Origin of the sequence: Paenibacillus pabuli NBRC 13638 (assembly GCF_001514495.1) — a bacterium.
Classification (GTDB): Bacteria; Bacillota; Bacilli; order Paenibacillales; family Paenibacillaceae; genus Paenibacillus; species Paenibacillus pabuli.
The window spans coordinates 57,672-173,014 of record NZ_BCNM01000012.1 but is presented as its reverse complement, the minus strand read 5'-3'; the positions used below and the strand labels follow the sequence as shown (position 1 = coordinate 173,014).

The 115,343-nt window shown below is 47.2% G+C and carries 105 protein-coding genes (2 of these 105 cut by a window edge); 20 read left to right on the top strand and 85 right to left on the bottom strand.

The annotated features are described in order from the left end of the window. The 8 genes from PPA03S_RS17585 to PPA03S_RS17555 form a co-directional block, all read right to left on the bottom strand. Nucleotides 1-853, bottom strand: the 5' portion of a protein-coding gene (locus tag PPA03S_RS17585) for a rhamnogalacturonan acetylesterase (protein WP_082704199.1). The gene continues 320 nt to the left of window position 1, outside the view; the window shows 853 of its 1,173 coding nt (coding positions 1-853); the start codon lies at nucleotides 851-853; the stop codon falls past the left edge of the window. A gap of 64 nt (nucleotides 854-917) precedes the next feature. After that, nucleotides 918-1,937: a dienelactone hydrolase family protein gene (locus tag PPA03S_RS17580; protein ID WP_062324634.1), complete on the bottom strand. Its 1,020-nt coding sequence runs from the start codon at nucleotides 1,935-1,937 to the stop codon at nucleotides 918-920. A 163-nt stretch (nucleotides 1,938-2,100) separates the two neighbouring features. Continuing rightward, complete coding sequence (locus PPA03S_RS17575) at nucleotides 2,101-2,400, bottom strand: ATP-binding cassette domain-containing protein (RefSeq protein ID WP_062324632.1); 300 nt, start codon at nucleotides 2,398-2,400, stop codon at nucleotides 2,101-2,103. Nucleotides 2,401-2,726: 326 nt separating this feature from the next. Then, nucleotides 2,727-2,951 carry an ABC transporter transmembrane domain-containing protein gene (locus PPA03S_RS34395; protein WP_326100335.1) on the bottom strand — a complete coding sequence of 75 codons (225 nt, stop codon included), beginning with the start codon at nucleotides 2,949-2,951 and terminating at the stop codon, nucleotides 2,727-2,729. Nucleotides 2,952-3,263: 312 nt separating this feature from the next. After that, nucleotides 3,264-5,405, bottom strand: coding sequence for an MMPL family transporter (locus PPA03S_RS17570; protein ID WP_062324630.1), 2,142 nt, complete (start codon nucleotides 5,403-5,405; stop codon nucleotides 3,264-3,266). Between the two features lie 31 nt (nucleotides 5,406-5,436). After that, nucleotides 5,437-6,597: a type III polyketide synthase gene (locus tag PPA03S_RS17565; RefSeq protein ID WP_411835380.1), complete on the bottom strand. Its 1,161-nt coding sequence runs from the start codon at nucleotides 6,595-6,597 to the stop codon at nucleotides 5,437-5,439. Nucleotides 6,598-6,808: 211 nt separating this feature from the next. Next, nucleotides 6,809-7,429 (bottom strand): flavin reductase family protein, encoded by a 621-nt coding sequence (locus PPA03S_RS17560; RefSeq protein WP_062324629.1) that lies wholly within the window; start codon nucleotides 7,427-7,429, stop codon nucleotides 6,809-6,811. A gap of 171 nt (nucleotides 7,430-7,600) precedes the next feature. Continuing rightward, complete coding sequence (locus PPA03S_RS17555) at nucleotides 7,601-8,596, bottom strand: ABC transporter substrate-binding protein (RefSeq protein ID WP_245683650.1); 996 nt, start codon at nucleotides 8,594-8,596, stop codon at nucleotides 7,601-7,603. 268 nt (nucleotides 8,597-8,864) lie between these two features. On the opposite strand from PPA03S_RS17555, the gene PPA03S_RS17550 reads away from it, so the two are divergent. Beyond that, nucleotides 8,865-9,458, top strand: a complete 594-nt coding sequence (locus tag PPA03S_RS17550) for a hypothetical protein (protein WP_062324627.1) — start codon at nucleotides 8,865-8,867, stop codon at nucleotides 9,456-9,458. A 71-nt stretch (nucleotides 9,459-9,529) separates the two neighbouring features. Here the strand turns inward: PPA03S_RS17550 and PPA03S_RS17545 are convergent, their stop codons facing one another. Both PPA03S_RS17545 and PPA03S_RS17540 read right to left on the bottom strand, forming a co-directional pair. Then, entirely contained in the window at nucleotides 9,530-10,756 is a 1,227-nt protein-coding gene (locus PPA03S_RS17545) for a multidrug effflux MFS transporter (RefSeq protein WP_062324625.1), read from the bottom strand. 6 nt (nucleotides 10,757-10,762) lie between these two features. Continuing rightward, nucleotides 10,763-11,509 carry a GTP pyrophosphokinase gene (locus tag PPA03S_RS17540; protein ID WP_062324724.1) on the bottom strand — a complete coding sequence of 249 codons (747 nt, stop codon included), beginning with the start codon at nucleotides 11,507-11,509 and terminating at the stop codon, nucleotides 10,763-10,765. A gap of 369 nt (nucleotides 11,510-11,878) precedes the next feature. On the opposite strand from PPA03S_RS17540, the gene PPA03S_RS17535 reads away from it, so the two are divergent. Together PPA03S_RS17535 and PPA03S_RS17530 are read left to right on the top strand one after the other, a co-directional pair. Then, the gene (locus PPA03S_RS17535; RefSeq protein WP_245683649.1) at nucleotides 11,879-12,622 is read left to right on the top strand and encodes an alpha/beta hydrolase family protein; all 744 of its coding nucleotides are present in this window, start codon (nucleotides 11,879-11,881) and stop codon (nucleotides 12,620-12,622) included. A gap of 133 nt (nucleotides 12,623-12,755) precedes the next feature. Then, entirely contained in the window at nucleotides 12,756-13,484 is a 729-nt protein-coding gene (locus PPA03S_RS17530; protein ID WP_062324621.1) for a YoaK family protein, read from the top strand. A gap of 21 nt (nucleotides 13,485-13,505) precedes the next feature. Here PPA03S_RS17530 and PPA03S_RS17525 read toward each other — a convergent pair whose 3' ends face one another. After that, complete coding sequence (locus PPA03S_RS17525; protein ID WP_062324619.1) at nucleotides 13,506-14,402, bottom strand: LysR family transcriptional regulator; 897 nt, start codon at nucleotides 14,400-14,402, stop codon at nucleotides 13,506-13,508. Nucleotides 14,403-14,537: 135 nt separating this feature from the next. Between PPA03S_RS17525 and PPA03S_RS17520 the strand changes: the two genes are divergently transcribed. After that, nucleotides 14,538-15,245 carry an O-methyltransferase gene (locus tag PPA03S_RS17520; protein WP_062324617.1) on the top strand — a complete coding sequence of 236 codons (708 nt, stop codon included), beginning with the start codon at nucleotides 14,538-14,540 and terminating at the stop codon, nucleotides 15,243-15,245. A 77-nt stretch (nucleotides 15,246-15,322) separates the two neighbouring features. Further along, nucleotides 15,323-16,660 (top strand): MFS transporter, encoded by a 1,338-nt coding sequence (locus PPA03S_RS17515; RefSeq protein ID WP_062324615.1) that lies wholly within the window; start codon nucleotides 15,323-15,325, stop codon nucleotides 16,658-16,660. A gap of 160 nt (nucleotides 16,661-16,820) precedes the next feature. Here the strand turns inward: PPA03S_RS17515 and PPA03S_RS17510 are convergent, their stop codons facing one another. The 14 genes from PPA03S_RS17510 to PPA03S_RS17445 form a co-directional block, all read right to left on the bottom strand. Beyond that, on the bottom strand, nucleotides 16,821-17,027 hold the full coding sequence (locus PPA03S_RS17510; RefSeq protein WP_062324612.1) for a hypothetical protein: 207 nt from the start codon (nucleotides 17,025-17,027) through the stop codon (nucleotides 16,821-16,823). Nucleotides 17,028-17,102: 75 nt separating this feature from the next. After that, on the bottom strand, nucleotides 17,103-17,366 hold the full coding sequence (locus PPA03S_RS17505; RefSeq protein WP_062324611.1) for a YkgJ family cysteine cluster protein: 264 nt from the start codon (nucleotides 17,364-17,366) through the stop codon (nucleotides 17,103-17,105). Nucleotides 17,367-17,396: 30 nt separating this feature from the next. After that, nucleotides 17,397-18,251, bottom strand: a complete 855-nt coding sequence (locus tag PPA03S_RS17500) for a hypothetical protein (protein WP_062324609.1) — start codon at nucleotides 18,249-18,251, stop codon at nucleotides 17,397-17,399. Between the two features lie 274 nt (nucleotides 18,252-18,525). Next, nucleotides 18,526-20,544: a PTS system trehalose-specific EIIBC component gene (gene treP, locus PPA03S_RS17495; RefSeq protein ID WP_062324607.1), complete on the bottom strand. Its 2,019-nt coding sequence runs from the start codon at nucleotides 20,542-20,544 to the stop codon at nucleotides 18,526-18,528. A 29-nt stretch (nucleotides 20,545-20,573) separates the two neighbouring features. After that, nucleotides 20,574-22,295 (bottom strand): alpha,alpha-phosphotrehalase, encoded by a 1,722-nt coding sequence (gene treC / locus PPA03S_RS17490; RefSeq protein WP_062324605.1) that lies wholly within the window; start codon nucleotides 22,293-22,295, stop codon nucleotides 20,574-20,576. Between the two features lie 462 nt (nucleotides 22,296-22,757). Further along, a complete protein-coding gene (locus PPA03S_RS17485) occupies nucleotides 22,758-23,450 on the bottom strand; it encodes a metal-dependent hydrolase (protein WP_062324604.1) in 693 nt (230 codons plus the stop codon). A gap of 85 nt (nucleotides 23,451-23,535) precedes the next feature. Then, nucleotides 23,536-25,248 carry a glycoside hydrolase family 13 protein gene (locus tag PPA03S_RS17480; protein ID WP_411835377.1) on the bottom strand — a complete coding sequence of 571 codons (1,713 nt, stop codon included), beginning with the start codon at nucleotides 25,246-25,248 and terminating at the stop codon, nucleotides 23,536-23,538. Nucleotides 25,249-25,355: 107 nt separating this feature from the next. Continuing rightward, nucleotides 25,356-25,820, bottom strand: a complete 465-nt coding sequence (locus tag PPA03S_RS17475) for a VanZ family protein (protein WP_062324602.1) — start codon at nucleotides 25,818-25,820, stop codon at nucleotides 25,356-25,358. Between the two features lie 274 nt (nucleotides 25,821-26,094). Continuing rightward, a complete protein-coding gene (locus PPA03S_RS17470) occupies nucleotides 26,095-28,527 on the bottom strand; it encodes a glycogen/starch/alpha-glucan phosphorylase (RefSeq protein ID WP_062324600.1) in 2,433 nt (810 codons plus the stop codon). 363 nt (nucleotides 28,528-28,890) lie between these two features. Next, entirely contained in the window at nucleotides 28,891-29,994 is a 1,104-nt protein-coding gene (glgD, locus tag PPA03S_RS17465) for a glucose-1-phosphate adenylyltransferase subunit GlgD (RefSeq protein ID WP_062324598.1), read from the bottom strand. 27 nt (nucleotides 29,995-30,021) lie between these two features. After that, nucleotides 30,022-31,191, bottom strand: a complete 1,170-nt coding sequence (locus PPA03S_RS17460; protein ID WP_062324596.1) for a glucose-1-phosphate adenylyltransferase — start codon at nucleotides 31,189-31,191, stop codon at nucleotides 30,022-30,024. Nucleotides 31,192-31,684: 493 nt separating this feature from the next. Next, entirely contained in the window at nucleotides 31,685-32,836 is a 1,152-nt protein-coding gene (locus PPA03S_RS17455) for an iron-containing alcohol dehydrogenase (RefSeq protein WP_062324594.1), read from the bottom strand. 448 nt (nucleotides 32,837-33,284) lie between these two features. Next, complete coding sequence (locus PPA03S_RS17450) at nucleotides 33,285-34,169, bottom strand: GNAT family N-acetyltransferase (protein ID WP_062324592.1); 885 nt, start codon at nucleotides 34,167-34,169, stop codon at nucleotides 33,285-33,287. A gap of 132 nt (nucleotides 34,170-34,301) precedes the next feature. Then, entirely contained in the window at nucleotides 34,302-35,996 is a 1,695-nt protein-coding gene (locus tag PPA03S_RS17445) for a M3 family oligoendopeptidase (protein WP_062324590.1), read from the bottom strand. An 886-nt stretch (nucleotides 35,997-36,882) separates the two neighbouring features. Between PPA03S_RS17445 and PPA03S_RS17440 the strand changes: the two genes are divergently transcribed. Continuing rightward, nucleotides 36,883-37,512: a hypothetical protein gene (locus tag PPA03S_RS17440; protein WP_062324588.1), complete on the top strand. Its 630-nt coding sequence runs from the start codon at nucleotides 36,883-36,885 to the stop codon at nucleotides 37,510-37,512. A 142-nt stretch (nucleotides 37,513-37,654) separates the two neighbouring features. Continuing rightward, nucleotides 37,655-37,867, top strand: a complete 213-nt coding sequence (locus PPA03S_RS17435; protein WP_062324587.1) for a cation:proton antiporter regulatory subunit — start codon at nucleotides 37,655-37,657, stop codon at nucleotides 37,865-37,867. A 99-nt stretch (nucleotides 37,868-37,966) separates the two neighbouring features. Here PPA03S_RS17435 and PPA03S_RS17430 read toward each other — a convergent pair whose 3' ends face one another. Beyond that, the gene (locus PPA03S_RS17430) at nucleotides 37,967-40,714 is read right to left on the bottom strand and encodes a PAS domain-containing hybrid sensor histidine kinase/response regulator (RefSeq protein WP_062324584.1); all 2,748 of its coding nucleotides are present in this window, start codon (nucleotides 40,712-40,714) and stop codon (nucleotides 37,967-37,969) included. Nucleotides 40,715-40,999: 285 nt separating this feature from the next. Between PPA03S_RS17430 and tgl the strand changes: the two genes are divergently transcribed. Beyond that, a complete protein-coding gene (gene tgl / locus PPA03S_RS17425) occupies nucleotides 41,000-41,827 on the top strand; it encodes a spore coat transglutaminase TGL (protein ID WP_082704197.1) in 828 nt (275 codons plus the stop codon). 123 nt (nucleotides 41,828-41,950) lie between these two features. On the opposite strand, the gene infC is transcribed toward tgl, so the two are convergent. The 6 genes from infC to PPA03S_RS17395 all read right to left on the bottom strand — a co-directional run bounded on the left by infC (nucleotide 41,951) and on the right by PPA03S_RS17395 (nucleotide 50,222). Further along, the gene (infC, locus tag PPA03S_RS17420; protein WP_062324582.1) at nucleotides 41,951-42,442 is read right to left on the bottom strand and encodes a translation initiation factor IF-3; all 492 of its coding nucleotides are present in this window, start codon (nucleotides 42,440-42,442) and stop codon (nucleotides 41,951-41,953) included. Between the two features lie 123 nt (nucleotides 42,443-42,565). Further along, a complete protein-coding gene (locus tag PPA03S_RS17415) occupies nucleotides 42,566-43,498 on the bottom strand; it encodes a manganese-dependent inorganic pyrophosphatase (protein WP_062324580.1) in 933 nt (310 codons plus the stop codon). Nucleotides 43,499-43,880: 382 nt separating this feature from the next. Beyond that, a complete protein-coding gene (locus PPA03S_RS17410) occupies nucleotides 43,881-44,612 on the bottom strand; it encodes a metallophosphoesterase family protein (protein WP_369691088.1) in 732 nt (243 codons plus the stop codon). Between the two features lie 112 nt (nucleotides 44,613-44,724). Continuing rightward, nucleotides 44,725-45,732 (bottom strand): LLM class flavin-dependent oxidoreductase, encoded by a 1,008-nt coding sequence (locus PPA03S_RS17405; RefSeq protein WP_062324576.1) that lies wholly within the window; start codon nucleotides 45,730-45,732, stop codon nucleotides 44,725-44,727. Nucleotides 45,733-45,915: 183 nt separating this feature from the next. Further along, nucleotides 45,916-47,853: an LTA synthase family protein gene (locus tag PPA03S_RS17400; RefSeq protein WP_062324574.1), complete on the bottom strand. Its 1,938-nt coding sequence runs from the start codon at nucleotides 47,851-47,853 to the stop codon at nucleotides 45,916-45,918. Between the two features lie 104 nt (nucleotides 47,854-47,957). Then, nucleotides 47,958-50,222, bottom strand: coding sequence for a putative PEP-binding protein (locus PPA03S_RS17395; RefSeq protein WP_062324572.1), 2,265 nt, complete (start codon nucleotides 50,220-50,222; stop codon nucleotides 47,958-47,960). A 216-nt stretch (nucleotides 50,223-50,438) separates the two neighbouring features. Between PPA03S_RS17395 and PPA03S_RS17390 the strand changes: the two genes are divergently transcribed. Beyond that, nucleotides 50,439-50,816, top strand: coding sequence for a VOC family protein (locus PPA03S_RS17390; RefSeq protein WP_062324570.1), 378 nt, complete (start codon nucleotides 50,439-50,441; stop codon nucleotides 50,814-50,816). 313 nt (nucleotides 50,817-51,129) lie between these two features. Then, nucleotides 51,130-51,561, top strand: coding sequence for a hypothetical protein (locus PPA03S_RS17385; protein WP_062324568.1), 432 nt, complete (start codon nucleotides 51,130-51,132; stop codon nucleotides 51,559-51,561). A 180-nt stretch (nucleotides 51,562-51,741) separates the two neighbouring features. Here PPA03S_RS17385 and PPA03S_RS17380 read toward each other — a convergent pair whose 3' ends face one another. The 12 genes from PPA03S_RS17380 to PPA03S_RS17325 form a co-directional block, all read right to left on the bottom strand. Continuing rightward, nucleotides 51,742-53,214 carry an AraC family transcriptional regulator gene (locus PPA03S_RS17380; RefSeq protein ID WP_245683648.1) on the bottom strand — a complete coding sequence of 491 codons (1,473 nt, stop codon included), beginning with the start codon at nucleotides 53,212-53,214 and terminating at the stop codon, nucleotides 51,742-51,744. Between the two features lie 283 nt (nucleotides 53,215-53,497). Beyond that, nucleotides 53,498-54,502: an ABC transporter substrate-binding protein gene (locus PPA03S_RS17375; RefSeq protein ID WP_062324567.1), complete on the bottom strand. Its 1,005-nt coding sequence runs from the start codon at nucleotides 54,500-54,502 to the stop codon at nucleotides 53,498-53,500. 196 nt (nucleotides 54,503-54,698) lie between these two features. Then, nucleotides 54,699-55,073 carry an immunity protein PIM1 family protein gene (locus tag PPA03S_RS17370; RefSeq protein ID WP_062324565.1) on the bottom strand — a complete coding sequence of 125 codons (375 nt, stop codon included), beginning with the start codon at nucleotides 55,071-55,073 and terminating at the stop codon, nucleotides 54,699-54,701. Beyond that, the gene (locus PPA03S_RS17365; protein ID WP_062324564.1) at nucleotides 55,066-55,758 is read right to left on the bottom strand and encodes a 3'-5' exonuclease; all 693 of its coding nucleotides are present in this window, start codon (nucleotides 55,756-55,758) and stop codon (nucleotides 55,066-55,068) included. The genes PPA03S_RS17370 and PPA03S_RS17365 overlap by 8 nt, the downstream gene beginning before the upstream one ends. A gap of 21 nt (nucleotides 55,759-55,779) precedes the next feature. Beyond that, the gene (locus tag PPA03S_RS17360) at nucleotides 55,780-56,730 is read right to left on the bottom strand and encodes a class I SAM-dependent methyltransferase (protein ID WP_062324562.1); all 951 of its coding nucleotides are present in this window, start codon (nucleotides 56,728-56,730) and stop codon (nucleotides 55,780-55,782) included. 40 nt (nucleotides 56,731-56,770) lie between these two features. Then, nucleotides 56,771-57,358, bottom strand: coding sequence for a histidine phosphatase family protein (locus tag PPA03S_RS17355; RefSeq protein ID WP_062324560.1), 588 nt, complete (start codon nucleotides 57,356-57,358; stop codon nucleotides 56,771-56,773). Beyond that, entirely contained in the window at nucleotides 57,355-59,670 is a 2,316-nt protein-coding gene (locus tag PPA03S_RS17350) for a class I SAM-dependent methyltransferase (protein ID WP_062324558.1), read from the bottom strand. The genes PPA03S_RS17355 and PPA03S_RS17350 overlap by 4 nt, the downstream gene beginning before the upstream one ends. A 48-nt stretch (nucleotides 59,671-59,718) precedes the next feature. Further along, on the bottom strand, nucleotides 59,719-60,528 hold the full coding sequence (locus PPA03S_RS17345; protein WP_062324556.1) for a phosphotransferase family protein: 810 nt from the start codon (nucleotides 60,526-60,528) through the stop codon (nucleotides 59,719-59,721). A gap of 127 nt (nucleotides 60,529-60,655) precedes the next feature. Next, nucleotides 60,656-60,997 (bottom strand): helix-turn-helix domain-containing protein, encoded by a 342-nt coding sequence (locus PPA03S_RS17340; protein WP_062324555.1) that lies wholly within the window; start codon nucleotides 60,995-60,997, stop codon nucleotides 60,656-60,658. 49 nt (nucleotides 60,998-61,046) lie between these two features. Then, entirely contained in the window at nucleotides 61,047-61,643 is a 597-nt protein-coding gene (locus tag PPA03S_RS17335) for an iron chelate uptake ABC transporter family permease subunit (protein WP_062324553.1), read from the bottom strand. A gap of 268 nt (nucleotides 61,644-61,911) precedes the next feature. After that, complete coding sequence (locus PPA03S_RS17330; RefSeq protein WP_062324552.1) at nucleotides 61,912-62,502, bottom strand: GNAT family N-acetyltransferase; 591 nt, start codon at nucleotides 62,500-62,502, stop codon at nucleotides 61,912-61,914. Nucleotides 62,503-62,507: 5 nt separating this feature from the next. Then, nucleotides 62,508-62,954, bottom strand: a complete 447-nt coding sequence (locus PPA03S_RS17325) for a RidA family protein (RefSeq protein WP_062324551.1) — start codon at nucleotides 62,952-62,954, stop codon at nucleotides 62,508-62,510. A gap of 337 nt (nucleotides 62,955-63,291) precedes the next feature. Here PPA03S_RS17325 and PPA03S_RS17320 point away from each other — a divergent pair, with 337 nt between their 5' ends. Continuing rightward, entirely contained in the window at nucleotides 63,292-63,729 is a 438-nt protein-coding gene (locus tag PPA03S_RS17320) for a hypothetical protein (protein WP_157284218.1), read from the top strand. Between the two features lie 64 nt (nucleotides 63,730-63,793). Here PPA03S_RS17320 and PPA03S_RS17315 read toward each other — a convergent pair whose 3' ends face one another. Then, complete coding sequence (locus PPA03S_RS17315) at nucleotides 63,794-64,678, bottom strand: AraC family transcriptional regulator (RefSeq protein WP_062324549.1); 885 nt, start codon at nucleotides 64,676-64,678, stop codon at nucleotides 63,794-63,796. A 124-nt stretch (nucleotides 64,679-64,802) separates the two neighbouring features. Between PPA03S_RS17315 and PPA03S_RS17310 the strand changes: the two genes are divergently transcribed. Further along, complete coding sequence (locus PPA03S_RS17310) at nucleotides 64,803-66,092, top strand: Gfo/Idh/MocA family oxidoreductase (RefSeq protein ID WP_062324548.1); 1,290 nt, start codon at nucleotides 64,803-64,805, stop codon at nucleotides 66,090-66,092. Nucleotides 66,093-66,259: 167 nt separating this feature from the next. Further along, nucleotides 66,260-67,906 carry an MGH1-like glycoside hydrolase domain-containing protein gene (locus tag PPA03S_RS17305; protein ID WP_062324547.1) on the top strand — a complete coding sequence of 549 codons (1,647 nt, stop codon included), beginning with the start codon at nucleotides 66,260-66,262 and terminating at the stop codon, nucleotides 67,904-67,906. Between the two features lie 203 nt (nucleotides 67,907-68,109). Here the strand turns inward: PPA03S_RS17305 and PPA03S_RS17300 are convergent, their stop codons facing one another. Further along, complete coding sequence (locus PPA03S_RS17300) at nucleotides 68,110-68,454, bottom strand: hypothetical protein (RefSeq protein ID WP_062324546.1); 345 nt, start codon at nucleotides 68,452-68,454, stop codon at nucleotides 68,110-68,112. A gap of 125 nt (nucleotides 68,455-68,579) precedes the next feature. Here PPA03S_RS17300 and PPA03S_RS17295 point away from each other — a divergent pair, with 125 nt between their 5' ends. Further along, nucleotides 68,580-68,978 (top strand): hypothetical protein, encoded by a 399-nt coding sequence (locus tag PPA03S_RS17295; RefSeq protein ID WP_062324545.1) that lies wholly within the window; start codon nucleotides 68,580-68,582, stop codon nucleotides 68,976-68,978. 182 nt (nucleotides 68,979-69,160) lie between these two features. Here PPA03S_RS17295 and PPA03S_RS17290 read toward each other — a convergent pair whose 3' ends face one another. The 13 genes from PPA03S_RS17290 to PPA03S_RS17230 all read right to left on the bottom strand — a co-directional run bounded on the left by PPA03S_RS17290 (nucleotide 69,161) and on the right by PPA03S_RS17230 (nucleotide 85,078). After that, nucleotides 69,161-72,334: a bifunctional cytochrome P450/NADPH--P450 reductase gene (locus tag PPA03S_RS17290; protein WP_062324544.1), complete on the bottom strand. Its 3,174-nt coding sequence runs from the start codon at nucleotides 72,332-72,334 to the stop codon at nucleotides 69,161-69,163. Between the two features lie 306 nt (nucleotides 72,335-72,640). Beyond that, the gene (locus PPA03S_RS17285; RefSeq protein WP_062324543.1) at nucleotides 72,641-73,195 is read right to left on the bottom strand and encodes a glutathione peroxidase; all 555 of its coding nucleotides are present in this window, start codon (nucleotides 73,193-73,195) and stop codon (nucleotides 72,641-72,643) included. Nucleotides 73,196-73,433: 238 nt separating this feature from the next. Then, nucleotides 73,434-74,159 (bottom strand): LutC/YkgG family protein, encoded by a 726-nt coding sequence (locus PPA03S_RS17280; protein ID WP_062324542.1) that lies wholly within the window; start codon nucleotides 74,157-74,159, stop codon nucleotides 73,434-73,436. Further along, nucleotides 74,149-75,663 carry a LutB/LldF family L-lactate oxidation iron-sulfur protein gene (locus PPA03S_RS17275; protein ID WP_062324541.1) on the bottom strand — a complete coding sequence of 505 codons (1,515 nt, stop codon included), beginning with the start codon at nucleotides 75,661-75,663 and terminating at the stop codon, nucleotides 74,149-74,151. The genes PPA03S_RS17280 and PPA03S_RS17275 overlap by 11 nt, the downstream gene beginning before the upstream one ends. Then, a complete protein-coding gene (locus PPA03S_RS17270; protein ID WP_062324540.1) occupies nucleotides 75,660-76,388 on the bottom strand; it encodes a (Fe-S)-binding protein in 729 nt (242 codons plus the stop codon). Before PPA03S_RS17270 ends, PPA03S_RS17275 begins: the two co-directional genes overlap by 4 nt. A gap of 68 nt (nucleotides 76,389-76,456) precedes the next feature. Next, nucleotides 76,457-77,218, bottom strand: a complete 762-nt coding sequence (locus PPA03S_RS17265) for a DeoR/GlpR family DNA-binding transcription regulator (RefSeq protein ID WP_062324539.1) — start codon at nucleotides 77,216-77,218, stop codon at nucleotides 76,457-76,459. A gap of 1 nt (nucleotide 77,219) precedes the next feature. After that, on the bottom strand, nucleotides 77,220-78,713 hold the full coding sequence (locus PPA03S_RS17260) for a rhamnulokinase (RefSeq protein WP_062324538.1): 1,494 nt from the start codon (nucleotides 78,711-78,713) through the stop codon (nucleotides 77,220-77,222). Nucleotides 78,714-78,953: 240 nt separating this feature from the next. Further along, nucleotides 78,954-79,469 carry a DUF2500 domain-containing protein gene (locus PPA03S_RS17255; protein ID WP_245683647.1) on the bottom strand — a complete coding sequence of 172 codons (516 nt, stop codon included), beginning with the start codon at nucleotides 79,467-79,469 and terminating at the stop codon, nucleotides 78,954-78,956. A gap of 106 nt (nucleotides 79,470-79,575) precedes the next feature. Further along, nucleotides 79,576-81,378, bottom strand: coding sequence for an oligoendopeptidase F (gene pepF / locus PPA03S_RS17250; protein WP_062324537.1), 1,803 nt, complete (start codon nucleotides 81,376-81,378; stop codon nucleotides 79,576-79,578). Between the two features lie 426 nt (nucleotides 81,379-81,804). After that, nucleotides 81,805-82,170: a winged helix-turn-helix transcriptional regulator gene (locus tag PPA03S_RS17245; RefSeq protein WP_062324536.1), complete on the bottom strand. Its 366-nt coding sequence runs from the start codon at nucleotides 82,168-82,170 to the stop codon at nucleotides 81,805-81,807. Nucleotides 82,171-82,359: 189 nt separating this feature from the next. After that, nucleotides 82,360-82,923: a 6-phospho-3-hexuloisomerase gene (gene hxlB, locus PPA03S_RS17240; RefSeq protein WP_062324535.1), complete on the bottom strand. Its 564-nt coding sequence runs from the start codon at nucleotides 82,921-82,923 to the stop codon at nucleotides 82,360-82,362. A 5-nt stretch (nucleotides 82,924-82,928) separates the two neighbouring features. Next, on the bottom strand, nucleotides 82,929-83,561 hold the full coding sequence (hxlA, locus tag PPA03S_RS17235) for a 3-hexulose-6-phosphate synthase (protein ID WP_062324534.1): 633 nt from the start codon (nucleotides 83,559-83,561) through the stop codon (nucleotides 82,929-82,931). Nucleotides 83,562-83,995: 434 nt separating this feature from the next. Further along, nucleotides 83,996-85,078, bottom strand: a complete 1,083-nt coding sequence (locus PPA03S_RS17230; RefSeq protein WP_062324533.1) for a lactonase family protein — start codon at nucleotides 85,076-85,078, stop codon at nucleotides 83,996-83,998. A 215-nt stretch (nucleotides 85,079-85,293) separates the two neighbouring features. Here PPA03S_RS17230 and PPA03S_RS17225 point away from each other — a divergent pair, with 215 nt between their 5' ends. Beyond that, the gene (locus tag PPA03S_RS17225; RefSeq protein WP_062324532.1) at nucleotides 85,294-86,223 is read left to right on the top strand and encodes an AEC family transporter; all 930 of its coding nucleotides are present in this window, start codon (nucleotides 85,294-85,296) and stop codon (nucleotides 86,221-86,223) included. Here the strand turns inward: PPA03S_RS17225 and PPA03S_RS17220 are convergent. The 5 genes from PPA03S_RS17220 to PPA03S_RS17200 all read right to left on the bottom strand — a co-directional run bounded on the left by PPA03S_RS17220 (nucleotide 86,201) and on the right by PPA03S_RS17200 (nucleotide 90,259). Continuing rightward, complete coding sequence (locus tag PPA03S_RS17220) at nucleotides 86,201-86,791, bottom strand: DUF2062 domain-containing protein (RefSeq protein ID WP_062324531.1); 591 nt, start codon at nucleotides 86,789-86,791, stop codon at nucleotides 86,201-86,203. The genes PPA03S_RS17225 and PPA03S_RS17220 overlap by 23 nt on opposite strands. Nucleotides 86,792-86,849: 58 nt before the next feature. Next, nucleotides 86,850-87,308, bottom strand: coding sequence for an OsmC family protein (locus tag PPA03S_RS17215; RefSeq protein ID WP_062324530.1), 459 nt, complete (start codon nucleotides 87,306-87,308; stop codon nucleotides 86,850-86,852). Nucleotides 87,309-87,327: 19 nt separating this feature from the next. After that, nucleotides 87,328-88,095: a DeoR/GlpR family DNA-binding transcription regulator gene (locus PPA03S_RS33710; RefSeq protein ID WP_062324529.1), complete on the bottom strand. Its 768-nt coding sequence runs from the start codon at nucleotides 88,093-88,095 to the stop codon at nucleotides 87,328-87,330. A gap of 162 nt (nucleotides 88,096-88,257) precedes the next feature. Beyond that, nucleotides 88,258-89,388 (bottom strand): NADH-dependent flavin oxidoreductase, encoded by a 1,131-nt coding sequence (locus PPA03S_RS17205; RefSeq protein ID WP_062324528.1) that lies wholly within the window; start codon nucleotides 89,386-89,388, stop codon nucleotides 88,258-88,260. A gap of 193 nt (nucleotides 89,389-89,581) precedes the next feature. After that, nucleotides 89,582-90,259: an SOS response-associated peptidase gene (locus PPA03S_RS17200; protein WP_024632055.1), complete on the bottom strand. Its 678-nt coding sequence runs from the start codon at nucleotides 90,257-90,259 to the stop codon at nucleotides 89,582-89,584. Between the two features lie 227 nt (nucleotides 90,260-90,486). Here PPA03S_RS17200 and PPA03S_RS17195 point away from each other — a divergent pair, with 227 nt between their 5' ends. Continuing rightward, nucleotides 90,487-91,008: a zinc metalloprotease gene (locus PPA03S_RS17195; RefSeq protein WP_062324527.1), complete on the top strand. Its 522-nt coding sequence runs from the start codon at nucleotides 90,487-90,489 to the stop codon at nucleotides 91,006-91,008. Between the two features lie 43 nt (nucleotides 91,009-91,051). After that, nucleotides 91,052-91,726, top strand: a complete 675-nt coding sequence (locus tag PPA03S_RS17190; RefSeq protein ID WP_062324526.1) for a hypothetical protein — start codon at nucleotides 91,052-91,054, stop codon at nucleotides 91,724-91,726. 91 nt (nucleotides 91,727-91,817) lie between these two features. Here the strand turns inward: PPA03S_RS17190 and PPA03S_RS32350 are convergent, their stop codons facing one another. Continuing rightward, nucleotides 91,818-92,126, bottom strand: coding sequence for a helix-turn-helix transcriptional regulator (locus PPA03S_RS32350; RefSeq protein WP_281189067.1), 309 nt, complete (start codon nucleotides 92,124-92,126; stop codon nucleotides 91,818-91,820). A gap of 55 nt (nucleotides 92,127-92,181) precedes the next feature. On the opposite strand from PPA03S_RS32350, the gene PPA03S_RS17185 reads away from it, so the two are divergent. Further along, entirely contained in the window at nucleotides 92,182-92,640 is a 459-nt protein-coding gene (locus tag PPA03S_RS17185; protein ID WP_082704191.1) for a beta-galactosidase trimerization domain-containing protein, read from the top strand. 127 nt (nucleotides 92,641-92,767) lie between these two features. On the opposite strand, the gene PPA03S_RS17180 is transcribed toward PPA03S_RS17185, so the two are convergent. The 4 genes from PPA03S_RS17180 to PPA03S_RS17165 all read right to left on the bottom strand — a co-directional run bounded on the left by PPA03S_RS17180 (nucleotide 92,768) and on the right by PPA03S_RS17165 (nucleotide 99,879). Further along, complete coding sequence (locus PPA03S_RS17180) at nucleotides 92,768-94,678, bottom strand: AraC family transcriptional regulator (RefSeq protein WP_062324524.1); 1,911 nt, start codon at nucleotides 94,676-94,678, stop codon at nucleotides 92,768-92,770. A gap of 206 nt (nucleotides 94,679-94,884) precedes the next feature. Next, on the bottom strand, nucleotides 94,885-97,434 hold the full coding sequence (locus tag PPA03S_RS17175) for a beta-mannosidase (RefSeq protein ID WP_062324523.1): 2,550 nt from the start codon (nucleotides 97,432-97,434) through the stop codon (nucleotides 94,885-94,887). 270 nt (nucleotides 97,435-97,704) lie between these two features. Next, nucleotides 97,705-98,730: a LacI family DNA-binding transcriptional regulator gene (locus PPA03S_RS17170; protein WP_062324522.1), complete on the bottom strand. Its 1,026-nt coding sequence runs from the start codon at nucleotides 98,728-98,730 to the stop codon at nucleotides 97,705-97,707. Between the two features lie 201 nt (nucleotides 98,731-98,931). Then, nucleotides 98,932-99,879, bottom strand: coding sequence for a DMT family transporter (locus PPA03S_RS17165; RefSeq protein ID WP_062324521.1), 948 nt, complete (start codon nucleotides 99,877-99,879; stop codon nucleotides 98,932-98,934). A gap of 165 nt (nucleotides 99,880-100,044) precedes the next feature. On the opposite strand from PPA03S_RS17165, the gene PPA03S_RS17160 reads away from it, so the two are divergent. Beyond that, nucleotides 100,045-100,920, top strand: a complete 876-nt coding sequence (locus PPA03S_RS17160; protein ID WP_062324520.1) for a LysR family transcriptional regulator — start codon at nucleotides 100,045-100,047, stop codon at nucleotides 100,918-100,920. Here the strand turns inward: PPA03S_RS17160 and PPA03S_RS17155 are convergent. The 7 genes from PPA03S_RS17155 to PPA03S_RS17125 form a co-directional block, all read right to left on the bottom strand. After that, the gene (locus PPA03S_RS17155) at nucleotides 100,917-101,123 is read right to left on the bottom strand and encodes a hypothetical protein (protein ID WP_062324519.1); all 207 of its coding nucleotides are present in this window, start codon (nucleotides 101,121-101,123) and stop codon (nucleotides 100,917-100,919) included. The genes PPA03S_RS17160 and PPA03S_RS17155 overlap by 4 nt on opposite strands. 47 nt (nucleotides 101,124-101,170) lie before the next feature. Further along, nucleotides 101,171-101,653, bottom strand: coding sequence for a tetratricopeptide repeat protein (locus PPA03S_RS17150; protein ID WP_062324518.1), 483 nt, complete (start codon nucleotides 101,651-101,653; stop codon nucleotides 101,171-101,173). Nucleotides 101,654-101,798: 145 nt separating this feature from the next. Continuing rightward, entirely contained in the window at nucleotides 101,799-102,656 is an 858-nt protein-coding gene (gene cyoE / locus PPA03S_RS17145) for a heme o synthase (RefSeq protein WP_062324517.1), read from the bottom strand. Between the two features lie 158 nt (nucleotides 102,657-102,814). Then, nucleotides 102,815-103,369, bottom strand: coding sequence for a hypothetical protein (locus PPA03S_RS17140; RefSeq protein ID WP_062324516.1), 555 nt, complete (start codon nucleotides 103,367-103,369; stop codon nucleotides 102,815-102,817). Nucleotides 103,370-103,647: 278 nt separating this feature from the next. Further along, entirely contained in the window at nucleotides 103,648-104,001 is a 354-nt protein-coding gene (locus PPA03S_RS17135; protein ID WP_062324515.1) for a DUF3243 domain-containing protein, read from the bottom strand. A 108-nt stretch (nucleotides 104,002-104,109) separates the two neighbouring features. Next, nucleotides 104,110-104,670 carry an MFS transporter gene (locus PPA03S_RS17130; protein ID WP_062324514.1) on the bottom strand — a complete coding sequence of 187 codons (561 nt, stop codon included), beginning with the start codon at nucleotides 104,668-104,670 and terminating at the stop codon, nucleotides 104,110-104,112. Continuing rightward, nucleotides 104,667-106,067 carry an FAD-binding oxidoreductase gene (locus PPA03S_RS17125; protein WP_245683646.1) on the bottom strand — a complete coding sequence of 467 codons (1,401 nt, stop codon included), beginning with the start codon at nucleotides 106,065-106,067 and terminating at the stop codon, nucleotides 104,667-104,669. The genes PPA03S_RS17130 and PPA03S_RS17125 overlap by 4 nt, the downstream gene beginning before the upstream one ends. A 173-nt stretch (nucleotides 106,068-106,240) precedes the next feature. Here PPA03S_RS17125 and PPA03S_RS17120 point away from each other — a divergent pair, with 173 nt between their 5' ends. Beyond that, nucleotides 106,241-106,432: a hypothetical protein gene (locus PPA03S_RS17120; protein WP_062324512.1), complete on the top strand. Its 192-nt coding sequence runs from the start codon at nucleotides 106,241-106,243 to the stop codon at nucleotides 106,430-106,432. Nucleotides 106,433-106,530: 98 nt separating this feature from the next. On the opposite strand, the gene PPA03S_RS17115 is transcribed toward PPA03S_RS17120, so the two are convergent. From PPA03S_RS17115 to PPA03S_RS17075, 9 genes are all read right to left on the bottom strand, one after another. Beyond that, nucleotides 106,531-107,496, bottom strand: coding sequence for an NAD(P)/FAD-dependent oxidoreductase (locus PPA03S_RS17115; RefSeq protein WP_062324511.1), 966 nt, complete (start codon nucleotides 107,494-107,496; stop codon nucleotides 106,531-106,533). A 186-nt stretch (nucleotides 107,497-107,682) separates the two neighbouring features. After that, entirely contained in the window at nucleotides 107,683-109,314 is a 1,632-nt protein-coding gene (locus tag PPA03S_RS17110) for an S-layer homology domain-containing protein (protein WP_245683645.1), read from the bottom strand. Between the two features lie 151 nt (nucleotides 109,315-109,465). Beyond that, nucleotides 109,466-110,068, bottom strand: a complete 603-nt coding sequence (locus PPA03S_RS17105) for a nitroreductase family protein (RefSeq protein WP_062324509.1) — start codon at nucleotides 110,066-110,068, stop codon at nucleotides 109,466-109,468. Between the two features lie 172 nt (nucleotides 110,069-110,240). Next, nucleotides 110,241-110,489: a YczO family protein gene (locus tag PPA03S_RS17100; protein WP_062324508.1), complete on the bottom strand. Its 249-nt coding sequence runs from the start codon at nucleotides 110,487-110,489 to the stop codon at nucleotides 110,241-110,243. Between the two features lie 265 nt (nucleotides 110,490-110,754). Then, entirely contained in the window at nucleotides 110,755-111,585 is an 831-nt protein-coding gene (locus tag PPA03S_RS17095; RefSeq protein ID WP_062324714.1) for a carbohydrate ABC transporter permease, read from the bottom strand. A gap of 77 nt (nucleotides 111,586-111,662) precedes the next feature. After that, complete coding sequence (locus PPA03S_RS17090) at nucleotides 111,663-112,544, bottom strand: carbohydrate ABC transporter permease (RefSeq protein ID WP_062324507.1); 882 nt, start codon at nucleotides 112,542-112,544, stop codon at nucleotides 111,663-111,665. Nucleotides 112,545-112,753: 209 nt separating this feature from the next. Further along, nucleotides 112,754-114,070, bottom strand: a complete 1,317-nt coding sequence (locus PPA03S_RS17085; RefSeq protein ID WP_062324506.1) for an ABC transporter substrate-binding protein — start codon at nucleotides 114,068-114,070, stop codon at nucleotides 112,754-112,756. A 156-nt stretch (nucleotides 114,071-114,226) separates the two neighbouring features. After that, entirely contained in the window at nucleotides 114,227-115,093 is an 867-nt protein-coding gene (locus PPA03S_RS17080) for a response regulator transcription factor (RefSeq protein ID WP_062324505.1), read from the bottom strand. A 23-nt stretch (nucleotides 115,094-115,116) separates the two neighbouring features. Beyond that, nucleotides 115,117-115,343, bottom strand: the end of a protein-coding gene (locus tag PPA03S_RS17075) for a cache domain-containing sensor histidine kinase (protein WP_062324504.1). The gene runs 1,594 nt beyond the window's last position; the window shows 227 of its 1,821 coding nt (coding positions 1,595-1,821); the start codon falls outside the window, past its right edge — the gene reads right to left on this strand; it ends in the stop codon at nucleotides 115,117-115,119.

Below are 115,343 nucleotides of genomic sequence, written 5' to 3'. Positions count from 1 at the left end.
CCATGTCACGCATGATCTCCTTGAACTCCGCTTCCGTCGTATTGTTCTTGGCATTCGTATCATTGATCCCTAATTGCAAAATAAAGTAATCTCCTGGCTTGATATACTTCAGTATGGCTTCCATCTGTCCATCATTACGGAAACCTCTTGCGAATTGACCGCTTGAAGCCATATTACGAACCTGAAATGTACCAGTATTCACGTAGGAAGGAAGCAGTTGTCCCCATCCTCCCTGCACGCTGCTGCTGAGCGGATAATAGTTGCATACCGTAGAATCTCCACCAATATAGATCGTACGATTCGTGACAGGCTGGTTAGACAGTTTCCTAATTTCAAGCGCACTCAGCGTAAAGGCAGTACCTGCCTTGCCTTCCGTTACCAGCAGATTCAGCTGTCCGTCGGTCACTGGAATCTGGAACTGATCGGTCGCCCCGTTGCCCGTCATATTGATGATCTGGTATACGCCCTCTGCTGCCACACTGGATCTGGCTGTATTGCCCAGGACTACTTTGACTTCATAGAGGCCGTTGGATAAATCCACATTAAACGTGTTCGTGCTCTTCGTGCCAAAAGTGACAAACTGTACGGCATCGCTCGCAGCGCCCGTTCCGGAGGCCGTTACATTCCGCATATTGGCAGGTGTATTGAAACCATACCCTTTCGCTGATGTGTAGGCATCGGCTGCCGACACACCTGTGTAACCACTCTCCACTGCACCCGCACCAAAATCAAATTTGTATTCGTTCGCCGCAGCTTCGGCGACCTGCCCGTCTTTTGAGGCCACAACACTTCCGAACAGGCTTGTAAACAACGTGAGACAGAGCAAATACCGCACGGATTTTGACCCTTTCATCACTAAACACTCCTCTCATTTCATTCATATCCTAAATCTTTCAGCATATAAAATGTTGTATATCCTACAGCACGTTCTTAAGCCAATCATAGGCTTTCGCACCGCTAATCTCATGTCCGCCATCAAAATAATCTGCATCCAGTGATTGACCAGCACCCGCATGGGCATAAATCATTTTCAATCGTTCATGAGCCTCCCGTGCGGAATGAAGTGGAAAAACAAGATCCTCACTTCCAATCTCCAGAAAGAGAGGACGCGGAGCAATCAAACCGATGATATCCGGCAGCTCTGCTTCCTGCAAAATCCCTGGAATGTAATTGTCGAGACAATGATTACGATCCAAAATGCTGCCATGAAACGTGCTTGCGTAACCACTGACCACGACAGCTTTACATCGTTCGTCCAGTGCTGCCGTAAAGGCAGTAACCAGTCCCCCACCGGAGATGCCCATGCTTCCGATCCGCTCTGAATCCACTTCTGCCCGAGTCGATAAATAATCCAGCACACGTGTTGTTTCATAAACCCGATGTCCCGCAAGCGTTTTGCCCACCATAAGCAGATGCGCAGCAATCTTAGTACAGGAACTTGCACCCGGCGGTGCGTCGCGATCCTCATTCAGTCTTCTTTCCCCAAATCCAAGCAGTTCAGGAGCAGCCACAACATATCCACGCTTTACAAGAGCGACCGCAAAGTCTTTGTGTAACCCGGGATCTCCTGTCCGCGGTGAACCATCCGGATCCATACCGCAAATCTCCCGGCTCCCGTACCCGTGACCATGACAGGCAACAATAACTGGCTTCTTCACATCGGTAGCGCTTACATCTTCGGGAATCAAAAGATATATAGGCATCCGTAACCCTGCATAGGTTGTGATCTCAATCCGCTCCCGAATATAACCATCACAAGTTGTACGTTCCAGCAAGAGAGGGTTGAGATCGGCAGTTTCCGCGGGAAATCCGCCAAGTCGCTCCTGAACTCTGTCTCGCAATTGCTTACGCCATGCTGTAAGTTCCATATCTGCATAATAAACGGAGCGCCCGCGAAGGTTCGTTTGTTGGTACAGGTAGTAATCAATATCCTGCATTAGCTTGTGTCCCTCCTGTTTGTCGTGGGTTATATTAGATGGTTGACCTGTTTTTTCTTATTCTTATCCATTATAGAACTAAAAGTAAAAATAAGGAATTTCCTATGAAAATAAAAAATGAATTCCCATTCTTAATAGGATGAGAATTCATAACCACACAGATCTAAACCCTAACAAAGTAAATATAAACCAGATTAGAGCCGCCCTCGTCAAATACGATACCAAATCGGTTCCTGCTATTCTGGCTCATGTTATACGCTGGCTCGCCAAAGATCGTACATCCCCCTGTCGTTGAAGGATAAAGATCTGTAATGCAGCGGATCGTTGACGTCTTGCCTGCTCCGTTCTCCCCAATCAAAGCGCAGATTTGCCCGGGATGCGTAGTGATGTCAATATTTTTAAGTACGTGATTTCCCTGTAGGCTAAGATTTAGTCCACGTGTTTCAATGACCTCTGATACCATGATTTCCCCCCTCTAAGGTTGACCACGTAGGGTCTTAATTTATGTGTATCTGCTACCCACCAGCTCTCTGGATGACTCTCCAACATTTAAGTGTCTACCTAAATAGAAAAAATCGGAATCATGAGAAATGATGACTAGAATCTTATAGAAGGACTCGTTTTCAAAAAGCAATCATCTGTCTTTGACCACCTGAAATGTTAGCACCCCCATGAGCGATTTCCGTATCCAGTGCATCAGGAATATCAGAGATAAATGAATGAAGCTTATACTTCTCCAGTAATTCTTTCAAATAAAAAAGCTGTTCCGGCTGACAATTCGGGAGAATGTTACATCTCAGCCGAATTTTTACTGACTTTTCTTGTACTGTAACTCATCCGTCGACTGTACCAGACGGTAATAACAATGTATAACGGGATGATTGCCAGAACAATAAGTGCCAGCTTCCAATGGATTCGGACAAGCAAAACAGCAGAGATTATACCAATCCAAAACCTCAGTGAGAATGTTATTGAAATAATTAATGCATCCTTCAAAAACCAGCCACATCCCATTTTAAACAAAATTAGATATATTATCTAATAAACATTTAATACATCCAAATAATAGAATATTCATTATGTAAGATATATAATATAAGTCACTATAACGCTAACATGGACAGGAATTTTTTCAGGAAACAATGGTATAGAGATTGCACTTCAGTTGAATTCAAGTTTTCTCCATAAAGAGGTTGACTTTAACTAAAAAAAGGATACTCCACACCCGCATTCAGGCTTCGGAATATCCTTATCATTTGCATGCAAGTATTCAGATAAGTTTGTGTACATACGAGCCATCTTCAAGTACCTTCTCAGCTTTTATTGTCACTGACCTGGCAGCCACCAATTCCATCTCCCCATCAGTTTCATCAATGAAGGGACAATGACAAGGCGGATCAGTGTAACATCAATGAATACGGCTGCCGTTATTCCAATCCCCAGCTGCCTTACCCCCTCGACTTCAGCAAAAGCAAAAGGGACGGTTACTGCCAATAAAATACCTGCAGCAGACGTAATTAAACGACCTGTTGAAGCCAGCCCTTGTTGAACCGCCTTATCGCTGTCCCCTGTTCGTCTGTAAACTTCCTGAATCCGGCTTAGCATAAAAACACCGTAATCCATTGATATGCCAAAGACTAGCCCAGCAATGAATACAGGGATCATAATCGCAACGGCTGATGGTTCCATTCCCAGATGTCCCTCGTTAAACACCCATACAAGTATGCCAAACGAAGCGGCAAGACTAAGAAGGTTCATCAGAATGGCTTTCAGTGGTATAAGAAGAGAACGAAATGCCAGGAGCAACACCAGATAATTGCTTACAACGACAAAAACAAGCACTTTGGGCAAATGCTGCACAATTTCATGCATGATCTCATCCTCATAAACCGCTTCACCGCCATAACGAATCGGAATGCCTTCTAAAGCCGTTGTTGAATCATTTTCTTTTGCATACCGCAGCCAGTCTTTCATCTCATCTGAACCTGATGCTCCGTATACACCCACCGTTAATCGGATAAAAGAATCGGAAACGCCCCCTCGGGAGTTGATACTCACCACTCTTGGATCCTGTTGAAGCTCGTATACTTTGTTGTTAGCCGTTTCCCAGTGAGAGGCCGTTAACGGCTGTTCCTTTTTCCCAATGATGATATCAACCACTGAAATATGTTCCTGACCAAAATTACGCTTAATCTGCTCGGAGGCTTGACGGGACTCCATTCGCACAGGCAGAGAAGAAGCATCAGGAACGGACAATTCCATCCGTGTAACGGGAAACATACACCATAACAAAAGCGTTGAGCCTGCTATTCCCATCCATACGGGGCGCTTCATCACCATCTCTGACCAGCGGTGCCAAAAGCTGCGTTCAAGCCTGTTATCCAGTGCTCGCTGGTCTGAAATGCTGGATGTGGATAATAAACGTGCAAATACTCGGTTCGCGCTTAATGATAGAATGGCAGGTAACAACGTTATGTTTAACAGTAACGATAGCACCAGAACGATCATAGCCCCAAGCGATACACTGAGAAACATGGGCAATCTGATCCAGAGCAGACCCAACAAACCAAGTAACACACAAGCAGCCGAGAACAGAACCGCCCGACCGGCTGTACGCAATGTCCGTTGCAATAGCTCGCGCTGCATGACACTGTTGCGCTCAAATTTGAATTTACCTTTACTTACGTAACTCTGCTGAAGTTCTTCCCTGTACCTGCTCAAAATAATAAGTGCAAAGTCAATGCTGAGCGCCATTCCCACCATGGGAATAACATTGATTACAAAGTTGGAGAGCGCCAGATGGTAACCCATCAGGGATGTAACCCCCATCGCCGTTATCACACCGGATACTCCCATCATGATTGCAATCAGTGCCGCATATAGACCTCTGAATGCAAAACATAAAATGACGAAGGCAAGCGGCAATCCCACTATCTCTGCCTGCTCCAAATCGTGAAAACTCAAACGGTTTACATCCTGCTGTACAACGGATTTGCCCGTGATTTGGATCGTTCCCGGACCCTCTGTTGTTGCAAACATGGAACGCAGCTGTGCCAGCGTTGCTCCCATCTTGTGAGAGGGCATATCAAACGCCAGGAGAGCATAGGCCACATCCCCACGCATCATTCGACTTCCACCTGCTTCAAGTGGAGAGATTAGGGCCGTTACACCTGATATCGCGCCCGCCTGCTGCAGACGGTCTTTAATCCAACCTCGAAATTCAGCAGGGGTAGTGCCTGTCTTTTTTTCAAATAGAAGAATAACCGGGTCAGCAGGCACATGGAATTCATTCTCAAGAGTAAGCTCCACAGCGTGAGCGTCCCCTTGTTCTAGGTTCAAACCATGATCCTGAACAATGCCAGGTAATCTCCACGCCCAGATGGCTGACATCCCGATGACAAACACCCAGCAGAGAATGATAAACCGCGGATATCGGCTAATGAGGACAGCAAGGCTGCGATAACCCATACCCAAGCTCCTCTGATATCAGAATGGTAATTCAGTTTCTTTGGAAACCATAGTTCACAGGTTCTCTCATCTCAACGGAGGTAGGAACATAAGTAAAAGGAAGTAATTCTGCTGTTAGCCCGGGTCCAAATGCAAGTGCAATGCCGCTGGAAGCCTCTTCCCTTTTGTCATAATCATCCCGAATGGCTTGTAAGACAAACAGAATCGTCACAGATGACAGATTGCCATAATCCCGTAAAATGTCTCGACTATAAGCGACCTGCTCATCTGACAGCTGGTACAGCTTCTGTACCGCATCAACGATGCCTCTGCCTCCAGGGTGGATTGCCCAGATTTCCGGTAAATCACGGCTGCCCAGCATTCGAGCCACCTCTGGTCCAAGATGAAGACCGAGCAGCTTCGGAATCTGTGGCGAGAGATACAGATCGAATCCGGTATTTCCCACTTCCCAGATCATCTCTTCTGCACAGTCGGGCAGCAAGACCGATTGTCCGCTCCCAAGTCGAAACAGTTCTTTGCGCCCTGTCCCGGATGGACCGACAACACAAGCAGAGGCCCCATCCCCAAAGAAGGAGGCAGCAAACAGGTCGTCCCGCTTGGCGGATGGCTGAAAATGTAGGGTACATAGTTCAACACATACGATAAGAACCTTGGCGGATTTATCACTTGTTATGATTGAATTTGCCAACTGAATGGCTTTCAGACCCGCAGCACAGCCTTGAAATACAAGCGGAATCCGGTTCACGCGCGGGGACAGCTCAAGCTGCTGAATCAGCCGAACATCGAGCCCGGGCAGGAACTGGCCTGTACAGCTGACCGTACAGAGATGTGTAATCTCTGAAGTCGACACCTCGGCATCCTCAAGCGCCTGACATGCGGCTTTCATTCCAAGCGGAACTGCAGCTTCCTTATATTTGGCCATACGTTCGGCTGTAGTCGGAACATTCTCCGTCTGGGTAAAGGGCAGATAACGGCAGGAATCTACAGGCTCTAACAGGTTCGGTTCACATGTATAACGCGTCTCCACACCGCACTGGTTGAAGATCCGCTTGGCCCATCGTCTGGAATCCGGCTCATGCTCCAGCGCTTGTGCGAGCCGGGCAGATACATCCTTTTGATCAATGCGGTGAACGGGCAATGCCGTTCCGATCCCCATGATACTTGCGGCAAAGGTTTCATCAAGCTGGTTTATCGGCTCCAACCTCCTTATATATAAAATAGGTTCATGTCATGTGCAGGATATAGTACAAGTCTATTCATCGCTTGCCCCGTTTATGTTCACCAAACAAGTAAAGACGGACAACACATGCGAATTACGCACATGCTGCCCGCCTTTATCCAATCGACAATTTATATGTATATTTCGATCCAGAGTATCACGGTCTGCGGGACCTGTTCCAAATCTAAACCGGTCGGATCACCGTGAACCTCTCGCCCAGTTTGGCATAGTCATTTCCTGCCAGCCTGCTAATCGGTTTTAGCTGATCCATCAAAATGTAATTCGTGGCAGGATCGTACACTTTTTCATTGAAATGATACTGTACAATGCGAACCAGAAGCAGATCACTCACAGGTTGACCCTCATCGTTCGATACCGGAATATGCTGATACAATCTGCACTCCATCCGAATCAACGCTTCCAAAATTCCAGGTACGGCGACCACAGTACTGGGCACAGTCGTCAGATTTGTCCGTTCCAGCTCACTTTCGTGAGGTTCCAGCATGGCAGCAGTCTCATTCATATCAAGAGCGATCGATTCATCACAGATATGAACAACCAACTCCTGCCCGGCAAGCACATTGCGTGCTGTATCTTTCATCACTCCATTCTTACGAGCGATCGAAATGGATAACAGCGGGGGATCAGAGCTGACCACATTAAAGAAGCTGAATGGCGCTGCATTAATAACACTGCCATCTTGAGAAAGTGTTGTAACAAAAGCGATTGGGCGTGGTACCACTGAACCACTCATCAGTTTATAATTATCTCTGCCCGTCAATTCTCGCGGATCCAACGTATACATCTCCAATTATCCCCTTTCCTGATCATGAAGTACGTGATTCCATTTCTTTACTTCACGATAATACGTCCTTATTATATATCCTTAAGGGCTGATCTCACAAAAAAACTCCCTGATATCTAATTGTACCAGGGAGTTTAGAACATGCCATTTCGTATTGGCTGTTGCTGTTCCTTATTTGACAATACTGTTCTGAATATCTTCCATAATTTGGATGTTCGCTTGAATTCCACTATATAACCAACTGCTCGTCCTTTCAAATTCAAAAACATTTCCACTTTTCACAGCAGGTATACTTTGCCAGACTGCATCTTTCAGTGCTTCTGCTCCTGCCCCCTTATCACTGTTCACCAGGAATAGATAGTCAACATCCATTTCTGCGATTTTTTCCAAGGAAATCTCCGACCAGTTACCTGTTGCCTTGGCAGATGCTTCCTTCACGACCTCAGGCTCCAACAGTCCCAGTTCGTTGTACATGACTTCACCACTGGAGACATTGTTACTTACAACATAAAACTTGTTTTTTAAAAGCCACAACGCCGCTGCGGACTTTGTACCTCCTGTTGCAGAGGCCACTTTTTCCTTGATCTCTTTTGCTTTTGCATCATAATCATCCAGAGCTTTCTGGGCTGCATCCGATTGGTTTAGAATTTCACCTATTTTCAATAGAGCTTGACGCGAGTCCTTGTTTATATCATCACCAAGTACGTACGTTGGAGCGATTTTGCTGTACTGTTCATACTTTTCACCTTCAACTGTACTCTCGCTACCCATAATAATCAGATCTGGTGAGAAGCTCGTCACTGCTTCGAAAGGAAGATCACTTGCAATGCCGGGAACACCGTTCAAGTCTTTTTGCAGATAACTCTGCAAACCGCTGCCATTATTAATAGACCATTGGGCTACCGGCTTAACGCCAAGTGTAACCAGATGATCTTCCAGATATGATGCAATGATACGCTCCGGATTTGCAGGGATTTTCACTTCGTGACCCATCGCATCGGTCAGCGTACGTTCAGTCGGAGCTTCTGTCTCTGCTTCCGTTGCTGTATTGGTCTCTCCTGCTGTCGTACCGCTGTCTGCTGACTTTGACCCGCATGCTGCCAGCCACATGGACATGACCACTACAGTGATCAGGAGCATGATGGTTTTTTTATTGTTCTTAAACACGTAAATATCCCCTTTCAAGATGAACATCTCCATACATTGAGTTGTTGTAAAAGACTTAGACGCTTAACCCGTATTTATGATGCATATAATACTTAATACTTGTATGTACTTCGTCCAATCCCATTGACAATGATAATTGTTATCAACGAAGTTGTCAATATGATCTGTCTGTCACCATCGGACAGGCTCATTATTCTTACAATTCACATTTGGGCGGATGCCACCATATGCTGATTCCAGAATACGTCGACAGGAAGGATGTTCGTACATGGAATACATCTATAACGCCTATTCAGGATATGATGAAGATCGCTCGTTTCAATTACCACCCCTATTCCCAGGAGGCGTTCCAGGGGGGCAGCCTGTACCAGGTTATCCAGGAACACCCGGTTCCTATCCCCCATTCATTCCGGGCGGAGGCAGTGGGGGGCAGCCTCCCTACTTTCCTGGGGGCGTCCCTGGTACGGCACCGGGTATCCCTGCTCAGTTGGCACAGGGCAATCTCCCCACTTTGCTCAGTGCTTATCCACGCCCAATAGGTCAACCGCCCGCCGAAATGGTTTTTTTGTATAACCTGATCAAAAGCAGTCCCGGCCTCCTTCCGCTGTTTATCCAGCAACAGCCGCAGAGCCTGAGCCAAGCCGTGCAATTTGCCCAATCAGGTGTTGCAACGCCCCGGAATCCGGAGCAGCGTGTATTGCAAAATTTCTGTTACAACCGATGGTCTCTCGTATTTACGTACAACGATGTTTATCTGATGTGGCCAGCCATTAATTTGTTCGGGTTTGTCGTGGGTTACTTCTATCCGTTTCTTACGCCAGGCATTCTGCTCAATACCCAGATCCTGTTTTCTCTTTGCTAAATCGGTTCAAACATAGAACAAGCGCCCCGTTGAAGGAAAGAGCTTCACCCTGGAGCGCTTGTTCATGCATACTATTTTTTATTCTGAATTCTGCCGCTCTTGCCGACCATAACTACATAGAGCAGCAATGCGCCCAGATCCGCACAAGCGATAACAATCCCCATGGGTACAGCTGTGCCTTCTCCTCCCAGACCTACGAGTGGAGCGACAATGCCACCGAACAGGAATGTCATTACCCCGATAAGTGCAGAAGCACTGCCTGCCGACTTCTCCTGATTGGCCATCGCCAGTGAGAAGGAGGCCGTATTGACCAACCCCACACTGGATACGACCAGGAACAAAGGGATCAGAACAGAGATCAGATTGCCTCCGGCCAAAATGGCGATAAGCAGCGATGTTCCTCCCAGAGCAGCAGTCAACAGCCCGGCAATCAACAGACGGGTTTCAGATACTTTTCCTGCAAGTCGCCCGGCAATTTGACTTGCCAGGATGATCCCCAGACCGTTAATGGCAAAGCAGACACTGAACATCTGCGGGGAAATACCATATATTTTCTGCAGAACGAAGGGTGAACCCGATATGTAGGCAAACATGCCAGCTGCTACGAACCCTTGGGTCAATGCATATCCCATAAATAAGCGATCCCCCGCAATTTTGCGGAATGTAATCAGAGTCTGCTTCAGTCCTCCGCTGGATCTGCGTTCTGAAGGCAATGTCTCTCCAAGACCAAGCACCACGGCTACTAAAGTCAACATACCGATAATACTCAGCAAAATAAATACGCCTCGCCACGACGTATACGCAAGTAATTGTCCGCCGATAATCGGTGCAGCAATCGGTGCAACACCATTAATCAGCATTAACAGGGAAAAGAACCGTGTCAGCTCTGGCCCGGAATATACGTCCCTTACAACTGCGCGCGAGATAACAATTCCAGCAGCTCCCGCTGCGCCTTGAATAAAGCGCAATACTACAAAAGAACCCATCGTCGGGCTGACCAGGCATAGTATGGAAGCGATCGTATAGAGTACAAGACCTGCAATAAGCGGTGTCCGGCGGCCTCGCACATCACTTAAAGGACCGGCAAGCAATTGTCCTACCGCCAATCCGACCATACATGCCGTAAGACTAAGCTGGGCATAGGAAGTCGATGACTGGAATTCATCAGCCAGTGTAGGCAATGCTGGCAAATACATATCCAGGGACAGCGGCCCGAAGGCTGACAGCGTCCCCAGAATCAATGCCATACGTACACGGGAGGCCGAATGGGTGCTCAAAGAGGCCGGTGTACTTTTCATAATGAATTAGTGCTCCCCGTCCCCTAGCAGCTTGAGCAGGTTGGAAGGCAGGGTGAACTGTTGATTGTTAATAATAATACGGCGCAGCTCTTCTTCATCCCGCTCATTCTCGGCGTCCTTGATCTCCTGAATCTCCCGGTGAAGTCTCTCCATTTGCTGATCCAATGCATTGGCAGAGTCGGCCGCACTTTTCAGTTCCTTGGTTAAACGCTCGGGAACCTCTTTGTTGTATTTATAAAAGATCTTATGCTCCAGACTCGCCCAGAAATCCATCGCAATCGTACGAATCTGGATCTCCACACATGCCCGTTCCTCCCCATTGGACATATAGACTGGCACCTCCACCAGAAGATGAAGACTTTGGTAGCCGTTGGGCTTCGGATTCTCGATATAATCTTTTACTTCAAGCACACGCAGGTCACTTTGATTGCACAACATATCCTTAATCCGATAGATATCGGAGATAAACGAGCACGTAATACGCACGCCGGCGATATCCTTAATATTTTTCTTGATGCTATCAAAGGTTAACTCGTGATTTTTCCGGAACATCTTGTTCATAATACTTTCAGGTGATTTCAATCTGGATTTGGTATGTTCAATCGGGCTGTAATCATGCAGGGACTGAAACTCTTCCTTCAGCACCTCGATTTTGGTTTCCATTTGATCCAGCGCAAATTTATAGATCATCATAAATCTCGTAATTTCATATTTGAATTTCTTGAATTGATCAATCGGATGTGGAGCGTTCATCATAGCTTTCTTCCTTTCTTCGTGCACACTAAAATTGTTTTATAAGTCAAGAGTACTGTGGAGCAACCACATGTCTTCTGAACCATTATAAATCATATGGAGCCAATAAACGAATTTCTCCCCTGGATCTGGCGCTGCAGCCTGGAGAGTAAGGGAACTTGTTTTACGCGCATCCTAAAAAGGTATCCCTGTCGTTTGCCACGCCATCCCTGAGAAAAGAGGTCGATAATCCTGCTCTATCTAGTGACGTATTCGTCCGATGCGCTTCGGGTAAAAGGTTATCTATGCCTCCCTGAAGGATGCTCCTTAACCGCCTTGCCGGGATATGAAATTTCCCATGACTTCCCCTCTTTTCCCGACGTCCCCTCCATGTCAGAACGCATGCAGCTGCAGCCGCTCGCAAGCCGCTATCCTGCGGTAACAAAACAAATAATGGACGATCGTCTTAGACGATGGCCTGTTCTGATCTATTGCCGAGGCGGACTGGGCAACTATGGAGGGGTAAATACCGCTTGGCTTGAGCAATTTGTCCAGAAGGGTTATATCGTGTTCGCTCCATCCTATCGTGGCAATGAGGGCGGTGAGGGACGTGACGAGTACGGAGGACGTGATCGGGAGGATGTGCATGCCGCTTATCGACTGGTACAAGGATGGCCCTTCGCCGATTCAAAACGGGTATCCCTGATGGGATTCTCACGAGGCGCTATTAATGCCGTACATACAGCAACCACCTACAATACGGGACCTGACCAAGTGCATAAGCTGGTGCTTTGGAGCGGTGTCACCGATGTGGAGCGCACCTATCAAGAACGAACCGACCTGAGACGCACACTGAAACGAGTACTTGGTGGTTCACCACGAGCAGCTCCCGAAGCTTATCTTGCACGCTCCCCCCTGTCAAGTGCACACAAACTTCGCTGTCCGGTACTCATCATGCATGGCACATCGGATACACAGGTGAATTACAGTCACGGAACTCGAATGTATCATTGGTTGAAAGGCAGAGGCGCTGACGTTACGTTTCACGCTTACGGAGGACAGGATCATCGCTTCCAAGAGAGCATGCATAAGGCAGCAGTGGACAATATGTTTGACTGGCTCGCAGCACCTTAGCCTCAAGGCAGGGACAATGTATACATGTTTGCTGATATGGGAAATTGGCATTGCATCATGAACTTCATTTTGAAGAAACAAGTGTTATGGCTGTATACTGGAGGGGTTACTTTTTTTGAAAGGACGGATAAGGATGAACCAATGCACCCTCCAAAAGTATGCCATGCTGCTGCTCTGTATGTCTGCCGGAATGGTCGATGTGATCGGATACCTTGGACTGGGGCATGTGCTTACAGCAAATATGACGGGCAATATTGTGCTGCTGGGAATTGCGGTTGCCCATGCCCAGGAATTTGTCGTATTGCGTTCGCTGCTCGCCCTCATCGGTTTTATTGCCGGAAATGCCATCGCGGCACACATGATTGGTCATGTGCAGACGAAAAATGGCTGGTCTTCTCGGGTCACAACCGTGTTCACTGTAGAAAGCATATTGCTTCTGCTCTTTGCCATGGCCATGATCAGTCCTTATTCGGAACAATTATCCTATCTGTTCATTGCTGTTCTGGCGATCGCCATGGGGATGCAGACGACAGCCGCACGCCGAATAGGTATTGCTGGCATTTCAACCACCGTGCTCACCAATAATCTGGCCGCCGTGGTTGAGGATGCCGTTAGCATCCTGCAGCGACTGCGTCACGCCAATATCCGCTCTCTGGCCAAAGCCCTGTCAGCAGATGCCTACCTCCGAGCAGGTGCTGTTGTGATCTATCTGGGCGGCGTTATTCTAGCTGCACTGCTGTTCCATCATGTCCCGATGATAGCAGTCTGGATTCCTGTTCTTATCATAGGTGCAGTAACCCTATACGCCCGGCTGTACTCTTGGGGAGCTGCCAGAAAAGGGACAAATAATACAGGTAGTTAACTCTATTAAAGTTAAACTACACTATCGGATCAATGATGCTTCCTGTCTGATGAGCTCGACCAGAAGCTGTGCGGCAGGAGACAACGCTTCCCCTGCTCGTGTACATACAGCAACCGTGTTTTTCAGCTGCACCCCTCGAACGAATACTCGTGCAAGTCTGCCTTGCTGTACATCTTCCTTCACGACCAGAGAAGAAATAAAGTTGGCCCCATAACCGGCTTTCACCGCACTGATCGTTTCGTTCAATCCATTGAACTGAAGTGCAATGCGGGGAGCAGCCAGGTTATTGGTTGTGCAAAGAGAGACCAGACGCTCACGCGTAGCACTGCCTTCTTCGCGCATAATGAAGGGTTCCGCCACCATCTCATACAGCTCAATTTCTTTTCCCGCATAGGGATGATCGGGATGTACCACAAACCACATTTCATCTTCAAACAATTCGTCCCAATGGACACCTTGATGGGTTATTCCACTTCCACCATACACCGCAATCTCGGCCTCATAACGCAGCAGTTGGTCAAAAGCCATACGGGTGTTGGTTGTGCTCACAACCAGTTCCACCTCCTCATGCATCTGCTTGAAACGGGCAATCCATCCCGGCAGCAGGAAATTCGAGGGCAAATAGGTTGCTGTAAGTCGAATCAGCCCTTTCTTGCCCGCCCGAAAATCCTGCACAAAATTCTCGACATCCTGTTCCAGCATAAACAAACGTTCTGCATAGCCCGTCAACTGGACCCCAGCATCCGTAAGAACCAGTCTTCTCCCCTCCGCAGCGAATAATGGAATGCCCAGTTCACGCTCAAATTTCTTCACTTGGGATGAAACCGCGGGCTGACTAATGTTGAGTTCTTCTGCCGCACGCGTAACTCCCCCATACCTCACGATGGCATGAAACAATCGTAATCCGTGCAAATTCAACCGCTACACCCCCTTAACATCAGCTTAATATAACCTAAAGTTATATTAACATACATAATATATATTTTATTTATGTATTTACCCCCTTTATAGTTAAAGCATGAAATCCAATACATGCAATTGGGGAAGGAACATATGACTATGAAAAGTATAAATGCTTCTAACCAACATCTCTGGAGTCAAGTTGACGAATACCTGAATGATCTGCTTATTCCCCGGGATTCCGTGCTGGAGCAGGCCCTGCGTACCAATGCCGAAGCCGGTTTGCCCGCTCATGATGTTGCACCTAATCAAGGGAGGCTGCTTCAGCTCCTGCTTCAAATACAGGGCGCAGCACGTGTACTGGAAATCGGGACGCTCGGCGGGTACAGCACGATCTGGATGGCAAGAGCCCTCCCCGAGCACGGACGTATCGTCACTCTGGAGGCTGAACCCCGTCATGCAGACATGGCACGTACCAACCTTACGCGTGCAGGACTAATTCACAAGGTTGATCTTCGAGTTGGCCCTGCATTGACTACCCTTCCCGACGTTCAGGAAGAGTACAGGGAGCCCTTTGATTTTATCTTCATCGATGCTGACAAACCGAGTAATCCTGATTATCTAAGATGGGCACTTCGTCTGGCTCGTCCGGGAAGTCTTATTATTGGTGACAACATCGTCAGGGACGGCGAAGTTATAAATGAAGAAAGTACCGACCCCAGAGTTCAGGGTGTTCGCTCTTTCCTGAAGCTAATTGCTGATCATCCCAGCCTTGAAGCGACAGCACTGCAAACGGTAGGCAGCAAAGGCTACGATGGATTCGTGATTGCCCGTGTGCTCGGATCACCCATTCCAAAATAAACAGTGGTCAATTCTTCCGCAAATCTCCCATTCCTGTTAAACTAAAATGACTGTACAGGCAGACTGGGGGAAACCACTTGAGACTTCTACAACAGATTCATGCTGAAATTCGGGGCTGGTCCCGCAATATTCAATTGTTTTTTCTGGCAAGCATCTTGTATCAGATCGGAAATGGCATGTTCTCTGTCTTGTACAATCTGTACATTCAGGGTCTGGGCTACAATGATACAATGAACGGCCAGATTGTAAGTATTCAATCATTAGCAACAGCGATTATGTTTGTTCCCATTGGACTTTGTGGCGATTTCTTCAGTCGCAAGCGACTGCTGATTACCGGCGCTTTGTTCAGTGGTATCTTCCTGATTGGCCGTTCCTTCGATTATTCTGCCAGCGGACTGATCTGGTTTGCTGTATTTTCAGGACTTTTCGCTGGTGTATTTCAGGTGCTGGCCATTCCTTTCCTCGCTGAGAATGTGAAGAAAAGTCAACGGCTGAAGATGTTCAGCTATTACTCCTCCCTCGTGCTTGCTTCTCAGGTACTTGGCAGCTTGGGTGGCGGCGTGTTTGCAGACCTGCTTCATACAGCAGGCCTTGCCAAAGTCACAGGGCTGCAAACCGTATTGTTCGTGGGCGGCGCTGCTACACTTGTTGCATTTATCCCGATGTTGTTTGTATCCGAGGATAAGAAGGCACCTCAAGTTGAGACTCCCGTGCCACCCCCTTCTGAATCTGCGACATCGGCAGCAGGAGGCGAACAGGGTGACGATCAACTTCCGGGACAAAACAGGAAAAACGCCCCCTCTAGCCAAAAGAAAGATTCCCGATTAATCGGTCAATTTGTAGTGACCCAATTATTAATCGGATTTGGTTCGGGACTGGTTGTTCCTTATCTGAATCTATACTTTACCAACCGATTCTCGGTATCCTTGAGCGCCATGAGTCTGCTGATTTCATTGGGTCAGATCATGACCATTGTATCGATGCTGATCGGACCTACACTCGCGGCCAAGGTGGGAAGTGTTCGGGCTGTTGTCATCTTCCAGGTCATGTCACTGCCTTTCCTGCTGCTGACTGGGTTCACGAATCTACTGTTAATCTCTTCGGTAAGTTTCTTATTTAGACAGGCCTTGATGAATGCAGCCAATCCGATTCAATCCGCCATTCTCGTAGACCGAGTATCGGACAAACGGCGCGGAATTGCCAACTCACTGATGCAGACTGCCTTTATGACGGGATGGGCTACCATGGGGCCTGTACAATCTTACCTCGTGACGACATATGGCACATATTGGGGTTATGCGATCACGTTCAGCATTACTGGCAGTCTATACGTAATATCATCGCTGATGTACTATATGATGTTCAAAGAACCGAAGCCTTCTGCCCGTGTTCTCGTGGCGAACAGATCAGATTGAAATTCAGCAGAGTAGCGAAAGTGATGAACCCTTCTTTCTTGACCTGATTCGTATAGCACGTTTACCACTAGGCTCGCAACAACAAGTACATGAACGCAGCAAAGAGAGTATCCGCCTGATTTCCACACTGCGGATACTCTCTTTGGTATTCTGACTTGAATTAGGAATACATCCGACTGTACATCCAACTTACGATGCCTATGGTTACTGCAGCGGCCGCTATAATAAAGGAAAAATACCCAAGTTTGCTCTTTGACCCTGTTGTCTGCTTATCGTAGAAGTCCGAGTTTCGCCTGTAGAAACCCATCCATAACTCCCCAGCCATATTCACGACCACCGCGACAAACCGTTTGGCAAATCCCATCATCCACAACCTCTCCTTTCTCACCTCAGCCCTCTTCCATATTAAGTATAATTAACCTTTTAACCCAAAACAACCTTGTTACACTGAACTTGGTGCGGTCTCCTGCTCCAGCCAGCTTAATCGTTCAAAGGCCTCCTGGTCCGTGCTGCCGCACATCTCTTCCGAAGCCTGCAATCCGCTGCATACAGCCGGACGCTCCTTCTGACCAAAAATTCCGCAGCGATTGTCTTCTGTCAGCTGTACACAGCGCACACCTGCGGGCTTGCCGTCAGCCATCCCGGGTATCGGCGATGAGATGGAAATCGCGATACAACATGCGGCACAGCCTGTCCTGCATTCCATTATGATGATCCTCCTCCCTACATCTGACATTTAATGTGATCCACGATTCACCCACGTCCACGTTCGAGCCAGTCCCTGTGCAATTCTCCGATTCATGGTTCCATTCGAAAAATAACCCCCATGGCTTAGCGGATTCCAGCTTCCGATCAAATTGCCAGAGTTAATTTCCATGTCTTCCTTGACCGCCGCCTCATATGCCGGATCAATGGGACGCAGCGGGTAACCCAGAATATCATCTCGATCATAAAAGTTAACCCATTCCCCCTCCAGCCCAGGGAAATACTGCTCTGTCAGCGGCGAAGGAACCTGAATCGGCCGACTGAAGTCGTGATAACGCAAGCTCCACAGCGGCAATGTCGTTCCAAAGGAATAAAAGTTCGTTAAGGTATCTCCCCGTTCCAAGGCGGACGTAACATCCACGATGGAAGGTGTGCGGCTGGACGGATATTGCAGATCATAGAAAAAATTACTTGCAATCACCGCTCCCAAACTATGAGCAATGATACAGAGCGGAGCCTCCGGTCCATTCCGCTGTGCAAGAGCATGCATTGCCCGGTTCAACGTACGGTGAACTGCATCATAGTTATGGCCTTGATGTTCCACAGGCTGATAAGCCACGGCATCTGCCAGATAATGGATAACAAAACGTCGCAGCACCTGATAATTTAATCCCTGAGAACGGACCAACTGCTGAAACAATGCCTCTTCGCGCTCCTCAAATACGTCAGCCCAATATACCGGCTCGATGTCAAGCAGCTGCTTGGCTGCTCCCGGCAGCACCATAACGTGATCGAATTCCTTATGCAAACGAGAAATGAGCGTATCGGCATAATCTTCCTTCTGCATACCCAGACCATGAATGACCATCACCGCAACACGAGTCATGGCTCTCCTCCTCCGTCCTTCGACTAGGAACTCTCTTTTGAACCATATGAGCATCTCCATCCGAACATGTCTGGACCTGGTGCTGCATTCTGATTGCTGGGAACATAAGCCTCTGTAGATTCTTCCTATTGTACAGTTTACCATGATACTAACGAAAAAAAACGAACTGCTTAAAGACTCCCCATACAGGTGGATATACCTTCAGCTTATCTCGGTCTCGGCATGAAAATAGGGGCTGCGAATACCGCAGCCCCTCAGGAATTTCACTTTATAACTAACCTTTCAAATGAACCTTAAGCACGCCGTTACGATTGGATGTAACATCACCTGTCGTGACCTCCACGCGCTCAACCATATCCTGACCGTCCGGAATAATAATTGGCGTAATAAGCGGATACCCCGCAGCTTCGATGACCTTGCGGTCGAATTCAAGCAGCGTTTGCCCGGCTCTCACCTTATCTCCAGCTTCCACATGCATGTTGAAGCCTTCGCCTTTGAGTGAAACCGTATTGATCCCGACATGGATCAGAATCTGCAAGCCGCTCGCGTGTTCAAGAATGACAGCATGTTTGCTCTTGATCACATGGGCTACTTGAGCATCAAACGGGGCCACAACCTGATTGCCCGAAGGTTCAATGGCAACCCCTTCTCCCATTTGTTTCTCTGCAAACGCCGGGTCAGGCACCTGTTCCAGCGGAACCGCTGTACCTGTTAATGGTGCCAATACTTCCAGCGTGTTCACAGGGTCATTCCCCACCTGAGCCGCACTGCGTGAGCGCTGATTTTGATCTGTTTCTGTCGCTGCCGCAGTAGTGGTGGCGTCAGATTCATTTACTGCCGTGTGTCCTCCAGTGACAACTGTGCGATCTGCGTTTCGGTCTTCTTTTCTCAATTTTGCTTTACCAAAAATAACAGTCAGCACGAAAGGTACAATCAACACAATAGCCATACCGATGAAGAACACTCCCCATTTGTTCGGGAAGATGGACAGGAATCCAGGTACCCCGCCTACACCGATGGAGGTTGCCTGCACATTGTTCAGGGTCAGCAGCACACCGCCGATGGCGGAACCAACCATACCGAAGATAAACGGATAACGATAACGGATATTTACCCCGAAGATCGCCGGCTCCGTCACACCGAGGAAGGCGGAGACGGATGAAGTTGCCGCAAGTCCTCTCATCTTCTTCTCACGCAGCACCAGCATCATGGCAAGTGCGGCAGAACCTTGAGCGATATTGGACAGTGCCAGCATCGGCCACAGGAATGTTCCGCCCTGGCTACCAATCAGCTGTACATCTACCGCCAGGAACGTATGATGCATTCCTGTAATAACAAGCAATGCGTACAGTCCACCGTAGATCAGACCGCCCAGAGCAGCGTATGAATCATAAATATAGATCAAGCCGGATGTAATTCCATTCGCAATGGCGAATGTCACCGGACCAATGATGGTAAATGCCAGGAATCCGGTAATCAGTAATGTCACAGGTGCAACAACCAATAGTTTGATCGAATCATGCACCCTTTTGTTCAGGAAAATCTCCAGCTTGGCGAGCAGATAGGCTGATACCAGTACTGGGAGGACCTGCCCCTGATAACCGATCTTCTCAATATGCCAGCCGAACAGATTCCACGTAGGCACAGTCCCTTCGTTGACTGCGTTGGCGTAACCATAAGCACTCAGCAAATCGGGATGAACGAGAATAAGACCCAGCACAATCCCGAGCAGCGGACTGCCGCCGAACCGTGTTACTGCCGCCCAACCAATTAATGCAGGCAGGAAGGTAAAGGCTGTACTCGCAATCGTATTGATAATGGATGCCAGGTCCTTCCACGCCGGATAGACATCCACCAGTGATTTTCCATCAAAGAATATGCCTGGACCCGTCAGGATGTTATTAATACCAAGCAAGAGACCGGCCGTGATGATGGCTGGCAGAATAGGAATAAAGATGTCCGAGAGTGTTTTGATCGCACGCTGGATTGGATTTTGCTTTTTACCAGCCACAGCCTTTACGTCATCCTTGGAAGCACGCTCACCTCCCGTAATTTCAATCATTTCATCATATACTTTGTCCACAAGTCCAGGTCCGATGACCACCTGAAATTGTCCTTGGGAGGAGAACTGTCCTTTGACCAGATCGTTCTGATCCAGACTTTTCGAATCCACTTTGCTCTCGTCGTACAAGGCAAACCGGAGACGGGTCACGCAATGCGTTGCAGCTTCAATGTTTTCTTTGCCACCGACCGCGCGTACAATATCCTCAACCTGTTTTTTATCGATCGCCATATTTTCACTTCCCACTTATATAATGTGAATTAGTCCTGTTGCGGTATAAGCCACATATAGGATGCATACGGGCTAAGGGATATTTCTTGATCCAGTGCAGGCGCTACCTTCGTATTGGCTGCCACCAATTCTGCTGATTTGCCTGCCACGTGATCCTTCCATACAGCATTCGGAAGAGTAAATGTTACATCTCTCTTACTAAAGTTGGAAACGACAACCAGCGTTTCGCTTCCATTCGACCGCGCATAAGCAAAAACATCCGGGTGGGCATCGTCCAGACGTTCATATAGTCCGTCCGTCAGCACTTTAAGCTGTTTGCGAAGAGCAATCAGTTTGCGATAATGATAGTAGATCGAATCCGGGTCAGCCAGCTGCTGGGCCACATGAATCGACGGGTAACGTTCATCCACTTTGATCCAAGGTGTACCCGTGGTAAATCCGGCATTTTCACTTCCATCCCATTGCATGGGTGTGCGGGAATTGTCACGGGAGCGTTCCTTCACAATACGGAATGCTTCCTCGGCCGATTTTCCCCGCTCTTCCTGGAGCAATCGATACATATTCGTCGACTCAATGTCGCGGAATTCGCTTACATCGTTCCAGACCGGATTAGGCATCCCAATCTCTTCGCCCTGATAAACGTAAGGTGTACCTTGCATGCCATGGATCGTGGTTGCCAGCATTTTGGCACTCTCGGCACGGAAATCTCCATCATCCGCAAATCGGGATAATGCCCGCGGCTGATCATGGTTGTTCAGGAACAGGGCATTCCAGCCTCCACCTGCCTGCATACCTGTCTGCCATTCGCTGAACAGCTGTTTTAGCGCTTCAAAATCATATGGCATCAGTTCCCATTTCTGTCCGTTCGGATAATCCACTTTCAGATGATGGAAGTTGAAGGTCATTGAGAATTCGCGGGAAGCAGGATTGGAGTAACGGATGCAATGCTCCAGCGTTGTGGAGGACATCTCCCCTACGGTTACAATATTGTGTGGACCAAAGACCTCTTCATACATCTCGGTAATGTATTCATGCACACGTGGTCCGTCGGTGTAGAACTTGCGCCCATCCCCTGGTAAAACGCTGCCATCATCATCCGGAAAGCGCTGATCCTTCGAAATCAGATTAATGACGTCCATACGGAAACCGTCAACGCCTTTTTCCGCCCAGAACTTGATCATGTCTCGTATTTCCTTGCGTACCTGCGCGTTCTCCCAATTCAGATCGGCCTGCGTCTTGTCAAACAGCGTCAGGAAATACTGCCCTGTCTGCTCATCATACTGCCATGCCGGTCCACCAAACTTGGATTGCCAGTTATTCGGCACACCACCATCTGGAGCAGGATCTTTCCAGATATAATAATCACGATACGGATTGTCCTTGGAAGAGCGAGATTGCTGGAACCATTCATGATCCGTAGACGAATGATTCACCACGATATCAATCATCAGCTTCATCCCACGAGCCTTTAACCCTTTAAGCAATTCGTCAAAATCCTCCATGGTTCCAAAATCAGGATTAATCCGATAATAGTCCGCTACGTCATATCCATTATCATGCTGCGGGGACACATATACCGGCTGCAGCCAAACAATATCAATACCCAGATGCTGCAAATAGTCCAGCTTCTCGGTCAAACCCCGGATATCTCCGGTGCCCGACCCGGTTGTATCATTGAAACTCTTGGGATATACCTGATACACCGTGGAGGTTCTCCACCACGGTGAGGAAGTTGTATTCGTTGAACTCATGTTAACGCCTCCAATAAATTGTATTGCCTAAGTGATCATCTCGAACTAACTTCATTTCTATATTACATAAGTAAACATGTATATACAAGTTGAAACTTCAATATGCCTATAATTTACCTCTTCTACACATTCCCCATAAGGGCCGCCTCTGTAACACTTATTTCAATTTATGCGTTCGATAACGCCATGATAGAAGTAGCTCGGACGAAAAAAACCGTCTGACACCCGATACGTGGATTCGGGAAAACAGACGGTTCCATATTCGATTCTATGATGGATCAGGTAGTCATTTTGACAAGGCTCCAACAATGGTATGGCGAATTTTTTGTCATTTACACCAATGTAATGGTTCAAAATTGAACTTAAAACCGAAAAAAGACGAATATCACGTCAGTATAACTGACGTGATATTCGTCTTTAGATTCACATTGCTTTTATGTTTAAACCGTGGTTAAGAGACCATTATAGCGTAAGAGACTCACCCGGTGCCAGTACACGACCCTCAAGCCCCTTGGAAGCAAGCTGCCCCACAAACTTCTCGGCGTCCTGACGAATCACCGGGAATGTATCATAATGAACAGGAATCGTCAGCTTGGCATTGAACCATTCCGCCGCTTGCAGAGCATCTTCCGGACCCATGGTGAAATGGCCGCCAATAGGCAGGAAAGCGACATCGATATTGTGGCGATCACCAATCATTTTCATATCACCGAACAGACTCGTATCTCCGGCATGCAAAATGGTTTTACCGCCAATGTGAATAATATATCCTGCTGGCAAACCTGCGTACATGATCCGCTGCTCCTCTTCCAGCACGATCCCCGACGTATGGAAAGCCTGAATCATTTTAGCTTGGGCAAAGCCAAGATCTACCGTTCCGCCCATATTCATGCCAAGGGTATCCAGACCCTTCCATGACATATATGTAGCCAGTTCCACAATTGCAACCACCTTGGCATGATTGGCCTTGGCAATGGGTTCAGCATCCAAAATGTGATCCATATGTGCATGTGTCAGTAAAACGGCATCCGTCTTGATATCTTCCGGTTTGGTGACAGCAAGTTCATTGCCACGAAGGAAAGGATCAATGATCAAAGACTTCTCTTCTGAACCCAGTTGTACACTAGAGTGTCCATGGTAGGTAATATTCAGCAACTTGGTATCCTCCAGACCTATGCATTATTTTCATTTTCAACCTACATTATAATTCAAATCGTTTCTCCAAAGCAAAATAACGCGATTATCGCTTCATTTGATAAACCCTTGCTTCATAAGGCTGAAGAAGAATCGCGCCCTCGTCCGTGGAATAACGTCTGCTTACGTTGCTAATGAGCAGTTTGGCCTGTTTGGAGCTCCATCCTTCCGGCCATTGCATCTCGGGCTCATGCCCACGAAAGTTCATGATAACCAGCATTTGTTCGTCATCCATTGTACGAATATAAGCATAGATGTCAGGATCATCCGGCAAAAGCAGCTCATATGCCCCGTAGATCAGTACTTTATGTTGTTTGCGAAGTGCAATCAGTTTGCGGTAATAATGCAAAATGGAATGGGGATCACGTTCGGCATCAGCCACATTAATCTCAGGATAATTCTTATTCACCTGAATCCATGGCTCACCCTCGGTAAATCCGGCATGTTTCGAATCATCCCACTGCATCGGCGTACGGGCATTATCACGACTCTTGAGCCAAATCGCCTGCATCACTTCATGTTTTGCACGCCCCTGACCGATATGATGTCGATAATAATTCATCGTCTCAATATCCCGATAATCCTCAATATTAGGAAAAGCAATATTGGTCATGCCGATCTCTTCCCCTTGATAGATGTACGGAGTACCTTCCAGGGTGAGCATCCACGTAGCCAGCATCTGGGCAGAGCGTACTCTGTATTTCCCATCATCACCGAAGCGGGATACCGGACGCGGCTGATCATGATTGCCCATATAGTTGGCATTCCAGCCCCTGCCATGCAGCACGGTTTGCCAGCGGCTCATAATTTCTTTTAGCTCAGGCAGCTTCCACTCCCGATGGTTCCATTTGCCGATTCCGGAGGATTTGGCATCCACAAACATATGCTCAAACTGGAACACCATGTTCAGCTCATTCCGATCTGTCCCCACATAGGCGAGCGCCTGTTCAGGACCAAGCCCTGAAGTCTCCCCAACAGTCATCGGACCATATGGCTTCAGGATCATATCATTCAGTTTGCTCAGGATGGAGTGTACTTGCTCCAGGTTGGAAAAAAGCTGGTATGCCGGGACGACAGGCAAATTGTCCGGATTGTGAGCACTCGGCAGACCTTCTGCCTTGGCAATATGCGCTACCGCATCGAACCGAAAACCATCAACACCTTTTTGCAGCCACCAATGTACCATCTCATACATCTCTTCTGCCATCTGTGGATTGTTCCAGTTGAGATCCGGCTGATGCTCGGAATACAAATGCATATAATATTCATTGGTTTCCGGATCATGTTTCCATACAGAGCCTCCGAAGTAAGATTCCCAATTGTTTGGAACCTGACCGTTCTTGCCTGAACGCCAAATGTAATAATCCCGTTTCGGATTCACCAATGATGAACGTGATTCGACAAACCAGGCGTGTTCATCAGATGTATGATTCAATACCAGATCCATCATGATCTTGAGACCTCGCTTGTGTGCCTCGTCCAGCAACCGGTCGAAATCCTCCATTGTGCCATACTTGCGTAAAATAGCGTAGTAATCCCGGATATCGTACCCGTTATCATGCCCGGGGGAATCGTAGATTGGACAGATCCAGATTACATCCACACCCAGTCGACTCAAATAATCCAGTTTGTCATATATGCCTTGCAAGTCACCCTGACCATCCCCATCCGAATCTTTGAAGCTGTTGGGGTAAATCTGGTACACTACACTCTCTTTCCACCAAACGATATAGACCACCTCGCTTTCATCACAGTACACCTTACTATATTACCCGTTAATATGTTTTATCCGAAAAGGCCTCCTTATAAACACCCGAAAACAAGACGGAACACAAAAAGGACCCACTATAGACCGCCCATCGCAGTCTAATATCGAGCCTCTTCCTGTGAGTACATGAACTTGAGTAAACCAAACGCCAGGTACCCCATCCAGGCTCCAAGCGTATTCAACATAATATCATCGACATCAAACGAACCAACACGAGTAATGAATTGTGTGGACTCGACTGCAAACAGAAGCACAACGACTGTGCCTGTGAAGGGAAAGAACTTTTGGCACCGGCGAAATAACCAGGGTATCCATATGCCAAGTGGAATAAACAAGACAATATTCCCAAACAGATTCTTCACCCAAGCTTCCGTATTATATCGGTACCTTTCAAAAAGAAGTGGCTTGATCGTCTCTAGGGGTACCAGATTATATTGATAGTTCATGCCAGGGGTTCTACCACTGACGAAGAGCAAATTGCCCATGAACAATATGTACAGTACCGCCATACAGGCGACAATAGAAAGAATCCACCTGGAGCGAAGCCACGAACCATTATTCATATTCTGAAATCCTCCGACCTTTTTTTCCGCCGAGCGGTAAGGTTTATTTTATAGGGATATGGATCTTCATGTCCAGCTGCTCAGACTTGGATTACAGCATACCTCTCCTTGAATTGCAGTTTCTCCCCTTGTTCATCGATAACCCTGTACAAGTCACCCTATGCAAAAAAACCTTGCACAACAAGGACAAATCTCTGCTAAAAGGATGGTTAACTTCGCAGAGATTATTCCTGTGTACAAGGGAGTCTTGAATAATAAATAAATCAAAAGGGTACTAGCCCTTCCAGTTTCCGGACACCGGATGAATGCCCCAGATGTCTGTTGCATATTCACTGATGGTCCGATCACTGGAGAAAATACCGGAATGAGCTGTATTGAGTACAGCCTTACGCGTCCAGCCCGGTATATCACGATAAGCCAAATTGATGGCAGCATGGGCATCCGCATAGGCAGCAAAGTCACGTAACACAAAATATTCGTCCCCATGTGCCAGCAAGGAATCATAGATGTCCCAGAATTCACCATCACGCTCACAGAACGCTCCCGGATGCACCAGCTGCTCGACTACCTCGCGAATCCGTTCATCGTGCTGCACAATCTCACTCGGCCGATAACTGCCGGAGCGGTAATAATCCATTACTTCGTCTGCACTCAGACCAAAGATGAACATATTGTCCTGACCAACTTGCTCAGCCATCTCCACGTTCGCGCCATCCATTGTACCAATGGTTAACGCACCGTTCATCATGAATTTCATGTTGCCTGTACCAGAGGCTTCCTTGCCTGCAGTTGAAATCTGTTCGCTGACATCTGCGGCCGGAATAATTTTCTCGGCCAGAGAGACTGAATAGTTTTCCAGGAAAAATACCTGCAGACGATCTCTCACAGCCGCATCGCGATTCACCGTATCGGCCACCGTGTTAATCAGCTTGATAATTTTCTTGGCAAAATAATAACTCGGGGCCGCCTTTGCTCCAAAAATGAACGTACGTGGCACGATATCAAACGAAGCGTCGCTTTTGAGTCGGTTATACAGATGCATGACATGCAAAATGTTCAGCAACTGCCGTTTGTACCCATGCAGTCTTTTCACCTGTACGTCAAAAATGGAATCCGGGTTGACGGCTGTTCCGGTATGATCCAGGATATACGCAGCCAGCCGCTCCTTATTGTGGCGTTTGATCGAATGGAATTGCTGCTGGAATGAAGCATCATCGGCAGCACCTACCAGTTCATTCAATTTGCCCGGCTCCGTAATCCAGTCTCTTCCAATCGTGTCTGTGATCAGATTTGACAGCTTGGGATTGGCATGCATCAGCCAGCGGCGATGGGTAATGCCATTGGTTTTGTTATTAAAGCGCTCCGGGTAGAGTGCATAGAACGATGCCATTTCCCGTTTCTTCAATATTTCGGTATGCAATGCCGCGACACCATTGACACTATGACTGCCCACAATGGCCAGATTCGCCATCCGTACCTGATCGTTAGCAATAATCGCCAGATGCTGAATTCGATCCGGGTCTCCGGGATAACGCTCAAGCAGCATGCCGCAGAAGCGTTTGTTGATCTCTTCAATAATCATATAAATGCGCGGCAGCAGCTTGCTGATCATGGCGACAGGCCACTTTTCAAGCGCTTCGCTTAACGTTGTATGGTTGGTGTAGGATACGGTGCGGGTTGTAATATCCCAAGCTTCATCCCATCCATATCCCTTGACATCAATCAGAATCCGCATCAGCTCGGGAATGACCAGTGTGGGGTGTGTATCATTGATATGAAAGGCTACCTTATCCGGTAATCGATCATAGGGGAGCTCCAGTTTATTAAATGTACGCAAAGCACTCTGGACGCCAGCAGAACACATAAAGTATTGCTGTTTCAGACGGAGCAGCTTGCCCTCGTATTGGGAATCATCCGGGTACAAGAACTCCGAGATCGATTCTACGGAACGACTGTAATCCAGATATCCGTAATAGTTTGAAGGGGTATCCAGCGAGGTCCCCCGCTTGGGCTCCGCGCTCCACAATCGCAATGTGTTCACATGCGGCTGACCATAACCAATAACAGGCACATCATAAGGCACAGCTACAACCGATTCGGCATCCTTTGTAACAAATTGGTACTGTCCGTCCTGTTCATAGGCCTCAACACGGCCCCAGAATTGCACTTCCACCTTTTTTTCCGGACGGCGCACTTCCCATTCATTACCTTTATCAAGCCAATTATCGGGTAATTCCACCTGATTGCCATGGATAATTTTTTGCTCAAACAAACCATATTTATATCGAATTCCGCATCCATGTCCCGCATAACCGAGTGAAGCCAATGAATCCAGAAAACAGGCTGCGAGTCGTCCCAGACCTCCGTTACCGAGACCAGCATCCGCCTCCTGTTCTTCCACTTCTTCCAAAGAGAAGCCCAGTTCAGCCAGACTGTCACGAACGAGTTCCAATTCATTCACATTCAGCAGATTGTTGCCGAGCAGACGTCCAATCAGGAATTCCAGCGAGAAGTAATAAACCTGTTTATCCTGGCGCTGCTTAAACCCCTGATTCGACGCCGCCCAATCCTGACCCGCATATTCGCGGATCATGCTTCCAAGAACGTGATAGACATCTTCCTGCGTTGCTTCTTCAAGCGGCTTACCCAATTTACTAACCAGATTCCGCCTAAAAATACTCTTGAACGTTTCCTTGTTGTCAAACAAAAGAAGGTTCCTCCCGGTGAAATCCTGTAGGATGGTGGCGGTTCATACTTGTTTCTTACACATGAGTGCTACACCTTACAAAACTGCACTTCCGGCTAAGAGCCCGTTCCGGTTACGAATCGTTCTTCCGATCGCTGTTGTCTCTCAAATTTCTTGATGAACCTTATAAAAGGTTGAAATTTGGAGACAAAGGCGAACGCTGACGCTTCTTCAGAATCGATTTCGTCACCTCCACTGCGTTAGCACGTATAACCGTAGCTTTAGCTGTGGCACCCATGCTTCAAAGCAACATGAACCTGAAATTCAACCTACAGGATTTTTATTTTATATATAGTTATAGATGATATCGGTTAAGTGTTGGTATTAGATAATAGTACTCTTCGCCAGAATGTACGGGTTCGATGGATCACCAATCAGCGTCTGACCGCCACTCAGTTTCACATCTTTGTCGAGAATGACATTTTCCAGTACGGCGCCCTCTCCGATGTAGCACTTTTGCATAATGATGGAACCCTTGATTTTGGCGCCCTTTGCCACATGCACACCCCGGAAGAGAATGCTGTCTTCCACTTCTCCGCCTACGATGCAGCCATTTGCAAGCAGGGAATGTTTCACCTCGGCCGTGTCCAGATATTTGGCGGGAGCCTCGTACTTGATCTTGGTCTGAACGGGCTGTTCCTTAAACAGCTGCTCATACAGCCCTGTATTCAGCAGCTCCATACTGTTGCGGTAATAGCTGTCGACCGAATTGATTACCGCGTGATACCCATCGTAAGCATACGCAGCAACGTTCAAGCCATCCGGGTTTTTCTGAATCACATCACGGAAGAAATGGCTTTCGCCATGATCGATGCAGCGCTGTACTTGGCGCAGGAACAATTCTTTTTCCATAATAAAAATTTCAGTATATATATTCGGGTGGTCGGCGCTTTGGTGAATGTCCACCACATTTCCGTTCCCGTCATCTTCAATTTTGACGCAGGCATCATGCTCAGGCAGCAGTTGATCCACTTTTTTGCAGACCAGTGTTACATCCGCGCCCTTGCTTATATGGTACCTGTACACGTCCTGCAGATCCGCTTTGGTCACGTGCCGACTCCCCGCATGAACGACATATTGACCGGAACCACGGCGGAAAAAATCGAGATTGTTGTGAAAATGCTGCAAATCCCCCTGAGAGGTATCCGTCGGATCATTCCAGTCCGGTGGCAAAATAAACATGCCTCCATGCTTCCGATCCAAATCCCACGGCTTGCCGTCACCCAGATGATCCATGAGTGAACGGTACTTCCGGCGGACAAATACGCCGATACTCTCAATGCCTGCATTCATCATGTTGGACAATACAAAATCAATCAGACGGTAACGCCCGGCATAAGGCACCGCGGCTCCGCAGCGAAAGTACGTTAATTCCTTCAATTCCTCAAGCTCATGGTCAAGGTTAATAACTCCGATCAATGGTTTCATCGCATGCACCGTCCTTTTGGCATTAGATTAGGCTTTACTTGTCATTCTCTCGTGAAGCTGACGTTCCAGTTCTTCCTGATCAACCAGTAATATATCACTTTCATCCTCAGGGGCAGGTGACAGATGCACTCCATCCGGAATCACTAATCCTTCGGCAATGATGGCTTTGTGAATGCGTACATTTTGTCCGATCTTCACTCTTGGCATAATAACTGAATCGGTTACGGAGCTGTTCTCCCCAACTTCGATTCCGTAGAACAATACCGAATGATTCACCTCACCATGCACAACGCTGCCTTCACTGATGATACAATGGCTTACCTTCGCTGCGGGTGAGATATATTGCGCAGGTTGATTTGGATTCCGGGTGTATATACGCCAATCCGGGTCATTTAGATTAAGAGGCGTTTCCTCATCCAGCAGATCCATATTGGATTCCCACAGACTGCGGATCGTACCGACGTCCTTCCAATATCCTTCAAATGGATAAGCGTATAGTGATTTTTCATTTTCAAGCAGCAAGGGAATGATATCTTTGCCAAAATCATACGAGGTGGATGCCTGCTGTTCATCCTGAATCAGGAAGCGTTTCAGCACATCCCACTTGAAGAGATAGATACCCATGGAAGCGAGCGTGCTCTTGGGTTCAGGAGGTTTTTCTTCAAATTCATAGATGCGATAATCATCATGGGTGTTGAGCAGCCCGAACCGGCTGGCTTCTTCCAGCGGAACGTCAATGACCGATATGGTGCAATCTGCATCCTTTTCCTTATGATATTGAAGCATTTTCTCATAATCCATTTTATAGATATGATCCCCTGACAAAATGAGCACATGCTCAGGATCGAATTGTTCGATAAAATTCAGGTTACGGTAGATCGCATCCGCCGTCCCTCGATACCAGTTACTGCCGTCTTCACGTTCATGAGGAGGAAGTACATATACACCGCCATTTTTGCGGTCCAGATCCCAATCACTGCCAATGCCGATATAGGAGTGCAGTACCAGAGGTTCGTACTGAGTTAACACACCAACCGTGTCGATGCCTGAATTGGAGCAATTACTGAGAGGAAAATCAATAATGCGGTACGTTCCGCCAAAATAAACAGCGGGCTTGGCCAGTGATTTGGTCAATCCCTTTAACCTTTTGCCTTGCCCTCCAGCGAGCAGCATCGCTACAACTTCCTTTTTTGCCATCATTACAGCCTCCTCCATGTGCATTCGTTCTGATTCATTTCAGAGCCCATAATCCGATATGCTGTTGTGTGGACACTTTTGTCTTGATTAGGAGCATGCTGTACAGACTGTGTTTCATCGAAATTGCAGCCGAACGTCATTCATTGTAATGTCTGAAAGTAGATGATATGTGCAGAATTGCCTGAACTTTTCGTGCAGAGGTGAATAGGTGGATGTAGAAAATTAAGGCGCACCCCGTGAAAAATGCAATACACAACTCCTATATAACATTAAACACGAAACGGGTTGAGGAATCTTGCTGGAAAACTTCGACAAAAGCTTAAGTGGATATCACTCCTTCCTTTATGCCGCTGTTATTAAATATTGTATTCGATAAGAGGGAATCAAAATCCTTTTGTTTTAACTCCAATCATTAAATGGAGAAATAAGTAACAAACTAGCTCCTCAGATGTTTAAAGAAAAAAAGCCGGGATTGCTCCCGGCCAAAGAAGATCTATATAATTTTACGGAACAGCTCCATCACTTCATCTTTGGATGGCTGATAGGGATTGCCAGGTGCACAGGCATCTTTCATGGCGTTGTCCGCCAGCAATTCCACATCAGGGTCTTTCACACCCAATTCAGACAGCTTCTCAGGAATGCCGACTTCCTTGGAAAGCTGACGAATGGCTTCAATCACGTATTCGGAGCACTCCTCGTCCCGTTTGCCCTTCACATCCATGCCGATCGCTTTGGCAATATGCCGGAATTTACCGGGCACATGTTTGGCATTCATTTCTTCCACATAAGGAAGAAGCATCGCGTTACATACCCCATGCGGCAGATCATAGACTCCACCAAGTTGATGGGCCATCGCATGAACATAACCCAGGCCCGCGTTGTTAAAAGCAATCCCTCCCAGAAAACATGCATACGTCATATGTTCTCTTGCTTCCAGATCATTGCCGTCCCTCACAGCTCTCGGCAAGTATTCAAAAATCAGTTCCACGGCAGCAGCCGCTGTAGCACTCGTCACTGTGAAACCGCCAGGCGTCACCATCGCTTCCACCGCATGGGTCAATGCATCCATGCCTGTGGCCGCAGTCAGACTGGCAGGTTTGCTCAGCATCAGTTCCGGATCATTCACCGACAGGTCAACAAGGCTGTTTCGATCCACCATCACCATTTTCACCTTGCGCTGCTCATCTGTAATCACGTAGTTCATGGTCACCTCACTCGATGTGCCCGCCGTTGTGTTAATTGCAACAAGTGGCACGGACTTGTGTTTCGATTGGTGCAATCCTTCATAGTCACGGATATGTCCGCCATTGGTTGCCACAATGCCAATGCCTTTGGCAGCATCCTGCGGTGAACCTCCGCCTATCGATATAATGGCGTCACAGCCATGATCCTGAAATACTTGAAGTCCGTCATGTACATTCTGACAGGTTGGATTGGGCTGTACCTCATCATATACCACATAGTCTAACCCTGACTTTCTTAATATAGACAGCACTTGTTCAGCAACGCCGGAAGAGATCAATCGACGATCGCTTACAACTAGCGCTTTGCGAATCCCCATGTCCTGAATCATCTTGCCTGCTTCCTGCAAACATCCTCTACCCATCAAGTTCACGGGCGGAACATAATAAGCATGTGTTGCCATTTGAACCAGCCTCCTGTAACCCCGGATTTACTATATTTTCATTGTACCTGAATCCGTTTTCAGATATAGTGAAATAAATCACAACCAAGTTGATAAATGTTTCATTTGGACAGAATTATCTAACGATTATGATTGCTCTTCAGCAACTGGCGTGTGAATTGAAAAGAACAAGTTGATCTCGGTTGCACAAATCGAATCGAAAAACAGGGCTGTCCCTGGTCATGTTCATGACTTCCGGGACAGCCCTGCAGATCTTCAGCGTGTCGAGATCGTTTAACAAACCTGGAACGCGTTATTCGGTCAAACTTCAAGGCGGTTTAACGAATCGCATACACTCTATTTACTCGTTTCGCCTCCCCATTGGCGGGTTTCCAGCCGAATAGCGAGCCTGGAGTTCGTTAGAATTATCATTCCGCTCTAAGTCCTGTTATAAGGTGCCATCGATTCGTTAAGGTAGAAGCTCCCGAATCGGCATGTAATAGACGGAATAGGCACTGCCTTGTTCAAAACCAAGCTTACCCGCTATCGCAATGGAATCATGACGGAAATCCTCTGTCGTCCAATGTGGCACACATCCCTGTTCCAATACGAATCGGACATAGTCGCTTGCCATGGCTGTAGCCAGACCTTTGCCACGGTGTATGGGATCGTAGGTATGAATACCTGTTTCATGGTGAATGCCACTGACAAACACCGAGATACAGGTACCTACAACTTTACCCTCATATACCGCGCAAGTACCCACCCCATACCGGATGAAGTCGTCCACCGAATGCCAAAACTTCAAGATCTCTTGCTCAATGATACGACTTTTGTCTTCCACGATTACAGCTCGATCAATAACTTGAAGCGCATATCCCGGGAAAATAGACAAGGAATTGGAACCGGAGCTAAGGCCGGGATTGGAACTGGAGCTGCGTTCCAGCCACTTTTCATACTGCTCAAGATTGAATTGAAAAGGAACTCGCCACCCTTCTCGCAAACGCCCATCGAACACCTGATGCAGGACTGGAGACCAATCTGAACCCGGCTCGGAGTAAACTTCAAGATTCAGCATGTCTTCGCCAGCACCTAACGCTTCAGGTAAAAGATCCTGAACAAGCACTTGTCTGACAAGATTGTTGAACTGTTCATTATCCGATCGCCCGACCAGATAAAACATTTCGTTTTTGGCCCAGATCAGTGCGCTTGTTGGAGCATGAAGTTGATCTGCATAGACACGCCCGCATTGGAGTCCCGCAAGTACTCCACCCATGACCACATGCCCGTTCGTCCCCGAGATGAAGGGTAATAATTGTTTTCGTAGGGATGGTTGATCCAGTAAAACCACCATGGTATAACCTCACATTCGTTGTATAGGGTAGGTAAATGAATACATTCAAATCCGCCCTGCCTCAGAATGCGATAACGTCAGATGTATTCCTCGTTCCCTTTCACCTCTTCGACCTTTATTTTTATTTCTGACTTACAGCGCCTTATCGTCTACTCCGTCCAGCCATGCTTCGATATCGCCGATGACAGAGGATACGCACCCGTCTTCAAATGGAGAATTCAGACCTGCCAGTTCGACCAATCCTGTGAAGGACAGGCTCCCTCCGGCTTTACACAATGTCAGATAATCTGCCCACGCGGACTTCATATCCTGATTGCTGCGTTTCCAGAACTGGAATGCACAGATCTGTGCAAGCGTATAGTCAATATAATAGAACGGCGATGAGAAAATATGACCCTGCTTATGCCAGAATCCGCCCTGCTCCAGATAGGCATTATCCTTATAGTTGATGTGCGGCAGATAAGTTTTCTCAATATTGCGCCATGCCTGTTTGCGCTCCGCTGGTGTTGCATCCGGGTTGGCATAGACAAAATGCTGGAATTCATCGACTGCTACACCGTAAGGAATAAAGAGCAACCCGGAAGACAGGTGGTCAAACTTGTATTTGTCCGTATCTTCCTTGAAGAACAATTCCATCCACGGCCATGTGAAGAACTCCATGCTCATGGAATGGATCTCTGCGGATTCATACGTAGGCCAGTTATACTCAGGCACTGCAAAGTCACGACTCTCATATACCTGGAAAGCATGACCTGCTTCATGAGTCAATACATCGATATCGCCGGATGTACCGTTGAAGTTGGAGAAAATAAACGGCACTTTATAATCATTCAGGAAGGTGCAATACCCTCCGCCCTGTTTGCCTTTTTTGCTTACCAGATCCATCAGTTCATTGTCGGTCATCATCTGGAAAAACGTATCCGTTTCCGGAGACAATTCAGCGTACATTTTTTTACCATTATCTATAATCCAGTCCGCGTCACCCTTCGGTGTCGGGTTACCCGTTTTGAAGCTGAAACCCTGATCGTAATAATAGAGGGTATCCACATCAATCCGGCTGCGCTGACGCTCTCTAAGCTTCGTTGCTACAGGCACGATATAGTCACGAACTTGTGCTCTGAAATTCGATACCATCTCTGCGTTGTAATCCGTACGGTTCATACGATCATAACCAAATTCAACGTACGATGGGTACCCCAGCTTCTTCGCGATCTGTGTACGCACTTTGACCAGTTCGTCGTAAATACGATCGAATTCAGCCTCGTGCTCTGCCATGAACGTATATCTGGCTTCCGATGCGCGTTCCCGCATGGAGCGATCCGTAGATAACTCAAAAGGATGCAGCTGCGGCAAGGTGCGTTCTTCACCTTCAAACGGAATTTTGGCCGAAGCAATCAACTGATTGTATTCCGTGGAAAGTTTGTTCTCTTTCTGAAGATCCTCGATAATTTCAGGGCTGAATGTTTTCAGGGACAGATCCGCCAGCTGGAACAGCTGTGAACCCCATTTTTGTTCCAATTCTGTACGGAATTTAGAGTTTACCAATGCCCGATAATAATCGGTGATGTATTCTTGTATGATCGGAGAGCTTTCATCCAGAAATTCATTTTCTGCTTTGTAAAATGTATCATTGGTATCAATGGAGTGACGGATGTAAACCAATTGTGCCTGTGTCTCAAAATCACTGCGCAAAGCATTAATTTTATCCATATAACCGCTTTGCTCTTCCACTGTAGCCGCAGCTTCAAAACTACTCAGAAGCTCACGGAATGACGTTTTGATATGTTCCAGATCGGGACGTGTATACGTATACTCACTAAATTTCATTTATGTACACCCTTTCCTGTTAGGCATATTTCGGGATTCCCCGAGTTGAACTAAACCCTATTATACAAAAGAGCAGCCTAAAAATCCCAACTTTACGAAAAATATTTGTCCATCGGTCAAATGGAAAAACATCACTCGTTACCTATGTTACGCATAAAAGTTAGGTACGATACGAAAATAAAAGATGCTGCATCAACAGGGAACGGGTCTCCCTCCGAGCAGTATCTTAGTAACTCAGAATACGTTGTATTCGAAATCAACAAAGCAGCTCCTGTACATTCACGTACCAATTGGATTAATTAACCACTTAAATCCCATATGATTTCATTCTATTTTTAGACCTTTTTTTTTGGAAATTATATGCAAATAAGCTGGCCTCGCATCCATCGCGAAGCCAGCTTATAGGCTGGTCATTTCACTTTTCTTTTCAATACATTCTAGTGTTGATCGTTGTCCATAATTTTGTAGAACCAGCCCATTCCGACCATTCCCACAACCATAATGATCGCCATAATAATAATATATGTCATGAATGTAACCCCCCTGCTCCGTATTTCTACACACTACTACCAGTTTACACGGTGAAGCCCCTTTTGAATTGACTGAACATTGACAAAAATACGAAATCTTCAAATTCTCACTACAAATTGTGTCCACAATCATAGCGCAAGATCCATCCGTACTTGAATGAACAAAGTTTCATCCGCCAACCTTACGGTGTATACTATACTTCTATGAATTGGAATTGGATTATACGAAGAAAGGTTTGAAGTGAATGTCAACTCGAATACCCTATTATCGTCAGCTATTATTCGCTTTTTTACTAACTCTTATGCTGTCTATACTTTCCGCCTGCGCTGATGGTGAAGCTCATGTCACAGTAAATATGGACGGTTCATCCGATCTGGGTCTGAATCTCAGCGTAACCGACTCAGCCTTGGGAATGATAGGACAAGACAATCTCATGACCATGCTCGCAGATACGTTGAAACGGAACAATTTCCAGGCCGAAGTTTCGGATCAGGGAGATCGGACACAACTTAAAGCGACCACCCATTATGAGAGAAGTAATGCCGTCTCTACTTTCAGCACGTCGGATCTGCCTGATGGAATCCAGGTGGAGCAATCCACTACACCCGGTTTCTTCACTTCCAAATTGCATATTGCTGCGGAAGCAGACCTGATGCAGACCATACCTGATGGAGAGGTCAAAGAGCAAATTAGCAAGGTCCCTGGATTTCTCAAAAATTTGCTGTTAAAAGATGTAAACTTTGACTTCAAGCTAACCCTGCCGATCAAAGCGCAGAATTCCAACGCAGATCTGGTCGAAGATCACGGAAAAACGCTAATTTGGCACGTCTCTCCACTGAATACGAATAAGCTGGATTTGACCGTACAGGTCCCGAATATTCGGAATATCATTATTACGGGGGGCATTGCCTTGGTACTGATCATTTCATTACTCATCTGGTTTATGGTCCGACGCAGACGAACCAGACAGGGGCGGATTGTATAACAACCCACAACTCTAAAGTTTGGATAAGATAACGGCTCTTTCTTTTCCGACTTGCCAAATGATGTCATGGATAGTAGAATACTTCCGTACTGTGTGAACGGTTAAATTTAATTATGGAAAAGTTAAAGAGGTGACAGGTTTCATGAATATCCGAGAATGCCCATTGCCTGGTATCGGTGTAAAGTACCAGTTTGATACAAAAAGCGGCAATCAGCTGGTCATTATTGTGCACGAAGACGGACGCCGTGAATTATTTTCAGTGGACCCGAGCGACAACGAAGAACTCACTCTGATCGCTGAACTGGAAGATGACGAGTGTGTAACCCTTTCCGGGTTAATTGGTGGATGGTCCTGACATCTGTCAGGGTCAAATACGAATCGTACGCCAAAATAACCTGCCCCTGGATTCCATGGGCAGGTTATTTTTTATTGTTACGTTGGCACGTAAAATCATTCATGGATTAGGTTGGGATCGAATATAGGGGACCCAGGTGTTGAGCACCCGACTTATTTCCGTGGAACTGAACGGTTTGCTAATAAAATCCTGCATGCCGCATTGCAGACAGGCTTCACGGTCATTCGCACCTGCAAAGGCTGTTATAGCAGCAATGACGGGTATCTCAGGATGGGTTTGCCTGATTTTACTGGTTGCTTCGATCCCGTCCATAACAGGCATCTTAATATCCATAAATATGAGGTCGTATGTTTCCCTTTCCAGTGCTTTGACCGCTTCTTCCCCGTTCTCCACAATGTCGCATACACCGCCGAGCTTACGAAGCATTTCCTCCAGCAAATGACTGTTCAGCTCCTGATCCTCAGCCACAAGAATTTTGATGCCTGTTGCCAGGCTTGTTCGATCCAGCTTCAGATCGTTATCGGGAACCTTCTCACTCGGATCAGTAGATTCATCCTTCCATCGTTCAAGTAACAGAGTGAAGTAAAAATCTGCCCCTTCTCCTATCTCACTCTGTACGCCAATGGCACCCCCCATGAGCTCCACCAATTTCTTGCTGATGGCCAGCCCCAGGCCTGTGCCTCCGTATTTACGATTGATGGCCGGGTCGAGCTGTGAGAAGGATTGGAACAGTTCGTGCTGCTTATTGAAAGGAATGCCAATCCCCGTATCTTTGACCGAGAATGACATGAGAAGATGATTCTCGTCATTACACTCCGCAGGTTCAACGTTTACCTGAACCTGAATGCTTCCCCTTTCCGTGAATTTGACAGCATTCCCCACCAGATTTATAAGAATCTGCCGTATTCGCGTTTCATCCCCTCTTACACGCTCAGGAATGTGTTGTGACATTTCGCAATATAGTTCAATATTTTTTTCCGAAGCTTTGAGCGCAAATAGTTCCATGACCCCGCCAAGGACGGCTTGGATGTCAACGGGCTGGCGTTCCAGGTCCATTTTTCCCGCCTCAATCTTGCTGAAATCGAGGATTTCGTTCAGGATATACAACAGTGATTCACCACTGTCAATGATGATATCAGCGAAGCCATTCTGCTCCTCATCCAGCTCTGTTTCTTTTAACAAATGTGCCATACCCATAATTCCATTCAGGGGTGTACGAAGCTCGTGGCTCATAATCGCCAGAAACTCGGATTTCGCCCTGTCCGCATGTTCTGCTAATTCCTTGGCACGAATGATATCCTTCACTGATGTCATATCGCGGAAAACGAGAACAGCACCACGGTTGGCGCCCTGATCCATCATCGGTTTCAACTGGAACTCTGCCAGGAAGCTGGAGCCATCCTGTCTCCAAAATACAGACTCTGATCGTGGCAGGGCTCGCCCCTCACGTACCGCTTGAAGAATGGGAGTACCATTCGACGGATAAGGAATACCTTCGCTTTGCATTTGTAACATGATCTGTTCAAGCGGCTTGCCATTCATTTCAGACGGGCAGAAATTTATCATCTCCGCTGCAATTGGATTGGCAAATATCAAGTTTCCATTCTGATCCAGACCAATCACCCCCTCAGACATCGCGTTGAGGATCAATGCTCTTTCGTAGCTGAGATTTTCAATTTCCTCTACATATCTTTTGGACTCCGTAATATCACTGGTTATTCCATAGACGCCGACGACTCGATCTTCAAGCACAATCGGAACATTAATCACACTCGTTTCAATACGCTGTCCGTCTTTGTGAATCAGCCCGATCTCATAGCTCTGTGCAGTACCCTTTACGGTTTGTTCAAAATGATACCTCGTCTTATCCAGATCTACGGGATCAATGAGGTGATCAAAAGGCCTGCTAAGCAGCTCATCTTTGGAATGGCCTGTTAATTGTTCCTGGCCTGCATTAGCTTTCAACAAGTTCCCTTCCAGATCGAGCGAAGCCACTCCCAGCGGGTTACAGTCAAACAATGATGTATATTCCTGAAGACTTAACTGCTGCTGCTTGCTCGCTGTAATATCGCGTGTCACTGCGATCATTTCCTGAAGATTCCCTTGTTTGTCATATACATAATGAGAGATCGTATCCGCCCACACAACAGAACCGTCCTTATGCTGGAGCCGATAGCTGATTCGATCAGGAGCAAGACCCTGAATTTGACCAGCTACGTAAGCATCGACAAGCGGCACATCGTCGGGATAGATGCAGAACAAGCCGGATTGACCAATCACTTCTTCCGGCTCATATCCCAACATGCTTTTGCAGGCTGGAGATACATACTTGAATGTCCGCTCCGGATCGGCATGATGTATGGCAATCAGGTCAAGCGATGATTCGGCCAGCAATCTGGAGATTTGACTGCTCTCCTCCAGCTGTTTACGCTGGATAATCAGTCGATTTTCGGCATCCTTCTGCTTCGTAATATCCGCTGCCTGTACAAGCAAATAAAGGGGCTCACCGCTCATCTCATCCCTAACGATGCAGGCTCTTACCGTCGCCCACAGGAAAGAATTATCCTTGCGCTTAAGCCGTAACTCGGTTTCATACATCGGACTTAACCCATTGGTCATATCCCAAAACTCGGATCGAAATTCCTCCATGTTCAGATCTTCCTCATAAACCATATGTAAAATTGGGGAATCCATTAATTCATCTTCACTGGATCCCAACATTTCGCAAAATGCCGGATTAAGCTGGAGCCAACGTCCGTTCACATGCGACGCTACAGCAATGCCGATTGGTGCATGTGTATATAATTGTTCGAACAGAGAACGATTCTCTGCAATTGAATTCGACACCGCATATCCTCCTTTACTGGGAATCTGAATATATTCCGTACGAACAGATCGACCTGAACATAACTTCATCTATAAGAGTACTACCCCAAATGTGATGATGTATAAACGATATCAGCGAAATTCCAGGCAATAATCGACACGTTTTATCCTATGCCCATGCTGGCTCCTTTTGTATATAAACAAATATAAACAAAACCGCACAACTGGCGTCATATACTACAGAATACGCGTGCATACCCTTTAAAACAAGGCTGAACATCCAACTCATACGGGAGGTAATGGATTATGATCATTGTTGCGAATCAACCCATTGAACTGGTGCGCTCGGATTGGTCTGCATTTGAATGGCACTGGCTGCAGCAACTTCAAAATGGTTCAACCGTGTATACGTATCAATCCATGGATCATCTTCACTTTGAATGGGCTTTACGGGAATCGCTTGTTCATGCAGCGGAAGCATTGGATCGAAGCGGGGTGAGCTTTGCTTCATTCGAGAAATCCAGATGTAATCCGGATTATTGGAATCGAAATGCTGAAGGAGGCTTTGAATTAAGATCCGAAGTGACTCCTGCAAATGGAATTCGAGACATCTGGAAGAACGGTCATCTGTACGCCTTTGAATGTGCCACTGCTACAGTCATCGTGCTATATGGTGGTGTTCTAGGGAGTATCCGTGAAGAAGACTTCAATTCATTATTTTACAACCTGCTGCTCTATGACTGGCATTACGACAGCGATTTACGATTAACGGAAAAGAACGGAAGCGGCTCAGCGCTTCCTGGAGATGTACTGTACTTCAAAAATCCAGACGTATCACCAGAAACACCAGAGTGGCAGGGAGAAAACACCATTATGTTGCGTGAGAACTTATATTTTGGACATGGGATCGGCATTGCAAGCGGAGAAGAAATTATTCGTTCACTCAATCAAAACCGCATTCCCGGAAGTACCGTGTCGGCTTATTTAATGGATACGGTCATTTATCCAGACTTTTTATACCTATCCCGCTACGCTAAGAACAATAACATCAATGCATATACTGCTTCTTCCACTCCGGTCCTGCCGGGACAGTTATATGTACGTATTGGGGGAAGCCGCTATTTGCGAACCTGAACCGGTGAGACGAATGCAGATCGTAAGTTGGAACGTACTTTAAGAGTTTCGATGCCAAAAGCCCCGTAGAGCAGCAGATCAAATGTTGCTTCACAGGGCTAACTTCGTTCTATCGTTATGTTATTATCCAAGTGGGTCCAGCTGTACAACGACCTGTTTGCCGCTTACCTGAATACCGGTCGTTTTGCTGCCATACTCTGCCAGAGACTTACACAGCTGCTCAGCCCATTCCTTGCCTGCTGTTCCTTCCTTCGCTCCATGCACCTGGATGACGAGCTTTACCGAATCACCCTTTATCAGGATGCGCTGTGCCTGAGATTGCTTCGTCTCCCGATCATGATCTTCCATCTGGAGATTGAGTCGAATCTCTTTCACTTTGCGTTTATCTGGAGATTTCGCGGCTTTCTTCTTCTCCTGCTGCTTTTCCTCTCTGGCTGCTCCAGCTCCAATCAGTTTGCATGGCGGCGGGCTGGTCATCAGGGACATGCATACCAGATCCACTTTGTATTGCTTGGCAAGAGCAAGCGCTTCACGCGTGGACATGATACCCAAATCTTCACCGTTCAGACCCGTCAGCTGTACCTCGGTTGCTTTAATCTTATCATTCTTGATCATCATAAGTCCTCCTCACAACAAAAGCCTGTCCTGACCTATGACAGATCAGAGCAGGCATGGATGTTGTCACTGAATATTCATCGTATATCTGGACGTAAAGGTGATACGTCGGTTTTGTGCATCTTACAATGAGTTGAACGCTTCGGTCAGAACGGGAACAATTTGCGATTTGCGGGATACTACGCCTTTGAGCAGCGCTTTGTGATCCGACAACGTCACATTGTATGCTTTCTCTACAGCTTTGGTGGAAGCACCATAAGCCAATGCAACGGAATCATTGTTCAGGATGTCGGTTACGACAAATACGAACAGGTCAAGACCTTTGCTGGAAATAATCGCTTCAATCGCTGCTTCAAGCTCTGGTTGCTTCACAAGCACATCATTCACGTCAACCGCGTTCACTTGTGCAATCTCCACTTTTGCTTGGCCCATGGCAAATTCTTTCGCATCCAGGGAAATCAGTTCAGCAATCGTTTTCTGGCTCAGATCCGCGCCCGCTTTCAGCATATCCAGACCATAGCTGTCCGCATCCACACCAGCAATAGCAGCCAGTTCACGTGCTGCTGCTACATCCTGCTCTGTGCATGTTGGCGATTTGAACAACAGGGAGTCGGAAATAATCGCGGACAGCATCAGACCAGCAATCGGTGCGCTGATTTCCACGCCGTTTTCTTTGTACATTTTATTCAAAATGGTTGCTGTACAACCTACAGGTTCTGCACGGAAATACAAAGGCTGGCTTGTCTCAAAGTTCGCGATCCGGTGATGGTCGATAACTTCAACAACAGTCACTTCCTCAATATCGCTAACACTTTGTTGACGCTCGTTGTGGTCAACCAGAATGACCTTGTTCACTTCGTTGGCTGCTGTTTTGATCAGTCGTGGCGCTGCCACTTTGAATTGGTCCAGTGCAAATTGAGTTTCACCGTTAACTTCGCCGAGACGAACCGCTTCAACGTCCTGACCCAATTTTGTTTTCAAGTCTGCATAGGCAATGGCCGAGCAGATCGTATCCGTATCGGGATTTTTGTGACCGAAGATTAATGCTTTTTCCATATTAATAGCCCTCCGTCAATTCTGATTTAGATGAATAAAATGTAATATTTCAATCATACCCTTACTGATTATAGCGTTAATAAGGCTTAATTCCAATCCCTTTACAGCGAATTAATTACAAAATCATGTCAGGGTGTCAGGTTCTTGCCTTTATACTCACAGTGAGTATCAATTCTGCTCCACCCTTTCGATAGCTTCAGTCAGGCTTATATATGGATTATCATTCCGTAAACGAATGCACAACTCTGCTGTTCCATCAGCTTCGATCCATTGTCGGTATGTATACCAATCCACATTCTCAAGAAAGTAAAAGGTTAGAGCTTCAACGGGATTTAATTTATACTTTTGTTTAAAGGGATTGATTTGAAATTCGCCGCGTGGATTAAACTTCGGGACCCTGACGGGTCTCTCCCCTTTTCACGAAAAGAGTCTGTACACTTCCGTCTTCGCTGATCTCCAGCAAGTTTAATTGAGCACCATAAGCACATCCGCCATCAATGCCAATCTTGTCCCCACTCGGATCAAACCAGACACCTGGCTCGTTATGCAAATTTTTGACTGGCGTATGGCCGAATACAACCTTCTCCTTGAGCGAAGTTGGTTTTGAATAGAACGGCTCCCTAATCCAGATGAAGTCACGCTCTGACTGGGTCCGCCAATCCTCCACCTCCGGATTAATCCCGGCATGTACAAAGATATATCCAGGAATTTCATATACAAGAGGAAGCTGTTCCAAAAAACGAAGATGATGCTCATAGTGTGTACGCAGCCACTGCTTGGCTTCAGTATAAACATCCCAGTCCAACTGTTCATCATCCAAAAGTACGTCGACATAACTGGCCAGCGTCTGTAAGCCTCCATTGCGAATCCAGTGCTTGTCATATTCCTCGACATCATGGTTCAGCGCCTTGACCATCATCGCATCGTGATTGCCTTTGATCACTATAATATGATGCTGTTCGTGCATCTGCATAATCTGTTCCACGACCTCTTTGCTCTTCGGCCCGCGGTCGACATAATCACCTAACAAAATCAGCTCGTCCTGCTCCGGATCGTAGGCTGCATGCTCAAGCAGAGCATTGAATTCGTCGTAACAGCCATGAATATCACTAATGACACATCTGCGAATGTGAATCTCTCCTCTCCCTGATCACGCAAGAGTTAACCGGAACCTTGCAAGGCAAGGCTCCAGCCATTTCAGAATACTAATTCCCGTTCAGTACCGATTAATCCTGCTTTAAACCAAAGGCTTCCGCTATCAGGCTGAATGAACGCAAACGATCCTCAAATGAGTGAATCGCTGATGCGATAATAACTTCATCCGCTTCATAACGTTCAGCCATTGCCGTAATTTTGTCCTTTACCTGATCCGGTGTACCCACGATGGAAAACGAACGGCGTTGTCGGATCTGTTCCATTTCCATGGCCGTAAATGGATAGTTATTTACCGTTTCCAGGGATGGGAATGAGTTCTGCTCCAGTCCCCGGCCTAGCCGCAGGAAGAACAGCTCATTGCTGCGAGCCAGTTCAGCCGCCGCTTCCTCAGTCTCTGCACAGAACGCCGACACCGCAATCATGGAATGGGGTTGATCATTCAGGATCGATGGCTTGAAATGTCTGCGATAATGCTTCATTGCTTCCTCTCCACCCGGCGTTCCAAAAAATTGGGCAAACGCGTAAGCTGTCCCTTGTGCCGCAGCAATTCGCGCACCTTCGGAACTGGAACCGAGCAACCATACTTCCGGAACGGTGGGTACGGATGGCCCGGCTACTAGCGAAGCAAAACGATGATCCTCTGGAAGCTGTTCATGAAAATATCCACCGAGATCGGCAATTTGCTGCGGGAAGAATTGCACATTCGATGACTTTCCTTCGTTCAGCGCCCTGCTGGCAATCGGCATGCCACCCGGTGCTCTGCCAATTCCAAGATCGATTCGACCAGGGTGCAGCGCTTCCAGCAAACGGAAGTTCTCGGCAACTTTATATGCACTGTAATGGGGTAACATCACGCCACCTGAACCTACTCGAATTCGATCTGTATGTGCTGCAACGTGTGCAATCATAACTTCCGGACTGGAAAATGACAAAGCCCCGCTGCCGTGATGCTCCGACATCCAGAAGCGGGAAAACCCCAGCTCATCTGCATGTTTGGCAAGCGTTACGGTCTCCTGAAGGGTGTCCTGCACTGTCCGCCCTTCATTAATATGTCCATGTTCAAGTACACTAAGTTTCATCTAAAGTCATTCCTTTCGTCATCCGCGTATGTGGCTGCACCTCCCATTGTAACATTATTAATTACAGTTTCAAAGGAGTTCTCCTTTTCATTACACGTTTCGATGTACGATGAATAAACAAATAACGCCACCAGCTCCTGAGCCAGTGACGTTATGGTGTTGTATACATCAAGAAAAATTCAATTACGGTGCACGTTTGGGCAGCAGTTTCACATATTCGTCAGACAGCTTCATCAAGCTGAGCACATGCTCGTAATCGGAACGGTACGGCTCCAAATCCGTGACGGGTTCATACGTTTTTAGCGAGTAGGCTGTTCCATCATCAAAGCCTGCACCCGGAATAAACATAATATCATTATTCACAAATGAACCTGTCGGCAAGTAATACCGGATACCGAACGCATTGTGATCCATATTCAGCAAATCATGTCCAAACGCTGTGAATTTCTCTTGCTTCAAAGAGATTCCCATCAGGTTCATCACCGTTGGCAGAATATCCAACTGACCGCCAGGCTGTTCTATGACTTGACCTTTCGCCTGTTTCGGTGTGTGGATCAAGAGCGGGATATTGAAACGACTTACTCTACCGTCATATGGCACGCCCAGATTCGTCTGGATCTGCTGTGTAATCTCATCATTTGCCGGCAGACCGAAATGGTCGCCATATATAACGAGTGTTGTGTTATCCCATAACCCGTTCGCCTTAAGTTCATTGATTAGCTGACCTACCGCATAGTCCGTATAATTGATCGCTTGCAGGTAATCATGCAGTAATGTATTGGTGATGGTAGCTGGAATGGTAATTCTCGCGCGGTCCGCAGGAACCGTAAACGGCGAGTGGCTGGATGCTGTAATGAACTGAGCATAGAACGGCTGATTAGCAGCCTGATGCGCAGCCATTTTTTCCACACCTACACGATATAATTCCTCATCCGATGGTCCAAAATCATTAAATTTGTCATTCTCGAAGCTGGGCTTGTCGAAGTACCGATTGAATCCAAGCGCCGGATACATTTTGTTCCGGTTCCAGAAAGTGACGTCATTGACATGGAACGTTTCTGACTCATATCCTTTTTGGCCAAGCAGTTTTGGAAGACTTGGCAGATCACGGTCACTATACCCTGCTGACATGGGTACAACTCCGGTTGGATAGATGGATGTGTTCGACATGAATTCAGCATCCGACGTATTTCCCTGTCCGATCTGTTGGAAAAAATGAGAGAAATAATAGCTTTCTTTTGCCAGGTCATTCAGAACCGGGGTTAATACCTGACCGTCAAGAGAAGCATTCATCGGGAAGTTTTGAAATGACTCCAGTTGCAGGACAATCAGGTTGCTTCCTTTGGCCTGACCAAAGTATTTGGCTTTGATGGCTGTGCCCTCGCTGGACTTATCCTGGTACGGATATTTGCTAACCAGCTGATTGATTTTGTCGATCGTTTCGTCAATGTTGCCATTCGCAATCGCTTCATTCTCTTTACTTGTCAGGATCGCGGATGATACCTGATAATTCAGAAAACCGAGATTTTCGGCGCGAACGAGTTCATTATCAATCGTTTCCCCTTTGACAATGAAACTGCCGGAAAGCACGATACAGAATGCAGCGGTAAGGGCTACACCCAACTTGCCCCAATACCGTCTCCGACTTCTGCCGAAATGAAGTCCACTGTCGCCATAGCTGCTGTTACGGCCAGAGGCACGCCGGCGTCGCAAGATAAACCATACGGGCAGAGCCAGTACGATATCCACAAAAAACAGGAAGTGTACTGATCGTACCAAAGGTCCGATACTGCCGCGTACCTGAGCCACCTGCCCCAGTTCGCTGAGTGCCGTATAGGTGGGAACCGAACTGAAATGTACGTTATAGAGTGTTGCCGCGAACAATATCAGCGAGAACAACACATTGAAACCTGCGTACACTGCGCGCTTCCAGGCTTTTGGTATGATCAGATCGAGGATGCATACCACTGTAAGAGCCCCGAGTGCATCAGTAACGAAACCGATGCCGGACAGACCCTGGAAAAAGAAATACCGCAAAAGCGACAGCTTCAGCAGCATCAGAATAAATAACACGGCAAATAAGGTCCGTGATGAGGTCCGATCATTTTTGGAATTAAACATGGTCGCTTTCAACCCTTATCTGAAATTTTTACGTTCCTTTTACAAAACGCATATTTCAGTATAACAGTTTTAGGGTTGGTATTCCATGAGGAGATGTGGAAACATTATGCAATCGTCGATATATCTCCGTCTTGATTGTTTTCGTTCTGTTTCCGGGCAAGTATTACTGCCTGTGCAGCAGCGATACGGGCAAGCGGCACCTGCTCTGGCAGACAGCTTACATAATCCAGTCCAATACGGTGGCAAAAAGCAATGGAAGCCGGATCGGCTGTATTCTCACCACAGATTCCTGCTTTCAGATGCGGCTTCCGGTTCCGACCTTGGACGAGAGCCATTTCCAACAATTGCCCCACGCCGTCAATATCCAGTGCTTGAAAGGGGGTGCTGGATACTAAGCGTTGCTCCACATCCGTATGAATGAGCGGCTTCTTTGTATTATAACGGCTGTAACCAGACGTCATCTCTGTCCGATCATCCGTGCCAAATGATAAGAAGTCCGCATAACGTGCAATATGAGCTGCGGTCAGCGCTGCTCCTGGCGCTTCAATCATCGCCCCTACTCGGTAAAGACAGTGGCGCTTCTCCTCTCCAAGCACCTGGTCCGCCACATGATCCACCAGTTCTCTCATGGCCACAAGTTCATCGGCATGACTCACCAACGGAATCAAAATCTCAGGCCGCACCAACAGACCTTGACGAATGCCTTTCACCGCAGCACGGAAGATTGCTTCAATCTGCATATCGTATATTTCAGGAAATACATCGCCCAGTCGACAATCCTGATGTCTAAGCGTCGGAAGGTGTTCATGCAATTCCTGTATCCTCTGGATTACACGATCAAGCTCCTGCAATTCATTGATGCTCTCTTCCAACGTACTGTTACGCAACTGCTCACGCTTATCGTTTAACACTTCTATATCAGGTACCAGCTCATGCAGCGGCAGGTCGAGCAACCGGATCGTAACCGGATATCCATCCATCGCTTCAAAGAGTTGTTCAAAATCAGCCTGCTGCATCGGCAGCAGACGCTCCAATCCACGTTTTCGCTCCACTTCACTGTCAGCCAGAATCATTTTCTGTACAAAAGGAAATCTCGAAGCAGACATCAGCAAATGTTCTGTCCGGCACAAGCCAATACCTTCCGCACCAAATGCCCTGGCTGTAATGGCGTCTTGTGGATGGTCTACATTCGACAGTATCGTTAGTTCCTTTATTTCATCCGCCCATTCAAGCAGAAGCTGTAGTTCAGGTGATAACGTTGAAGATGCTTGCATCATTTCCTTCCCCTGCCAAGGTTGGATACGCATTATTGCATCCTCTTTGGTGATTTTCCCTTCATCCACGAGATCTACTGTACTCCTTAGTGCGGCCTTCGAGGTTAACTTCGCTTGACGGATTTCCACAAGATACAGTTCCCCCGAATCCACAGCAAAATGGATTTCCTGTACCTCTCCCATGCGGGACTCCAGATAACAGCAGGCATCCTGCAGAAGACCATACAGTTCAGGCTCTTCATCCCGCAACTGATTCAGTCCGTCCTCCCGAGATTGGGAAGCTGCAGATGAAATGTATTCCCCGGCCATGCCTCTTTCTCCGGTAACCGGATGACGGGAATATACCGTGCCGATTCCGCTTCGGTCACCGCGCTCGCTATTGACCATCACCTGTACAAGAACAGCGGCGGCTTGAACTTCACCAGAGAATTCTGTAGTTTTGAGAAAAAGTTCTTGTTGGGTGATGGGCCGTGGAATACGTTGTATAGGAGAAACAGAACGTATCGCTTCTTCTAATTGTATTTGGACATCTTGTGGGAACGGATGATGCCCCATATCTTCTATTAAATGCTTATATGCTGCGATGGCGAATTCCAGTTTCGCTTCATCGAGTATCGAGATGTTTCCCCATATTTCTTCAAATAAGGCATACGGAATGTTGTGTACCAGATGGCCATAATCCTGTAATAATATTCGATAACAATTAAGAGCATACGGACGATCGTTCGTTTGCCTCGCGAGCCCCTCCACCGTCACATCATTGAGTCCTACATGAAGCAAAGCATGGGATTCCGCATGGTGAGAATGCGTTTCACTGGAACGAACAGCTAGCAAGAGTGGTACTAGGGAATCGCCAAAGAATTTACCTGTTTTCTTCTCCAGATCCTGAACTGCGCTGCTAATCTCATGAACTCCCTCTGTGGAAAGATGTCCAAGACGGGTACAAAACGCGCGGCAACCTTCTGTTGTTACAATGAACCCGGCCGGAACGGACCAACCTGCCTGAAGCAACGCTGCAAGTCCAGCCCCTTTACTGCCCATCAGCCCTTTCATCTCTGTCGTACCTTCTTCCAACAGAATTACCCGTTTCGTCATTACAGCGCTCCCATCTGCCATTACATGGCTGTGCTTAAAAGGCAACCCGCTCTACCGAATTGTCCTTTAGTTAATGGTATGTCGCTATGAGGCAGTCAAGGACAGTTGCTTCCGCAATTTGTGTTCGGATTGTAAAAACATATTTTGCATAAGCTTTATGGTAATATAGAGCTTGACTCAAACCAGTACAACTACGGATACAAGGAGTGTATACTGATGTTTACTCAAGTCGGCCAAATTATGTTGTATGTTAACGACCAGGACAAGGCTCTTCAATTTTGGACAGAAAAAGCAGGCTTTCATGTCGTTTCCGAAGTGAATGGGAATGGGATGCGCTGGATCGAGATTGCTCCTGTGAAGGGTGCCCAAACCACCATCATCCTGCACGACAAGGAATTCGTTGCCAGAATGTCCCCTGAATTGAATCTGGGTACACCGTCGCTCATGTTTTTCACAGAAAACCTGGACCAACTATACACTCATTTATCCAACAACCAAGTTACGGTCGGAGAAATTGTAACGATGCCTGGTGGAAGAGTATTCAATTTTGCAGATGACGAAAACAATTACTTTGCCGTCATGGAGAAAAAGTAAAACTTCTTGCTCGGCTGAGCTTAATACCACACTAAAAAGCCCGTTCAGTAGTTTGAACAGGCTTTTTTCTATATATTTCATGTTTATATGATCACCTAGTTCCACTCGCCATGTTCAAAGATCCGGTCTGAACAGATCCTTGCTCCACACGCGCGGTCCCTTTCGGCAACGACCATTTTGATGTTGTCAATGCGGCAGCCAGATGCGATTCGTGGAGTACGTGCCAGTCAATCAAATGAATTGCCATTCTGCGGACGAACCTTACAAAAAAACGGCATACCATATCACAAAAACTATTGGGGGTATGCTCTTTATGGCAAAACTGCTGGATGCTCGAACCTCTCAAAATGCAAGCTATGGTAACACAATCTCAATTCCCTTGCCCGCTAATACGCCTGTTGCAATCGGGGAGGTTGGCCTTGATGCAACTGACGCAAATGGAAACATACGTGTACAATTATCAGGGATAGCTGAGCTCGCGTTCCCCACCACTCCACCATTTGACTCCGTAATTGCATTTTCTATTGCACGAGGTACTGATTCACTTGTTGCTTACGCCCTATATTCGGTGAGTGTCTCTGAAGCAAACCCAAACGCTATACAAGTTGTCACCATTAATGCATCCGATTTTAATGTACCACTACCGCCATCAAATGAATTGGTTTATACTTTATATCTTTTTTGTACAGCAGATGCTACTCGAATAGGTATTGAGAGTTTTAATGCTGTTGCATACTCGGATTAAGGGATCATCGTAAAATTAAAGTTTGAAGCGTACAGCAAATCACCCCGGCCGAGTTCTACCGGGGGATTTTGTCATGCGGAGGGATTACGCTACCACTGAAGAGAAAACGTAAACAAAAAATAAAATTATATTTCTCAGACATCATCCAATGGTACCTTTTCAGGTAATGTGATCCATCCTTCAAGCCATAAACCGCAGTATATCGTCGATCTTTTTCCCGTGGGAGATCACACCGTAGTTCATCCAGGTCATAAAATCCACCTCATATACATGACCGCTTTTTACCGCAGGCAGCCGTTTCCACTCGTCTCTCTCCAGGAGCTTCCGTTCCTCTCCGGGATAGGCAGAATCCATAGTATCAAATGTGATAAAGAGATGATCCGCCTCAAGCTGACATAGCTGCTCCAGCCCAATGCTGATTCTTCGGCTTTGATTTGCCCATTGCTGTACACGGAAATGCGGGGTTAATCCCAGATCCTGATACAATACAGGCCCTACATAACCGTACTGATTCCCATAGAGCGTAATTTCCGTTGCCGAAATACGCAAAAAAGCAACGGTTTGTCCACGCATATAACGTGCCAATTGTCCTTTGGCTTCAACGGCCTTATCCTCATAGGCATCGATTACATTCTGCACCCTATTCACTTTCCCCAATACATCCGCTGTCGATTTCAAAATGGAACGCCATTCCTCTCCCTGATGTTCCATATAGAATGTCGGTGCTACTTGCTCAAATCGCTCCAGATTCCAGCGTTGGTATCCGTTATTCAGCATAATAAATTCAGGTATATTTGTCTCATTAAACCTTGCGTCCAGCTGAGTAACATCAAATTCAGGAACATCTTCCAAACCCAAATATTGCTGTCTTCCCCAAGAACGGTGAGAGGTTTGCAGTATAGGCTTTATTCCCAGGGCAAGAACAAAGTCCTCCAGATACGGAGCAAACACACGTGCCTCTTGACGATGATGGCGCCGATATAACCCTGGTGAAACACCTGTATATTGCTTGAATCGGCGGCCGAAATAATATTCGTTATTAAATCCCACATTCTGCGCAATATCATGCAAACGATCATCAGTCAGCTGTAACAGCAGTTTCGAACGCTCCAGTCGAACAGCATTTACATAATCTAGCGGAAGCTTGCCTGTAATCCTCTTGAATTGTCGGGTATAGCTGGATCTGCTAAGCCGGACCTCCGCTGCCAGATCGTCAACCGTTATCGGCTGATCATAATGCTCACGAATATAACGAATAGAGCTTTGAAGCCGGGCACGGTCAGCCGACGATTTAATCTCGGGATCATTTTGCCGAAGCAGCACTCGGAACCATTCCTGGAAACGCAGTTGTATCTCCCATTGATCCAGCCAATCATGAGCAGTCTGCCCACGCATGATCTGTTCCAATGATGTCAGACAGGAGCTCCATGGACTATAATTCAGTTCAATAAAAGGTAATCGGTCTGAATCTGATATAAAGGCTGGCGGCTCTTGATGCACCGGTTTACCTGTTATACTCAACCTGCTGGCCGTATCTTCTTTCACCTCAGCTACCATCAGTTCAAGTCTGTAATATTGCAACTCAGTAGAACCTTCGATCACAATGGAAAGTCCAGCCGGAATAAACACAATCATCCCTTTTTCCAGACGCATGTCCCTATTGTCCACAGAGTGGATTAAGCCATGTCCCCCCGTCACTATGATAAAAGCGTGTGATGATGTCATGTTGTATGTCTGCCGGCTGGCGATGTCGAGTTGGCTACAATCCAAGTATTTCAGTTGCTGAAGCATGCATAACCAAGGCTTGGGAATCCATTGTACAATCGTGGGACACATATTCATCTTCCTTAATTGAGAATTGTTATCATTTACATTAGTGTAAACGAAAAAAGAAAGCTCTTCAACCCTGAGGGGAGAACTTTCTTATGGAAAAGGATTATGGCGTCATTTTTTGCAAGAGATCATCGATCTTCATTGAGTTTGCCGTAATCGCACCTGACTGCCAATACGACCTTTCCATCATATAGACCTGATTGTTTTTGACAGCCGGGAGAGATTTCCACAACTTGCTATCCAGCACCTTCAAAGCTTCCTTGTTCTCGGGAGAGGACCATTCTCCATTGGATGGAAATACAATAATATGATCTGCATCAAGTTCTGGAAAGGCCTCTTCAGACAGGACTTCCTGATATTCTTCCATGTTGCCTACCAATGGATGAGGCGTTAGACCAAGCTCCGAATAAATAAAACCGGTAAATCGATTGTTCACACCGAACAACGCCAATGTATTATTGCTGATATTCAGTCGGACAACCGCTACGGTCTCATCCCCGACGGCTTTCTGAAGCTTCATCTTCGCGTCTGCAATCTTGGACTCAAATGCCGCAGCGACTTCTTTGCCCTTGTCCGTTTTACCGACAACATCGGCAATGGTCGTCAAGATTTGATTGGAATCCTGTAAAATGTCTTCTGGCAGGCGATACGTCGGTGCCACCTTGGAATACATCTCATATTTCTCCATGTCCACTCCACCATCCACAATGATGAGATCCGGATCATATTGCAACAAAACTTCAATACTCCCTGTCGTATCAAACTTCGGCACATCCAGATCCAGATATTCCTGCACGCCCCACATCGGATTATACCACTGTACTACAGGTGTGATATCAAGAGCCTTGAGATAATCTTCCACATAGATACCGGCAATACGCTGCGGATGCACCGGGATCGTCACATCACCGAATTCATCCTGAACGACACGCGTCTCTGCTTCTTTTTCTGTTGTTTCAGATGTACTGTCATCCGAAACTGCGGTCCCAGATACAGGAGCCTCCTGTTCTGCTTTTGATTCGGAGTTTGCCCCACAGCCCGTTATAACTACAACCATGAGTAGCAGTATGATCGTCAACCCTTTGAATCCTTTACTGAACCTTACCATGATACCCTTCACCCCTATGTAATCTGTTGTTGTATCGGTGAGAACGCTTTTTATAAATAATGATTATCATTCTCACTCAATGCTTAGATGAATTGTACCTTATGCGGTGTAAAACCCACAATACACATTCGAGGCTATTTTTTTATACAAACGAACAGAATACACTTGCTTTGTTTTTTTCTTGTTTTGCCCCCGCTTAACGCAGGGGCAATGTACCTTCTCGATAGCATTCAAGCAACTGCTCAACAAAGAAATCCTGAATTCCGTCCTGTAACAGAGCCGCACCAATCAAACCGATATCATCACTGACATATCCCGCCAGTTCCGGATTACCCGTAAGTGCTAAGGTTCGTTTGAAAGCACGTTCCCTGCATGCACGAAGCACTTCTTCATTCACTATCTCAGATCGCAGAGCAAAACGATCATATGCCTGTATCCACTCATCAGCAAATTCGGAAGCATCCCGTTGATCCAGATAGGCTTCCACATCCAGTCCTTCGAATGTCTGCTGACTAAGAATCAGCCCCTCATTCAAATCCGCCAGGAGTTTATCCGCATCCACTCTACTCATCTGGCTTCCCTCCTCCAATCGGTGGTTTCAAATACATCTCGGGAATCACAAAACGCTTCATCTCACGTTCCCCATCCACCGTAAAATGATCCAATGCAAGAGCCTGATATTCATTCAGGACATGTTCAAAAATACGCGCAATCACACTACAATCGGCCAAAGCATTGTGTCTGTGAATTCCGTCTGTGTTCAGGTCGTAATACCTGATCAGGAAATCGGTAGAGATAACCTCGGAAATTTCAGGATGAATATATGTAAACATCGCTTTTGTATCCAAAACCGGATTGGTAAACATCGGTAGCCCATACATCTCACAGTGGCGTTTCAACATGGGCAAATCATACTCATAACCCGCCTGCGTTACTAGTACCTTATCACCGATGAAATCCAGGAAAGCATGATATGTTTTCGCGAACGAAGGAGCCTCCACCATATCTTCATTCGAAATGCCCGTTAACTTCGCGACTGCTTCCGGAATCGGTTTAAGAGCACGTACAAGTGATGAAAAAGATGAATCAAATGGTTCTCCTCTATTGTAATACATCGCACCAAATTGGGTTATACTTTCCTCTGCCGGATTAATCCCTGTGCCTTCAAGATCAAATATGCAATACGTTCTACCGTGCAAGTGAGGAACTTTCAGCTCTTCAACAATGTATGTATCCGGCCTAAACGTAATCTTCATTCGTCGTTTTCCCCCTTTCATCTAGTACAGCCGTGTAATCTGCGTCATTTGCTGTGTTCCTGTTACCCGGGTTCGACGTACAAAGTACTGGGGAAGTTGATCTACGAACGACTCTATGAAAGGAACGCTCGGCGCATAGAAGAATGAACCTCCTGGCTTTAGCGCCATTAACAGTTCCATATATTTCTGGGCGTATGCTTCCGGTTCACCGTCTGACTTGAGATGATGATGTGTAAAATGGTTGGAGAATGCCAAATGGGAGATTATCGTCCCCCACTGATCCTTTTCAAATGAAGCTTCCATCCAGCCCATACGTCGCAAGAACGGCTGATTTTCTAATTCTTCCACTTCTCTGTCCATCCCATAAGCTTCTATCTTCTTTCCACGTAAAAACCGGACCAAATTGGCCTTCGGACCGCAGCCAAGATCCAGCACAGGCGGATCCAGATGCTCTACATCCAAACCGAGCCAGGCTACCTGAAGATTCGCCGAATACTGCTCACAAGGCACCCAGAACAGATGTGGGTCCATCGTATATTTCTTAAACAATTCCTCACCGTTGGTCTGTATTAGAAATGTTCTTAACTGTTGATAATGCTTATGGAAAAATTGCTGTACTACCTCTTCCCCTGCCCCCTCATTCTTCAAAAGAGACCAGATTCGCATAAATTGGTCTTTATATAATCCTGCCAATTCCAGCTTGTCTTTGCTTGTAAACTGCATAAACTGATTCACTTGGATAAAATGTCGGATTCCTTGCTCTGCTAGTTTATTTGTAAAATGATTCAATAATCCATCTGCAAAGATACGTTCTAATACTTTTATCATTCGAGCGCGATATTCCAATAGCCAGCACAACGTTCGCGGAGATGGCCCTAGTGCAGACTTTCCCCGATCATAGAATAAACTTTTATTGTCATTAAAACGGATTTGTTGCTCCAAAACAGACCCTATCAACTTGAGGTTCAACATGATCGCCTCCTATCGTTGCTGAACGTGTGACATATAGAAACTAAACCCGTTCTTCCCACAGTCGTGTTACCTGAACCAGCCTACCATCACGATCAAACTCCAGCTTGTAGATGTCCGGCATCGTTGTATTTGCCCAGAAGTCATAACCATAGGAAGGATCATAATAATTAAAAATCAGAGTCATGATATCTCCATGCGTGCCAATCACTATTTTTTGACCAGGATGCCTATCCAGGATTCGCTGTATAACAGCGATTGCCCGGGCCCCAGCGACTTCACCGGATTCACCACCTGTATAAGCAAACGCCGGATCATCATAAAGCCTTTGTTTGGCTTCCCGAAAATGTTCATGCTTCACTTCAGGACCTGACAGCTCGCGCTCACGCAGGTCTTCTTCAGTGACCACCATGCCGCCGGATACTTCGGCCAATCCATGAATGGTATCCACAGCCCTTCTGTAGGGACTGGAATAAAACCAATGGATCTGCTCCCGGTGGAGCAAACCCGCAACGGTCGCTGCATCCCTTTTGCCTTGTTCCGTCAGGCCTCGCTCGCGTTCCTGCCCTTCCATGTACTCAGACTCTGCATGTCTTACAAAGTATAAAGCCGTGTTGGCTTCATTCGTCATCTGTCCGCCATTCCTTTCTTCTTTTCAATTACAATCAGGCAGGTGCTGTCTGGCAAAGGTGCAGGTTGACCATGTTCCTCCATAAATATAATTCGTTCTCCAAGCGCCTCCGAATATCCTTCCTGAAGAAAGTGCCGGAACGTTAAAATCTCGGCTTCATCTCCCAGCGCTTCGCGAATACAGTCCTTATAAGCCGACGGGGTAAATATGCCGAATTGCTCCTGAATCTCATGTACATATGCTTCTTCGCCCCAGGTATAGGTGTACAGAAATTCCATTGCATCATTGATACCCAGCACCGCCTCATTCTCGGAGATCCGCTCGAATTCGATGCTGCGTCCCTGGAAATCCTGTACGTACCGCTCCAGCCAAAGCATCCCATCCGGTTCAAGGAAACGAATTCGGCGTTTCTGTGCTTCGGGTTCGGTCATAATGCCATCCCGGATCAGAATTCGGCCTCCTGGGGACAGCACGTTAAATGAACTTCTTAGCGCAGCAACGACCGTATCGCTGTTAAACCTCCTTCCGTCATGTTCAATATACGAATACAGTTCATGCAGAATGGATGAAAAAATAACCGTATCGACTGTGCCTGGCTGTACGTACTGATCCAGTTGGAGAGCATCTCCCTTCAATACTTGCCAGCGATGTGCCTCCCGCTGCTTTTTGCGCTCCAGCGCCTCAATGACATTTGCTGAGATATCAATGCCAATCGGCTCCATTTCAGGTCGTTCCTGTTCAATCAGATCGAGCAGGATCCCGCCACCGGGACCGATATCCAGCACACGTTTGCCAACCATATAATCCAGCAGCACTTTTTTGTAGTCACCTGAACTGTTCATATCGGCCAGATACGTCTCTTCATTATGAAACCGATCATAGGCATCCCGGCGCAATCCAAACAGGTCAAATAACAACAGCACAGCCTTCTCGTATAACGGAGACTTTTCGGCCTCAATACAGAACGCAATCAGCTTCTCCGCCGCCGGGGAAAATTCAAATGTCACAAATACCGTATCCTGCAAATCGGGATGCCGTTCAATCCGATGTGTCAGATGGGGGTAAATGATCGTCTCACCTGCTTCAATCTGCTCCCATGAATATTGCTCCAAATACTTTTCAATCATTCGTTTCTTGTAAATATTCAGTTTCTTGACACCCTTGTAATCGTAATACATCGTGTTCATTAATAGTTCAAAGCTGATGTGCCTTACCACATCCAAATGTTGCTCCTGTGAAGTCGAATTCTGGTCCGCTTCTGCGGTTACTCTGCCTGTGATCTCCGCCATCGAATCATCAACAGCTTGCGTCATTGCTTCGCTATTCAGTGTAAACAGGAAAATCTTAACCATCTCCTGCAACGAAAAATCGTGCATCGCTGACTCCACATACCATAACGTCCGGTGAGCCAGAGGACCGAGAGCCTTATCCACCTCAAGCTCGGCTTGAAGTTTGGTATATGCTTCATCCAGCGCTTCTCCTTGACGAATGGACGAACTCCGCAAACGGGAAAGCCGTTCTTTTACATTCCAGTCCGTATGATTCGGTTCTGTGATGATCCAGCCCACAATACGCTGCACTTCAGCTTGAACCTGATTCCACAGCGCAGGATCAACGCCTGCAATGATGCATTCATTCAGTGCCATCAGGATAGCCTGTAATTCACCTGCGGTCAGCCATCCATGGGTTATAAACGAATACAGTGGGGCATTTTCAGCAAATGGGATTTCTCCTCTTATGTACTGACCGATAAGTCCGTGTGTGGCAATAAGGGTACCAATGATCTCTTGCCGAGGTGTGAGTGATCCATATGCCGTGTGCGCAGTTTGTCTACTAACAAAAATTGAACTGGATTGCTCACTTGGAAAATCGCTAAGAGATTCCGATTGAGATGAATTGATCTCGTCAATCTCGTCATGTTTGACTTGATTGCCATGTAAATTCCCAACCCTTCCATACATGTTGTATAGCTGTGCTGAACCCACATTGTGCACAAACAGGTTTACTCCCTGTTTCTGCCATATTCGCCGCTGTTTCAATGATCCCGCCTTTGCCGTTTCCGACCAGATCAGCACATCCTCCAGAATTTCTCGCACCCAAAAAGAAACTGGAAGCTGCTCCAGCACGTGAAGTGTGCGTTCTACGTAATCCAGTACCGGATTCGTGCCTTCCAGCTCTGCTATGGAGTGAATTCGCTCCAGATTAATATTCGGCTGCTCCGCAGCTGTCAGCAGCTGCAGCCAAAGAGGCTGCTCTGCCTCCTTGAGATGGCCTGACTTGTATGATTGAATGGCCTTTAATGAGTGCAGCATTAATCTCTTCACCTCGTTATCCTTGTTGGTTAAGCAAAAATATGTCATTTACAGCAGACGAATACGATCCTGCACAAGCTTGATTAATTGATCCGCTTCCCCTGCAGGTAACCTCTCGTCCAGACGTGCAGCAGCAACCGGTAGTATCCAGGCTTCCAACTCCTGACGGGATATCCCGGAAATCTGTATGTAATGCTGGATATAATGATCCAGCATTATATTTCGGGCCAATTCAAATCCCCTATGAACAGTCGGGTCCGTATCCGCTGGCAACGTGCCGCTCATTAATATTACCCAGCTGCGGGCCACATCACCCGCCGGATCACCTGACATGCCTGTCATCCAGTCTATAACCCAATATTGATCTCTTGTTTCATTTAACATAACGTTATCAGGATGAAAGTCACCGTGACAAATTTGCTTTCGCTCTGGAAGACACGCCATATAATGGATAACCTTCGTCTTCTCCTCTTCCGACAGTAGAGAGGTGTTATGAATGGCTCCAGTAAGAATCTGCTTTTGTGTGGGGAGTATTCCTTCATCATCCTGCTGGGCGTGAAGGCTATGATGACAGACTGCCATTTGACGGGATAGTTCTTCGATCAGCCCGGGTTCCTGAATCATGAGAGCTAACATCGTGTTACCTTCAATCCGTTCAAATATGATCCCTTTTCGGGGTTCATCATCCATGAATACCCTTGCCTGTGGCACAAGTAAACCCTTTTGAAATACGGCCTTGGTAATTCGAAACTCATTCTGGACAGCTTCGGCTGGAAAATCCGCATGGTATAACTTCATAATCTGATTCGATGGGTACTCATAAATCTCAGCCGTTCTTCCTTGTCCAATCCGTCTCATTTTCCATTCCCCCTGCTATGTTTGGTAAACTCCCTGTATGCACTGATTCATTCAGCACTTTGATGTTCACTCACGGCTGCCACTAATTCATTCATGATTCGTTGTCTGCCCAGCGGAGTCCAGCTCATCACAAACCCATTGGGGCCATGCGCTGAAACATGCGGCTAAAGTAAAATTCACTTCGAAACCCGACCGTTGCTGCCACTTCCTTCACTCGACTGTTCTTTTTGTTCAGTATCTGCTTCGCCCGATTCATACGTACATTGCTCAGATACTCCACTGGCGTCAGACCTGTTTCACTTCGGAACAAACGTGAAAAAGCAACCGGCGGCATACCACCTGCTGCTTCAGCCAGCTGTTCAATGCTTACTTTATCCATATAGTGCTGCTCCATATATTGGATGCTCCGTTCAATCCGTTCATCCATTACTGTTGATGGCTGTTCCAGATTCTGAATCCTTCTCTTCATTATATCTCTCTGCGTCGCAACATCAAATACATCATATACGGAGCCCCAATCATGCCGTAATTAATCCCGCCGGGATCTCATAAGAACCATGTCCGTCCGGCGGCCGACTGGACATCCATATTAATAGAAGAAACAGGATGAGCAACCACGGCAATAAAGGCCAGAAGTGTTCCCATGTTCTCCCGTACAGACTGCCTGCCATCCACACGGAAGCCTGGGAGACTCGAAATATTTTACCCACCGTCAGCAAATAGGTAATTAGTGTACCTGCCATTGCAGATATGCCCACTCCTATCAACAACATGCGAACCGTCGAACTCGCCTCTCCTTTTCTCCATGACAATCCATAGATTACCGTGGCCGCGTGAAAAGCTCCAATGAAGGCAACCACCGTCGCAGCCGCACCCGAATTCAGGCCAATCACGCCAGAGGATGCCAGAGGATTTCTCGTAATGACTTGCAGGATTGTACCCACTAATGCCAGACCGCACCCGACCAGGAAACCGGTCATTACCCGGGGCAGCCTTAATTGATGAATGGTGAAGTGATATTCCTGATCTCCCCTGCCCATCAGACTACGTAATACAAATCCTGCGCGAAGCACCCGATTCTTGCCGTCTGCTTCAAGGAGCTCAAGAAAAAACAACCGTGTCCTTGCACATCAACGACGTCATTCGCGATCTGCTGAACGCCGAGACTTTACCCGCCAAAGCCAATTTTCTCAGCCGGTTCCATCAGCGTGGGGAAACGCCGTTATACGTTAACATTCCAAATCCAATAAGGGGGTAGGAAATTCACATACCAAAAAACGGCCTTGGAGAAGCTGGTTCTTCAAGAGCCGTTTCCTTCTCTCTATTCATGTTTTGAACCATTTCCCGATTCTTTGTTCCACTTCCAATCCAAACGATTTTATTTTATTCGAACTCATCGCCTCTTACCTTGGCAAACACCATCAGATCCACCAGCGTACCTGTACTGTCACGCCGCATCTTGCGCAATATTCCTTCCAGCCTATACCCTGCCCGCTCAGCTACCATGGCACTTCGTACATTGCGTGCATCACAGCGAATTTCCAGTCGATTGGCCTCCAGATAGGTTATTGCGAACTGCTCAATGCCTCTGACTGCTTCCGTCATGAGACCCTCACCGGTACGCGAAGTTCTGATCCAGTAACCAATCTCGAAACAGCGTGCATTCCAGTCGATTCGATGCAGGCCGCTGCTGCCCACGAATTGATCTGTATGTCTGTCACGTAAATGAAGCATCATGTCGGTACGCTCCAGAAATTGCAGCCTGGCTTTGCGAGCATTCGCTTCCGATTCCTCCAGTGAAGGTATGTTCTCGGCAAAAGGCAACCACAAACGCAGCTGCTCCGCACTTTCACGGATGGCCTCATTCACTGCCGCTCCATCTCCCCACTTCGGAGCACGGATGGTTAGACGCGGTGTATCAAAGCTTTCGGGAAAGGACAGCATTAATGGATTAAATGAAGCCGAATTGGTCATGCAATCTACTCCTCCACCTGAAATATCGAGTCAATGATCAGTGGCAGATTATCCCTTACGGATACAGCACCAAATACCGAACGGGCGTGTACACCCTGTTCTCCGAACACATCCAGCATGAGATCCGAGAAACCGTTTAACACTTTATGGTGCTCCTCATAAGATTCCGCAGCATTAATAACCCCCTGCACCTTAACCACCCGCTTCACCCGATCCAGCGAACCAAGCACTTCCTGCACAACAGCCAATACCTCAATGGCGGCATTTCGGGCAAAATCATATCCCTGCTCCGTTGTAAACGTCTCTCCGTGTTTGCCACGCTCTCTTGTATCGGGCCCTTTACCGGACACATACATGATTCCGTTAACAATTACAGCATTGGCATACTTTGCTGCGGGCGCACTTGCTTGAGGCAACACAATGCCCAATTCGTCCAATCTGGTCTGTATCATCGGCTTCCCCCTTATGTAAAAAAATGTCCTTGCAAGCTATCCATCTTTCAATTTATTTCTAATTTAGTTAAAACTCAATATACGCTGGTTCATCTTGGACCGCAAGATGCAAAATCGGCTGAAATTGCAATAGATTCTCGATCAGCCAGGGAAGCGAGAGGATAATAGCGTAATTGGAGGTTGTGACCAGAGAACGAACAATTCATATTTCGGTTTGAACGGTATGATCAAGAAGCTCATACCTGTATTTACCTATAGGTTTAACTTGTACTTGTATGTTATTATGTAGGACACCCTTTTCAAAATGGGATTAAACCAAATACATAAACAAGGACTTATGATGAGTACAAAAACACGACATATTATTCTGATTTTATTCACGATCATTCTAATTATCGCATCCATCTTTTTTCATAAGTATCGTGAACTCAAACATCGCATCGAGTCTTCTGCTGACTTCTCTTACCGCAGTGTGATCCTGGAAAGTATCCATTATAAAAAAGAGCTGGATCGGTATATCAAAAGCAACAAAACAACAGATGAAACAAATCTGAGTATTTATACGAACAATATCAAGAACGCTTTCGAATATTATGGGCTCATTACGAATATGGTCGATGGTACGGCAGAAAGGCTATATCTGGAGAGAAGTGATCTCTTCCATCAGTACTGGTACATGGTCCCTCCAGACTATGCGAAACTATCATTGAAAGAGCTGCAAAAGCTAAGTGACAAAACAAGCATCATTATTAAGGGACTCCAACGGTTAAAATAGACATGATACGGCTTTTTCCATTTCCATTTCTATATCTTTACGCATTTCTATATCGCAGTCCACCCTATTTCAGCACTCCCATCGAACCTGTTTCTCTATACTCCTGCCGATATGTTCTCGGTGACACCTGAACCGTCCGTTTGAACATCTTCCCAAAATGTGAAAAATTGCTGAATCCCGCTCGCAGAGCGATCTCTGTTATGGAATCCTCGCTTTCACGCAGCAAGCGCTGCGCCTCCTTCACCCGAAGCAGGTTGAGGTAATCACTGAACGTGAACCCAGTGGTCTGTTTAAACAAACGACTGAGATAATGAGGGCTGATTCGAAACATTGCAGCAACCTCAGGCAGCGCCAAAGCCTGCTGATAGTTTTCGTTGAGATGGCGGACCACCGCCTGTGCCTTGGGATGCAGTACCGGCTCACTGTCGGCCGAGTGCACGCTCCCCAGATGTTTGTTACGGTAAGCGAACAGCAGCAATTCAACGGATCGGTGACGCAGCAGCATGCTGCTTCCTTCTCTTGTATGAACCATCTCATCAATCATTTCGCTGATCATCCGGTCCGCTGTTTCACTTACCTGTGAAGGAAGCCGTAGAATGGGAACATCCCAGCCGAATGGCTCCTTTAGCCTCTCAACGAGTTCAGGTAAAATGGCCCATTCGGTAAGCAGCTCCGGCTTGATATACAGAACAATCCGATTATGGTCAGGTCTTCCACTCTCCATCGTTTTATGGACGGTATTCCGATTGATGAATACGAAGTCTCCGGCTTTCACCCGGTAAGTACGGTCCTTGATAAAGTATATCCGCTCCCCTGATAACAGGTAGTACAGCTCGTAATGATCATGTAGATGGTCATCGGTCATGGAGAAATATCCAATGCGGCGATCATATTCGATATTCAAATATCCGGTGGGATCATTGTAATCCGCTCGAAATGTCTGTGTCATGCAGCTGCCCCCTTTGCTTGAATTATAGCAAAATAAGCGGCTTTTGAAAGCGATTACGCACAAAAAGCGGTGAAAGAAGTGCTCCCTTGTAATAGTCTAGAGCTATATTCAAGGAGGCGATAGAATGAGTAACAAAAAACGCTATGTATTGGTCGGGACAGGCGGCCGTGCAGAATTTTTCTACGGAGCATTAGCCCAAAATTTCAGGGAAACATCCGAACTTGCAGCTCTTTGCGATATTAACCAGACACGCATGAATTACGCCAATCAGTTGCTGAGGGAAAAATATAAATACGATGAGGTGCCTACATACCCTGCAGATCAGTTCGATCAGATGATTGAGAATGAAAAGCCGGACTTCGTCATTGTAACCAGCATAGACCGCACCCACCACAAATACATCATTCGCGCAATGGAGCTTGGCTGTGATGTTGTCACTGAGAAACCAATGACCATCGATGAGCACAAATGTCAGGATATTCTTGATGCCGCCAAGCGAACCGGACAAAATATACGTGTCACCTTTAACTACCGATATGCACCGCATCATACCAAGATACGGGAACTGATTCAGAATGGCACCATCGGAAAAGTGACTTCAGTCCACTTCGAATGGCTGCTGAATACGCGCCATGGCGCAGATTACTTCCGCCGCTGGCACCGGGACAAGCGCAATAGTGGCGGACTGCTCGTGCACAAATCCACGCATCACTTCGACTTGGTTAATTTCTGGATTGGTTCGCAGCCTGAGACCGTTTTCGCATTCGGCGATCTCATGTTTTATGGTCGAGAAAACGCAGAGGAACGAGGCGTGACCCAGTTTTACACTCGCGCAACAGGCAACCCGCTTGCGCAAGAAGATCCTTTTGCCCTGCACCTGGATTCGGATGCACATCTCAAAGCCATGTATCTGGATGCTGAGTCCGAAGACGGCTACCAGCGGGATCAAAGCGTATTCGGAGATGGCATCAACATCGAGGATACGATGGGTGTTCTCGTCCAGTATCAGAACAAAGCCATTTTGACCTATTCACTGGTTGCATACCAGCCGTGGGAAGGTTATCGCATTGCCATTAACGGTACCAAAGGCCGGATTGAGATGAACATTGTGGAACAATCCTACGTTAATTCGCTGGGTGACAAAAACCTAGAAGGTGCATTGATTGGAAAAACGCTGCGAGTCCTTCCGATGTTTGACGCCCCATATGAGGTTCAGGTTGAGGAAAAGGAAGGGGGGCATGGCGGAGGAGATCCTGTACTTCTGAATGATCTGTTTGGAGAGCCTGCGGAAGATCCATACCACCGTGCTGCCAACCAATTGGATGGAGCAAGATCCATCCTCACCGGAATTGCAGCCAATCGCGCCATCGCAACTGGTTTGCCTGTACGCATCAACAATCTCGTTCGTTTCTAGGAACGCAGGGCCGCTCCAACTACATTCCCTTCAAGGGCTGCGTATATTACGCAGCCTTTTTCCATATTTTCACTAATGCCTTGGAGTCTATTTTCTTAAGACTTCTATAACGGCACCGTTCGAATCTTTGAATCCAATCAATAAATTACCGCTACAAGGAGGTCGACATGACAGAAGCCCTGCTGAACAAGCTGCGCCAGTTCTCGATCCACGATCATGTGCAGCCAGGTAAACCGGAGGATCAAAAGTTAATACAGGAATGGCAGGCGTCAGGTGTTCGATTCGCGGCATCCGGCGGACGATTGGAAGCGACTTATTATTCCGCATTGGAGAAGTTACTCACTTGCATTGTGCCCCTGAATGGCAGTGAGCCCATTCTTCAGGAAGGTGGCATCTATCTGGGCTGCTGGCTGGAGAGTACCGGCACCATTAATGCGGAACTGCTGTCACGTCTGATTCCTTCCGTATCGGAAACGACCTATCTCGCTTTTGCCCGACACCAAAGAGAAGATGGATTGCTGCCCTATAAGCTAACGGGGAACGGCCCTTCCTTTCGCCAGATTCAGCTCGTTACACCATTGGCACGAAGCGTATGGAACCACTACCAGCTTCACGGAAAGAACCGCTCCTTCCTGAAGACCATGTACAAGGCCATGGTACAATACGACGAATGGATTGCAACGTATCGCAATACCCGGGGCACCGGCTGCGTGGAGGCCTTCAGCACCTTTGATACCGGGCATGATCTGTCCCCCCGGTTCTGGCATGTCCCGGATACGCCTTATATGAATGATGCCGCGTCCTGCCATCCGGACTCTCCTGTCCTGCCTTTTTTGGCCCCGGATTTGACCGCCAATATCTATTCCCAGCGCAAGTACTTGTCCCGTATGGCCGAGGAGCTCGGAGAGTCCGGTGAAGAGTGGAAAGCAAAATCGGAAACCAGTCTGGAAAGTCTTTTCCGTTACTGTTATGACGAAGAAGACATGTTCTTCTACGATCGAGATCGCAATGACGAATTGGTCAGAGTACAGTCCGATGTGCTGCTGCGCGTGATGGCCTGCGAGGTGGGCGACCGTGAATGTTTTGATAACATGCTGCGCCGGTATTTGCTGAACACAAGCAAGTTTTTTGCCAAATACCCGTTTACCTCCATATCGATGGATGATCCACGGTTCGATCCGTTCTCCTCTTATAACAGCTGGGGTGGAGCATCCAATTTCCTGAGTCTGATCCGTGCGCCGCATGCATTTGAATATCACCATCGCTATGTGGAATTGACCTGGGTAATGCAACCAATCCTGTCTTCCTTGTCCAAAGCGAAGCACTTTGCTCAGGCTTTAAGCCCATGGACCGGGGAGGAGGGTTTTACCGAAACCTACTCCCCCTCCATTCTTTGCCTGCTTGATTATGTGGAACGGTTATGCGGCATTATGCCGGTCGGAGCGGACCAGCTGTGGTTTACCGGTCTACTCCCCATCGACATGGATCATGGCGAAGAAGTCGCGGGCCACACAGCGTATAGCCGCACGGTGAATGGACTGCATTTTGAATTGGTGAACACGCCAGAACGGGTAACGGTATATCAGGATGGCAACGTTCTTATGGAGGGCCCAGCAGGAATTCGGTTCATTACAGATCGTAGTGGACAGTTGGAAGGCCTCATCGGAATGAGCGTACGCATCATTGAAGGTGAACTCACGTATCTGGGTGAAACCCTTCCAATTCGAATCAAAGGAAATGAACTTCAGCGGTATACAGAAGGAAGCTTGAAAACAGAACGGGATATCGGCATCATCTATCCTTCCTATCGCTAGTGCGTTGCAGAAGTGTGCTCTCTACAGGAACATTAACATGGTCATTCCCGATGAATAGCTGCAACACCAAAAGCGCAAGTGGCAAGGGGAACTCCCTCTGTACTTGCGCTTTTATAATTGGATATCCTAATGGACTGTCCACAACGTAGGAATAGCTGGTGATATGGAAGACTATCTTATTTTCGGGAAAACGTACCTTTCGCTTATACTTTCCGCACCCACGCAGGGTGGCGATAGAATTCAATCGTATCAATATAGTTTACCGTGTAATTCTGCTCAACCTCAGACAGTTCAAGCAGCTTTCTGTCGATTTGTTTCAACCCCATAACCACATCATGCCGAAGCAGGTCCATTGCGATTTTGCCAACGAAGCCGCCTTCCATCTCTTTATGCTTATTCCGAAATTCTTCATTATATATAAGTTCCGGTGTAAACGAGGCTTCAACAAATGCATTGACGAGTGTAAGCTCATTACCTTCCATCTGTACTGCGATATAATAATTGCCACGTTCATCCCGAACGAGATCTTTATACATTTCCACGATCAATCGGATCACTCCCTATAGCTTAAGTTGTAAACAGGGTATACGTAACGAACATGGGCGCCATTTTGCTCACCTCTTGCCCTCGTCCATTCATATAGTAGGTATAAATGGCGAACGGAGGAGTACTTATGAACTGGCACCAGCTTCACACAGGAAAAACACTACAGCAGCGCCTGGGCGAATTACAGGGACATCTGGCCGAATTAAATACCCCGCTGTCCGGTTTGGAGCCGGGAATAATCAGCAAAGTATACCCCCGCAACTTCATCAAAGTTAATCGGCAATTATTCATTCCACTCAATCTGAATTCCATCCGTGTATTCGATATCCCTCGAGCACGGCGAGGCATACGGGTGGGTATTCGTACCATTTTCCCTTCCCGGAATGCATTTAAAAATATACGCCTTGTCGGTATAGGAGTGGATTACCTTGAATTGCAGGGAAAAGGTAAATTCTCCTCCCGTATTCTCTTTCCCCTCACACAGGTCGAATCGATTTATCGCCCAACTTACCGTAAAAAGAAATAGCTTGAATGGACATCGGTCCCTTCCAAACCTTTATAAACACTTCTCTTCCGAATTATACCCCAAACGTCCCCCGGTCTGCTTAACTATCGTGGTCTTGACAAAAAGCGGTGAGAATACAGAAACTTCTCTGTGTCTCACCGCATTGCCTTTACTCGCTAATGAAATCAGCATTACATCATTAATTAGATACCCGTCCATACATCTTTGGCGTAACGACCCTCCTGCTGCAAGCGTTCAAGCCACCCTTCGGCTTGATCCAGCGAGCTGCCGCTGATGTCAGCATAAGCCTTCTTGAGTGTCGCTTCAACATCAGGGGCCATTCTGCTGCCATCCCCGCAGATATACAGATATCCGCCCTGCTCTAGCAAAGGAATCAATTGACGTGCATCATCTCTCATCAGATGCTGTACATAACATTTCTCTTCCCCATCCACACGGGAGAAAGCAGTATGAAGCTGAACAAGACCCTCATGCTGAGCGGTTTCGAATTCATTTTTATACAAATAATCATGTTGCGGGTTGCGGCATCCAAAATACAGATGAGCTTCGCCAACATGCTGACCTTGTTCCTTCAGTACACGTCTTGCCTGCAAGAAACCACGGAATGGAGCCACGCCTGTACCTGGACCAACCATGATGATCGGAACCTCTGCTTTCTCTGGCAGTTCGAACCCGGACTCAGGTGTCCGTATGAACATGACTACCTCTTCACCCGGCTTCAGGTTTGCCAAATAGTTCGACGCTATGCCTTTATATTCTCCCTGGCCGCTCCAGGCTGGAGCCCGGACTACGCTAACGGTTATACTGGCCTGCTCAGGCTGTACTCGCGGTGAACTGGAAATCGAGTAATAACGGGCTTTCAAAGAAGGCAGCAGCTCCAAAAACCGTTCGAAAGGCAGTTCACATGCCTCGTATTTCACCAGGTAATCCAGCATCGATATGCGCTTGTTACGGACTTCTTCCATGTATACCGATTCATCAAGAAGTGCTTCAAGCTCCTTCTTATGTGGCGGGCATACCGTGTACGCCGCCAGTTCCCTCAGTTGGGCGCGAGTTGCTGCTTCCTGGAGCTCCACACTGTGACTGAGCAGATCAACCAGATTCACCGGTTGATGCAGTGGCAGATGAGCTGCGCTGCGACCAGAGGCATCCAGTACCAGGTGCTCTGTACCCGTGAACCCGTAGCGTTTCAAAACCCGTTCCACGAGCTGAGGCGGATTTTGCGGTAAAATGCCTAAATGATCGCCTTCCTTATATGTCATGCCTTCAGGCAGTTTGATCTCCAGATGGCGTGTGCTGCGTTCGCTGCCCGCATCATGAAGTTCCCGATTCTCAATCACTCCAGCAACATGTGCATCATACGTATCCGCGAGCGGTGTTACCGCAAGTCCGCTGACAAACTGTACAGACAAGGAACTGCGTTCACTACCTGAACTTTCATTCAACTTAATTCCCATGGTTCGTGCCAGATCCGGCCATAGTTGCTCGGTCCAGTCGCTGACCTGTTTCTCAAAGTCTCCGCTGGCATCACTTTCTCCGATGGGCGATAACCGCTCTGCTCCTTTGGCAGACAGCTGTTCATCAATCAAACGCGGAATGCGCTGATACGTGCTAGCCCAGTTGTGATCCCCACATCCCAGTACGGAGAAGCGCACGCCTTCGAATTCGCCTGCATCCGCATGTTCAATCCATTCCACAAAATCCTTAGCATTACTAGGCGGCTGGCCGTTGTAGGATGCACTGACAATGATGACGGCCCCCTCCTTCGGCAGTTTGCCTACACGATCATCCAGGGCAGCTACCTCGCTGCGGAACCCTTGATATCTGGCGGTATCTGCAATTTCACGTGCAATACCTTCAGCCGTTCCGAGATTGGAGCCATACAGGACCAGCATCGGGGTATGATGCGCATTTGCTGTATCCGGTTCCTGTCTTTTGGTCACTTGCGTTGGCTCATCTACAGCAACACCCGGAACAGCCATGACCGGCTGACCTCCGCGTGCACGAACACGGATCGTGAAGTTATCAGGTTTGAGCGTCAATGTTTCTTTCACTTTCAACTGATAGTCCGCATGATCAATGAATTCAAAATGCTTCAGGACCATGCCCAGCACAAGTGTGGCTTCCTGGAGTGCGAACTGCTGACCAATGCAGGCCCGCTGACCATTACCAAAAGGTTTATAGGCATCATGCGGCACCTTGCTCGGATCTTCGAACCGTTCCGGACGGAATGCCTCCACATCTTCGCCCCACGCGTCGCGGTCCCGGTGCAGCTTGGGAATGAGCACACTGACACTATCGCCTTTTTGCAAAGGATATTTCCCGTCCAGAACCGTGTCCTTCTTGGCATATAAGGAAAATGCGGGAGCCGTAGGCCACAATCGCAACGCTTCGTTCAGCACCATCCGTACATATTTCAGATTACGAACCTGATTGTAGGTCGGAACCGGATCTTTCAGAATCTGATCCGCTTCGGCTTGGGCCTTGGCGAGCTTGTCCGGATTTTTCATCAGATAATAGATCGCAAAGGACAACAAACCACTCGTCGTCTCGTGTCCTGCAATCAGGAAGGTAATGATCTGATACCGGATATTCTCATCGTCCAGTGTTTCCCCGGTCTCCGGGTCCTTACCGCTGAGCATATGAGACAACAGATCATCTGCCCCTTCCTGAGGCTGTTCTTTACGCTCCGCAATAATATGATCCACCAGGGAAAACATCGAGCGGATATCTTGCTCAAACTGTTTCTTTTTGGTGATCATCAGCTTGTCTTGCAGACGCAAACGCTGCAGCGAACTCATTGATTCGTCCAATGCACGTACCATGCTTGTAATGAATGGATGCGGTTCTTCCCGGTAAAAGCTGTTAAACCGATAGTTGAATCCACATAATCCAATTGTATCCAATGTCAGTCGAGTCATATCATCAGGTACATTCACCGTCTCATCGGGGTTCAATCGTGACCATTTCTGTACGAGCTGTACAGCCAGATCAATCATTTTGTTGTGGTACCCCTGCATTGCACGTTGGCTGAAGCTGGGAAGCAATACATTATGGGCTTTTTTCCAATTGGGTTCTTGTGTCCAGCTCGTAAACAGGCCATCTCCGGCGAAAGCACGAACCTTCTCCAGCGGTGCCCAGACACGCTTGTCAAATCGGGATTCATCAGATACTTCTGCCACCAATTTGTGACCTGAGATATAGAGCTCATTTCGACCCGGAAGCTCCATTCGAAAAATCGGTCCGTATTCATCAGCCAGTTTCACCAGAGATTGTACGGGCTCGTCAAAATTCAACTGTGGCAAATTGCCCAGAGGGCCAAACGTTTTGGGTTGGGGAACTGAAATTTGCGCCATGCTACTCACTCCTCTACCTTCATTTTCTGCACATTTTCATATTTAATCCAGATAATCTAAAAATAATAAATCAGAACCAACTGACCAAAATGGTATATCGGTCAATTTTAAATAAAAAAAATGGGTTTCTTTGTTACCTCACTTTTACCCTAACATTTCCAGTCCTAATCTTCAACAGTCTCAAAGTCGTAGGACCAACGGGTAGCCATTGGGCTCGAACGGGAAAATAGCCCCCTTTTTGGTCCAGCGAAATCGAGGTTTTTCTAAACTTGACGAGCTCATACTTTTTCAAATAAAAGGTTAAGTCTAGGATTGCCTCAGCAGGCCTTGTATCGCATTCTGCATCTCGAACGGGGTAATCGGGGTCTCATAGCGGCCACGCACTTCCCCGGTTCGATCAATCAGGAATTTGGTGAAATTCCATTTGATCCCGTCTCCCCGGTATAATTCGGGATGTTTCTCTTTGACAAACTGGTCCATCCATCTGCCTTCTTCCGTCTCCATATCATAGCCCTGAAATGGGGAAGCTTCGACCAGATACCGAAACAAGGGATGTTTGGATTGTCCGGTGACCTCAAGCTTTTCAAAAATCGGGAAGGAGATATGAAATTGATTCCTGCAATAATAAGCTATTTCATCATTACTGCCCGGTTCCTTGTGGTTAAACTGATCACAGGGAAACGCCAATATCTCCAGCCCCTGACTACGGTACTGCTCATACAGCTGCTGTAGTTCGGTGAATTGTCGAGCGTAACTGCACTTGCTCGCTGTATTCACAATAAGCAGTACTTTCCCCTTAAAAACAGATAAATCGCTCACATGTCCATCCATAAATGGAACCTGAAAAGAAAATACACTCATTCATACCGCCTCCTCTGTTCATCTTCATATAAAATCCTGCTGAATGGATTATACACCCATTCCCCTGATAGGTTAAATATATAATAAAAATAGATATTATAGGCTATGACTATATATCGTACATATCTCACCTTTTATACGACTGAAACGTACATAAAAAAACTGCCCTCCGCAGACAGAAGCTGCTTTCTGGACAGTTCTTAAAAGTGACATTAGAGTGTTCATTTTGAAAAAGCAGTTACCCCATAATAAGGCCATATACAATGCCAGGCCCATGAACCCCAATGGTCAAATCATTTTCAATATCAGAAGAACGACTGGGTCCAGAAATAAAATGAATGCCTGCCGGGAGATTCGTTCTTCCCGCTTCGTCGAAACGCTTCAGCGTCTCACCAAGTCTGGTGTAGAGCCTTTCAATCGGAATAATAATCATCAGTACGGTGGGCAATAGACTGACTGAGCGCCCCTTTTCCGGTGATGAAAGCACTGTTACGGAGCCCGTATATGCTGTAGCATAATCCGCCATGACCACACCGATATCGGCCTCAGCTGCCCGCGCCTTCCAGTTCTCTTCCGCTTGGCTATTCCACACTGAAATATGAACATCAGGAAGTTGTTCTTCCAATCCCAGATCCGTCAGTGCCTGTTCATTCTGGCGTATGATGTATTTCGCGCTTAATTCGTGAGATTTGTTAGCAATAAAGTCGGAGGCTTCGTTAATATCACGCACCCGGGCAATGTGAGCACCTACACTCACAAAATTGTCGGTGAATGCCTGAATGCGTTTATCCATGTCCCACTCCAGATCATTCCAAAAAGCGGGTGCTCCGCGAAACGGTTGGGTCGGCGCATGACGCTGACGTGGTCTTCTCAACTTGGATGCAATGTCATTCATAAAGTGTTCCTGTTTCGCACGAGATTTCTTCTCCAGTTGCTCCAGCCATTCCTGATGTTCAGTGTTCATGTTGGCCGCCCCCCTCGCGTTCACGAAGGATCTGTTCCATCCGGTTTCGAACGGAAGAATCCATCTCTTTCTTACCTTGATTCAGTTCCTCATCCAGCTTGTTCCATTGCTGCCGGAAGGAACGCTTCGCGAGGCTTGGCGCAACCCGATAGCTGTTCCAGCCCTTGAGAGGCCCAAGTTTCATTGAGATTCCGTTATTTTTCACAACCACTTTCTGACCAATCTGCCCAAGACGAATAGCTGTACTGAATCGTTTAGAATTGGATACAACCGCCGCAAAACCTTTCATGCCCGCGCTCTCAAGCTTATTGCCATGACCCTTTTCCACCTTGCGTCTACGCAAATATACGAGCATATCGTGCAGCGGAATTTTGACCGGACAGGCTTCATAACAGGCTCCGCACAGACTGGAAGCACCCGCGATGTCGTTCCATTCATCGATGTTGCCATTTAATGCAGGCGTAAGCACTGCTCCTATAGGTCCGCTGTACGTTCCACCGTAAGCATGCCCGCCAATATGGCGATACACCGGACAAGCATTCAAACAGGCACCGCAGCGAATACAGTTCAGCAGCTCCTGAAATTCGGGATCACCCAACTGGAGTGAACGGCCATTATCCACGATAATAATGTGCATTTCTTCCGGTCCGTCCCCGTCCTCTGATCGACGAGGACCGGTTATGCCTGACATATACATCGTCAATTTCTGACCTGTCGCAGATCGTGGCAGCAGGGTTGCCATTACTTCCAGATCCGTCCATGACGGAATGATACGCTCCATGCCCATTAAGGTAATCTGTGTCTTTGGCACGGTGGATACCATGCGGGCATTGCCTTCATTTTCAAATAGGACCATGGATCCCGTCTCCGCAATCGCAAAATTGCAGCCAGTCATGCCGATATCTGCTTCAAGAAACTTCTCGCGCAACTTTTTGCGTACAAATCCGGCAAGAACAGTGGTGTCCGGTTCCAGCATTTCGCCCGCTTCCTTCGATAACAGCTCTGCGATTTGATAACGGTTCTTATGAATGGCCGGAATGACGATATGAGATGGGGCTTCACCCGCCAATTGAATGATGTATTCACCCAGATCAGTCTCGATCGCTTCAATGCCTGCAGATTCCAATACATGGTTGAGATGTACTTCCTCGGACACCATGGACTTGGATTTCACCACGGTTGAAGCATGCTTGTGAGTCGCAATATCCAGTGCAATCGCTGCTGCCTCTACCGAAGTATCCGCAAAATGAATATGAACCCCATTGGCACGTGCATTATTGACGAATTCATTCAGATAATAATCCAGATGTGCGATCGTATGCAGACGAATCTGACGTCCACGTTCACGCCATTCTTCCCAGTTGCCATGTTCCTCTGATGCAGCTTTCTTGCCATTACGCAGTCGTTCCGTTGTAAACTTGACCGCTTTGCGCAGAAAATCATCATTTAACGCAAGTTCTGCACGTTTCTTCACGGTAACATCCATTACACCCGGCTGACTCATCCGGTTTGCACCCCCTCATACAGCAGTTCCGCCAAATGCATCACACGCACCGGTTCATTCCGATAACGCAGATTGCCCGCAATATTCATTAGACAGGCCATATCCAGTCCTACTAAGACCTCAGCTTCCGTCTCTTTGATATGATCTACCTTTTCTGTGACCATGGCACCGGATATATCCGGCATTTTAATGGCAAATGTGCCCCCGAACCCGCAGCAATCCTCTCCGAATGGAAGTGGGACCAATTCCAGGCCCTTCACAGCGGACAGCAATGCCATAGGCTCATCCTTCACACCTAACAAACGGCTTCCGTGACAGGATGGATGATAGGTAACCTTATATGGAAAATGCGCACCCAAATCCGTGATTCCAAGCACCTGAACGAGAAACTGGGTGAATTCATAGGCTTTTGCCTCCAAGCGTTTGGCCTTCTCCAGCCATATGGGTTCATCGGCAAACAGCTCGGGGTAATGATGAATCATATACGTACAGGAGCCTGAAGGACAAACGACAAAATCACTGTCATCAAAAGCCTCCAGAATCGTTTTGGCGGCTACTCGTGTCTCATCCCAATACCCGCTATTGTAGGAAGGCTGTCCGCAGCAGGTCTGCACGGGCGGGAAATCCAGCCGGACACCATGAGCGGCAAGCAATCTGACCATTGCCTCCCCTACACGGGGATATATGGCATCACTGAGGCAGGTAATGAACAAGGAGACTTTCATGATTACACGCTCCCATAACTGATGAATTGTTGTTATAACACATATAAGTATCGGATAGGGTATTGGCCTTAAACGGTCTTGATCTCGATATCATAGCCATTCAACCGGTCTATTACATCGCCTTCCATCGACTGATCCGTGATCACCGCATGCACCGCATTCAACCCCGTTACGCGGGCAAATGCACGAACACCGAATTTGCTGGCGTCTGCAAGCAAAATGACCTGGTCGGCAATACCGACCATTTTCTGCTTCAATCTAGCCTGAAGTTCATTGGATTCACTGATTCCGCCGCCCTCCAGATGCACACCTTTACAAGAGAGAAACAATTTATCAACATGATACGTTTCCAGCGAACGTTCGGCGAGCGGTCCGACAAAAGATAACGAGCGCGGGGCCAGCTGGCCCCCGGTCGAGATGACTTCGATTTTGTCCCTGCTGCTTAGTTCGGTAGCTACCTGTATGGAATTGGTCAATACCGTCAAAGGCATATCCGGCATATTGGCTGCCATATAACCTGCTGTCGTACTGGCATCCAGCAAAATTCGGTCCCCCGGGCAGATCATCAAAAGGGCTGATTGAGCGATCCTTTTCTTCTCCTCCGCATGGGTTGTCTCCCTCACACGATATGGGATCTCTGGCTGCTCTTCCTTCACGCTGACTGCTCCACCATGGGAACGACGAAGCCGTCCTGCTTGCTCCAGTCGATCCAAATCACGCCGAATCGTCTCTTCTGTTACTCGGCAGCGCTCACTAAGTTCGGATACGCGCATACTGCCCTTCATATTAACCAACTCCACAATCCGGTCATAACGTTCTGCTGCCAGCATGTTACACCTCACTCCCGGCTTGTGATGTTGACGAAGCGGTCAACTTTAGGAATCTGCCGTAGGCCTCTTCCCAGATGGGTCTGTCCTTTGGATCATAATCGGTAACCGGGAATGAGTCGCGGATGACCTTGCGAGCTTCCCATATATCCTTAAAAACTCCGCTTGCCATCCACTGTACCGCCATGTTCCCGATCGCACTGCCTTCTGCCGGACCCGCCCAAACCGGTTTGCCAATGGAGTTGGCCGTCCACTGACATAACAAACGATTTTGGATGCCTCCCCCGACCATGTGCAGTCCATTGAAGGTCTGTCTGGACAGCTGTTCCGTCCACTCCAGTACTCTTCGATACTTCAGAGCAAGACTTTCCAGAATGGATCGGGCAATGGCTCCCTGATCCTGCGGCTCGGCCTGCCCGGTATCACGGCAATACTGACGTATGCGGGAGGTCATATCACCTGCCGGCATAAACAGATCATCATCAGGATCAAACAAACTTGCAAACGCAGGGGCAAGTTCAGCCTTGGTCAATAATTCCGCGTAGCTGATCCCCTGTCCCTTCCGTTCCCATTCACGCATGCTTTCCTGCAAAATCCACAGCCCCATGATGTTCTTGAGCAGCCGGAACGTACCGCCTGCCCCGCCCTCATTCGTAAAGTTCAGTGCCAGACTCTCGGAACTGATGGCAGGATGATCAAGCTCCGTGCCCATCAGTGACCAGGTTCCACAGCTCAGATAAGCGAATGAACGCTCTGTTGCCGGAACAGCGACGACCGCTGAGCCTGTGTCATGCTCTGCAACCGCAATAACCGGGATGGCAGACAGACCGACATCACTGCCAATGCTGCTCCGTAGCTGCCCCACACGTGTACCTGGCATAACCGCTTCGCCAAACAGGGTCTCCGAAATGCCGATATGTGCGAGCAGTTCACCGTCCCAATGACCTGTTGAAGGATTATACAGCTGCGTTGTAGTCGCATTGGTAAACTCATTCACCGCTTCACCGGTCAGAAAGTAACGAAGCAGATCCGGAATCATAAGAAAACGCTCCGCTTCGTTAAGCAATGGGGAAGCGCTTCGCTTAAGCGTTGCCAACTGGTACAAGGTGTTAAAGCCAAGAAATTGAATACCCGTGCGTTCGAAAATCCGCTGCGAAGTTAATTCCTTGCGCACCTGATCCATCATGCCGTTAAACTGCACATCACGGTAATGGTACGGATTGCCCAGCAATTCGCCATTCCTCCCCAGTAGTCCAAAATCGACCCCCCAGGAATCAATCCCCAGACTTTCAGGTTGTTCCCCCTTTTGTTTAACCAGGTTCAGCCCTTCCAGCAATTCATGATGCAGCCGCAAAATATCCCAATGCATTCGATCTCCGACTTTCACCGGTTCATTCTTGAACCGATGAATCTCCATCGCTTCTATTCCCCGATCGTTCAGATGCCCCAGCAGCGCTCTCCCGCTGCCAGCCCCCAGATCATACGCCAGCACACTCACTTCTTTTCACCAGCCTCTCATCCCATACCGTTAGTTCGTTCTCAAACATTTCTTCATTTCATCTCACAGTACCCTGTGATTTATTCTTTATTTTTTGTTTGTTTATTTTTGTTTTATACTGTTTTACTTTATTTTACGAGTATATCATCATTGTAAGCGTTTGAATACCCTGTGATTTCTTAATTTTGACTATAGCAAAAACGACTCTCTCCACTTGGGAGGAGCCGCTATTCCGTTATTTTACGTATAGAAACTGTTATTGCGAGTACCGGACTGGGGCTGCACATCTCTTTCAAAATGCTTAAATCTTGTCCCCTGATACGTCAGCATGCCCCGGTCATTTTCCACAAGCATACCGAAGTCATTCCCGCCTACGTTCAATTCTATCCGTTCTCCGTTGTCGAGCTCAAATGTGATGTAATAGGATGTCGTAGCACTGCTGTCCCCTGCCCCCCCGCTAACCCTCGTTCGCTTTGCCACAATTGTTGAATGCAGAGTCAGCACCGCTGCTGCATTGTTTAAGGACCATGTACGTATCCCTGCAATAATGGCATATACAATAACACCTGCAATAATGAGAAAAACGCCACCAATAAAGATTGATCCAAACGCGCTCATTGCACCAAACTCATTGAATCCTGAAAAAAAGCCACCCTGATTGCCCTCGAATCCCGGCACATCATTCATGTCGTCAAAAATACCGAAGCCGTCCATGCTTAGTCGACCCATCGATGAAGATATGCTCCATACCGTCATTCATCATCGTTCCTTCCCTCTGCAAAATAAGATGCACCGCCCCCTACAAGGAGACGGTGCACGCAGACAACCCTACAAACCTTGTCCGTATACTATATGAACCTGATCACGAATACAGACGTTCAAGTTCATCGACCAGACTGCCCACATACGCCACAGCTGATCGGATGGGCTCAGGACCTGACATATCGACTCCTGCGAGCTTCATCAGTTCTTGCGGCGTGAGGCTCCCTCCTGATTTGAGTGCTTCAAGCCAGCGATCCACTGCAGGCTGCCCTTCTTCCCGAATCAACTGTGCAGCAGCGGTAGATGCTGTCAGACCTGCTGCATAGGTGTAGGGATATAGTCCCATATAATAATGAGGCTGTCTCATCCAGGTCAGTTTGGCACCTTCATCGACGACCAGATCAGGACCCCAGAACTCGGAGAGAATGTCTCCTTTTAGCTGACTTAGCGTCTTCGCTGTAATCGGTTCATCCTTGGTTGCAAGTGCATACACCCGCCGCTGCAGCTCACCTTCAAGCAGGTGCGTGACAAAGTTGTGGTAATACGTATTCAGCAATTGCAAAATGACCCAACGACGCATTCTCGGATTGTCCGAACGCTTCAACAAATGATCTGCCAGCAGCATTTCATTCATCGTTGAAGGGGCCTCTATGAAATAAAGGGACGGTCGAGTATTGGTAAGCCGCTGGTACTTTCCAGCAAGCATGAAATGCCCGGCATGCCCTACTTCATGAGCAAGCGTGAATGCTCCGCGCATATTGTTCGCCCACGAGATCAGGATATAGGAATGAGATCCGTATATAGACGAACAAAAAGCTCCTGTTGATTTACCCGCATTATCTGCGTAATCAACCCAGCGTTCACTAAATGCACGTTTCACGATCTCACCATATTCCGGTCCCAACACGGCAAGGGCTTCCTGGATCAGTGTGCAGGCTTCCTCATATGTAATGGCAGGGCTGAATTCCGGGTCCAGCGGGGCTTTCAGATCACAGAACAAGAGCTTGTCCAGACCCAGCTCACGTTTCTTCAGAGCTGCCAGTCTGCGCATGTGCGGTGCAAGTTCCTGCTGGATAATATCCAGGACATTGTTATACATCTCTTTGCTTACTTGCTGCGGGCTAAGCAGCATATCGGTAACCTCATCATATCCGCGCAGCCTGGAGAGCACGACCTGTTTCTTCACTTCGGTTGCGTAGCCTTCAGCAAAGGTGTTTTTGTAATCATTCAGCTTGGAGCTGAACGCGGCATAAGCAGAGCGGCGCAGCTTCGTATCCGATGACATTTCATAATTATTTTCATAGAATGACCAGGACAGCGGACGATTGTTGTCATCGCCATCGAGTGCGTCGTCAAAGGTCATGTCTGCCAGTTTCCCCCGCAGATAGATGCGATAGGGAGAATCCAGCACTTCTCCAAGGGAAGCGAGCACTTTCTCCGTCTCGGGCGAAAGGCGATGCGCTTTTTCCTGGATCAGACGTTCCAGACTGCGGGCATAGGGCTGCAACCCCGGAAACTCTTCGATATAACGCTCTACCGTTCCATCCGGAAGATCAACGATCTCGGAATTGACAAAAGACAAGGACGACGACAGATTGGATAGAATGTCTCCCGCTTTGGCTGAATTCTCGATATTCACAGGGTTGGTACTGTCCTCCGATTGTTTAAGCCGGGCATATGAAGCTGTTTTGCCAATCCGTTCCTGAAGTGCTTCACGGGCATCCAGACAGGCCAGCAATTGCGCAGGGCTTTCACCCAAATGTCCTTTGAACGTTTCGATATAGGCAGCTGCCTCAGGCAGTGATCTGAGCTCCTGCTCCCACTCCGCATCCGTTCCAAACAAATCTCGCAGATCCCAGGTCGACTCTTGGCTTACTTCATCGCGTGTACGTATTTTTTCCATCTTTCTTGTCATCCTCCTTACATTTCCAATATCTCTCATCGTATCATAATCGGAGGCTATATACCTTACATTTCCTAAAATGAGCCTTTTGGTTCAAGGGGTTCAAGATTAGACTAAAGAATATTCACACTTCCCACTCCGATGACAGAACACCCCTCCGATCGCTGTTATCCCGATTTTTTGATTCAATTTTACAAAGGTGAACGTTTAGTTCAATCCAACTAAAAGGGCGAAATCCAGGGATAAATGCGAGGCCCATGCTTCCAATGTAGCTTTCTTTCAGAAACCTTTTAGCTCTACCTCTTCAAGATATGTCTGCCCGCTGCGTTTGGAGTAAAGTGTTTTGATCCACTGACCAAAATTTAAGAATATAAAAAAACCGCGGGGTGATGGAAAAATTCCCTACACCCAGCGGTTCGTTATAACTTAAATTGATTCAGCTTTCCAGATCACATTTTCACCATAGTTTTTGCCCCAGTTATACATTGCATGCAGCACAGGCATCAGGCTTTGACCGTGATCCGTCAACGTATATTCCACACGAGGAGGTACTTCTGCATACACCTTGCGCTCAATTAGCTTGTCTTCCTCCAGTTCACGCAACTGGTTGGTCAGCATTTTCTGGGTAATATGGGGAATCAGACGTTTCAACTCACTGAAACGTTTGGTGCCTTCCAGACCCAAATGCCATAAAATAATCAGTTTCCATTTGCCGCCAATCACAGCAAGGGTCAATTCTTTTTCACAGTTGATCTCTTTCAAATTAATCCGTTCCTTGACTTCCACTGCCATGGCTCCGAGCCTCCTCATCTTCAATCCGATGTATTAATTCTACTACAGCATGAGCCGGATGCAAAGCAGCCGTGAACCAGACAGCTTATAATGATAGAAAAGGAAAAGAAAAGACCGAAATCTCCTCTTGATCAAGGGGATTCCGATCTTCCATCAATTCTGCAAATCATGAAGTCTAAAGCAAGTGAACTATTCCAGGTTCGCGTGACGACCAAACATGTCTGCTCCAGTCATACTCTTCATTTCCATCATGGTGAGTACCAGTGCATCCATGGTCAGCAGCAGTCCCTGTTCAAACAGGGAGCCCATCGGCTGGATGGTGACTGCCGCTCCGGCATTCGCTGTATCCTCTTTGGCAGATGCCTGGAGACGAACCACGGTATCTGACAGCTGTCCTATGGTGGACTCTGGTTTAATGGTGATCAGACCGACAGGAGCCCCTGCTTTACTTGCCTTCTGAGCCATGGCTGCAAGACTGCCTGTCTCCCCTGAGCCGGAGCATAGCAAGAGGAAGTCTTTCGGACTGATACCTGGCGTAACGGTCTCCCCAACCACATATACCCGTAGACCCATCTGCATCAATCGCATGGCAAAAGCCTTTCCCATCAGGCCAGATCGGCCCGCACCTGCCACAAAAACCTGCTCCGCAGCCAGAATATGTTCCGCCATGGCCTGCATCTCCGTGTCATCGATCTGGCTCAGCGTACGTTCCAGCTCCTGCAAGATGTCAGCTGCATATTGTCGGCTGCTCATCTGTCTTACCCTTGCTGAACCAGACGTTGCATCTCAGCTGCAACTTTAGCTTTGTCTGCTTGTCCAGTGATACCGCCGCCCACAATGACCAGATCCGGTTGTGCTTTGATCACTTCTGGCAATGTTTCCAGCTTGATCCCACCGGCTACAGCCGTCTTCGCGTTTTTCACAGCACGTTTGATCGTTTGCAGATCTTCGAACGGGCTTTGTCCTTCAGCTTGCAGGTCATAACCTGTGTGTACACAGATGTAATCTACGCCAAGTGAATCAACTTCACGAGCACGCTGTTCAAGGTTAGGCACGTTGATCATGTCCACAAGAACTTGTTTGTTTTGTTTCTTCGCTTCTGCTACTGCACCTTTGATCGTACTATCATTGGTTGCCCCAAGCACAGTGATCAGATCCGCACCAGCTTCAGCTGCTTTCATGATTTCATAACCACCAGCGTCCATAATTTTAAGGTCTGCAAGAACTTGCAGATTAGGGAATGCTTCTTTCATCGCTTTTACCGCGTGCAAACCTTCATTAATAACGATTGGTGTACCAATCTCAACGATATCAATATATTGTTCAACCTCTTTAACCAGTGCGATACCTTCAGGGATGTTTACCAAGTCCAATGCCAATTGCAATTTCACGATTCATTTCTCCTTTGTTGTTCGAATATGAGTATGTCACGTATAAGGTGTTAAAATATTTAGCCTGCACCATTGAGCCAGTTCAGATGCATGCAATGTTTGTCATGGCTACTCATTCATTGTAGAACCTGACTATCCATTCAGGAAGTACGCACTTTGAAGTCAGGTAGTTACTTGCACGATACTATTGAATTATTTTCATTGTTATACGAAGTGTCAAAGAACAAATAAATGCTAATGAACCTGTCGCACCCTAAACGGCGATTCGCAAGGAATGAATGGGAGCTAATAACGTGGCTCGGGTTCGTTAGGCAAAAAGACCCTGCCACAAGATACAAGGCAGGGTCTTTTTCCACGTTTCAAGTCAGCAAGATCAACCCATATTGATTCTGAAATCAATTTGAGCCTCAAGCCAATTTATAGCGATCCAGGGTTTACAGATAAACAGGTTTCACGCATACCGGCTTGGATACACCTGTGCTGTGACCTGTGTATTTCAGACGTCCGCTCTCCTGATCCACGGTAAAGGAAACCATATTGTTTGTATCACGGTTGGCTGCGATCAGCAGCTTGCCATTCGGAGTCAAAGCAAAGTGACGTGGGTGTTTACCCTCAGCAGATACATGCTCAACCAATTTCAAATGTCCTGTTTCAGCGTTTACTGCAAATACCACGATGCTGTCATGCCCGCGGTTCGAACCGTATACAAAACGACCGTCGTTGGATACGGCGATTTCAGCTGTTGTGTTTTCACTGCCATCATAGCCGTCAGGCAATGTGGACACGGTGGAAACCTCTGTCAACGTGCCCGCTGCTGCATCATAACGGAAAGACGTAATGGAGGAATCCACTTCGTTAATGACATAGGCGAATTGACCATTCGGATGGAATGCCAAGTGACGAGGTCCTGCACCCGGATGTGTTTTGGTTTCACTGTGCAGTACGAGTTCGTTCTTGTCTGCATCTATGGAGTAGATTGCGATTTTGTCCGCACCCAGATCCTGTACCATCATGTATTTGCCATCCGGGCTGAAGAATGCGGAATGCACATGCGGCTTGTCCTGACGCTCAGGATGCGCGCCTTTGCCTTCATGTTTTTTCTCGTCCAGAAGTACGCCAACTTCACCGTTATCCGTCAAGGCTTGCAGTCCTACCAGACCACCATGATAGCTGGAGAGGATCAAGTAACGTCCTGAAGGATCACGTTGGATATGACATGGTGGAGCCGAAATGGAGTCATGACGATTCAGCAATGACAATTTCCCTGTAGAAGGATCGATGCTCAGAGTTACAGCTTCAGACATTTTATTGCCTTCGGCAGACGCCGTTTCACCGATCGCATACAGTTTCTTACCTTCAGCATCCACGTTTACAAACGTTGGGTTTTTCACACCCGCGATGCCGTCCAGCTTGGAGAGGTTACCTGTATCCTCATTCAATTCATATGCGTAAATGCCCTCATTTTCCGCTTCAGCATAAGAGCCGACCAATACGAGCAAGCGTTTTGATTCACTCATTACAGTTTCCTCCTCTATGTGTATGTAATCTCGTTGCACCTCTTCTATAATAAATCTGCCATATCAAAATAGCAATCCAACGTCCCTGCTCATCCATGAAAGGAGCGTCCTCAACCTATACTCATTCCGCAAGACACGACCAAAATCCATTCCCGACAAAGGTCAACTTCTGCTATGATAAAATAGGTTTTTCATCCAGAAAGGACTGAATTCGGTTGTTTAATTCATTTCTGCTCACGTTATATCATGTATTTCTGCCCATATCCCTTCCGGTGATTGGAGGCATTCTGCTAAAACAGTTCAAACATTGGGACACCCGGCCGCTGTCGACCTTTTCCCTTTATATTTTGAGCCCTGCGCTTATCTTTGATACACTGCTGCATGCTGAGATTACATGGACAGATGTAACCGGCACCTTCTGGTTTTCTGTGATCAATCTACTCGCTCTATGGGCATTAGCTGAGCTGCTCAGCCGCATATTCCATCTTGGCGCAAGCGAAAAAGCGGGACTTACCCTTGTCTCCACGTTTACGAACTGCGTGAATTATGGGCTCCCGCTTGTATTGCTTGCCTTTGGACAGCTTGGACTGGATAAAGCTTCGGTATATGTCATCGGACAGATGGTCATTGTCAACACGGTAGGTATCTTTTTCGCCGCCAGATCCGAATTCACAGTCAAAAATGCGATTCTGTCCGTCTTCCGCATGCCTTCCATCTATGCTGCTGCGATAGCCATCATCCTGCGTGCATCCAATCTGAGTTTGCCAGTGGCACTGGATGGAGGCATCTCCATGCTTGCAGCCGGTTACTCCCCTGTCGTACTGGCCATTCTCGGTGCACAGATGTTAAGACCGCGTGGTTCCGTCGAACCTTGGAAACCCAATGTCCGCAAAGCATTCTGGACGGGGCTTGTCGTACGACTTGCCGCAGCGCCCGTGCTCTCGTATCTGATCCTGACGGCACTTCAGATTGAAGGAACGTTATTCAGTGTGCTGCTGATCCTGGCGTCCATGCCGACTGCAGTCAACGCGGTAATCTTGGCCGAGCAATTCAATGCCTCTCCGCAGTTTGTGTCCCGTTGTATTCTGTGGACAACCGCTGCGTCCATGGCCATTCTGCCGATCATGATTGTGATGTCTTCCTGATCAGCACGGAAGCTGAAGCTGGAGACATCGCTGCCTGCTTGCGTTTCTCCAACCGGCGTTCAAAGCGACGTTTGAGTGCTCTGACATAGAAGAATTTAACGACAAAGTAAGAAGTCACACCCAGGATGACTCCAAAGACGGACATGCCTGCCAGAATATCCAGACCACCGAGCAAAAGTTCACTTAGCGCGGACCAGTTGCCGCGAAACAGCTCCATAAAGGCACTCTCATGCACAAGCCCCTGCCCCATGCTGTGCGCTGGCAATATCCAGGAACCAATTTGCTTGGCAAGCGGCATCAATAGGATGGGCAGGAATGTGAGCTTGCCGACCACGTTGCCCACAATTGCTGCTGGAAGTGAACCACCGGACAAACGTACAATCGGATAGAACACGAGATATACCAGTGATGCTGTCGATATGACGATCAGTTCCAAACCAAAACCCAAAGCAAATCCGGTAGATACTTTATGTGCCCCGCCGGGAGCACGTAATAATTTGAGAAAATTAAGCTTCAAAGCACGTGTTAAACGCGCAAAACGTGAGTTTTTGCTTTTCTGTAGGTCCATACCGAACTTCCCCTTATCTTACACAAATGACGGCTCAAGCCGCCTATTCTTCAGTATATCACACCGCATTAACCCCTGCTGTTATAATCACAGGCTGTGTCTCAATCGCTACGTTACCAGCCACAGCTCTGGAGATCATGCAGGACTCTTCTGCTTTATGTGCCAGACGTTCAGTTTTCTTCAAATCTGCCTCAGATGCATCCGCTTTGAGCACAATGCGGGGTCTATGCACGATCCGCTCATACGTAAATATGTTATTCGTGACATCCACCGTCGCTTCGGACTCCAGTGTCAGTTCATCCGGTGTAATATCTGATCGCTCCAGCATCGCTGCCAGTGTAATCAGGTAACAGGTGGAAGCAGCACCCAGCAGCATTTCATCGGGATTGGTACCGGTACCCGGACCCCCCATCTCCTGTGGAATTGAAATGACTGTCTTTAACCCGCCGGCATCGATGTGCCCTTCACTGTTACGTCCACCATTCCAAGTAGCTTTCAGGTGAAAAGGATGTTTCATTCTATTCATTCCTTTCTAATTAGACCCGGACACATGCTATGGATTGTTCATTCAATGCGCTAACCTGCTGTTCGTCCAAGCCCAGATCGGTAATTACTTTTGCCACACTACTGAGTTCCGCCACTCTTGTAAAAGCCTGAACACCAAACTTGCTCGAATCCGCCAGCAATATAACTTCATCAGCTATGCTGATCATCTTCTGCTTCACCAGTGCCTGCAATTCATTCGACTCACTGATGCCCTTGGTCAGATGTACGCCTTTGCAGGATAAGAAAACTTTATCCACATGATACGCATCAAGCGACCGTTCAGCTAGCGGTCCTACAAACGATAGGGACTTCGAAGCAAGCTGCCCGCCTGTCGCGATTACACGGATCTGTTCCTTGTTACTCAGCTCCGCTGCGACTTTAATGGAGTTGGTCAACACGGTGAGTGGTATGTTTGGCAGTCCTGCCGCCATATACCACGCGGTTGTACTGGCATCCAGCGCTATCCGGTCACCAGGCTCTACCATTTTCACCGCTTCATCCGCAATTCTGCGTTTCTCTTCTGCATAAGTTACAGCCCGTTCCGGATAAGGGATTTCCGACTGTCCCTCCTCTTTATATTTTACGCTGACAGCCCCACCATGGGAACGTCTGAGCCTTCCCGCCTGCTCCAGCTTGTCCAGATCACGACGGATGGTCTCTTCCGTCACACCGCAGCGTTCACTAAGCTCGGTTACGCGCATGCTTCCCTGCGCATCCACCCATTCTACAATTTTCTCATAACGTTCAGCCACGAGCATCTTCATTCACTCCAAACCGTTGATTATCCAAGATGAATCCTGTTCATCTCATCATACCACAGTGCTCCCGGAAGGAGAATTTCATCAAAGTGCAATCGGTGTAGTGAGTGAGTGCAAAAAAGAGGGAGCTTCCGCTCCCTCCATTCTCTATGAGATCATGTCTTATTTATCGTCAGCCATTGGGAACCAGCCCGGTGTGTGAATAATCGCATTCCACAAACCGTCAGGAATCACCAGACGCTCCTGATCCGCTTTGGTCAGAATGGTCTCGATATCTTCTTCACGTCCACTTTCGATTTTCTCGACCCAATCCGGCTCGATAATCAGCTCACGGCCAATCGCCAGCAAGGACACACCGCTCTCAAGTGCTTCAGCTGCCTCATCTGCCGTATGAATGGAACCTACACCAATGACAGGCAATTTACCGCCAACACGGTCAAGGATAAATTCAATTCTGGAACGTGTATCTGCTTCACCCCGTCTTGGCTTGGACCAGAACTCGTTGACGGATACATGCAAGTAATCCAGATTTTTATCTTTCAGTGCGTCGACAAGTGCATACGTCTCTTCCATGGTCAATCCCGGTGTTTCCGGCTCTTCCGGTGAGAAACGGTATCCCACAATAAACGGCAGTTTTGTATGTTCTGCTACCACTTTCTGTACTTCATCCACGACTGCCAGCGGGAATGTCAGGCGCTTTTCAATGCTTCCACCCCAGCGATCTTCACGCCGATTGGAATGCGGGGAGTAGAATTGCTGAATCAGATAACCGTTCGCACCATGAATCTCAACTCCGTCAAATCCAGCTTCAACCGCACGACGAGTCGCTTCACCAAAGTCCTTGATAATGGATGTAATTTCATCGTCCGACAACTCTCGTGGTTCAGGAGAACCTGGACGCTCACTTGCAACAGCACTTGGAGCAACAACCTGACCTGCCGGTACTGCTTGTTCCGGCGTAAGACGGCCGGCGTGGAAAATTTGCAGTACGGCTTTGGAGCCCTGCTGTTTAATAGTGTCGGCCAAACGTTTCAGACCGGGAATAAAGCTGTCGTCATAAGCGGCAAATTGACCCGGAAAACCAATACCATTCGGCGTAACATACGTTACAGCTGTAACGGACATGCCAGCACCGCCCGTACGACGTGCATAATAAGCAAGTTCAGCGTCGGATACGGTGCCATCCGGATTCGAAGACATATGAGTCATGGGAGCGAGCACGATCCGGTTTTTCAGCGTAATGCCACTTGGCAGTGAAACTTGTTCAAACATCGAACTATACTTTGGATTCATTCGTGTTCCCTCCTGATTAAGTATCTCTTTTTATAGATATATGAATATATGCGTTTGCTTACTGTAATGATTATAGTTACGTTTGACTCACATTGCAACTTTTCATTTTTTTTCATTACACTTTTTTCCCATGCTCAATCCAAAAAGACGGAGTGTCCTACGACTCTCCGCCTCATAAAACGGCTTGCTCAGCTTAGAAACTGCGTACATATGCCAGCTTTTGGTCCATCTCTTCCACACATTCATAGCAGTCATGCTCATCATTGGCTACCATCGGAGTAACCGGGTACAGATTCATCTCTGTACTATTGTAGGATTTCAACAACGGCAGCAATTGAGTCACCCGTGTATTGGCCGGATCAAGCCAGGTATTGATTTCTTCTTCGGACAGAATCGCCGGCATTTTGCTGCCAAATTCCCGTGTAACCATGTTCGCCCCCGCCATCAGCATCGTGCAGGTGCGCAGCGGCTGTTTGCGCGTATCTTTCCAGACCTCGTATAATCCTGCAATGCCAAACAATCCGCGATCCGGCATAACGACACGCACCGCATAGCTTTTCTTGCCTTCCTGACGCCAGTAATACAAACCATTGCACGGAATAACACAACGCTTCGTCTCTACCAGCTTGTAGTAGGCTGGATTCTCATGCACCGTCATGAGATTGGCGTTGACTGCATCGCGTCCCCAGAACGGAATGAAACCCCAACGGAACTCGTCCAGTACCCGCTCACCATCCTGATGCAAAATAATCGGTGTATGCTGGGTTGGGCTGATATTGTAACGGTTTTTGTAATAATACATCACCCGTTCAATCTTGAAATGATCCCTGACTTCATCCAAATCGGCTGCCAATGAAAAACGGTTGCACATGCTCAGACACTTCCTTTCCCTGCTTGAATTTGAATGTATTGTTTGTTATTTCAGGGAAATTATGCATGCGTATATAGTCAGCAATCGACTTTTCAGACGAAAAGAATAACCAATACGGCAAAATCCTTTGTTTTATACTCGAAAACAAAGACTTAAGACTCATTTCAACCGCTTTATTCCTTGTTACTATAATAGAGAAAAAAATACAATTATTGGAGGTTTTAAGTATGAAAAGGAAGTTTCTCATGAGCATCATGTTGTTTTCGGCCATCGCGATGTTCGGCAGTACCATCTATGCGGCAACTTTTCTAACCTACGGCTACTCGAGCTCCACCATCCCGATTCGTACATACAACTACGCCTCCGCATGGCAAACCCCCATGGATGCATCCCTTAGCAACTGGAACAATGCCGGCGCCAAAGTACAGTTCACCAAAACGAGCAATTCCCCCAACACCATTACTGCCGGAAACTTTAATAACACGGCATATGGTGTCAACTATGCCTCGGTGTCTGGCAGTCAGGTCGTAAGCTTCCGCATTGAATTGAATGCAACCACCATTGCGGCTGATGCCACTAACTTGTCCAACTTTATTCAAAGCGTATTCGTTCACGAGCTCGGACACTCCGTTTGGCTCGGGGACAACCCAACCACCAGCAGTCCTTCCATTATGCTCTACTCCCGTAACCGGAACACAATGACAAAGCCTCAAACCTTCGATATCAACAACGTCAGATCCAAGTACTAATCCGCTGTTCTCAAATCCCTAAATCCAAGGAGGATTCCTATCCATGAAAAAAATTCGAGTATTGACCATGCTAGCCTCTTCCATTTTCATTTTATCAGCCCTAGGCTGCTCCTCAGCTATGACAAATACAGCTGCCTCTATAGATGAACCGGTTACGATGATTGCTTCCGAGGACTTCCCAAGTTACTCAAGCATCGGCGATCTTTCCGAGAGAGCAAACACCATCGTTAGAGGCAGTGTCATTCAAACCCGAGTGGAAGCATTAAATGATATGGTACAAGCCCCTGCTGTAAATGAAAGTGCTCTGGATGAGCAAACGAACCCCGGAGGTGAAAATATTGTTCCTTTTGATAAAATCTATACGATTTATACCATTAAGGTTGTTGAATCTTTCAAAGGAACTCATGCTGCCGGAGACACCATTGAAGTGAAGCAGCTTGGCGGACAGCTGGGCAATACCGAGATTATTAATGATGACAATATCAAATTCATTCCCACCAAAGATTATGTTCTCTTCCTGGAAACGTATGAGGACACCCCCGCCAGCCTGCTGAATTCCGTGCAAAGCCTGTATGTGATCAAACCCGCCGCCAAATCGACTCAACCGGGTGAGCAGCAATCGAAGTCCGAAGTGATTGTGAGCGCGAACCCTGAGAATGATCTCACGCTAAGCATTGATGAGCTGCAGGAAATCCAGAGCGAAGATCAGAACAAATAACCTCGTTGGACATCATCTATCCCCTCCTACTGTTCAGTCATATAGTAAAAACGTGCCGCTCCGTAGAAACTGGGCAGCACGTTTTTTTTGATTATGGATGGTGGATGTTTCCCGAACTATACAATAATCTGAATTGTTGTGGTGTCATTCCGATATAGCTACGAAACATGCGAATAAAATAGCTGCTGTGCGTAAATCCGCACTGAGAAGCAATTTGCTTCACGGACAATTTCGAGTCAACGAGCATTCTCTTCGCAACCAGAATGCGGCAATCCAGCAGATACCTGCCGGGAGGGACGCCCATGATGCTCTTGAACAACCGATTAAAATAATACACGCTGTATCCCGCAGTATCTGCCATTTCGGCAAGGCTTAGCGGGTGTTTGCATTGAAGACGAATATAATCGACCGTGGAGCGAATCGTATCCTGATGACTCAGTAATGACGCCCCTTCGATTGATTCCGAATTCCTTCCAGTTCAGCTAGCAAGAGTATGGCATCGCGCCTTGACCAAACGTGGGATCAGTACAGATGTTATCCATTCCTCGGAAGCGCTGAATGGCTACAAAATCATCATTGCGCCGCACCTGTATTTGCTCGACGAGAACACAGCGGAACGTTTGCAAGCTTTTGCAGCGGAGGGTGGCATATTGATCCTGACGCATCGCACCGGTGTCAAAAACGATAATAACGTCTGTGTCATGGCTCCCCTTCCTGGCTTGTTATCTGCTTGTTCAGGCGTACGTGTTGCCGAATATGATCCCGTCGGCGGCGACACCATTAAGATTCGGGATGAGAAGGGCAACACATATGCTGCCTCACAATGGGCTGATGTATTGGAACTGGACACGGCACAGCCAATCGCAGTTTATGCGGATCAATTAAGGCCCTCATTTGGAACTTGGCCCCTATGATATCGAGATCTTGGAGATTCAATCATAAGCAAGTCGATTCAGCTTAAAACAAAAAGAACCATGAAAAGGCCCGGCATGCACGTAAAGTGCATCCGGGCCTTAAAGAATTGTCAGAAACAGACTGTCCTCATTGTGTCTGCTTATTCATTTTAATAATCCATTCAGCCAGATCCTGTGTCTGTTTCAGGAGAGCAATCGGGTCACGGAACCAGGACTGCTCCTCCGTCCATATGTACACTCTTCCATTTTTGACAGCAGGTAATGAACCCCATACAGGGTCTGCTTGTAAATCTTTAAGCTGTGATTTACTGGTCAGAATAATATAATCCCCGGCGTATTTGGAGAGCAGCTCAATTGAGAATTCATGATACGCCCCTTGCATTAACTCGGCAGGGACAGCTGCGGGCGCTTGCAGACCAAGCAGCTCGTAGATGTTACGCCCGCCACGGCCCGATTGATTACCAAAAATAAATACTTGGCGATCGTACTCTTGCATCACGGAGAATGTAGCATCAGCGGGAACAACCTCCTGGACTTCCTTCTTTATTGTTGCAATCTCTTGATCGAATTCCGTCAGCCATTGCTTCGCCTCAGCCTGTTTGCCAAGTACTTCACCAAAATAAGTGACCTCTTCCTTCAGCGTTGGGAAAGTACTGGATGCAATGGAGACGGTTGGTGCAATCTTGCTGTATTTTTCAAAGGCTCCTTTGTCCGGGTTCAAGGTAATTATAAGATCAGGTTCAAGCTCCATCAGCTGTTCAATGGAGTCACCAATCGTTTCCAATCCATCCAAATGCCCTTCCAGATAAGGGCTATTCATGAGAAATTGCCCGCCAGCAATGGGTTTGACACCAAGAGCAAGGACTGTACCCAAATAATCAATTGCAGCAACTCGCTCCGGATGTACAGGAACCTCTACCTCGCCAAAGGCTGTATTTACGATTTTCGTTTCCATCATTGCCGGTTGTTCGGGTTCAACCGCTGTCTCTGGTGTTCCTGCATCTTGCCCGGTTGTCCCGCAAGCACTTAATGTAAACACAAGCGCAAGTGACATGATCGCCGATCTTAACTGGTTAAACATGTTGATTTCCTCATCTCCATTATATTGATAATGATAATCATCATCAATTAAAGGATAACGTTCTGTTCCTCCTGTTACAATGGATTCATTTGTTGCGTTTACTGTACTATTTGAAACTCTATTCATGTTTTCCCGCTGCTTCAATCGATACTGTCCTGGCGTGATTCCCATCTCTTTTTTGAACATGCGATTAAAATAAAAGGGGTCCGGATAACCCACATACGCTGCAATCTCTTGTAATGAAGCCTCCGTAGCAGAGAGCAGAGCCCTTGCTTCCCCAATCCTTAACCGGATCAAATATTCAGTCGGTGTAACGCCAATCTGTTCTTTGAACTTGCGCGACAAATATTGCGGGCTGTAATTCAAGGACTGAGCGAGCGAATCAAGGGAGATCGATTGCCGAAAATGAGTGGTTATATGGCGCAAAACCTGATCCGTTAACGAGAGTTGTTGACCTTCATTTTCCACTCGATTCTGCTGCGCCAACGCAAGCTGTATCAGTTGAAAGAAAAAAACCTTTACCTGAATGCTGCCCAATTGATCCTGTCCATTCCAGCAATCATGTATATTCCGAATAAGTTCATGCAACTGTAGTGCGTTATCTGGCTCTATTCCCCACGATCGCTCGAAGGGATTGCTCTGTAATAGCATCATTTGGTAGTCCAGAAGAACGTTGGAGGGAAGTGTTGATTTGTAGAATATCAGATATACCTCAATAACCCCTGCTGCTTCAAGAGTCATACGCCTTCCTTTGCCTCCGTGCACCAACAGAAATCTGCCTGCAGACCATACTTCGTTATCCAACCAGATTTGACCCCTGCCATTGACATACACAAACGCACTGGTTGGTAATACATAATTTCGAAAATTTTCGTTTGTTGCTAATGATATTAGACGGACATCAAGCACGCGTACCTGAACCTGATCCCACAGCTTGATATCCTCCTGAATCCCCATATAGACTCCCTTTCCTAAGCGATAGAACACGCCCAATGGTCAACCATTGTGACAAAGAACTCACCTATAATTGATAATGATTATCAATTATAGCAATGTTGGATATATCTTTGAAGTCCCCTTCCTTTTCGAAGCTCATAAAAAACAAAAAAAATCGTTGAAATCCCCCTGAGGAAGATCTCAACGATTATGCTGTACAGTTATAATTACAATTTAATAAAGTCAGCCATGGAACGAACCTGAATGGCCCCCGCCTTGGAGACAGCATCATCAGATCCTTGTAATTCGCCTCTGGATGTGAACTTGACCTTCACCGGAATGCCAGGAATAAGGTCGAAGAAATTGTCCGAGAACACCCCTTCTGCCTCCGTAGAAATCCACACCTGTTTTGCAAGCACATCACTTTCCAGAACCAGATGTATGCCATCGTTCCCAGTAACTTCGGTTACCTTAATTTGCGCTGGTTGCAGTGCAATGTCCTTGGATGGTGCAAAATAATGCTCCTGTACGATGTCGGCTGCCCCCTCCTGCTTCAGATCCATACGCAGCAATGTTGTTGCCGCATCGCGACCTTCAAGCCATTCAGCCTGACTCAATGACAGCACCTGCTGTCCAGAGTTGGATGCCAGAGCGACTTCATGCTCTTCCTCACGATATATTATGCCGTCAAAGCCAATTAGGCGTAACTGGAGTTTGCCCTTCACAGGTTCAAGCTGATCCGAGATTAGATAAATATCCATCACATCTTCCTTCGTACCGTCTACCGATACCAAGACATCGCTGAAGCTGCGTTTTGCGTAATATTGCAATGCTTTCCAGCGTCCGAAGTAATCCATACCCGCCCAGGAAGCCACCGGCCAGCAATCGTTCATCTGCCAGTAGAGCGTTCCCATACAGAACGGTTTGCGGCGGCGGTGAGCTTCAATGGCTGTTTTCATGGCTTCAGCCTGAAGCACTTGACTCATATATAGGAAGGATGGGAAATCCTTCGGTTCATGCATGTACATATCCATGTATTGCTTGATCAGACGGTTGCCCGCACCGTTCTTCTGATGGGCCAGCATCACCTCAGACTCTAGTGCCAGATCCTCTTCCTCCGCATACTTGCGAACCGACTCATATTCAGGGAAGGATTGGAAGCCATACTCACTCATGAAGCGTCCAACATGAACGTTGTAGTTCTCAAATGGCTCCACATTGTGCCACACACCCCAATAGTGAATATCCCCTTCTGACGTGGATGGGTGAGCATGCTGTTTCTCGTCTCCCGACAGGGATACCAGTGGTGAAGAAGGCCAATAGTCCACACCAGGAGCATACGCTTCAACCACTTCCGGCAAAAGATCATGGAAAATGGCTTCGTAGTCCGCCCAAATGCGTTCTCTTTGCTCGGCGTTGTAATCCTTTTTCCAGCCCCAGCCGCCATCCTCAATGTAATGTGCCCACGCTGAATCAATCTCGTTATTACCACACCACAGCACGATGCTTGGATGATTACGCAGACGTTTCACATTATCAATCGCCTCATGCTTCACACTGTTCAGGAAAGCCTCGTCTCCAGGATACATGCTGCAAGCAAACATAAAGTCCTGCCATACGAGCAAACCGTATTCGTCACACAACTCGTAGAACACGTCTTCTTCGTAGAAGCCACCACCCCATACACGAAGCATATTCATGTTGGACTCGGCAGCAGACACTATTTCATGCAGATAACGCTCACGCGTCACTTCGGTAATGAAGCTGTCATTGGGAATGTGATTTGCACCTTTGGCAAAGACAGCGACTCCGTTTAACTCAAAATAAAAGGATGCTCCCGCTTCATCTTTGTCCCGAACCAGACGAACCGAACGAATACCCGTTTTGACCGCGGATTCAGCCACAACCTTCTCTGCCTGAATTACTTCCGTATGAAAGGTATACATATGCGGGTCACCCAGTCCGCGGCTCCACCACAGCTTGGGCTTAACAATAGAGATTGGAACCTCCACAGTCTGGATGCCCGGCTTCAGAGTTACAGTCTGCTCCCAGCTCTGTCCATCCGTTCCTACGCGAATAACTGTTTCTATCGATTGTCCAGACTCCACTTCCACGACCGCAGTTAGGGAAGCGGAAGCAGCAGTTACTTTATTTTGCTGAATAAATACATCATTAATTCGAACGTCCGTCCAGCCTTCAAGGCGTGCTTCACGCCAGATTCCGCTGGTTACAAAACGCGGACCCCAGTCCCAACCATAGTGATACGGGGCTTTCCGTGCAAAAATACTCACTCTTTTTTCGCCTAAACCCCCTACGTCAGATTGATCATTGGATGCAGGAAGAGCATATCCGAGCTTCTCCAGCTTCGGAAGATCTTCATTAATCGGGGAACGAAAACGTATTCGAAGAATGTTGCCATTTGCCTTTACAACAGATTTCACGTTAGCTGTCCATACCCGGAACATATTGTCTGCCGACAACACATGTTGTTCATTCACGTACACATCTGCATACGTATCCAGACCATCAAAAACCAGCTCCAGATGTTCCTGCGACAATAGTGCTTCATTCACATCAAATTCGGTGCGATATTCCCAATCTTTCTTATCGACCCATTGAATGTCCTTTTCGTTAGTCCCATAGAAAGGGTCCGGTATTTTACCCAGTTTAAGCAAATCCGTATGCACACAGCCGGGTACGTGAGCCGGCATCCATTCCTGTTCCTCACAAGCCTTGAACGTCCAATTCTGAAAAGTCTGCGATTGTATTTTGCTCATGACAGCCTCCGTTATCGTAAAAGTAGTGTAATAAAAACATTTTGTTAGGTTTTGTTATTATTAAATCAAATAACTTACAAAACAAAATTAACATGATAATCACAATTCAGTCAATCTGTTTTGTGATTTATTTTTTATAGACCTTTTTCACTACACCAAAAAGACATGAAGCCCAATCTCTCCATGTCTTTTCACCAACGTCTTTTCCCAACTCTTTTGATATGACCAGGCTGTTTCTTACTTCAAATTTCGGATACACATTCATTCACTTCATTGTAATATGGCATTGTACTCGTCACGTATGATTAGTTCCGAATAGATCAATTTGCGTTCGTAGGGACCTTCCGGATTCTCCATACGCCACAACAATTGGTCCACTGCCCGTATCCCCAGATTTTCCTTGTTAATATGAAAGGTAGCGAGAATAGGTTCTTCAGAACGCGTATTATCGAACCCGGTTACTGCACATCGTTCAGGCACCGCAATCCCCCTGCTTTGGAGTACACCAATCACAACAGCAGCCATGTAATCGTTGGCACATACCATCACTTCGGGGATGTCTTCCATCTTCATGGAGGCAATAGATTCCCGAATGTGGTTCAGATCAGGACCCAGAAGATATGCTTGCTGCGAGGCTTGCAGCTGCATCTCTTCCAGTGCCGAACGATAGCCGAACCATCGCTCTCTGAAACTGGCTGCATCAGGAAGTTCTCCGGCAAACTGTAACCGCCTGTAGCCTTTTCCAATAAGCATCAGCACCAGTTCCTTCATGCATTTCATGTTGTCCGTAAACACCGTATCTCCATGGATTGCCGGGTCTTCATGATCAACCATCACAAGCGGAATGCGCAGTCGGTAGATTTCGAGCAGTACGGATGTGGAGATGGAACCAACGGTAATAATCCCACTGATGGCTTCAGGATTAAGAACTGAAAACATGCGATCCGAAGAAGGCTCGGTTAAGGTCAGGATGTCCATGCCCTTCTCATTCAAACGTGCAGATATTCCGTCAAAGATGGGACCCCAGTATAGAGATGAGCGATTCTGCGAACGGATATTGGGAAACAAAATTAAAATTGTCCCGTGTCGCTCTCCCTTCAACTCCTGTTCTGCAGGAATTTCCACGAGGTAACGTTTCGGTTCAGCTTTGAAATATCCGAGCTGTCCTGCCGTCCTCACAATCATCTCCCGGGTATGTTCACTGACACCGGGTTTACCTGTCAACGCACGAGAGACTGCGAATTTGGATACCCCCGCAGCATCGGCAATTTGCTGCATGGTTACTCTTTTGCCCATCCTTCTCACCCGTTTTTCCTTTATTTTTCATTTAGTGTAGCATAAAAAAAGAGTTCTAACCAAACATGTTATGAAGTTTTTCATTTTGTTAGGTTGATGATTTGCTAAGAATGCTGAAACTTTCTCGAATAAATCGCAAAAAAAGTTCCTCCACCACCTTCACAATGAAGATGATGGAAGAACTCTTCCTTTAATTCAAAATTATACGCCCGTTGCTCCCTGATCTCCCAGTTCGGTCTGTAATGCCCTCCGCTTTCTGCGCCAGAATACCGGAAAAGGGGCTTTGATCTCCGTAATCAGAACACCAATGAGCATCAACGCCGCCCCCATATACCCTTGCAGTGTAAGCAACTCCCCTTGAAAGGTAAACGCAAATGCTGCGGCGAATAACGGTTCGAGCGAAAAGATCAGACTCGTTCTCGTTGGTGAAGCATGCCGCTGGGCCAGAGTTTGCAAAATGTAGCTAATACCACTGCACAGTACTCCCAGACCCATAATCGCTGCCCAAGATTGGGGTGTATCAGGCAGACGTGGTGTCTCCAGCAGAAATGTAGCAGCCAACGCCCACAGGGCTGCAACGCCCAGTTGAACCGTTCCCAAGGTTAGCGGATCATGCCTCGGCGTATACTTGCCAGCAATCATAATGTAGATCGCGTACATTAATGCTGCGAGAATGCAAAGGATATCCCCCATGTGCAGGCTAAGCTCATGTTGAAGTGTCAACAATGCAAGCCCGGTTACCGCCACGAGAATACTTATCGTTAACCGCAAATCTGGCATTCGCCGATGCAGAATTGTCGTCAGGATGGGTACAAAAATCACGGCCAAACTGATCAAGAATCCCGCCTGGGAAGCCGTTGTACGCTGTACTCCATACGTAATAAATACAAAGGCCGCGAATAAAGCTGTTCCCATGATAGCCCCTGCTGCAAGCGTTCTGCGATTCATTTTGAACAGTCGCCGATGGAAAAGGACAGCTGCCGCGATAAAGGCAATGCCAAACCGGAAAGCGACCAAATTCAACTCCTGCATGGACTCCAGTCCTGATTTCATAAACAGATAGGACGATCCCCATATTACCGTTGCGAGCAGCATCTGCAAATCCGCTCTTCTTGATGCCTGACCATGTGGTGCACGTGCTCCGTTCATCTTGCTTCTACCTTCATTCTATGTAGTGTAATCTATCCGAGGCTCTGTCGAAGTAACTCGCCTTGGCAAGTATAAACGATCTCTTTGCATTATAAAAATGAATATTTATAATAGATAATATGAAATTAACTCATGCATTAAATGAAGAGAGGAACTAAATCTTTCATGTCATTGGTCAAATACGAAATTCTGAATGCCGTAGTCGAATACGGCAGCCTCACCAAAGCAGCAGAAGCCCTGAATATTACCCAATCAGCGGTCAGTCATGCGATCGCCAGTCTGGAGACCGAGTGCGGTTTTTCGCTGCTGAATCGAGGCCGCTCCGGTGTACGACTTACTGCCGAAGGGGAACGGATTTTGGGCTATACTCGTGAAATTCTGCGCTGGACGGAACTCATGAACCAGGAGATCTCGTTGATTCGCGGAGCCGAGATTGGAACCGTGCGCATTGGCACATTCGCCAGTGTATCTACGCAGTGGCTGCCTGGCATCCTGAAGCAATTTCGCCTGCGTCATCCCGGAATCGAAATAAAGCTGTGGGAAGGGGACTATGCTGAAATTGAAAGCTGGCTGGCTGGAGGTGCCATCGATCTCGGCTTTCTGTCCCTGGGGGATGCTTCCCCTTTTGAGACGACTCCATTACAAAAAGACAGGATGATGTGCATCCTGCCTTTGGAACATCCACTCGCTACGGAGAAGTCTGTCTCATTTGATGTATTGCTGGAACAGCCCTTTATTTTGCCTAAATGGGGCGGTGATAACGAAATCGAACGATTGATTCGCCAGCATGCAGCCAAGCTGAATGTCGTCTATGAAGTCGCCGAGGATCAGGCCATCATGGCGATGGTTCGAAACGGTCTTGGCATCAGTCTTTTGCCTGAAATGGTTCTGCAGCACCATACGAACGAGCTCGCTCTCGTTCCGCTCACAGGAGATCCTTATCGTACCATTGGCATCGCCTGCCCGTCGCTCACTAATCTGTCCCCTGCATCGCGTCGTTTTATTGAAGCGGTACAGGAATGGCTCACTCCATCGTTTTAACCTGTGACGTTACTAATAAATTGTATAACACCAATGACCAGCATGAAAACAAATACAATGGCAATCATAATTGCAAAACCAATCAGGAAGCGTACGCCGGGTGAGCGTCTGTTCGCCTGTTGAGCTCCTGCCAGGTAATCCAGCTTCTGTTCAATCCTGTCAAGTCTCTCGCGCACCTGATCGAGTTCGTGATTCGAGTTCATCCAATCATCTCCTTAGGTTAGGTGTTATATAGCCAGATAAGCCAGGTTTAGTCCCACACCCGATCCAGCTGATCGGCATAGAAACGGATTGCTCGGCTGTAGTCGGTTATTCCCTTATCCCTTGATGTATCTGCCAATTGCAGCAACAGCCGTCTCATTGCTTCCCCATGTTCGCCCAGATTGTAGTGTACCATGGCCAGAAAAACTTCAAATTCCCGGTTCTCCGGGAATTCACTTAACCCTTTTTCAAACCAAGCCTTCGCCTGCGCATACTGCCCCAGAGTGCGATACGTGCTGCCTAGTCCAAGGATGGCGCCTGCCCTGTCCTCAACCGGGAGTCCAAGACGCAGAGCCTGTTCGTAATGTGGTACCGCTTCGCGCTCCAATCCAAGTGAATCATGCGCCCAAGCCAGCTGATACCATACCTGTGCGTTCTCCGGTTCTTGCAAGGTCAGTGCCTGCAAGAGCTCTATCGCCTCCTGCACTTTTCCCTCCGTCCTCAAAAGGATAGCCTGCTGTAAATCATTCATCTACTCCACTTCCCATTCTTCCAAAATCGTTTTCCATAGTATAATTATAACAAAAAAACACCCCGGGAAATATTTTGAAACAACCATAGGTTGTCCATACGTATTCCGCAGCGTGCTTTTCATTTTACAAAAGCAGTTGATTTGTTCATGACCAGGTTGTATTCGCTACCATCACGATAAATACAACCATGAGATAATTGACAGAGATCAGAAAGTTAACCTTTGCCCATTTTTCGTCATCCTGTGTTTTGAGTCCGCTTAGGGTGTGTACAAACCAGATGAGACTTCCAATGCCGGAGACAAGCAAGAACACAAGCCCAACGTAGTTATAGTAATACAGCAGAAATACAGAAGGAAGCAACAGAAAAACGTAAGGAATCATCTGAAACTTGGTACGCTTGACGCCCTTGACTACGGGCAAAAGGGGGAAACCTGCTGCACGATATTCCTCCACTTTGCGAATTCCGAGAGACCAGAAGTGAGGCGGCTGCCATAGAAATAACAGTGCAAAGAGCAACCAGGCACCCACATCAATCTGATTGGTAACTGCGCAATAACCGATTACCGGCGGCATTGCACCTGCAATTCCGCCAAGCGACGTACTCCAGGTCGAACTGCGTTTGAGCCACATCGTGTAAATCACGATATAGGCAAACCACCCGAGCAACGCCATCCATGCGGACAACGGATTAACCAGGAAGTACAGCAGCACTACACCTGCCACACCAAGAACAAGGCCATACCCGAGTACAAACTTGGGCTTGAGATGGTTAATGTAATCAATCCGTTTTTTGGTGCGCTCCATCTTCTGGTCCAATTCACGGTCCCAGTAGTTGTTAATCACACAGGCCGAAGCGATGACCAAGGTTGATCCAATTAACACCATGAGGAGAGATATCCATGAAATATCCCATTTTGAAGCGACCCAGAACCCTACCGCCACCGCAAATACATTCAGCCGTAAAAGTCCTGGTTTCGTTAAAGCAATCATGTCTTTAAGCATGGTAAGCCTCCTGAACTATGTAAAAACACCATTCCTATAATGATACATGTACCTACCATCAATTACAATCTCCTTCATGAATTTGTCATAACCAAAAAGCATCCCTCACGGTTGAATGAAACCGGAGGAATGCTTAAACGTTGCATGTTCATGTCGTTTTAAGGGATGTACTGCTGTACAATTTTGATCACTTTGCCATCCTGCACAGTGAGGTGATACGGGAATACCGACAGATCAAGAATATTCGTATTATCATACAATGATTCGAACTTGCTGAGCGTCACCGACTCATTCCATTGAATGTTCGTACCTTCGACTGTGCCATCACGATCGTACAATTGCATCAATACCTCTGCATTCGGACTTACTTCAACCTTTTCCTGCTCTTTGCTGTCATTGACAATATAATATCCATCAGGCGCACCATCTATACCCGAGTTCGGATTGCGTTGTTCAAAAATTTGATCTGCTTCTGTCCCCTGGTACCAGCCAATCTTGTCTACAACCAAGTACAGTTTACCATTCTCTTTCTGTAAATCGTCCACATAAGCTGTAAACATCTCGGAGTTGGCAGCTTGGGATACTTGAGCAGAATCCGTACTCTCCTCGGCATTCGCTGGTGTAAGCAAATATGTAGCAAGCACAATCATGCCAAGCAATGCAACAGCCGCACCCAGCAATCGTAATTTCCATTGTTTCGCCGCGTTCTTCATAGGCAGCATCTCTCCTTATTATGAACGTTAGTATTCCTTAACCGGAAGGCTTCTCCTTCAAACGTTCATATGAAATATTTAATTCTGTTTTCTACTCACCCTATCTTAACGGGTATGCCATCTATAAAAGTATCAGCCAGATGAAAAATAGTTACAATACGTGTCATCAGTTCTGTACAGCCATCTTAACAAAAGAAAAGCAACGTAACCAAAAAGAAACCCTGGATGTCATAGCCTCCAAGGTTTCTGTTGGTTTAGCTTTTGGTTTCAGCTCGATCTTAGTGGTTCGGAGCCGCTCCCTGAGCCAGACGTACAAGCATATGAGCCAACATGTGGCGTTCTTCTTCTTTCCCAACGTTCCACAATTCCTGAAGCAATTTCTCTTCACGGTTACGCGGCTCTTCCCGGGCTGCCAAATAATCGGCTACCTTCTCGGCGATTTTGGCCATTTGCTCCTCGCCCAGTCCAATTGATTCACCCATCGCAATTCGTTTGCCTAAGTATCCTTTGAACGCATCAAAGTTCTGTAAAATATGTTCTCTTTCCTCCGGTGCAATCTTTTCAATGGCATTGTCTACCTTGTCGGCTGCAACTTGGCCATCTTTATGGATGACATGATCTTGTTCATTCATCTGAAAAACCTCCTTGAGAATATGTGCTTTGTGGAGTTCAAGCAAATTGCTTAAACATACCAGGTTATCTATAATATAAACCTTTCGCTGGAGATTAATCAGACATTTCTATCCTTTAGCCATGGGTTGCTCCTCAGCCTTGCTTCGTAATCGCCACACCGCCAGAGCTCCCCACATATACAGTATCGCACTCAGATAGAATAATACATCAATCGTCAGCCAATCGATCAACACACCGCCGACAATGACGGCAAATCCGGAAGCAGCAGATGTCCAAAAATGATAATTTCCAACAGCTGGGCCCCGCTGCCCAGCTACCGTATAATCGGCAAGCAACACCCGTTCACTCATCCGCTGCATCGCATTACATATCCCCATGATGATTTGCAGTAGAAGGACCCAGATATAGGATGTGACCCATGGAAATGCTATCATGGCCGCAGCCATCCCCACGGCACTTACGATGAGCCACGGTTTGGCTTGTCGATCCATCCGAGGAGCGAGCCATTGCGAAGCAGCTGCCGAGCTAATCGTAAACACGGCAAAGGCAAGCCCGTATTTGGAGAAGCTGTTACCCAGATTTTTGAGAAACAACAGATAATAGGGATAAATCATACCCGAAGCGAGGGTAACGATACTTTGAGATCGAATAAGCCACTTGATATTCATGGATGATGTCCTCCATATTCCTCCATAAAATAATTCATAAAGAGATGATCGGGGTCAACCTTTTCTTTGGCTGCAAAAAACTCATTCTTCCGCGGATAGGCCTGTTCGAATTGCTCTGAAGTCGCATAACCTGCATAAGGCAGGTAATATGTTCCGTTATATCGAAGGACGGTATCCATTAATTGCTGCATACTGCCCTTGAACTTTCCTTGTTCTGTCCCGGACAATGAAGCGTGAAATAAACAGACAAGACCGAACATATCCTGTCTTGCATATGAAAGCACAGCTTCTTCATCATGTTTCACATACCTGACCGTAATGTTAAGCAGATCCAACTGCTCTTGGGAAACAATCTCTCCCATCTCCTGAACAAAGGCCGGGAAGGCATCCACCGGAATAAAATATTCCTGCAGCAGATCATTTTCACCCGGCTGATGATACTCCATGAAAGCAGACGCAGAAGCCATGGCATTGTTGCGGCTAAGCCTCTTGCCATCCTGTGACTCGAAGTATCGCTGTTGCAGAGGCCAAAACCACGCCCGGCCCCATTCGAATTCACGGTTCAGGTTGAACAGGAGTTTGCTGGGAAGTACGCCCCTTTCGCGTTCATCCAGATGGTTATATTTATCTAGTGAAGCGGTTGGATCAAGCTCATAATTCAGTGCGTACATTTCATGAAAGTAGCCTTCACCGGGCTGAACTGAAATTCGGGCCAGATGCATTCGTTTCATCGGGTCTCCAAGGACATTTTTTTGAAAATAAGACGGGTAGTCCCTAACTTGCACCTGCTCAGTCGTAAGACGATAAACTTCATTATCCGTTAACGTCAGAGTAACGTCCAGAATCAGGCCAAAAAGTCCATAACCTCCAAGCACCAGTGGGAAAAGCTCAGCATTCTCGGTGCGGCTTACGTGCCGAATCTGACCATCGGCCGTCAAGAGACGAAAGGAATCTACACTTTGAATCAAGGAACCCTGACGAAGCTCCCGACCATGTGCATTTACACTGATGGACCCGCCTACCGTGAAAATATTCTGGGACTGCATATTTTTGACGGACAATCCATAAGGATTAATGGCTCGCTGTACGTCTGCCCAAGTCGCACCCGCCTGTACACGCACCTTTTTGGCATCGGTATTGACTTCCAGCACTTTGTTATAGGAGGTCATATCAATAACCATGCCATCTTTATAGTAGGTGTGGCCTCCCTGACTATGACGTTGTCCTGCAATGGATACCGTCAGATTACGCTTTCGGGCGTCACGGAGCAGTTCAACGAGCTGCTGCTCTTCATGACCCTTCACAACACGTTCAACCTTAACCGGGTGAAGTCGACTGTAGTCGGTAATCAGATATGGATTCTGATCATCGCTATTGGTTCTCTCATATGTCCACACACATAAAAACAGAAGTAACAGGAGCACGCTCATTTTTTTGACCAGCTTAACTCCTCCTCCCTTACATTCAACGTTTCAATTTGATCGCATTGGTTAATCGTTTACATATACATTAAAGAGAATGGATATGTTAAGGAACACCTTAAACATACCTGAATAAGGAGGAATTTACCATGAGCGAGCCTAAAAAAGAGCGAGAAAAAAAAGACCTCGAACCTGGTGTCAATACCATTCTGCACCCCGATCCCCATAATCCCGGGCCAACGGACATGATTGAGGAAGCTGTAGGAGAAATCGTCGACAATATTACCCACCCCAGCAAAGCCAAAAGAAAGAACGATGCCCGCGATAAAAGCCAAAATTAATCGTCAACCTTCGTCTGACAGCACAGTTTGCATACAACGTAAAAAGTCCTCCAACCTCAGTAACAACGGTCGGGGGACTTTTGATTTGTTTCATTTTTTTATAACGATAAACGGGTTTGTTCACCCTGAGCATTTATATTGGTTTCACTTAGGTTTTCCTTCTTCATCTGCTGCAATGCCTTATGAATCCAGATCGCAGCAATTGATCCCTCACCCATAGCCACAGTCGCCTGTTCCGCGTGCAGGCCCAAATCCCCTGCAATCCATACATTAGGCGCTGCTTGCATACTCCGCGGGTCGGCTTTCACATGTTTATTATCCGCGATGACGGCTCCAAGCTGCTCCGCCAGTTCATAGTGCACACGATTGCCTCCAAACGCGATAAAACCGCGTTCCGACTCATAAATCTGTCCATCTTCCGTCAATACACCCGTAATATGGCCGTCTTCCATCTGTTGCACTTCTTGAACCGCTGCCTCAAGATAACGAACCCCCGTCTCTTTCATGCTTCGATGAAGCTGTGCCGAGATCGGCGACTGCTCATGATTGATGTACAACAGGTCACGGGTACGTTGAATTAAAACCATGGCCATGTTTGCCCCCGCTTCACCTGAACCCAGCAATATCGTTCGCTGATTCTGAATTTCATATCCATCACAATCCGGGCACACATATACGGTTCGACCCAGCGTAGGCGTTAATCCCGGGATGTCTGGTATCCTGTCCGTTAGTCCAGTTGCCAGTAAGACTGTTTTTGCCATATATTCAGAGCCGGAAGAGCCGAACAATTGAATCTGTTCTCCCCGGCGTCCTGCCTTAAGGATACGGTCTTTCTCAAACTCCACTCCAGTCTGCTCTGCCTGCATTCTGCCTTTGGAGCGCAGCTCTTCACCGGATACTCCATCAGGAAAACCAAGAATATTATGATAGGTTCGGCATAACGTTGATCTGCCTTCTCCTGCGTCCACCACCAACACCCGATGGCAAGAGTAACGCCCCATCTGAATGGCTGCCTGAAGTCCTGCGAGTCCTCCACCTACTATGATGCAATCATACTCTCGCATGCTCCATCTCCCTCCTATGCTTCTATCTCTTATATGTTATTGGACAGTTCACTATCCTTCTATCCATTTACACCGTTCAACCAAAATCAAACGTAATCCGTTACAACGTAGCTTTTACCAAAATAAAATAACCCAAACCATCCGTCTGAATAAACGGTGCGTTTGGGTCGGTTGAAGTAAAGGAATTCAGAAAATGTATGATTCAAATCGTGATGCGTTCGAAATGGCATTCCATACATCAGCCGTCTCGCCGCCCATATACCAGTAGGCCAACCCAGCAATGTTACGCTCTCCGCTCATCATTACTTTGGCGGATAAGGAACGACTGTCCTCTGCCCATATATATCTTGGTGTTCCGTTACTCTTATATCCAATAACATATTGAACCAATGCAGCATCCCATTGTCTTACGGAACCTGAAGCTCGTGCACGCATACCCTGTTCTGCCAGGGTAATGTCCCATGAACTGGCTGCCGGATTCACCGATGACCAATCACGTGTATACAAAGGCAGAGCCAAAATCGTTTTGGCGCGAACTACCTCAGCGAGCATCGTATCCAGAGCCTGTTCAACCCAAGGAAGAGATGCCACAGACCCTGCTTGCGGATCGCCGTTCCAATGCTCCTCATATCCCATCAGTACCATATAATCCGATACGGCGCCCAATTGGGCATAATCAAATGCATCGGTCCAGTCTGTGCCCAGATCGGGTGATACATCCACGGATACAACAGCGCCCAGTGCATGCAGAGCCGTTGTCAGCGAAGTAATAAATGCGGTCATTCCTTCACGATCAGCTGGCAGGACGTTCTCGAAATCCACGTTAATGCCATCCAGTTGATATGTTTTCACAAAAGATGTGACCTGTGAGATCACGGCTGCCCGGTTAACCGAACTGGCTAACATCTGGTGAGTAAGGTCCGGGTTGGAACGATTGCCAAGCAGCGGCCATACCTGTCTGTCTGTAGCAGCTGCCCAGGATAACAGGGACGTGTCTGTGAGATCCGTGATTTTCATACTGCTGTTCAGGAAAAACCAGCGGGGAACCAGTGTGTTTGCTTCTGATTGTTCGATCTGCTTCTTGAACTCAGCAGTGGAGGCGTTATATTGCCATCCCAGCTGAATACCGAGCTGATCCTCGCTTTTCAGCTGACTTGACCAGGTTTTCTTTTGTAAAATGGCATCCAGCATAACTGCAGCCTCTTCTCTGGTCACCTGATCATGTGGACGAAACATGCCGTCACTGCCGCGCATCAGGCCAAGCTGATATACAGTCTGCACATAAGGACGTGCCCAGTTCGATATCTGAGCTGCATCGTCATATGTGGAAGACAGAAGATTCGTTGATTTGGAGGATTGCTTCAACATCCTCACCAGCAGTGCAGCCGCTTCTTCCCGCGTGATGGAGGCGTTCGGCTGGAACACGCCCTGACTCTTGCCCTCCAGAATGAAAAGATTGGTCATGGCTGCAATGTTGCCGTAATACCACGCATTCATGCTGACATCGTTATAAGGATTAATATGGTTTTTTACCGGTTTCAACCCCAGTAGTCTCACGGCAAATGTTGCAAATTCAGCACGAGTGACCGCCTTTTTGGGTTCAAACATATTCTCGGAGGTGCCAGCAGCAATTCCTGCCTTGACCAGATGTGCAATGGCCTCCTTGGCATAACTGGAGGTTGTATCCTGGAACCCCTGCTGAGCCGCTGCTGCCTGCGTTGTCGATTCACCGATCGAGAATGATCCTATGGCCAGTACGCCGCACAATACAGCCTTCCATAGCTTTCGCCGGGTACGTTTCGTTATTCTATTATTCACATCAAAAAGCCTCACTTCAATGGAGTACGATCTACATCATCGTATCAAATTGAAGCAAGGCCGTATGTGGTTAAATATTGGGAAATTCGCTGAACCATGGCACCTCAATCTATAAAGATTCGAGGTCACATTCGGGTTTTGGACGAAAGTCTTACTTGTGTACTTTTACACGTTGATCAATCGGTTGGAATTCTTTTTCGCCCGGTGCTGCTGTTGGTTTGCCGAATGGCATTTGGGCGATCAGTCTCCAGTTCTCCGGAATGTTCCATTCCTGTTTAACTTTCTCATCAATCAGCGGGTTATAGTGCTGCAGGGAAGCTCCCAGACCTTCTTGCTCCAATGCAGTCCAGATCACCAGCTGCAGCATACCATTGGATTGGTTCGCCCAGATCGGGAAGTTATCCGCATACGATGCAAAATTTTGTTGAAGCTGTGCGATCACATTGTTATCTTCGAAGAAAAGAACTGTTCCGTATCCGCTGCGGAATCCGGCCATTTTCTCAGCTGTGGATTGGAATGCTTCTGCATTGCCAACCACTTCACGCAAGATTTCTTCCGTGTGATTCCACAGTTTGTCATGTTGTTCACCGAGCAAAACAACAGCACGAGATGTTTGTGAGTTGAATGAAGTCGGGGTGTATTTCACCGCTTCTTCCACGATTTCCTGAATTTTAGCATCCGAGATCGTGGATTCCTTGCTGATTCCATAATAAGATCTTCTGTTTTTCAACGCTTCAAAGAAAGATGTAGACATTAATATTCAACCTCCCAAAATGGTAATTTTCCTCATTGCCAACATAGTAACTATAATATAGTAACATACATTAGTCAACAAACTATTTTATTTTCACCAAATGTACATTCATGACATACATTTATGAAAACACGTTAACAAGTTTGTTCATAACTCCACTTGGTTTTATCCTTCATTCGTCTTTTTTGCGATAATCAGTGCGATATTTCTCTTCCGTAGACGAGTTACTTTTGGTCTGATCCTTATCCTTCTCTTCCTGTGCTTCCATATTCAGATCTTCCATTGGAATCGGGTCTACGGATTGTTCTTCTTCATGAAGGTCAAGCAAACTTTCCTTCTCCGTTTGATACTGCTCTGGATTGTCACGGAAACGTTTCGGATGGGTATCGTTGTTATTTTGATCCGGTGTGCGCTCTTTCATTCATGATCGCCTCCTCTTATTTCATTACCCTTTCTTTACCTGTTCTGCATTTCTTCTAAACACAGTAATGTCGATAATGTCGATTTACTTAACGAAAAAGAACAAAAAAAAACAACCAGACAAGCTGGTCGGCTCCACGAAGACTTCTATGACTGGCGATTTTACCCGGCAATTTCTCAATTCTTCATGAAAATAATAAATCTCATAGTGTGGATGTGAATGGAATCCATCTGACTTTCCCGGGTTATATTATGGGATCGCAGCTTTAACCCTTCACGGCGCTTCCAGCCACGCCCTGGATGATATAATGCTGTCCCACCAGGAAGACGATGATCATCGGGATAATGCCTGCCGTGGCAGCGGCCATCATGCCGTTGTAGTCCACATTGTTCTCCAGAATAAAGTTCTGCAGTCCGAGCGGCACGGTGTACAGGTCTTTGTCGATCAGGAACACGAGCGCATTCTCATAGTCATTCCAGTGCCAAGAGAAATCAATAATCGCCAGTGTAGCAAGCGCAGGCTTCGCTAAGGGTAGAACAAGCCTGAAGAATATGCGCAGGTGACCGGCACCGTCGATGAACGCCGCTTCCGAGATCTCCGAAGGCACCGATAGGAAGAATTGCCGCAGCATAAACACCCCAAAGATCGTGAACATTCCAGGCAGGATCAATGCCCAATGCGTGTTATATATGCCGACCCACTCAAACATCAGAAACTTCGGTACAAAGAGCACCTGCGGAGGCACCATCATCATCGAGAGATAGATCAGGAACAGTGTCTCCCGGCCTTTGAATTGAATCCGTGCGAAGCCGTAGGCTGCGAAAGCCGAGAGAAATACAGCTCCGATCGTGCTAATTAACGATATTTTCAACGAGTTCAGATAATATGTCGCAAAGGTATCCGCTCCGCTCCAAACCTTAATGTGATGCTCCCAGTTCAGGCTGGAGGGTATCCACTGGATGGGATAGGTGAATACATCTGCAGGAGATTTGAACGATGTGCTGATCATCCAGATGAACGGCATAATCATCAGCAAGGCAAAACCGGACATCAGAAGTGTCAATATGATTTTTCGAATCTGGGTCAAGGACTCCATGCGAACTATAGGTGAATGCGGAGCTGTGGGCTTCGCGCTCGTGGCATTTCGTTTCTCCATAACGATTCCTCCCCTCCTTAATAGTGAACCCAACGTTTCTGACCAAGCCACTGCAGAACGGTGAAGACCATAATGATGGCAAAGAGCGCCCAGCTAATGGCAGCAGCGTATCCCATCTCGTAGTATCGGAAGGCATTCTGGTAGATAAAAAGCGACAGGACGGTTGTACTGTTCCCTGGCCCACCCTGAGTAATCGCTTGAATAATACCAAAGTTCTTGATGGTCATAATCAGCCCGGTAATCAGCAGCAAAAAGGTAGTCGGGCTCACAAGCGGCCAGATCACTTGGCGTATCGTCTGCCAAGGACGGGCTCCATCAATCCGTGCAGCCTCAACCAATTCCTCCGGGATTTCCTGCAAAGCGGCCAGATAAATAATCATGTTGTAACCCAGCATGAACCAGATCCAGATGATATCAATCGCATACATGGACCATTCAGTTGTCGATAACCAGCCCGGTGGATTCGTTATACCGATCCCGCGCAAGAAACCGTTAATCGGCCCCGACGTTGGCTGGAATAACAGCATCCAGACAAAGGCGATGGCAACGCCGCTGGTGATATAGGGCATGAAATAGAGAGCACGCAACGTTTTTTGCCAATACACCGACTTGTTCAGCGCCACCGCCACGATAAATGCCAACCCCATCGATACCGGAACCGCTAACAGAAATACAAATGTATTTCGTAGCGCCACGCCAAACAGATCATCATTCATCATTCGGCGAATGTTATCCAGCCCGACGAAATGTGTCTCTGGGCTCATGAATTTGTAATCAGTGAACATGAGATAGAACGAATAGACAGCCGGTATAATAAAAAACAACAGCACGCCAATCATATTGGGCCCAATAAACAGATAACCGAGCCTGCTCTGCCGTTTCATCCAGGATTTATGCATATGCTCCCCCACTCCTTAACATCTGTTCTGGATTTAAGCATAACAAGATGTCCTCTAACATTTAAGGAACATAACCCTGTACCTGATATCACAGATATATGTATTTCGGCATTGTCTTTCAGGAGAGAAACAACATGGAATTATTCTATTGTTTATATAGAAAAAGCCGCCCCATCGGGGACGGCCTTCTGTCTCAGTGCATTTCCATTCTATTGGTTCTGCTTCAACCAGTCATTATGGCGTTTGACCATGTTCTGAACCGTAACTTCGGCAGTCTGGTTACCAAGGAAGTACTTTTCATACTCCTGTGCACGCAGATCGACCACCTCTTGCGCAATGCTGCGGACAAACGTAGGTGTCTCATCACCATACAACACGAATTCCAGAGACTCCTTGTCATAGGTATCGGCATAATCACCCAGCAGATGATCAATGGCTGTCTGCTGATCGACCGCGTTTGAGGAAGGCAAACGTCCACCAGCAGCCATAGGCATCATACCACCATCAGCGTACCATTTCAGGAATTCCCATGCGGCTTCTTTGTTTTTCGACTTGGAATTGATGGCGATAAAGTCACCCAGTCCCCCGCTCTTCACCATATCCGCTTCCTCTGCAACCAATCTTGGTACAGGGGCAAAGGCGATTTTCCAATCCCGAGGGAACTCGGTCATATTGTTCGATGTGCGGATCAGCCATTCGCCAATGTTGATCATGGCAGACTCACCGCCAAGGAACATGTTTTCCACCGGCATTTTGGAAGTCAGCTGCTCGCCAAGTGGAGGAGTAGTTGCATCCTCCTTCATCATTCCGTTCAATGTCTCCAGCCATTTGGTAACGAGCGGATCATCAAGATTGGAAGTGCCGTCTGCCTTAACATAGCCGTTCTTCACCAAAACGGAGTCGAGCGGATCTACATAGGAAGCGGTATGCTGCACCAATCCGTACTTAAAGCCAGCCGTCTTCAGTTTGAGAGCATATTCACGGGCTTCATCCCATGTCCAGGCTGTCGGTACACTCAGTCCAGCCTGATCAAGCGCTTTCATATTTAAAGCGAAGAAGGCAGCGTTTTTCTTGGTCGGCATCCCGTAATATTTGCCATCCACTTTCCAGGAAGCCGCATCTTCACCCATTTTCTCATCAATGTTGTAGTCGGTGAACTCGCCCAGATCCAGTGCTGTCCCACCCTTGATGCGTTTATCGAGATTCGTGAGGGTATAGTTGACATACAGGTCAACGTTTTGCCCGGTGGACAGCGCCGTATCCAGCTTCAGGTTGCCATCATCGTCATTCACAAACCGTACATATTCCACCTGAATATCGGGATTCTCCGCATTCCAGGTATCCACCACTTCCTGCGGACCATTCTCAGGCGGCACCGCGCCCCACATGGTCAGCTTCACCTTTCCCCCTGCCGCTCCACCTCCGTTATCTCCACCGTTCGTCTCATTTTTACCTACACAGCCGGCAAGCAATCCCAGCATCAGCACGCCTACGATCAATCCGGTTAATCCTCTTTTGGCTCTCATATGGTCACACGACCTCCCTGAATTGAAGTGAATGTACCTTCCGTTACATCGTAGCAGGGATCTTCATGAGTCCATAAGATACATATCCATGATTCGAATTGAACAAAAATACGGACTTACCCTTGCTTGCCTGAGCACTCGGTACACATATTCCTTCTATTCATCCTGTGAGTATGAGCGGTGGCGATACTGGCTGGGCGTGCAACCGGTCCAACGCTTGAATATTTTAATGAAATAATTATCGCTTCCGAATCCCACCCGGTAACCAATCTCCTGTACAGGAAGATCCGTTTCACGCAAGTATTCAGCCGCCTTCTCCATCCGTACCCCGTGCAAATAGTGAATCAGGGTATAGCCGGTTTTCTTTTTGAACAAAGCGCTCACATAATTCTCTCCCATCATCACATATCGTGACATGGATTTGACGGTAATGTCCTGGTCGTAATGCTGTCCGATGTACTCGATAATTTTGCTAATCTCCGGATGCTTCACCACTGGCTCACGAACAGGTATGAACGGAAGATCAGTCTCAGACGGGGGCGCAGAAGAGACCGTAAGAGAAGTAGGTGAAGCGGGCGTTGATGTGAGAATCGGTGCAGAAGACGACACTTCATGATGATTTGTTTCTGTATGGGCTTCAGCCGAAGCTCCCAGTTCCGCACTTACTTTACGGAGTGTATCACGCAGTGAATTCACACTCATGGACAGCTTCAGAATATAATTGGAAGCCCCGTATTCCATCGCACGACGTACATATTCGAACTCACCCATACAGGTGAGCATGACAAATTTGGTCTTTAACCCGGCCTGGCGGGTCTGTTTGAGTAATTCAAGCCCATCCATACCCGGCATGACAATATCGGTCAGCACCAGATCCGGTGTATCCCGTATGATCATCGCCAGCGCTTCGGTGCCATTACCGGATTCTCCGATGACCGTGAAGCCCAGCTCTTCCCAGGAAATAATCTCTCGTACCGACTCTCGTACAAATACCTCATCCTCTACAAGTAATACTTTCCACATTCCAGATTCCCCTCCCCAGTCGTCTAGTCGGATCGCTTCTGTACATAAGGCGTCGACAATAAAAAAGGAATGCTGAACCTAACTAATGTCCCAGGCTTGGTATCGATCACTTCAAGTTTACTTTGACCTTTGAACAATAACCGCAATCGTTCCCTGAGGTTGGACAGGCCGATCCCTGGACGCGTCCGGGTTACCTGCAAACGCCGGGATTCCTCCATTCCGATTCCGTTGTCTGCCACCTCCAGCATCA

Excerpts from the sequence above, each read along its gene's own strand:
- PPA03S_RS17290 (WP_062324544.1), bottom strand. The coding sequence starts at position 72,334 with ATGGCGCAAATTTCAGTTCCCCAACCCAAAACGTTTGGCCCTCTGGGC.
- PPA03S_RS17165 (WP_062324521.1), bottom strand. The coding sequence starts at position 99,879 with ATGAACGGAGCACGTGCACCACATGGTCAGGCATCAAGAAGAGCGGAT.
- PPA03S_RS17170 (WP_062324522.1), bottom strand. The coding sequence starts at position 98,730 with ATGGGCAAAAGAGTAACCATGCAGCAAATTGCCGATGCTGCGGGGGTA.
- PPA03S_RS17105 (WP_062324509.1), bottom strand. The coding sequence starts at position 110,068 with ATGTCTACATCTTTCTTTGAAGCGTTGAAAAACAGAAGATCTTATTAT.
- glgD (WP_062324598.1), bottom strand. The coding sequence starts at position 29,994 with ATGAAACCATTGATCGGAGTTATTAACCTTGACCATGAGCTTGAGGAA.
- PPA03S_RS17455 (WP_062324594.1), bottom strand. The coding sequence starts at position 32,836 with ATGGCAACACATGCTTATTATGTTCCGCCCGTGAACTTGATGGGTAGA.
- PPA03S_RS17380 (WP_245683648.1), bottom strand. The coding sequence starts at position 53,214 with ATGCGTCTGGAAAAAGGGATGATTGTGTTTATTCCGGCTGGACTTTCC.
- PPA03S_RS17375 (WP_062324567.1), bottom strand. The coding sequence starts at position 54,502 with ATGGTAAGGTTCAGTAAAGGATTCAAAGGGTTGACGATCATACTGCTA.
- PPA03S_RS17385 (WP_062324568.1), top strand. The coding sequence starts at position 51,130 with ATGGCAAAACTGCTGGATGCTCGAACCTCTCAAAATGCAAGCTATGGT.
- PPA03S_RS17520 (WP_062324617.1), top strand. The coding sequence starts at position 14,538 with ATGACTATGAAAAGTATAAATGCTTCTAACCAACATCTCTGGAGTCAA.
- PPA03S_RS17395 (WP_062324572.1), bottom strand. The coding sequence starts at position 50,222 with ATGACGAAACGGGTAATTCTGTTGGAAGAAGGTACGACAGAGATGAAA.
- PPA03S_RS17095 (WP_062324714.1), bottom strand. The coding sequence starts at position 111,585 with ATGGAGTCCTTGACCCAGATTCGAAAAATCATATTGACACTTCTGATG.
- PPA03S_RS17130 (WP_062324514.1), bottom strand. The coding sequence starts at position 104,670 with ATGAATATCAAGTGGCTTATTCGATCTCAAAGTATCGTTACCCTCGCT.
- PPA03S_RS17440 (WP_062324588.1), top strand. The coding sequence starts at position 36,883 with ATGGACGGTTCATCCGATCTGGGTCTGAATCTCAGCGTAACCGACTCA.
- PPA03S_RS17540 (WP_062324724.1), bottom strand. The coding sequence starts at position 11,509 with ATGAACGCTCCACATCCGATTGATCAATTCAAGAAATTCAAATATGAA.
- PPA03S_RS17560 (WP_062324629.1), bottom strand. The coding sequence starts at position 7,429 with ATGTATACGTTGGATCCGCGAGAATTGACGGGCAGAGATAATTATAAA.
- PPA03S_RS17355 (WP_062324560.1), bottom strand. The coding sequence starts at position 57,358 with ATGACGAATGAAGCCAACACGGCTTTATACTTTGTAAGACATGCAGAG.
- PPA03S_RS17550 (WP_062324627.1), top strand. The coding sequence starts at position 8,865 with ATGGAATACATCTATAACGCCTATTCAGGATATGATGAAGATCGCTCG.
- PPA03S_RS17265 (WP_062324539.1), bottom strand. The coding sequence starts at position 77,218 with ATGCTGGCAGCAGAACGTTATGACCGGATTGTGGAGTTGGTTAATATG.
- PPA03S_RS17390 (WP_062324570.1), top strand. The coding sequence starts at position 50,439 with ATGTTTACTCAAGTCGGCCAAATTATGTTGTATGTTAACGACCAGGAC.
- PPA03S_RS17215 (WP_062324530.1), bottom strand. The coding sequence starts at position 87,308 with ATGAAACATCCTTTTCACCTGAAAGCTACTTGGAATGGTGGACGTAAC.
- PPA03S_RS17120 (WP_062324512.1), top strand. The coding sequence starts at position 106,241 with ATGAGCGAGCCTAAAAAAGAGCGAGAAAAAAAAGACCTCGAACCTGGT.
- PPA03S_RS17575 (WP_062324632.1), bottom strand. The coding sequence starts at position 2,400 with ATGGTATCAGAGGTCATTGAAACACGTGGACTAAATCTTAGCCTACAG.
- PPA03S_RS17450 (WP_062324592.1), bottom strand. The coding sequence starts at position 34,169 with ATGGTGGTTTTACTGGATCAACCATCCCTACGAAAACAATTATTACCC.
- PPA03S_RS17160 (WP_062324520.1), top strand. The coding sequence starts at position 100,045 with ATGTCATTGGTCAAATACGAAATTCTGAATGCCGTAGTCGAATACGGC.
- PPA03S_RS17510 (WP_062324612.1), bottom strand. The coding sequence starts at position 17,027 with ATGATGGGATTTGCCAAACGGTTTGTCGCGGTGGTCGTGAATATGGCT.
- PPA03S_RS17090 (WP_062324507.1), bottom strand. The coding sequence starts at position 112,544 with ATGCATAAATCCTGGATGAAACGGCAGAGCAGGCTCGGTTATCTGTTT.
- PPA03S_RS17315 (WP_062324549.1), bottom strand. The coding sequence starts at position 64,678 with ATGACACAGACATTTCGAGCGGATTACAATGATCCCACCGGATATTTG.
- PPA03S_RS17245 (WP_062324536.1), bottom strand. The coding sequence starts at position 82,170 with ATGGCAGTGGAAGTCAAGGAACGGATTAATTTGAAAGAGATCAACTGT.
- PPA03S_RS17080 (WP_062324505.1), bottom strand. The coding sequence starts at position 115,093 with ATGTGGAAAGTATTACTTGTAGAGGATGAGGTATTTGTACGAGAGTCG.
- PPA03S_RS17320 (WP_157284218.1), top strand. The coding sequence starts at position 63,292 with ATGATGAGTACAAAAACACGACATATTATTCTGATTTTATTCACGATC.
- PPA03S_RS17325 (WP_062324551.1), bottom strand. The coding sequence starts at position 62,954 with ATGATACAGACCAGATTGGACGAATTGGGCATTGTGTTGCCTCAAGCA.
- PPA03S_RS17140 (WP_062324516.1), bottom strand. The coding sequence starts at position 103,369 with ATGAAGAACGCGGCGAAACAATGGAAATTACGATTGCTGGGTGCGGCT.
- PPA03S_RS17295 (WP_062324545.1), top strand. The coding sequence starts at position 68,580 with ATGAACTGGCACCAGCTTCACACAGGAAAAACACTACAGCAGCGCCTG.
- PPA03S_RS17415 (WP_062324580.1), bottom strand. The coding sequence starts at position 43,498 with ATGGAAAAAGCATTAATCTTCGGTCACAAAAATCCCGATACGGATACG.
- PPA03S_RS17115 (WP_062324511.1), bottom strand. The coding sequence starts at position 107,496 with ATGCGAGAGTATGATTGCATCATAGTAGGTGGAGGACTCGCAGGACTT.
- PPA03S_RS17135 (WP_062324515.1), bottom strand. The coding sequence starts at position 104,001 with ATGAATGAACAAGATCATGTCATCCATAAAGATGGCCAAGTTGCAGCC.
- PPA03S_RS17475 (WP_062324602.1), bottom strand. The coding sequence starts at position 25,820 with ATGAATAATGGTTCGTGGCTTCGCTCCAGGTGGATTCTTTCTATTGTC.
- PPA03S_RS17365 (WP_062324564.1), bottom strand. The coding sequence starts at position 55,758 with ATGAAGATTACGTTTAGGCCGGATACATACATTGTTGAAGAGCTGAAA.
- treP (WP_062324607.1), bottom strand. The coding sequence starts at position 20,544 with ATGGCGATCGATAAAAAACAGGTTGAGGATATTGTACGCGCGGTCGGT.
- PPA03S_RS17400 (WP_062324574.1), bottom strand. The coding sequence starts at position 47,853 with ATGTTTAATTCCAAAAATGATCGGACCTCATCACGGACCTTATTTGCC.
- PPA03S_RS17360 (WP_062324562.1), bottom strand. The coding sequence starts at position 56,730 with ATGTTGAACCTCAAGTTGATAGGGTCTGTTTTGGAGCAACAAATCCGT.
- PPA03S_RS17180 (WP_062324524.1), bottom strand. The coding sequence starts at position 94,678 with ATGGGGATTCAGGAGGATATCAAGCTGTGGGATCAGGTTCAGGTACGC.
- PPA03S_RS17100 (WP_062324508.1), bottom strand. The coding sequence starts at position 110,489 with ATGAAAGAGCGCACACCGGATCAAAATAACAACGATACCCATCCGAAA.
- PPA03S_RS17330 (WP_062324552.1), bottom strand. The coding sequence starts at position 62,502 with ATGACCAATTCGGCTTCATTTAATCCATTAATGCTGTCCTTTCCCGAA.
- treC (WP_062324605.1), bottom strand. The coding sequence starts at position 22,295 with ATGAGTTCAACGAATACAACTTCCTCACCGTGGTGGAGAACCTCCACG.
- PPA03S_RS17190 (WP_062324526.1), top strand. The coding sequence starts at position 91,052 with ATGAAAAAAATTCGAGTATTGACCATGCTAGCCTCTTCCATTTTCATT.
- pepF (WP_062324537.1), bottom strand. The coding sequence starts at position 81,378 with ATGGAAAAAATACGTACACGCGATGAAGTAAGCCAAGAGTCGACCTGG.
- cyoE (WP_062324517.1), bottom strand. The coding sequence starts at position 102,656 with ATGCTTAAAGACATGATTGCTTTAACGAAACCAGGACTTTTACGGCTG.
- hxlB (WP_062324535.1), bottom strand. The coding sequence starts at position 82,923 with ATGAGCAGCCGACAATATGCAGCTGACATCTTGCAGGAGCTGGAACGT.
- PPA03S_RS17305 (WP_062324547.1), top strand. The coding sequence starts at position 66,260 with ATGACAGAAGCCCTGCTGAACAAGCTGCGCCAGTTCTCGATCCACGAT.
- PPA03S_RS17150 (WP_062324518.1), bottom strand. The coding sequence starts at position 101,653 with ATGAATGATTTACAGCAGGCTATCCTTTTGAGGACGGAGGGAAAAGTG.
- PPA03S_RS17435 (WP_062324587.1), top strand. The coding sequence starts at position 37,655 with ATGAATATCCGAGAATGCCCATTGCCTGGTATCGGTGTAAAGTACCAG.
- PPA03S_RS17155 (WP_062324519.1), bottom strand. The coding sequence starts at position 101,123 with ATGAACTCGAATCACGAACTCGATCAGGTGCGCGAGAGACTTGACAGG.
- PPA03S_RS17505 (WP_062324611.1), bottom strand. The coding sequence starts at position 17,366 with ATGGAATGCAGGACAGGCTGTGCCGCATGTTGTATCGCGATTTCCATC.
- PPA03S_RS17340 (WP_062324555.1), bottom strand. The coding sequence starts at position 60,997 with ATGAAGAGAAGGATTCAGAATCTGGAACAGCCATCAACAGTAATGGAT.
- PPA03S_RS17220 (WP_062324531.1), bottom strand. The coding sequence starts at position 86,791 with ATGGACCTACAGAAAAGCAAAAACTCACGTTTTGCGCGTTTAACACGT.
- PPA03S_RS17310 (WP_062324548.1), top strand. The coding sequence starts at position 64,803 with ATGAGTAACAAAAAACGCTATGTATTGGTCGGGACAGGCGGCCGTGCA.
- PPA03S_RS34395 (WP_326100335.1), bottom strand. The coding sequence starts at position 2,951 with ATGGGATGTGGCTGGTTTTTGAAGGATGCATTAATTATTTCAATAACA.
- tgl (WP_082704197.1), top strand. The coding sequence starts at position 41,000 with ATGATCATTGTTGCGAATCAACCCATTGAACTGGTGCGCTCGGATTGG.
- PPA03S_RS17175 (WP_062324523.1), bottom strand. The coding sequence starts at position 97,434 with ATGAGCAAAATACAATCGCAGACTTTTCAGAATTGGACGTTCAAGGCT.
- PPA03S_RS17580 (WP_062324634.1), bottom strand. The coding sequence starts at position 1,937 with ATGCAGGATATTGATTACTACCTGTACCAACAAACGAACCTTCGCGGG.
- PPA03S_RS17255 (WP_245683647.1), bottom strand. The coding sequence starts at position 79,469 with ATGACGGTATGGAGCATATCTTCATCGATGGGTCGACTAAGCATGGAC.
- PPA03S_RS17530 (WP_062324621.1), top strand. The coding sequence starts at position 12,756 with ATGAACCAATGCACCCTCCAAAAGTATGCCATGCTGCTGCTCTGTATG.
- PPA03S_RS17460 (WP_062324596.1), bottom strand. The coding sequence starts at position 31,191 with ATGGCAAAAAAGGAAGTTGTAGCGATGCTGCTCGCTGGAGGGCAAGGC.
- PPA03S_RS17405 (WP_062324576.1), bottom strand. The coding sequence starts at position 45,732 with ATGAAACTTAGTGTACTTGAACATGGACATATTAATGAAGGGCGGACA.
- PPA03S_RS17200 (WP_024632055.1), bottom strand. The coding sequence starts at position 90,259 with ATGTGCAACCGTTTTTCATTGGCAGCCGATTTGGATGAAGTCAGGGAT.
- PPA03S_RS17535 (WP_245683649.1), top strand. The coding sequence starts at position 11,879 with ATGTCAGAACGCATGCAGCTGCAGCCGCTCGCAAGCCGCTATCCTGCG.
- PPA03S_RS17205 (WP_062324528.1), bottom strand. The coding sequence starts at position 89,388 with ATGAATCCAAAGTATAGTTCGATGTTTGAACAAGTTTCACTGCCAAGT.
- infC (WP_062324582.1), bottom strand. The coding sequence starts at position 42,442 with ATGATCAAGAATGATAAGATTAAAGCAACCGAGGTACAGCTGACGGGT.
- PPA03S_RS17285 (WP_062324543.1), bottom strand. The coding sequence starts at position 73,195 with ATGAGTGTATTTTCTTTTCAGGTTCCATTTATGGATGGACATGTGAGC.
- PPA03S_RS17345 (WP_062324556.1), bottom strand. The coding sequence starts at position 60,528 with ATGAGACGGATTGGACAAGGAAGAACGGCTGAGATTTATGAGTACCCA.
- PPA03S_RS17275 (WP_062324541.1), bottom strand. The coding sequence starts at position 75,663 with ATGAGTCAGCCGGGTGTAATGGATGTTACCGTGAAGAAACGTGCAGAA.
- PPA03S_RS17280 (WP_062324542.1), bottom strand. The coding sequence starts at position 74,159 with ATGAACACTGAACATCAGGAATGGCTGGAGCAACTGGAGAAGAAATCT.
- PPA03S_RS17195 (WP_062324527.1), top strand. The coding sequence starts at position 90,487 with ATGAAAAGGAAGTTTCTCATGAGCATCATGTTGTTTTCGGCCATCGCG.
- PPA03S_RS17370 (WP_062324565.1), bottom strand. The coding sequence starts at position 55,073 with ATGAGTAGAGTGGATGCGGATAAACTCCTGGCGGATTTGAATGAGGGG.
- PPA03S_RS17085 (WP_062324506.1), bottom strand. The coding sequence starts at position 114,070 with ATGAGAGCCAAAAGAGGATTAACCGGATTGATCGTAGGCGTGCTGATG.
- PPA03S_RS17230 (WP_062324533.1), bottom strand. The coding sequence starts at position 85,078 with ATGAGTGAATCAAAACGCTTGCTCGTATTGGTCGGCTCTTATGCTGAA.
- PPA03S_RS17350 (WP_062324558.1), bottom strand. The coding sequence starts at position 59,670 with ATGCTGCACTCATTAAAGGCCATTCAATCATACAAGTCAGGCCATCTC.
- PPA03S_RS17445 (WP_062324590.1), bottom strand. The coding sequence starts at position 35,996 with ATGAAATTTAGTGAGTATACGTATACACGTCCCGATCTGGAACATATC.
- PPA03S_RS17570 (WP_062324630.1), bottom strand. The coding sequence starts at position 5,405 with ATGGGTTATCGCAGCCTTGCTGTCCTCATTAGCCGATATCCGCGGTTT.
- PPA03S_RS33710 (WP_062324529.1), bottom strand. The coding sequence starts at position 88,095 with ATGCTCGTGGCTGAACGTTATGAGAAAATTGTAGAATGGGTGGATGCG.
- PPA03S_RS17500 (WP_062324609.1), bottom strand. The coding sequence starts at position 18,251 with ATGACTCGTGTTGCGGTGATGGTCATTCATGGTCTGGGTATGCAGAAG.
- PPA03S_RS17545 (WP_062324625.1), bottom strand. The coding sequence starts at position 10,756 with ATGAAAAGTACACCGGCCTCTTTGAGCACCCATTCGGCCTCCCGTGTA.
- PPA03S_RS17270 (WP_062324540.1), bottom strand. The coding sequence starts at position 76,388 with ATGAAAGTCTCCTTGTTCATTACCTGCCTCAGTGATGCCATATATCCC.